General features: G+C 59.5%; 111 protein-coding genes, 2 tRNA genes and 1 riboswitch (2 of these 114 only partly in view). Of the genes, 42 read left to right on the top strand and 71 right to left on the bottom strand.

Features of this window, described 5'->3' with window-relative positions; translation table 11 throughout:
* The 4 genes from ACQQZ8_RS09970 to ACQQZ8_RS09985 form a co-directional block, all read right to left on the bottom strand.
* A protein-coding gene (locus ACQQZ8_RS09970; protein ID WP_431709680.1) for an ABC transporter substrate-binding protein crosses the window boundary here: on the bottom strand, positions 1–1,637 show its 5' portion. The gene continues 1 nt to the left of window position 1, outside the view; 1,637 of the gene's 1,638 nt are visible here — the first part of the coding sequence; its start codon is at positions 1,635–1,637; only part of the stop codon is in view: it crosses the left edge, with 2 bases visible at positions 1–2.
* A gap of 372 nt (positions 1,638–2,009) precedes the next feature.
* The gene (mnmA, locus tag ACQQZ8_RS09975; protein WP_431709681.1) at positions 2,010–3,146 is read right to left on the bottom strand and encodes a tRNA 2-thiouridine(34) synthase MnmA; all 1,137 of its coding nucleotides are present in this window, start codon (positions 3,144–3,146) and stop codon (positions 2,010–2,012) included.
* Positions 3,143–4,378 (bottom strand): cysteine desulfurase family protein, encoded by a 1,236-nt coding sequence (locus ACQQZ8_RS09980; RefSeq protein WP_431709682.1) that lies wholly within the window; start codon positions 4,376–4,378, stop codon positions 3,143–3,145. Before ACQQZ8_RS09980 ends, mnmA begins: the two co-directional genes overlap by 4 nt.
* A 27-nt stretch (positions 4,379–4,405) precedes the next feature.
* The gene (locus ACQQZ8_RS09985) at positions 4,406–5,212 is read right to left on the bottom strand and encodes a hypothetical protein (protein WP_431709683.1); all 807 of its coding nucleotides are present in this window, start codon (positions 5,210–5,212) and stop codon (positions 4,406–4,408) included.
* Between the two features lie 112 nt (positions 5,213–5,324).
* Between ACQQZ8_RS09985 and folP the strand changes: the two genes are divergently transcribed.
* Both folP and ACQQZ8_RS09995 read left to right on the top strand, forming a co-directional pair.
* Positions 5,325–6,233, top strand: coding sequence for a dihydropteroate synthase (folP, locus tag ACQQZ8_RS09990; protein ID WP_431709684.1), 909 nt, complete (start codon positions 5,325–5,327; stop codon positions 6,231–6,233).
* Between the two features lie 24 nt (positions 6,234–6,257).
* A complete protein-coding gene (locus tag ACQQZ8_RS09995) occupies positions 6,258–7,034 on the top strand; it encodes a dihydrofolate reductase family protein (protein ID WP_431709685.1) in 777 nt (258 codons plus the stop codon).
* Here the strand turns inward: ACQQZ8_RS09995 and ACQQZ8_RS10000 are convergent.
* On the bottom strand, positions 6,970–7,890 hold the full coding sequence (locus ACQQZ8_RS10000; protein WP_431709686.1) for a diacylglycerol/lipid kinase family protein: 921 nt from the start codon (positions 7,888–7,890) through the stop codon (positions 6,970–6,972). The two genes, ACQQZ8_RS09995 and ACQQZ8_RS10000, sit on opposite strands and share 65 nt — an antisense overlap.
* A 123-nt stretch (positions 7,891–8,013) precedes the next feature.
* Here ACQQZ8_RS10000 and ACQQZ8_RS10005 point away from each other — a divergent pair, with 123 nt between their 5' ends.
* From ACQQZ8_RS10005 to ACQQZ8_RS10015, 3 genes are all read left to right on the top strand, one after another.
* On the top strand, positions 8,014–8,931 hold the full coding sequence (locus ACQQZ8_RS10005) for a J domain-containing protein (protein ID WP_431709687.1): 918 nt from the start codon (positions 8,014–8,016) through the stop codon (positions 8,929–8,931).
* Positions 8,932–8,967: 36 nt separating this feature from the next.
* Positions 8,968–9,429, top strand: a complete 462-nt coding sequence (locus ACQQZ8_RS10010; RefSeq protein WP_431709688.1) for a tRNA (cytidine(34)-2'-O)-methyltransferase — start codon at positions 8,968–8,970, stop codon at positions 9,427–9,429.
* 65 nt (positions 9,430–9,494) lie between these two features.
* Positions 9,495–10,142 carry a hypothetical protein gene (locus ACQQZ8_RS10015; protein ID WP_431709689.1) on the top strand — a complete coding sequence of 216 codons (648 nt, stop codon included), beginning with the start codon at positions 9,495–9,497 and terminating at the stop codon, positions 10,140–10,142.
* An 87-nt stretch (positions 10,143–10,229) separates the two neighbouring features.
* On the opposite strand, the gene ACQQZ8_RS10020 is transcribed toward ACQQZ8_RS10015, so the two are convergent.
* The 4 genes from ACQQZ8_RS10020 to ACQQZ8_RS10035 all read right to left on the bottom strand — a co-directional run bounded on the left by ACQQZ8_RS10020 (position 10,230) and on the right by ACQQZ8_RS10035 (position 14,414).
* Entirely contained in the window at positions 10,230–10,991 is a 762-nt protein-coding gene (locus ACQQZ8_RS10020; RefSeq protein WP_431709690.1) for a PIG-L deacetylase family protein, read from the bottom strand.
* Complete coding sequence (locus ACQQZ8_RS10025) at positions 10,988–11,926, bottom strand: electron transfer flavoprotein subunit alpha/FixB family protein (RefSeq protein ID WP_431709691.1); 939 nt, start codon at positions 11,924–11,926, stop codon at positions 10,988–10,990. Before ACQQZ8_RS10025 ends, ACQQZ8_RS10020 begins: the two co-directional genes overlap by 4 nt.
* Positions 11,927–11,936: 10 nt before the next feature.
* The gene (locus tag ACQQZ8_RS10030) at positions 11,937–12,758 is read right to left on the bottom strand and encodes an electron transfer flavoprotein subunit beta/FixA family protein (RefSeq protein WP_431709692.1); all 822 of its coding nucleotides are present in this window, start codon (positions 12,756–12,758) and stop codon (positions 11,937–11,939) included.
* Between the two features lie 165 nt (positions 12,759–12,923).
* Positions 12,924–14,414: a trypsin-like peptidase domain-containing protein gene (locus tag ACQQZ8_RS10035; protein ID WP_431709693.1), complete on the bottom strand. Its 1,491-nt coding sequence runs from the start codon at positions 14,412–14,414 to the stop codon at positions 12,924–12,926.
* Between the two features lie 236 nt (positions 14,415–14,650).
* Here ACQQZ8_RS10035 and ACQQZ8_RS10040 point away from each other — a divergent pair, with 236 nt between their 5' ends.
* Together ACQQZ8_RS10040 and ACQQZ8_RS10045 are read left to right on the top strand one after the other, a co-directional pair.
* Positions 14,651–16,669, top strand: coding sequence for a TPM domain-containing protein (locus ACQQZ8_RS10040; protein WP_431709694.1), 2,019 nt, complete (start codon positions 14,651–14,653; stop codon positions 16,667–16,669).
* A gap of 55 nt (positions 16,670–16,724) precedes the next feature.
* Positions 16,725–17,456: a PspA/IM30 family protein gene (locus tag ACQQZ8_RS10045; RefSeq protein WP_431709695.1), complete on the top strand. Its 732-nt coding sequence runs from the start codon at positions 16,725–16,727 to the stop codon at positions 17,454–17,456.
* A gap of 115 nt (positions 17,457–17,571) precedes the next feature.
* Here the strand turns inward: ACQQZ8_RS10045 and ACQQZ8_RS10050 are convergent.
* The 4 genes from ACQQZ8_RS10050 to ACQQZ8_RS10065 form a co-directional block, all read right to left on the bottom strand.
* Positions 17,572–17,648, bottom strand: a tRNA-Met gene (locus tag ACQQZ8_RS10050).
* 573 nt (positions 17,649–18,221) lie between these two features.
* Positions 18,222–18,295 (bottom strand) — tRNA-Met (locus tag ACQQZ8_RS10055).
* A gap of 66 nt (positions 18,296–18,361) precedes the next feature.
* On the bottom strand, positions 18,362–21,370 hold the full coding sequence (locus ACQQZ8_RS10060) for a UPF0182 family membrane protein (protein ID WP_431709696.1): 3,009 nt from the start codon (positions 21,368–21,370) through the stop codon (positions 18,362–18,364).
* A 120-nt stretch (positions 21,371–21,490) separates the two neighbouring features.
* The gene (locus tag ACQQZ8_RS10065) at positions 21,491–22,579 is read right to left on the bottom strand and encodes a YlbL family protein (RefSeq protein WP_431712175.1); all 1,089 of its coding nucleotides are present in this window, start codon (positions 22,577–22,579) and stop codon (positions 21,491–21,493) included.
* Between the two features lie 192 nt (positions 22,580–22,771).
* Here ACQQZ8_RS10065 and ACQQZ8_RS10070 point away from each other — a divergent pair, with 192 nt between their 5' ends.
* Positions 22,772–24,184 (top strand): zinc-dependent metalloprotease, encoded by a 1,413-nt coding sequence (locus tag ACQQZ8_RS10070; protein WP_431709697.1) that lies wholly within the window; start codon positions 22,772–22,774, stop codon positions 24,182–24,184.
* A 190-nt stretch (positions 24,185–24,374) separates the two neighbouring features.
* Here ACQQZ8_RS10070 and ACQQZ8_RS10075 read toward each other — a convergent pair whose 3' ends face one another.
* From ACQQZ8_RS10075 to nudC, 3 genes are all read right to left on the bottom strand, one after another.
* On the bottom strand, positions 24,375–24,983 hold the full coding sequence (locus tag ACQQZ8_RS10075; protein WP_431709698.1) for a M48 metallopeptidase family protein: 609 nt from the start codon (positions 24,981–24,983) through the stop codon (positions 24,375–24,377).
* A 119-nt stretch (positions 24,984–25,102) separates the two neighbouring features.
* On the bottom strand, positions 25,103–27,211 hold the full coding sequence (locus tag ACQQZ8_RS10080) for an ATP-dependent DNA helicase UvrD2 (RefSeq protein ID WP_431709699.1): 2,109 nt from the start codon (positions 27,209–27,211) through the stop codon (positions 25,103–25,105).
* Positions 27,211–28,137: an NAD(+) diphosphatase gene (gene nudC, locus ACQQZ8_RS10085; protein WP_431709700.1), complete on the bottom strand. Its 927-nt coding sequence runs from the start codon at positions 28,135–28,137 to the stop codon at positions 27,211–27,213. Before nudC ends, ACQQZ8_RS10080 begins: the two co-directional genes overlap by 1 nt.
* A gap of 167 nt (positions 28,138–28,304) precedes the next feature.
* Here nudC and ACQQZ8_RS10090 point away from each other — a divergent pair, with 167 nt between their 5' ends.
* Complete coding sequence (locus tag ACQQZ8_RS10090) at positions 28,305–29,462, top strand: macrolide 2'-phosphotransferase (RefSeq protein ID WP_431709701.1); 1,158 nt, start codon at positions 28,305–28,307, stop codon at positions 29,460–29,462.
* Between the two features lie 49 nt (positions 29,463–29,511).
* Here the strand turns inward: ACQQZ8_RS10090 and ACQQZ8_RS10095 are convergent, their stop codons facing one another.
* From ACQQZ8_RS10095 to ACQQZ8_RS10105, 3 genes are read right to left on the bottom strand one after another with little or no spacing between them, the layout of a single operon-like run.
* Positions 29,512–32,865 (bottom strand): ATP-dependent helicase, encoded by a 3,354-nt coding sequence (locus tag ACQQZ8_RS10095; protein WP_431709702.1) that lies wholly within the window; start codon positions 32,863–32,865, stop codon positions 29,512–29,514.
* Positions 32,862–36,065 carry an ATP-dependent helicase gene (locus tag ACQQZ8_RS10100; RefSeq protein WP_431709703.1) on the bottom strand — a complete coding sequence of 1,068 codons (3,204 nt, stop codon included), beginning with the start codon at positions 36,063–36,065 and terminating at the stop codon, positions 32,862–32,864. The genes ACQQZ8_RS10095 and ACQQZ8_RS10100 overlap by 4 nt, the downstream gene beginning before the upstream one ends.
* Positions 36,062–36,463, bottom strand: a complete 402-nt coding sequence (locus tag ACQQZ8_RS10105) for an MGMT family protein (RefSeq protein ID WP_431709704.1) — start codon at positions 36,461–36,463, stop codon at positions 36,062–36,064. Before ACQQZ8_RS10105 ends, ACQQZ8_RS10100 begins: the two co-directional genes overlap by 4 nt.
* A gap of 87 nt (positions 36,464–36,550) precedes the next feature.
* Here ACQQZ8_RS10105 and ACQQZ8_RS10110 point away from each other — a divergent pair, with 87 nt between their 5' ends.
* The 4 genes from ACQQZ8_RS10110 to ACQQZ8_RS10125 all read left to right on the top strand — a co-directional run bounded on the left by ACQQZ8_RS10110 (position 36,551) and on the right by ACQQZ8_RS10125 (position 40,092).
* Positions 36,551–37,237, top strand: coding sequence for a 3'-5' exonuclease (locus tag ACQQZ8_RS10110; RefSeq protein WP_431709705.1), 687 nt, complete (start codon positions 36,551–36,553; stop codon positions 37,235–37,237).
* Between the two features lie 241 nt (positions 37,238–37,478).
* A complete protein-coding gene (locus ACQQZ8_RS10115) occupies positions 37,479–38,471 on the top strand; it encodes a methionine ABC transporter ATP-binding protein (RefSeq protein ID WP_431709706.1) in 993 nt (330 codons plus the stop codon).
* Between the two features lie 2 nt (positions 38,472–38,473).
* Positions 38,474–39,154, top strand: coding sequence for a methionine ABC transporter permease (locus ACQQZ8_RS10120; RefSeq protein ID WP_431709707.1), 681 nt, complete (start codon positions 38,474–38,476; stop codon positions 39,152–39,154).
* A gap of 83 nt (positions 39,155–39,237) precedes the next feature.
* Positions 39,238–40,092 carry a MetQ/NlpA family ABC transporter substrate-binding protein gene (locus ACQQZ8_RS10125; RefSeq protein WP_431709708.1) on the top strand — a complete coding sequence of 285 codons (855 nt, stop codon included), beginning with the start codon at positions 39,238–39,240 and terminating at the stop codon, positions 40,090–40,092.
* Between the two features lie 98 nt (positions 40,093–40,190).
* On the opposite strand, the gene hemL is transcribed toward ACQQZ8_RS10125, so the two are convergent.
* The 8 genes from hemL to hemE all read right to left on the bottom strand — a co-directional run bounded on the left by hemL (position 40,191) and on the right by hemE (position 48,974).
* A complete protein-coding gene (gene hemL / locus ACQQZ8_RS10130) occupies positions 40,191–41,498 on the bottom strand; it encodes a glutamate-1-semialdehyde 2,1-aminomutase (protein WP_431709709.1) in 1,308 nt (435 codons plus the stop codon).
* On the bottom strand, positions 41,499–42,485 hold the full coding sequence (gene hemB / locus ACQQZ8_RS10135) for a porphobilinogen synthase (RefSeq protein WP_431709710.1): 987 nt from the start codon (positions 42,483–42,485) through the stop codon (positions 41,499–41,501).
* A gap of 12 nt (positions 42,486–42,497) precedes the next feature.
* On the bottom strand, positions 42,498–43,298 hold the full coding sequence (locus tag ACQQZ8_RS10140; protein ID WP_431709711.1) for a uroporphyrinogen-III synthase: 801 nt from the start codon (positions 43,296–43,298) through the stop codon (positions 42,498–42,500).
* A 12-nt stretch (positions 43,299–43,310) separates the two neighbouring features.
* On the bottom strand, positions 43,311–44,285 hold the full coding sequence (gene hemC, locus ACQQZ8_RS10145) for a hydroxymethylbilane synthase (RefSeq protein ID WP_431709712.1): 975 nt from the start codon (positions 44,283–44,285) through the stop codon (positions 43,311–43,313).
* A complete protein-coding gene (locus tag ACQQZ8_RS10150) occupies positions 44,282–45,487 on the bottom strand; it encodes a ferrochelatase (protein ID WP_431709713.1) in 1,206 nt (401 codons plus the stop codon). Before ACQQZ8_RS10150 ends, hemC begins: the two co-directional genes overlap by 4 nt.
* Positions 45,484–46,197, bottom strand: a complete 714-nt coding sequence (hemQ, locus tag ACQQZ8_RS10155; RefSeq protein ID WP_431709714.1) for a hydrogen peroxide-dependent heme synthase — start codon at positions 46,195–46,197, stop codon at positions 45,484–45,486. Before hemQ ends, ACQQZ8_RS10150 begins: the two co-directional genes overlap by 4 nt.
* A 49-nt stretch (positions 46,198–46,246) precedes the next feature.
* Positions 46,247–47,803, bottom strand: a complete 1,557-nt coding sequence (hemG, locus tag ACQQZ8_RS10160; protein ID WP_431709715.1) for a protoporphyrinogen oxidase — start codon at positions 47,801–47,803, stop codon at positions 46,247–46,249.
* A 115-nt stretch (positions 47,804–47,918) separates the two neighbouring features.
* Complete coding sequence (hemE, locus tag ACQQZ8_RS10165; RefSeq protein ID WP_431709716.1) at positions 47,919–48,974, bottom strand: uroporphyrinogen decarboxylase; 1,056 nt, start codon at positions 48,972–48,974, stop codon at positions 47,919–47,921.
* Positions 48,975–49,166: 192 nt separating this feature from the next.
* Between hemE and ACQQZ8_RS10170 the strand changes: the two genes are divergently transcribed.
* From ACQQZ8_RS10170 to ACQQZ8_RS10195, 6 genes are all read left to right on the top strand, one after another.
* The gene (locus ACQQZ8_RS10170; protein WP_431712176.1) at positions 49,167–50,510 is read left to right on the top strand and encodes a glutamyl-tRNA reductase; all 1,344 of its coding nucleotides are present in this window, start codon (positions 49,167–49,169) and stop codon (positions 50,508–50,510) included.
* Between the two features lie 165 nt (positions 50,511–50,675).
* Positions 50,676–51,299, top strand: coding sequence for a TetR/AcrR family transcriptional regulator (locus tag ACQQZ8_RS10175; RefSeq protein ID WP_431709717.1), 624 nt, complete (start codon positions 50,676–50,678; stop codon positions 51,297–51,299).
* 86 nt (positions 51,300–51,385) lie between these two features.
* Positions 51,386–51,607 carry a DUF3107 domain-containing protein gene (locus ACQQZ8_RS10180; protein WP_431709718.1) on the top strand — a complete coding sequence of 74 codons (222 nt, stop codon included), beginning with the start codon at positions 51,386–51,388 and terminating at the stop codon, positions 51,605–51,607.
* Between the two features lie 119 nt (positions 51,608–51,726).
* The gene (locus tag ACQQZ8_RS10185) at positions 51,727–53,223 is read left to right on the top strand and encodes an RNB domain-containing ribonuclease (protein ID WP_431709719.1); all 1,497 of its coding nucleotides are present in this window, start codon (positions 51,727–51,729) and stop codon (positions 53,221–53,223) included.
* Between the two features lie 237 nt (positions 53,224–53,460).
* Positions 53,461–55,020 (top strand): DEAD/DEAH box helicase, encoded by a 1,560-nt coding sequence (locus ACQQZ8_RS10190; RefSeq protein WP_431709720.1) that lies wholly within the window; start codon positions 53,461–53,463, stop codon positions 55,018–55,020.
* Positions 55,021–55,070: 50 nt separating this feature from the next.
* The gene (locus ACQQZ8_RS10195) at positions 55,071–55,985 is read left to right on the top strand and encodes a DNA-methyltransferase (RefSeq protein ID WP_431709721.1); all 915 of its coding nucleotides are present in this window, start codon (positions 55,071–55,073) and stop codon (positions 55,983–55,985) included.
* Here the strand turns inward: ACQQZ8_RS10195 and ACQQZ8_RS10200 are convergent.
* Positions 55,940–56,785, bottom strand: coding sequence for a PHP domain-containing protein (locus ACQQZ8_RS10200; protein WP_431709722.1), 846 nt, complete (start codon positions 56,783–56,785; stop codon positions 55,940–55,942). The genes ACQQZ8_RS10195 and ACQQZ8_RS10200 overlap by 46 nt on opposite strands.
* A gap of 65 nt (positions 56,786–56,850) precedes the next feature.
* On the opposite strand from ACQQZ8_RS10200, the gene ACQQZ8_RS10205 reads away from it, so the two are divergent.
* Complete coding sequence (locus ACQQZ8_RS10205) at positions 56,851–58,398, top strand: aminopeptidase P family protein (protein WP_431709723.1); 1,548 nt, start codon at positions 56,851–56,853, stop codon at positions 58,396–58,398.
* An 81-nt stretch (positions 58,399–58,479) separates the two neighbouring features.
* Here the strand turns inward: ACQQZ8_RS10205 and ACQQZ8_RS10210 are convergent, their stop codons facing one another.
* The gene (locus ACQQZ8_RS10210; protein ID WP_431709724.1) at positions 58,480–59,346 is read right to left on the bottom strand and encodes a general stress protein; all 867 of its coding nucleotides are present in this window, start codon (positions 59,344–59,346) and stop codon (positions 58,480–58,482) included.
* Between the two features lie 134 nt (positions 59,347–59,480).
* Between ACQQZ8_RS10210 and ACQQZ8_RS10215 the strand changes: the two genes are divergently transcribed.
* From ACQQZ8_RS10215 to ACQQZ8_RS10225, 3 genes are read left to right on the top strand one after another with little or no spacing between them, the layout of a single operon-like run.
* Complete coding sequence (locus ACQQZ8_RS10215; RefSeq protein ID WP_431709725.1) at positions 59,481–60,731, top strand: magnesium transporter MgtE N-terminal domain-containing protein; 1,251 nt, start codon at positions 59,481–59,483, stop codon at positions 60,729–60,731.
* Positions 60,732–60,767: 36 nt separating this feature from the next.
* Positions 60,768–61,379, top strand: a complete 612-nt coding sequence (locus ACQQZ8_RS10220) for a DUF1003 domain-containing protein (RefSeq protein ID WP_431709726.1) — start codon at positions 60,768–60,770, stop codon at positions 61,377–61,379.
* Entirely contained in the window at positions 61,376–62,479 is a 1,104-nt protein-coding gene (locus ACQQZ8_RS10225) for an Mrp/NBP35 family ATP-binding protein (RefSeq protein WP_431709727.1), read from the top strand. Before ACQQZ8_RS10220 ends, ACQQZ8_RS10225 begins: the two co-directional genes overlap by 4 nt.
* 71 nt (positions 62,480–62,550) lie before the next feature.
* On the opposite strand, the gene ACQQZ8_RS10230 is transcribed toward ACQQZ8_RS10225, so the two are convergent.
* Complete coding sequence (locus tag ACQQZ8_RS10230; RefSeq protein WP_431709728.1) at positions 62,551–62,940, bottom strand: sec-independent translocase; 390 nt, start codon at positions 62,938–62,940, stop codon at positions 62,551–62,553.
* 73 nt (positions 62,941–63,013) lie between these two features.
* Positions 63,014–63,619, bottom strand: a complete 606-nt coding sequence (gene sigE, locus ACQQZ8_RS10235) for an RNA polymerase sigma factor SigE (RefSeq protein WP_431712177.1) — start codon at positions 63,617–63,619, stop codon at positions 63,014–63,016.
* A 147-nt stretch (positions 63,620–63,766) separates the two neighbouring features.
* Here sigE and ACQQZ8_RS10240 point away from each other — a divergent pair, with 147 nt between their 5' ends.
* Positions 63,767–64,414 carry an O-methyltransferase gene (locus tag ACQQZ8_RS10240; RefSeq protein ID WP_431709729.1) on the top strand — a complete coding sequence of 216 codons (648 nt, stop codon included), beginning with the start codon at positions 63,767–63,769 and terminating at the stop codon, positions 64,412–64,414.
* 119 nt (positions 64,415–64,533) lie between these two features.
* On the opposite strand, the gene ACQQZ8_RS10245 is transcribed toward ACQQZ8_RS10240, so the two are convergent.
* From ACQQZ8_RS10245 to ACQQZ8_RS10255, 3 genes are all read right to left on the bottom strand, one after another.
* The gene (locus tag ACQQZ8_RS10245) at positions 64,534–64,701 is read right to left on the bottom strand and encodes a DUF3117 domain-containing protein (protein WP_431709730.1); all 168 of its coding nucleotides are present in this window, start codon (positions 64,699–64,701) and stop codon (positions 64,534–64,536) included.
* Positions 64,702–64,830: 129 nt separating this feature from the next.
* Entirely contained in the window at positions 64,831–65,178 is a 348-nt protein-coding gene (locus ACQQZ8_RS10250) for a DivIVA domain-containing protein (protein WP_431709731.1), read from the bottom strand.
* Positions 65,178–65,912 (bottom strand): TIGR00730 family Rossman fold protein, encoded by a 735-nt coding sequence (locus ACQQZ8_RS10255; RefSeq protein WP_431712178.1) that lies wholly within the window; start codon positions 65,910–65,912, stop codon positions 65,178–65,180. Before ACQQZ8_RS10255 ends, ACQQZ8_RS10250 begins: the two co-directional genes overlap by 1 nt.
* 440 nt (positions 65,913–66,352) lie before the next feature.
* Here ACQQZ8_RS10255 and ACQQZ8_RS10260 point away from each other — a divergent pair, with 440 nt between their 5' ends.
* The 4 genes from ACQQZ8_RS10260 (at position 66,353) to ACQQZ8_RS10275 (ending at position 69,715) form a co-directional block, all read left to right on the top strand.
* Complete coding sequence (locus tag ACQQZ8_RS10260; protein ID WP_431709732.1) at positions 66,353–67,126, top strand: amino acid ABC transporter ATP-binding protein; 774 nt, start codon at positions 66,353–66,355, stop codon at positions 67,124–67,126.
* Between the two features lie 29 nt (positions 67,127–67,155).
* On the top strand, positions 67,156–67,986 hold the full coding sequence (locus ACQQZ8_RS10265; protein WP_431709733.1) for a glutamate ABC transporter substrate-binding protein: 831 nt from the start codon (positions 67,156–67,158) through the stop codon (positions 67,984–67,986).
* Between the two features lie 143 nt (positions 67,987–68,129).
* Positions 68,130–68,807 carry an amino acid ABC transporter permease gene (locus tag ACQQZ8_RS10270; protein WP_431709734.1) on the top strand — a complete coding sequence of 226 codons (678 nt, stop codon included), beginning with the start codon at positions 68,130–68,132 and terminating at the stop codon, positions 68,805–68,807.
* Positions 68,804–69,715, top strand: coding sequence for an amino acid ABC transporter permease (locus ACQQZ8_RS10275; protein WP_431709735.1), 912 nt, complete (start codon positions 68,804–68,806; stop codon positions 69,713–69,715). Before ACQQZ8_RS10270 ends, ACQQZ8_RS10275 begins: the two co-directional genes overlap by 4 nt.
* An 88-nt stretch (positions 69,716–69,803) precedes the next feature.
* Here ACQQZ8_RS10275 and dapE read toward each other — a convergent pair whose 3' ends face one another.
* Positions 69,804–70,880 carry a succinyl-diaminopimelate desuccinylase gene (dapE, locus tag ACQQZ8_RS10280; protein ID WP_431712179.1) on the bottom strand — a complete coding sequence of 359 codons (1,077 nt, stop codon included), beginning with the start codon at positions 70,878–70,880 and terminating at the stop codon, positions 69,804–69,806.
* An 87-nt stretch (positions 70,881–70,967) separates the two neighbouring features.
* On the opposite strand from dapE, the gene dapD reads away from it, so the two are divergent.
* Complete coding sequence (gene dapD / locus ACQQZ8_RS10285; RefSeq protein ID WP_431709736.1) at positions 70,968–71,921, top strand: 2,3,4,5-tetrahydropyridine-2,6-dicarboxylate N-succinyltransferase; 954 nt, start codon at positions 70,968–70,970, stop codon at positions 71,919–71,921.
* Positions 71,922–72,011: 90 nt separating this feature from the next.
* Here dapD and ACQQZ8_RS10290 read toward each other — a convergent pair whose 3' ends face one another.
* The 5 genes from ACQQZ8_RS10290 to fdxA form a co-directional block, all read right to left on the bottom strand.
* Positions 72,012–72,269, bottom strand: a complete 258-nt coding sequence (locus tag ACQQZ8_RS10290; RefSeq protein WP_431709737.1) for a hypothetical protein — start codon at positions 72,267–72,269, stop codon at positions 72,012–72,014.
* A gap of 219 nt (positions 72,270–72,488) precedes the next feature.
* A complete protein-coding gene (locus ACQQZ8_RS10295) occupies positions 72,489–73,103 on the bottom strand; it encodes a hypothetical protein (protein ID WP_431709738.1) in 615 nt (204 codons plus the stop codon).
* A 145-nt stretch (positions 73,104–73,248) separates the two neighbouring features.
* On the bottom strand, positions 73,249–74,529 hold the full coding sequence (locus ACQQZ8_RS10300) for a citrate synthase (RefSeq protein WP_431709739.1): 1,281 nt from the start codon (positions 74,527–74,529) through the stop codon (positions 73,249–73,251).
* 104 nt (positions 74,530–74,633) lie between these two features.
* Complete coding sequence (gene dapC / locus ACQQZ8_RS10305; RefSeq protein WP_431709740.1) at positions 74,634–75,743, bottom strand: succinyldiaminopimelate transaminase; 1,110 nt, start codon at positions 75,741–75,743, stop codon at positions 74,634–74,636.
* Between the two features lie 13 nt (positions 75,744–75,756).
* On the bottom strand, positions 75,757–76,080 hold the full coding sequence (gene fdxA, locus ACQQZ8_RS10310; RefSeq protein WP_431709741.1) for a ferredoxin: 324 nt from the start codon (positions 76,078–76,080) through the stop codon (positions 75,757–75,759).
* Between the two features lie 220 nt (positions 76,081–76,300).
* On the opposite strand from fdxA, the gene ACQQZ8_RS10315 reads away from it, so the two are divergent.
* Both ACQQZ8_RS10315 and ACQQZ8_RS10320 read left to right on the top strand, forming a co-directional pair.
* Positions 76,301–76,537 carry a hypothetical protein gene (locus ACQQZ8_RS10315; protein WP_431709742.1) on the top strand — a complete coding sequence of 79 codons (237 nt, stop codon included), beginning with the start codon at positions 76,301–76,303 and terminating at the stop codon, positions 76,535–76,537.
* Positions 76,538–76,613: 76 nt separating this feature from the next.
* A complete protein-coding gene (locus ACQQZ8_RS10320) occupies positions 76,614–77,108 on the top strand; it encodes a helix-turn-helix domain-containing protein (RefSeq protein WP_431709743.1) in 495 nt (164 codons plus the stop codon).
* 72 nt (positions 77,109–77,180) lie between these two features.
* Here the strand turns inward: ACQQZ8_RS10320 and ACQQZ8_RS10325 are convergent, their stop codons facing one another.
* The 6 genes from ACQQZ8_RS10325 to thiO all read right to left on the bottom strand — a co-directional run bounded on the left by ACQQZ8_RS10325 (position 77,181) and on the right by thiO (position 83,149).
* Positions 77,181–77,627 (bottom strand): hypothetical protein, encoded by a 447-nt coding sequence (locus ACQQZ8_RS10325; RefSeq protein WP_431709744.1) that lies wholly within the window; start codon positions 77,625–77,627, stop codon positions 77,181–77,183.
* Positions 77,608–79,515 (bottom strand): translational GTPase TypA, encoded by a 1,908-nt coding sequence (typA, locus tag ACQQZ8_RS10330; RefSeq protein WP_431709745.1) that lies wholly within the window; start codon positions 79,513–79,515, stop codon positions 77,608–77,610. The genes ACQQZ8_RS10325 and typA overlap by 20 nt, the downstream gene beginning before the upstream one ends.
* A gap of 331 nt (positions 79,516–79,846) precedes the next feature.
* Positions 79,847–80,980 (bottom strand): ThiF family adenylyltransferase, encoded by a 1,134-nt coding sequence (locus ACQQZ8_RS10335; RefSeq protein ID WP_431709746.1) that lies wholly within the window; start codon positions 80,978–80,980, stop codon positions 79,847–79,849.
* A complete protein-coding gene (locus ACQQZ8_RS10340) occupies positions 80,980–81,714 on the bottom strand; it encodes a thiazole synthase (protein ID WP_431712180.1) in 735 nt (244 codons plus the stop codon). Before ACQQZ8_RS10340 ends, ACQQZ8_RS10335 begins: the two co-directional genes overlap by 1 nt.
* Before the next feature lie 71 nt (positions 81,715–81,785).
* Positions 81,786–82,031, bottom strand: coding sequence for a sulfur carrier protein ThiS (gene thiS, locus ACQQZ8_RS10345; RefSeq protein WP_431709747.1), 246 nt, complete (start codon positions 82,029–82,031; stop codon positions 81,786–81,788).
* Complete coding sequence (thiO, locus tag ACQQZ8_RS10350) at positions 82,031–83,149, bottom strand: glycine oxidase ThiO (protein ID WP_431709748.1); 1,119 nt, start codon at positions 83,147–83,149, stop codon at positions 82,031–82,033. The genes thiS and thiO overlap by 1 nt, the downstream gene beginning before the upstream one ends.
* Positions 83,147–83,261: riboswitch (TPP riboswitch) on the bottom strand. Its footprint overlaps the gene before it by 3 nt.
* Before the next feature lie 70 nt (positions 83,262–83,331).
* Here thiO and ACQQZ8_RS10355 point away from each other — a divergent pair.
* A complete protein-coding gene (locus tag ACQQZ8_RS10355; RefSeq protein ID WP_431709749.1) occupies positions 83,332–83,877 on the top strand; it encodes a GNAT family N-acetyltransferase in 546 nt (181 codons plus the stop codon).
* Positions 83,878–84,503: 626 nt separating this feature from the next.
* Here ACQQZ8_RS10355 and ACQQZ8_RS10360 read toward each other — a convergent pair.
* From ACQQZ8_RS10360 to ACQQZ8_RS10375, 4 genes are read right to left on the bottom strand one after another with little or no spacing between them, the layout of a single operon-like run.
* Positions 84,504–84,938, bottom strand: a complete 435-nt coding sequence (locus ACQQZ8_RS10360) for an OsmC family protein (RefSeq protein ID WP_431709750.1) — start codon at positions 84,936–84,938, stop codon at positions 84,504–84,506.
* A gap of 2 nt (positions 84,939–84,940) precedes the next feature.
* Positions 84,941–85,396 (bottom strand): GNAT family N-acetyltransferase, encoded by a 456-nt coding sequence (locus ACQQZ8_RS10365; RefSeq protein WP_431709751.1) that lies wholly within the window; start codon positions 85,394–85,396, stop codon positions 84,941–84,943.
* A gap of 21 nt (positions 85,397–85,417) precedes the next feature.
* Entirely contained in the window at positions 85,418–86,242 is an 825-nt protein-coding gene (locus ACQQZ8_RS10370; RefSeq protein ID WP_431709752.1) for an alpha/beta fold hydrolase, read from the bottom strand.
* Positions 86,235–86,951 carry a lysoplasmalogenase gene (locus ACQQZ8_RS10375; RefSeq protein ID WP_431709753.1) on the bottom strand — a complete coding sequence of 239 codons (717 nt, stop codon included), beginning with the start codon at positions 86,949–86,951 and terminating at the stop codon, positions 86,235–86,237. Before ACQQZ8_RS10375 ends, ACQQZ8_RS10370 begins: the two co-directional genes overlap by 8 nt.
* A 272-nt stretch (positions 86,952–87,223) precedes the next feature.
* Between ACQQZ8_RS10375 and ACQQZ8_RS10380 the strand changes: the two genes are divergently transcribed.
* Positions 87,224–87,847 carry an NAD(P)-dependent oxidoreductase gene (locus ACQQZ8_RS10380; RefSeq protein WP_431709754.1) on the top strand — a complete coding sequence of 208 codons (624 nt, stop codon included), beginning with the start codon at positions 87,224–87,226 and terminating at the stop codon, positions 87,845–87,847.
* A 144-nt stretch (positions 87,848–87,991) separates the two neighbouring features.
* Here the strand turns inward: ACQQZ8_RS10380 and phnE are convergent, their stop codons facing one another.
* The 7 genes from phnE to ACQQZ8_RS10415 form a co-directional block, all read right to left on the bottom strand.
* A complete protein-coding gene (gene phnE / locus ACQQZ8_RS10385; protein ID WP_431709755.1) occupies positions 87,992–88,852 on the bottom strand; it encodes a phosphonate ABC transporter, permease protein PhnE in 861 nt (286 codons plus the stop codon).
* Positions 88,849–89,664, bottom strand: coding sequence for a phosphonate ABC transporter ATP-binding protein (phnC, locus tag ACQQZ8_RS10390; RefSeq protein ID WP_431709756.1), 816 nt, complete (start codon positions 89,662–89,664; stop codon positions 88,849–88,851). Before phnC ends, phnE begins: the two co-directional genes overlap by 4 nt.
* On the bottom strand, positions 89,664–90,611 hold the full coding sequence (locus ACQQZ8_RS10395) for a PhnD/SsuA/transferrin family substrate-binding protein (protein WP_431709757.1): 948 nt from the start codon (positions 90,609–90,611) through the stop codon (positions 89,664–89,666). The genes phnC and ACQQZ8_RS10395 overlap by 1 nt, the downstream gene beginning before the upstream one ends.
* A gap of 279 nt (positions 90,612–90,890) precedes the next feature.
* Entirely contained in the window at positions 90,891–91,403 is a 513-nt protein-coding gene (locus ACQQZ8_RS10400; protein WP_431709758.1) for a 2'-5' RNA ligase, read from the bottom strand.
* A gap of 568 nt (positions 91,404–91,971) precedes the next feature.
* Entirely contained in the window at positions 91,972–92,334 is a 363-nt protein-coding gene (locus ACQQZ8_RS10405; protein ID WP_431709759.1) for a hypothetical protein, read from the bottom strand.
* Positions 92,335–92,602: 268 nt separating this feature from the next.
* A complete protein-coding gene (locus ACQQZ8_RS10410; protein WP_431709760.1) occupies positions 92,603–92,728 on the bottom strand; it encodes a hypothetical protein in 126 nt (41 codons plus the stop codon).
* 426 nt (positions 92,729–93,154) lie between these two features.
* Positions 93,155–93,922, bottom strand: coding sequence for an isocitrate lyase/PEP mutase family protein (locus ACQQZ8_RS10415; protein ID WP_431709762.1), 768 nt, complete (start codon positions 93,920–93,922; stop codon positions 93,155–93,157).
* Between the two features lie 225 nt (positions 93,923–94,147).
* On the opposite strand from ACQQZ8_RS10415, the gene ACQQZ8_RS10420 reads away from it, so the two are divergent.
* The 5 genes from ACQQZ8_RS10420 to ACQQZ8_RS10440 all read left to right on the top strand — a co-directional run bounded on the left by ACQQZ8_RS10420 (position 94,148) and on the right by ACQQZ8_RS10440 (position 97,281).
* Positions 94,148–94,657 carry a DinB family protein gene (locus ACQQZ8_RS10420; RefSeq protein ID WP_431709763.1) on the top strand — a complete coding sequence of 170 codons (510 nt, stop codon included), beginning with the start codon at positions 94,148–94,150 and terminating at the stop codon, positions 94,655–94,657.
* 95 nt (positions 94,658–94,752) lie between these two features.
* Positions 94,753–95,445 carry an MSMEG_4193 family putative phosphomutase gene (locus ACQQZ8_RS10425; RefSeq protein ID WP_431709764.1) on the top strand — a complete coding sequence of 231 codons (693 nt, stop codon included), beginning with the start codon at positions 94,753–94,755 and terminating at the stop codon, positions 95,443–95,445.
* A gap of 24 nt (positions 95,446–95,469) precedes the next feature.
* Positions 95,470–96,006 (top strand): DUF3090 domain-containing protein, encoded by a 537-nt coding sequence (locus ACQQZ8_RS10430; protein WP_431709765.1) that lies wholly within the window; start codon positions 95,470–95,472, stop codon positions 96,004–96,006.
* Entirely contained in the window at positions 96,006–96,773 is a 768-nt protein-coding gene (locus ACQQZ8_RS10435) for an SCO1664 family protein (RefSeq protein WP_431709766.1), read from the top strand. The genes ACQQZ8_RS10430 and ACQQZ8_RS10435 overlap by 1 nt, the downstream gene beginning before the upstream one ends.
* A gap of 91 nt (positions 96,774–96,864) precedes the next feature.
* Positions 96,865–97,281, top strand: a complete 417-nt coding sequence (locus tag ACQQZ8_RS10440; RefSeq protein WP_431709767.1) for a GNAT family N-acetyltransferase — start codon at positions 96,865–96,867, stop codon at positions 97,279–97,281.
* 10 nt (positions 97,282–97,291) lie between these two features.
* On the opposite strand, the gene ACQQZ8_RS10445 is transcribed toward ACQQZ8_RS10440, so the two are convergent.
* The 5 genes from ACQQZ8_RS10445 to ACQQZ8_RS10465 all read right to left on the bottom strand — a co-directional run bounded on the left by ACQQZ8_RS10445 (position 97,292) and on the right by ACQQZ8_RS10465 (position 101,306).
* Positions 97,292–97,894 (bottom strand): GNAT family N-acetyltransferase, encoded by a 603-nt coding sequence (locus ACQQZ8_RS10445; protein ID WP_431709768.1) that lies wholly within the window; start codon positions 97,892–97,894, stop codon positions 97,292–97,294.
* A 265-nt stretch (positions 97,895–98,159) separates the two neighbouring features.
* Entirely contained in the window at positions 98,160–98,513 is a 354-nt protein-coding gene (locus ACQQZ8_RS10450) for a DUF1801 domain-containing protein (RefSeq protein ID WP_431709769.1), read from the bottom strand.
* A 240-nt stretch (positions 98,514–98,753) separates the two neighbouring features.
* Positions 98,754–99,194 carry a YtoQ family protein gene (locus tag ACQQZ8_RS10455; RefSeq protein ID WP_431709770.1) on the bottom strand — a complete coding sequence of 147 codons (441 nt, stop codon included), beginning with the start codon at positions 99,192–99,194 and terminating at the stop codon, positions 98,754–98,756.
* A gap of 392 nt (positions 99,195–99,586) precedes the next feature.
* Positions 99,587–100,081, bottom strand: a complete 495-nt coding sequence (locus ACQQZ8_RS10460) for a GNAT family N-acetyltransferase (protein ID WP_431709771.1) — start codon at positions 100,079–100,081, stop codon at positions 99,587–99,589.
* Positions 100,082–100,484: 403 nt separating this feature from the next.
* Entirely contained in the window at positions 100,485–101,306 is an 822-nt protein-coding gene (locus ACQQZ8_RS10465) for a siderophore-interacting protein (RefSeq protein WP_431709772.1), read from the bottom strand.
* A 345-nt stretch (positions 101,307–101,651) separates the two neighbouring features.
* On the opposite strand from ACQQZ8_RS10465, the gene ACQQZ8_RS10470 reads away from it, so the two are divergent.
* The gene (locus ACQQZ8_RS10470; protein ID WP_431709773.1) at positions 101,652–101,993 is read left to right on the top strand and encodes a YciI family protein; all 342 of its coding nucleotides are present in this window, start codon (positions 101,652–101,654) and stop codon (positions 101,991–101,993) included.
* A 357-nt stretch (positions 101,994–102,350) separates the two neighbouring features.
* Here the strand turns inward: ACQQZ8_RS10470 and ACQQZ8_RS10475 are convergent, their stop codons facing one another.
* The 3 genes from ACQQZ8_RS10475 to ACQQZ8_RS10485 all read right to left on the bottom strand — a co-directional run bounded on the left by ACQQZ8_RS10475 (position 102,351) and on the right by ACQQZ8_RS10485 (position 105,066).
* Entirely contained in the window at positions 102,351–103,037 is a 687-nt protein-coding gene (locus ACQQZ8_RS10475) for a hypothetical protein (RefSeq protein ID WP_431709774.1), read from the bottom strand.
* A gap of 1,232 nt (positions 103,038–104,269) precedes the next feature.
* On the bottom strand, positions 104,270–104,818 hold the full coding sequence (locus ACQQZ8_RS10480) for a hypothetical protein (protein ID WP_217497266.1): 549 nt from the start codon (positions 104,816–104,818) through the stop codon (positions 104,270–104,272).
* On the bottom strand, positions 104,815–105,066 hold the full coding sequence (locus ACQQZ8_RS10485) for a hypothetical protein (protein WP_175294436.1): 252 nt from the start codon (positions 105,064–105,066) through the stop codon (positions 104,815–104,817). Before ACQQZ8_RS10485 ends, ACQQZ8_RS10480 begins: the two co-directional genes overlap by 4 nt.
* Positions 105,067–105,471: 405 nt before the next feature.
* Here ACQQZ8_RS10485 and ACQQZ8_RS10490 point away from each other — a divergent pair, with 405 nt between their 5' ends.
* On the top strand, positions 105,472–105,684 hold the full coding sequence (locus ACQQZ8_RS10490; protein ID WP_431709775.1) for a VOC family protein: 213 nt from the start codon (positions 105,472–105,474) through the stop codon (positions 105,682–105,684).
* 36 nt (positions 105,685–105,720) lie between these two features.
* On the opposite strand, the gene ychF is transcribed toward ACQQZ8_RS10490, so the two are convergent.
* Both ychF and ACQQZ8_RS10500 read right to left on the bottom strand, forming a co-directional pair.
* Positions 105,721–106,806, bottom strand: a complete 1,086-nt coding sequence (gene ychF, locus ACQQZ8_RS10495; RefSeq protein ID WP_431709777.1) for a redox-regulated ATPase YchF — start codon at positions 106,804–106,806, stop codon at positions 105,721–105,723.
* Positions 106,807–106,847: 41 nt separating this feature from the next.
* On the bottom strand, positions 106,848–107,945 hold the full coding sequence (locus tag ACQQZ8_RS10500) for a 4-hydroxy-3-methylbut-2-enyl diphosphate reductase (protein WP_431709779.1): 1,098 nt from the start codon (positions 107,943–107,945) through the stop codon (positions 106,848–106,850).
* Positions 107,946–108,140: 195 nt separating this feature from the next.
* Between ACQQZ8_RS10500 and xseA the strand changes: the two genes are divergently transcribed.
* Both xseA and ACQQZ8_RS10510 read left to right on the top strand, forming a co-directional pair.
* Complete coding sequence (gene xseA / locus ACQQZ8_RS10505) at positions 108,141–109,394, top strand: exodeoxyribonuclease VII large subunit (RefSeq protein WP_431709780.1); 1,254 nt, start codon at positions 108,141–108,143, stop codon at positions 109,392–109,394.
* 83 nt (positions 109,395–109,477) lie between these two features.
* Complete coding sequence (locus ACQQZ8_RS10510; RefSeq protein WP_431709781.1) at positions 109,478–109,705, top strand: exodeoxyribonuclease VII small subunit; 228 nt, start codon at positions 109,478–109,480, stop codon at positions 109,703–109,705.
* A gap of 9 nt (positions 109,706–109,714) precedes the next feature.
* Here ACQQZ8_RS10510 and ACQQZ8_RS10515 read toward each other — a convergent pair whose 3' ends face one another.
* The 4 genes from ACQQZ8_RS10515 to ACQQZ8_RS10530 form a co-directional block, all read right to left on the bottom strand.
* Entirely contained in the window at positions 109,715–110,578 is an 864-nt protein-coding gene (locus ACQQZ8_RS10515) for a PPK2 family polyphosphate kinase (protein WP_431709782.1), read from the bottom strand.
* 46 nt (positions 110,579–110,624) lie between these two features.
* On the bottom strand, positions 110,625–111,845 hold the full coding sequence (locus ACQQZ8_RS10520) for a pyridoxal phosphate-dependent aminotransferase (protein WP_431709783.1): 1,221 nt from the start codon (positions 111,843–111,845) through the stop codon (positions 110,625–110,627).
* Between the two features lie 96 nt (positions 111,846–111,941).
* Complete coding sequence (locus tag ACQQZ8_RS10525; RefSeq protein WP_431709784.1) at positions 111,942–112,829, bottom strand: glycine betaine ABC transporter substrate-binding protein; 888 nt, start codon at positions 112,827–112,829, stop codon at positions 111,942–111,944.
* A 50-nt stretch (positions 112,830–112,879) separates the two neighbouring features.
* Positions 112,880–113,253: the 3' portion of an NUDIX hydrolase gene (locus ACQQZ8_RS10530; RefSeq protein WP_431709785.1), read on the bottom strand. The gene runs 85 nt beyond the window's last position; only the last 374 of its 459 coding nucleotides appear in the window; its start codon lies off the right edge, out of view; it ends in the stop codon at positions 112,880–112,882.

A 113,253-nucleotide genomic window follows, 5' to 3' on the forward strand; every position in this document is an offset into this window, starting at 1 on the left:
TACTTGCTCAAGACGCCAAGGCGGAACTTGAAGGAAGCATCCAAGGTGGAATCCACGCCCTGAACATCCTTCCCGGCAACCGCCACCTGTGCACCCTGCAGCAGTGGCAGGGTGGAGAGATCCTCAGCCACCATGTCCTGCAGCTGGCCAATCATCTCAGCTCGCTTGGCTTCGTCGGCTTCACCGCGCTGTTCGGAAATCAACGCATCAACTTCTGCGTTCTCGTAACCGTTGGAAAGGAAGTTGTCGGTGGCGAAGAATGGTGCCAAGAAGTTATCCGCGTCGGAGTAGTCCGGGAACCAACCCAGCTGGTAAGCAGGATAATCGGTGACTCGTTGCTGCTGGTAGGTGACCCATTCGGTGGATTTCAGATCAACCTCAAATAGGCCATCGGCCTCCAGCTGAGCCTTCACCATGGCGTATTCGTCACCCGAGTTCGGACCGTAGTGGTCCGGGTTGTACTGCAGTGCCAACTTGACCGGTGTTTCGACTCCGGCAGCTTCCAGCAGCTCCTTGGCTGCATCGATGTCCGGGCCCCCATTGTCACCGTACTTTTCCTTCAGCGGCTCGGTGGCTCCGGTGAAGCCCTGCGGAACGAAGGAATACACCGGGGTGTAGGTGTCCTTGTAGACATCGGAAGCGATCGCTTCGCGGTCAACCAGGTTTGCCGCGGCCTGACGGACGGCAAGAGCCTTGGCCGCATCAGCCTCGGCGGTGTCCGCCCCGAATGGCATGGAGTTGAAGTTGAATACGATGTAACGCAACTCGCCACCCGGACCCTTATGGACGGTGAGCTCGTCTTGGGCTTCAAGATCTTCGATATCCGTAGGGGTCAACGAACGCCACGCCACATCAATCATGCCCTGCTGCACTTCCAACTTCATGTTGTTCGCATCGGCGTAGTACTTGATGGCAGCTTGCTCATTAGCTGGTGTGCCCAAGACTCCGTCGTACGCGTCATTGGCGGCGAAGGACACCAGGTTGTTCTTGTTGTACGAATCGATCACGTACTGCCCGCCGAAGGCGTTGGCTGAAACAATTTCCTGATCATCAAGTAGCGCGTCGGCTGGGAAAACTTCGTCATCGACGATGGGGCCGACAGGTGAAGAAAGCACCTGCGGGAAAGTCTGGTCGTTGGCGACCTTCAGGGTAAAGACCACGGTGGTGGCATCCGGGGCCTCGACCGATTCTAGGTTGCCCAGCAGGGTACTTGGACCGTTCGGATCGGCGATGGCCAGCTGGCGATCAAAGCTGTGCTTGACGTCTTTGGAGTCTAGGTCGCTGCCGTTGGCCCACTTCAGGCCTGGCTTGAGCTTGACGGTGAACTCGGTTGGGGAGGTGAACTCCGCGCTTTCGGCCATGTCCGGGAGCGGTTCCGGACTTCCTGGCTCGTTGTTCATGAGGAATGGATAGATCTGGTTCATCACCATAAAGGAACCGTTGTCGTAGGATCCTGCTGGGTCCAGCGAGGTCACCTTGTCGGTGGTACCTAGGGTAATTGCGGTCGTGGCGCTACCGCTCTCGGTGCCGCCTTCAGCATCGTTATTACCCGACGGGCCGGTGCAGGCCGCCAGAGCCAACGTGCTGGCAGCCAAGACAACGGCTGCGCGCGAAAGTCGAGTGAATCTCGGGGTCATTGTTCTTCCTTCTCATTGTGAGCAGCACGATACCACTTGGTGATGGGTATCACGCCCAGTCCACTATACGACAGATCTTTCACATCTCAATATGCGAAACGCTGCCCTCGATCACCGGCTTGTCGGCGCTGGATGAGCAGCAAGCTATTGCAGAACTCACTAGTGGGATGATGCTTTCTGGAAAGAACACAGAACTGGGCGGCAGCGCAACCACCGTGGGCAGAGTCAGGCAATCTCAGCCTCAGCTGCGCTGGTGGTGAGCTCGACGACGTGTTGCCCGGCTATTGGACTGTGGGTGGCTCCCGGGAGGTTAACGCAGTCTGCGCATGAACCCCTGAAAGGTTCATGCGCAGACTGCGTATTTTTATAAAGCTAGCTGACCTTCGCCGGGTCCCACGCGGAGGAACGCGCCGAGTCAATGGTCGCCTGCCCGAGCACCCGACTTCCTTGATACACCACCATGGTCTGCCCCGGAGCAACCCCCCGCATCGGTTCCACCAATTCGGTGACCAACACCGGCACACCGTTCTGGTTTTGTTCAAGATGCGCGATGGCGGCCACGGGATCCCCGTGAGCACGCACCTGCACCATGCAGTCGAACTTCGCTCCGGTATTGGCCTCGGCAATTGGCAGCCCTGCCCAGGACACCCGGATGCCGCGCAGCTCATCCACGGCCAACAGCGCCTCGGGACCAACGATCACTTTGTTGTCCTTGGGCCGAATTTCTAGGACGAAGCGTGGCTTGCCGTCTGCCGCCGGACGTCCCAGCCGCAGTCCTTTTCGTTGGCCTACCGTGAAGGCCTGAGCGCCGGTATGTTCACCCAATTCAAGACCGTCTTGGTCAACGATCACTCCGGGTTTCATTTCGATGCGTTCGGCCAACCAACCGCGAGTATCCCCATCGGGGATGAAGCAAATATCGTGACTGTCGGGCTTATTAGCCACGGTCAAGCCGCGTTCGGCCGCTTCGGCACGCACTTGGGCCTTCGACGGAGTTTCGGCCAGAGGGAACATGCAGTGTTCCAGTTGCTGATGGGTTAGCACGCCCAACACATAGGACTGGTCCTTGGCCCAGTCTGCCGCACGGTGCAGTTCTGGGTTGCCCTCTTCATCGCGGATCACCTTGGCGTAGTGGCCGGTGCAGACGGCATCAAAACCTAAAGCGAGGGCCTTTTCTAACAGTGCAGCAAATTTGATCTTCTCGTTGCAGCGCATGCACGGGTTCGGGGTGCGCCCAGCCTCATACTCACTAATGAAATCATCCACTACGTCCTCGGCGAACCGGTCGGAGAAATCCCACACATAGAAGGGAATGCCGAGTTTATCGCAGGCACGCCAAGCGTCGGAGGAATCCTCAATGGTGCAGCACCCGCGCGATCCGGTGCGCAAAGTGCCGGGCATTCGCGACAGCGCCAGATGCACGCCCACCACTTCGTGGCCGGCCTCCACAGCGCGGGCGGCGGCCACCGCCGAGTCAACCCCGCCGGACATTGCTGCTAATACCTTCATCGTGTAAATCCTGTTCCCGCAGTGTGAATACTGCTTTCATCGGCCGCCATGCCGGCCTTTTTGGCCCGACCGTAGGCTTCGGGCAAAGCTTCTAATAATTTCTCAACGTCACGCTCATCGCTGGTATGCCCTAAAGTGAAGCGTTGCACACTGCGTGCGGTCCGCGCATCACGGCCCATGGCCACTAGCACGTGCGATGGCTGCGGAACTCCGGCGGTGCAAGCTGAACCAGTGGAGGAGCAAATGCCCAACATATCCAGCACGAAAAGCAGCGAGTCACCTTCGCATTCGGGGAAGGTATAGTGCAGGTTCCCCGGTAACCGCTGCCCGGTGTGTTCCCTATCTGCCGGACCGTTGAGTACCGCCTCGGGGATCAGCTCGGCCACGGCGTCGATCACCCTGTCGCGCAGCGCGCACAATCGCTCGTATTCGTTTTGGCGTACCGCTGCGGCCGCTTCAGCGGCCACCCCGAATCCGGCGGCAAGTGCCGCATTCAGGGTTCCAGAACGCAATTTCCGTTCGTGTCCGCCACCATGCTGGGTCGGGGTGAGCACCACGTCGCGGCGTACCAAAAGCGCACCAATACCTACCGGACCGCCGATCTTATGCGCGCTGATCGCCATCGTGGCGGCCTTGCTCGCCGCAAAGTCAGTGGGCACCGAGGTAAAGGCTTGTACTGCGTCGGTGTGCAGCGGAATCCCGTAACCGGCAGCGTACTCGGCGAGCGCAGCGACCGGTTGCACGCTCCCCACCTCGTTATTCGCCCACATCAAGGTGACCAGAGCGATACGTTCGTGGTGATCATCGATCAGCGCCGTGGCCGCGGCCAAGTCCAGAACCCCATCGGCATCCACCGGCATCCACAGCAGTTCAGCGCCCTCTTGAGCTTGCAACCATTCGGCCGTATCCAGCACCGCGTGGTGTTCGATGCCGGCAAGCAGGATCAGGCGGGCGTCAGGGTTAGCGGCCCGTCGGGACCAGAACAACCCCTTGATCGCCAAATTATCGGACTCAGTGCCGCCGGAGGTGAAAATTACTTCGCTGGGATGGGCTCCCGCTGCTCGGGCAATCTGACCGCGGGCCTCATCGACCACGCGGTTCGCGCGACGCCCCGCCCCATGCAAGGAGGAAGGGTTTCCGGTGCGGGTCATTTGTTCGGTCAGCGCAGCCAGTGCCGCACGGTTGATATCCGTGGTGGCAGCGTGATCGAGGTATACGGGCGAAGTGTTCATCCCTTCCATGGTACGAGCATCACGCACTTACATTAAATGGCCGATCCGTGTGAGTTCGCTGACCTCTAAAGATTCCAGCTCTGTGGCAGCCAAGATCGCCTCGATCAGCTCCCGGCTTCCGGCCACGATGGTCGAGTCATCGTAGGGTTCGGTAGAAAGCACCCATGCCCGGTCTTCGGGAAAGACCAGCCCCGGGCGTTGTCGCTGCTCACCGGCGGCGGTCACCGCCCACAATGGATTACTTAGCTGAGTACTGTTCAAGGCAAAGAGGTGGTAGTTGCGGTATCCCCCGCCACGATCAAAGGTGGGACTATTGCGCACTTGTGCGGGTAGCCCAGGTTCTTGGGCGTGGGCCAACGCTGCGGCATGGGCTTCGGCGTTAGCTTCGGGACTGGCACTGGTATCGGGTTCGAAATCGATTTGGATGCGTTCCCCACCGGCAATAAAGGCATAACCGGACCACAGGGCCGCCACATAGGTGTCACTCCCACTGTGCGCGCTGAGGATCCCGGCCAGCAGCTGCCATTGGTCGATGGGCAGCTCATAGGCTGGCACATCACCATCCACCCAGGCTTCATCGTTCAACGGATCCCCATGTTGGTCCAGCCCCGAGACATCCTCAAAGAGATCAGCGCCGCGCAACTGGTGACCGCGTTGCCGGGCGATCTCTGCCCAGCGCACCGGTGCCCCGTCCTCGTCCATCGCCGGATGGAAGATTCGCACATAGCTGGGGTAACCAGCCGGAACCTGCGCCGCAATGGTTCCCGGGGTCGACAAGTCACAGACTTGACTGATCCACTGGGCGGTTGCGGCGGGAAGGTGAGTGTTCTGCATAGCTCCAGCGTACTGAGTTTATGGTTAGAATCCCCGATCAGCACCGGTTTCAGTGATAGGTATTAAAGAGCACATTCTGTTTGTGACCAATGACTGTAAGGATCACCGCCCCATGTTCCTGCCCCAACTGAAGTATCCGCTGCACACCTTTTCGGGCCGCAGCATCGACTTTTCCCGTCGGGTCGCAGTGATGGCGGTGGTGAACCGCACTCCGGACTCTTTTTACGATGCCGGGTCCACCTTCGGGCTGGATCAGGCGGTGAACGCTAGCCTGCACGCGGTCGATGCCGGTGCGGACTGGGTAGATATCGGTGGGGTACCGTTTTCCCCCGGACCTGCCCTGTCTTGGCGGGAGGAAGCCGAGCGGGTGGTACCGGTGATCGCTAAACTGCGCGCGCAGAGCGACGTGGTAATCTCGGTGGATACCTTCCTGCCCGAGGTTGCTCGGGCCGCCATCGATGCAGGTGCCGATGTCATCAATGACACCACTGGTTTCTCCCATCCACAGATGGCCCAGGTAGTCGCCGAGACCGGGGTGCACGTGGTGATCACCCATTCCTTAGCCGAACCGCGCACGATCTACCCGCGGCCGCAGTATCAGGATGTGATCGGTGAAGTCCGCGAGTATCTGCAGCGCAAGCTCACCCATGCCCGGGAAACCGGGATTAGCGGTGAGAAGATCATTATCGATCCGGGGCATGATCTGAATAAGAACACCCGCCACACACTGGATCTCACCGCCGGGTTCAGCGCCATCGCGGAGTTGGGCTATCCGGCCCTCGCTGCGGTATCCAACAAGGATTTCATCGGTGAAACTCTGGATCTTCCCAAACAGGAGCGGATGCTCGGTTCCATGGTGGCGGCCACAATGTGCATCATGGGTGGGGCGCGGGTCATTCGGATGCACAATATTCCCGAGTCGGTGCAAACCGTGCGCCTGATCGAAGCGGCCGCCGGATGGCGCGAGCCGGCCTATCAAATCCACAATATGTCCGAAGTGAACCCACCAGCCCACCGCTAGGGTGAGCTAGCGAGGAGTGAATTCATGCAGGTACTTTTTCCGCAACAGCACGGCCCGGTGAGCGATGAGCAGCTGCTGGAACGCTATGCCAGCGATACTCGCCCATTCATTCGTTTCAATTTTATTTCCAGTCTGGATGGTAGTGCCCAACTTGCGGGACTCTCCGGCGAGTTGGGCACCCCGGCCGATGCCCGAGTCTTTGCCCTGCTGCGGCGGCTGGCCTCCGTAGTGTTGGTCGGCTCCGGAACCGTGCGGGCCGAAGGGTACGACGGTGAGCTGGTTGATCAGCAGGCCGCGAACTGGCGTGAAGCGCACGGCTTGAGTCGGCACCCGGTCTTGGCAGTGATCAGCTTCGGACTGAATATCGACCCGCAAGCCACGGTACTGACCAATAGTCCGGCACCGGTGTTGTTGTTTACCTGTGCGGAGTTCAGCGCACAGACCGCGGCCAGCTATCCGCAACATGTCCAGCTGATCCGAGTTCCGCAGTATCAGGGTGGCTGTGATGCCCGGGCCATTGTTGCCCAGCTGCTCCAGCGCGGACTGGACTTCATTCATGCCGAAGGCGGTCCACACATTTTTGGGCAGTTCATCGCCCAAGACCTCGTGGATTCGCTATGTGTAAGTTTCAGCCCGCGGCTGGTTGCCGGTTCGGGGATCCGTATCGCTCAGGCCACGAGCGAAACGGAGTTGAGCTTGCCGCTGTATTCGGTGTTAGAGGAAGCCGGGATGCTGCTCAATGAGTATCGCCGAACGACAAATCCATCAGCGTCAACGAGCCAGGACGAACCGTCACGCTAAAGTCGCCCTCCCCCAACGGTTCGCCATCCCCGAAACTTGTTCCGGCAAACTTCACCTGGACCACCGGTGTTCGTGCGGTCCGTTGGTACCGGTGTGCGGTCCCACGCAGGATCTTGCCCACAGCGGGCAAGATCCGCAGCAGCGGTGTTTCGGGGATCAACAGCACATCGGCCAGCCCGTCATCGTCTGCGGCCTGCGGGAACAGTTCGATTCCACCACCCAGCGAACGAATGTTTGAGATGCTGGCGACGAATACTTTGCCGTGGAACTGGATTTCGGGTGAGTCCAACGCAATAGCCCGCCCGCCCAGTGCGGGGAGCGAAATGAGCAGCGCGATCACGTAGCGGGTGGCCGAAAGCCAGCGCGGCAACAGATTGGCTTTCTCATTCACCAGTGCCTCGAATCCGCAAGAGACCGCACCTAGCACATACTTGGTTTCCTCGGGATTACGCGCATAAATGACTTGGAGTAGATCGGCTAAGCGGATGCGGCCATACCCGGAAATAAAATCCACCACCCGCTCGATGCTCTGCTCGACACTGCGTGCCCCACTCATCCGCCAGGCATCGTTGCCGCTCCCGGCAGGAATAATGCCTAACGGGATCCCGACATCCACGAGGAACGGCAACACCGTATGGATCAGCCCGTCCCCACCGACCACCACTACCGCGTCACTGCTACGCAGCGTAGCGTGCAGGTTCTGTGGTGAGCTCTGGGTGATGTCCAGTAGCGTGATGTGATGTGCCTCCGGGTCTAAGCGGCTACGCAGCGCGCTAGCCCGCGACAGGCCCTTGCCACGCCCGGATCCTTGATGAAAAACCACCGTAATTCGGTGGAAACCAGCCTGTTCACGCATGCTTATCAGCATTACCCAGCACGTTGCGCCAGCAAAGAATGTGTCGCTGGCGTTTATGCTTGAGACCTAGCCACTGCTTTCATCGACCAGACATGGTTTTGTCGAGAGGACATCTGCCGAGCAATGAGTTCGCCAAGCCCCTACGCAATCCTTGGCATTGCACGCACCGCCACGTTGGCCGAGATTAAGGTCGCTTACCGTAAGGCTGCCCGCGAATCCCACCCGGATCTGGGTGGTTCGGCCGAAAAGTTCAAGCAGGTGCAACAGGCCTACCAACTGCTATCCAGTGAGCAATCGCGGGCCAACTACGATCGCTCCTTCCAAAGCCCCGACGCCGCGAGCAGTGCGTCGCGTACCGCCGGTCCGACACGCCCGGAGCGTTCCTACGACCAGCGGGTCCGGAGCAATACCGCCCAACCCAAGTCACAGTTGCCGGTGCAATTCGTGCCACCACTGGAAGATGCGCTGTTCACCGAGCTCAGCGCCAAGCAGTCCAAGCTGCAGGTGCACGGCCAACCCCGGAAGCGTGGCCTGTTTACCTCGCGCTCCCGCTTAGCCCGCGAGGAAGCCACGATCTCGCTGCTCCAACGCAACGTCCTGCCGGTGCTCCCGGCAGCGCGTCTGGTCAACGGGTTACATGCTCCCGGCGGCGGACATTTTGATCACGTCCTGATTGCTGGGTACCGGATGGCGGTCATCGGAACGATGACCTTGCCCGAGGGCTACTACATGTTTGACGGTCAGGTGTTGCGCCATGGCAACAAAATGACGCAGCCTCCGGCTTTGCAAATCGCCGGAATGCAACGGGCGTTCATGCAGATGAACGTGGTGCCCTACACGCTGGTGCTCACCGGACGTGACAATCCCCACGAACCGGTGATCGAGTATGGGCGCAAGGGTGCCCCTGCCCTGGCTGGCTCGCCGAATGTGCTCAATGCCGCCGGACTGGTGCGGGAATTGAAGTTGTTCTTGGGTTCGGGTCCACAACCCAATTTAGTTGATCGCGAAGTGTTAGCTCGATTGCTGGCGGGCATGTACTGACCGGTGCAACGTCCACCGGGCACTACACTGGATTGAGTGTTCCGCATTCTTTTTAACGCCCCCGAAATTCCGGGCAATACCGGAAACGCCATCCGCCTTGCCGCGGTCACCGGCGCCGAACTGCACTTGGTCAAACCCCTAGGCTTCGATTTCGAAGACTCAAAGTTGCGCCGTGCTGGTTTGGATTACCACGATTTGGCCGTGGTGACCGTTCACGAGAACCTGGATGCTGCCTTTGCGGCATTGGGTGAGGGCAGGGTCTTTGCCTACACCAGCGAAGGATCGCGGATTTATACCGATATCGCTTATGAACCCAGTGATATTTTGATGTTCGGCAAGGAATCGGTGGGACTGTCCCCGGCAGATAAGGTGCATTCTCGCGTCACCGATTTGGTGCGCCTACCGATGTTATCGGGGCGCCGTTCGATGAACTTGGCCAATTGTGCCTCCATCGTCGTCTTCGAAGCATGGCGTCAGCACGACTTCGCTCAACCCTAAGACACTCAGCATCGACACCCCTAAGTCACAGCTTTATAACATTCTTGTGCAGTAGGCTCTTTAAGGTGCACGCGCAACTGTGCGACACCAGTCCCAACCGACAACCCTCGGGAGATTTCAAGACCATGAACGGTAGCTACGATCAGCGCCGCAATGATTCACACGATGATGACCTCGGTCTGGGAATCGTCGATGAGGTTGCCAGTACCGCGCGCTCGGCCCGCCCTGCCAAAGCACGCGGCTGGATTTTCGCGGTGCTCGGCGTGGTCATCATTTTGGTTCTTGCGCTAGTAATTTTCTTCCTTCGCTCAGCTAGTTCCACCAATGACACCTCCGCGCTCGATGCCCCGGACGCGATCTCTAACACGCTCGAACTACGTAGCGGCGGGCTCGCCACGGTCACCACTTCGCAGTCCGCCGATGCCCTAGCCGTTGCGGTCAGTGAGATTCCAATGCTGGAGGAAAGCGAACAGTTGATCGTGTGGGCGGTGGATGTTGATGGCAATCTCACCGTGCTGCTCAAGAGCAGCGGCGGTGAACAGTCCGGTGGTATCAGCCCCGCAGCGGAGATTTCCTCGGTTCACATCAGCATCGAACCGGCACAAACCCCAGATTCTCCGCAGGGACAGACCGAAGCATCGGTCGATCTTCCGTTGCAGCCCGAAGAAGCGGCCGAGGAAGAAGCAGAATCGGTCGACACTGACAATAGCTAATATCCCCATCAAGAAGAGTCCAGCTCAATGAGCTGGACTCTTCTTGATGTTAATGACCCGTAGGCCGCCAAACCGTTTCGAAACGGTCTAGAAACCCGCGATGGTGTCGTCCGCGTTTACCGCTACGGCGTGGAAGGACTCGGCATAGGAGTTCTCACCCAGCCCACCACGTTGCGCGTTCTCTTGACACTGCGCTGTCACGAACTTCTCCATGGCAGCCACATCCGGGTGCTGGGTGAAGTGTGCACGTAGCGCCTGCATTTTCTGCGGCAAAAAAGAGCTGATGTCCACAAACGCGTTTTCGCGTTCCTTCGGTGCCCCATAGAGCCACAGCCACGGCACCTTGTAGGCTTCCAACCCTTCCTCGCTGATCAGTTCCGGGTAGCTGAAAGGGTTTTCCACCGCCGGGTAGATCGCACGGGTGACTGCCTCACCGCAGGCCAGATGATCGGGGTGAGAGCGTTGTAAGCGATCCCAAGCCCGTTCGGGATGCATGGCCATAACGATGCTGGGGCGCACCTGACGAATCAGCCGAACCACCTGTTTCATCACATGATGACTGGGCTCTAAGAAACCGTCACGCTCTCCCAAGAAATGCACCGTATTCACTCCAACTTGGGCCGCAGCTTCGCGCTGCTCCAAGTGACGAAGACGTGCGGTTTCGGCAGGGTCCCGGTCATCAAACCCACCGGCATCCCCATCGGTCATGATGCAATACTGGACTTCCACTCCAGCTTTGGTCAGCGCGGCAACGGTACCAGCGGCACCGAAATCCAAGTCATCCGGGTGGGCGGCAAATGCCAACACCCGACCGGTTGCTGCGCTAAGAAATGGTTGCGTATTGATCATGACTGCCGACGACGAAGTTCCTCGGCAGCCTGTGGCAGCACCTTCTTCAGGTCCCCAATGATTCCGAAATCTGCGATCTCGAAAATTGGAGCATCCTCGTCCTTGTTCACCGCCACAATGAACTTGCTGGTCTGCATCCCAGCCTTCTGCTGGATCGCTCCTGAGATTCCGACAGAAATGTACAGCTGTGGGGACACCGTGGTCCCCGTCTGTCCAACCTGGTAGTCGTGATCGATCCACCCGGCATCGGTGGCCGCACGCGAGGCACCCACTGCGGCGCCCAGCGCGTCAGCGAGGTCTTCTACAGGCCCGAAATCCCCGTCTACGCCGCGACCGCCAGAAACCACGATCCGTGCTTCACCCAACGCAGGACGGCCGGTAGCGACCTTCGCTTCACGGCCCACAATGCTGGTAGGTGAAGCGGAGGCGGAAACTTCTAGGGTTTCTACAGCTACCGCCGTGGCCTCCCCGGTTGGGGCGTCTTCAACGCTGTTAGGCTTCATCGTTACCAGCAGCAATCCACCGGTGGAATTTGCCTTGGCGGTGTACGCGCCAGCCAGTTCATCTTTGACCACGGTGCCCTCGGCAGTCACCTCGGTGGCATCGGTGATAATGCCCGCCTCGTGACGTACCGCCACCCGGGCGGCCACTTCACGGTGGTAGCTATCGTTGCCCACCAAGACCAGCTGAGGGTTACTACGCTGCACTGCAGCATCCAGTACGGCCACATCGTAGTCTTGGAAGCCTTCGCCGGCAGCGGCCTGAAGCACCCGGCTAATGCCGTAGCTGCCCAGCGCTTGGCTGAACTCTTCGGATAACGAACCGGATACCGCCACGGTGGCCGAACTAAAACGTGCGGCGAGGCTCAGAAGTTCACGTTGAGCCTTGGTTGGGGTGGCACCCAACTCTGTGAAAAAAACTAATGCGGAAGTCATCGTCAGGTCCTTAGATCAACTTTTGTTCGGCCAAGTAATCCACCAGGGCGATACCAGCCTGGCCATTATCGGTGATCACCGTACCGGCACTACGGGCCGGTCGTTGTTCGGCGGAGATCAGTCGTGTTGCTGAGCCGGCCACCCCGACGGTGCCGGAGTCTAAGCCCAGATCGGCCGCGCTGACTTCTTCAGTTTTCTTCTTCTTGGCGGCCATGATGCCACGGAAGTTTGGATAACGTGGCTCATTGGCTTGGTCAGTCACTGAGAGCACAGCCGGGAAGCCGGCGCTGAGCTTCAGCGACTCGGAACCGTGATCGCGCGAAATGATCAGCTGGGCACCGGAGGAATCGAATTCCACTTTGTGGGCGTTGGTCAGTGCCGCAAAGCCCAAGCGTTCGGCCAATTGGGCGGGAACGACGGCGGTTTCCGCATCGGTGGAAGCCATACCGGTCACCACCAGATCGATGTTTCCGGCATACTTCACCAATGCGGCTAAGGCGCGGGAGGTGGCGGTGACATCGGAGCCCGCCAAGGATTCGTCGTTGAGATGCAACCCACTCGTTGCACCCATCTGCAAAGCCTTCTTGACCGAAGCTAGCGCCTTGGGACCGCCCATGGTGGCTGCAATCACTTGGTTGCCTGCCTTTGGTCCACCGCGTTCCTCGGCAATCGCCAATGCCGCTTCGACCGCGTACTCGTCTAATTCCGACAGGATCGATTCGCTGCGGTCGATGCGCAACGTGTCCGGATCAATGTGACGGTCGAACTGGGCGTCGGGTACGTGCTTGACCAGTACCAAGATATTTAGTGGTGTACTACTCGCGTCGCTCATTCTCGCCTTTCATACAACGTGTCTTCAGTATCAGTGAAGACCGTAGAAGGATCTCTTCATCCCTAATGTTATCGGTGAGGCATCGATAGCTAGGGCTCATACACGATAATACGCAAACGGCACGTGCTGGAATTCGCCGCACATGCCGTTTGCCGGGGTTGACCACTACTCCAATGCGCCCACGGTCACATTCACAGTGTCGGATGCCGAACCACGCATGTAGTCAATCTGCGCTTCGGCTCCGGCAGCAACTTCACGAATCGCGGCGGTCAGAGTTTGTGAGTCCTGGATCGGACGTCCGTTAACCCCAGTGATCACATCCCCGGAAACCAGACCTGCGGCTTCCGCCGCGGAATCCGGGACGACCTCCACTATTCGTGCCCCGGTGCTAAAAGCCGTTGAACGGTTCGCACCGCTGGAGGGCGCATAGGGTTCAACGGTGGCACCGAGCAGACCATGAGTGGCCCGACCATTAGCTATCAACTCACTGGAAATCCGTTTGGCGTAATCGATCGGAATCGCGAATCCCACACCGATCGAGCCGGAGTCCTCATCCCCCGATGAGGCGATCGCCACGTTGACGCCAATGATCTCACCAGCCGCGTTCACTAACGCGCCACCGGAGTTTCCGTGGTTGATGGCCGCATCGGTTTGAATCACGTTGATGTAAATGGATTCACTGCTGGACTGTCCCCGGGGCATTCCCGGGAACTCAAATTCAAACTCGCTTCCCCCGCCCTCACCTTCGCTTGGCTGCTCGGGAACGGCAGCCGAAGCTACCGAGATGGTGCGGTTCAAAGTGGAGATAATTCCGTCGGTGACAGTGCCGCTAAGTCCCAATGGGGCGCCGATAGCTACCGCGGTGTCCCCCACGTTCAGGATCCCTGATTCACCCAAGGTGGCCGGAAGCAGGTTTTCTGCTTCCACCTTAATCACGGCGAGGTCGGAGAGCGGGTCGGTTCCCACCAAGGTGGCCGCGTAGACCTTACCGTCGCTCAATCGCACGTTGAGTAACGGATCACCCGTAGCCCCACCAAGGGTGACCACGTGGGTATTGGTCAAAATGTGGCCTTCGTGATCCAAAATAATTCCAGAGCCTGAACCGGCTGAACCGTTACCCGATGCTTCAATGGTCACAACGCTCGGCGCGGCTTTCGCTGCTGCCGCCGTGGCGGTCGTTGCTTGTTCCGGGTTATTGATAACCACACCTTGGTTGGTAGCTTGCACCCCAGCGCTACCACCGGTGTTCGGGCCGATCAGATAAGTGGTGCCGGCAGCGGTGACCCCGCCGATGAGGGCAGCGGCAACCATCCCAGCAATCAGGGTGGAACCTGTATAGCGTTTCTTCGGCGCTGGAGGCGGCACCGGAGGCGCATGTTGTTCCCCATATGGGTTCGCACCATAGGGGTTGTTAGCGTAGGAATCATTCGAGGTGTACGGCGAACCGTAAGGCTCGGACACCCTCGGATACTGTGTGGTTGGCTCCGCACCGCTATCGTAATGCGGGTTTGCTGAGCCTCCCGGCGGCCGTTGATCCTGGGGATTGTGAGCCGGTCGAGCGGAAGGATCATCATTAGATACCTGAGGCGAGTGATCCGGCCAATGGGAACTGTTGCCCTGTGGCTGGTCGTTGGGGTCAATCGGTGGCTGACTCATCGTGGTTTCCTTCATCCTCTATATGTCTCTGAAGTCTATTATTCCGTTCACAACTGTGGCGTTAAGCGGGATGAACTGAGTGCGCCCTGTGAGTCTGGGCTGGTCAACCGGCAACCACAAAGAAATTCGCCACGTTACCTATGCAATCACGAAATTTCACCCAGCGTCGTGAATACATCTATCTCCTGTGGGTATTGTGTAGCTAACAACTATGCACGTAAAAGCTAAGGACTAACATGCCCATCACCGCACGGAGAGTTTTGGCTGCAATGCTCGCCTCCGCGATGTTGCTACTTTCTGTAGCGCTACCGAGCCGGGCAGAGCCTCCTGTCCAGATTCCCCCCGGCACCTTTGTTGTGGACAATTCGGGTGTTCTCGATGGCGAGGCCGCTGATCTTGAGGAACAAATCTCCGAGTTACGTCAGGACACCGGGACAAGTCTTTTCGTGGTGTACGTCGAGAATTTTGAGCAGCCCGAAAACCCTTCGGCTTGGGCTGCGGCGGTAGCCAAGCAGAAGAACATGAGTAGCAGTGACGCGATTTTGGCGATTGCTACCACGCAGCGTCAAGCGATTTTCATGGCTTCCGAACGAAGTGAACTCGAAGGCTACCAGCAGGATATTTATAGTCAGTTCATCGCCCCGGCGCTGGGCGAATTAGACTGGGTTGCCGCCGCCGAAGGTGCCATTGAAGGTATTGATGAAGCTTTGAGTGGCTCAGCTGGCGCCGGGATTTCCTCCGGCGGAGGCGGCGGGATTTCGATCTTCCCGGTCTTATTGCTCTTGGGCGCCGGAGCAGTGTTGCTCTACGTCGTACTTTCCAACCGTAGTAAGAAAAAAATGCGCCCCGGGTTGCCTTTCGGCGGCCGCACCGAAGAGTTGGTGCCGTTGGATCAATTGCGCAAGCAGGCCGATCATCTGTTGGTTGCCGCAGACGATTCGATTCGCTCCTCGGAACAAGAATTGGGTTTTGCCGAAGCTCAGTACGGCAAGGATCGAATTCAGACTTTTACCGAAGATTTAGCGACGGCCAAGACCCACTTGAGCGAATCCTTCCGGCTCCAGCAGCAACTGGATGACCACATCCCTGATACTGAAGAAGATCAGCGTTCCTGGTTGAACGAAATCATTAGCCGGTGTGGTGAGGTCAATAAGACCTTGCAGTCACATGCCGAGGAGTTCCGTGAGCTGCGCAAGCTTGAGGCTAATGCCGAAACCCGCATCCAGGACTTGAGTGGCTCGATCGAACCGCTCAATGAGCAGCTCTCGCAAAGTGTGTCGCTGATCGAGGATCTTTCCACCCGTTACGACTCCTCGGCCACCTCACAGGTGCTCGATAACGTCTCACAGGCCTCTGAGCGCATCAGCTTCGCTCGTTCGGCACTGAATGAAGCGTCAACCGCTGTCAGCTCCGGAGATCGCGCACAAGCCGCCGTGCTGGTGCAAAGCGCTGAGGATGCCCAAGATCAGGCCGAGGTTCTGCTGGCCGCGATTAGCCGACAAGCGCAAGCACTTTCTCAAGCCGAACGTGATTTGAAACTGGCCACGCAGGATGCCACTCAGGAGTTGGCTCAGGCAAAGGCGATGATGACCAGCGGAAACCATCGTCAGCTCGCCGGTCCGATTGCCGGGCTGGAAACCGCACTGGAACAAGTACAAAGTGCGATGAAGCAGGCTAAACCCAATCCGTTGGCTCTGGTTTCCACGCTCAACGACGCCGTCCAGCCGTTGTCGACCGAGCTTGATCGCCTGCGTGATCAAGCCGAGCAGGATCAGCACGCACGGGCTCAACTCCAGACGGTTCTGCGCACCGCCCAATCGCGGATCAGCGGAACGGAAGATTACATCCGGGCTCGCCGTGGTGGCGTGCGTTCCTCGGCTCGAACTCGTTTGGCAGAAGCTCAGCGCTGCTATGAAGACGCATTAGCACAGTCCCAGAACCAACCGGCAGCTGCTTTGGCCACCGCTCAACGGGCGATCCGCTTGGCGGAGGAAGCCGCCCGGATTGCAGAGAGCGATGTCGACCACTTCGGAGGCGGCGGCTTCGGCGGCGGCCAACAACGTGGCCCCTTCGATGGAGTGGGTGGCGCCGTGCTCGGCGGTATCCTCATCGACTCGATTCTGCGCGGCGGCCGATCTGGCGGCTCCGGCGGCTTTGGCGGCGGAAGCGGCGGCGGATTCGGGGGCTTCGGTGGAGGCTTCGGTGGAGGCGGCGGAGGCTTCAGTGGCGGCCGAGGCGCCGGCGGAAGCTTCTAACATCCCAAATTTGTACCCAATAGTTTGACCAATAATCGATAGGAAGGTTCTCAGTATGACCAAGCAGTCCATTTTCGGTCGTATCGCACAGCTGACGAAGGCCAATATCAATGCCCTAATTGATTCGGCCGAAGATCCGCAGAAGATGATGGATCAGATGATCCGCGACTACACCAACAACATTTCCGAGGCCGAGCAGGCCGTGGCTCAGACCATCGGCAACCTGCGGATGCTGGAAGATGACTACCGCGAGGATGAGCAAGCCTCCTCCGAGTGGGGCACCAAGGCGTTGGCTGCCTCGAATAAGGCCGAAGAGTTCCGTGCCAGCGGTGACGCCACCAACGCTGCCAAGTTCGACAATCTGGCTAAGGTCGCGATCCAACGTCAGATGCAGGCCGAAAGCGAAATGAAGGGCGCTGAACCAACGATCAGCTCGCAGCGTGAAATCGTTGAGAAGTTGAAGACCGGTCTGGAGCAGATGAAGCTCAAGCGCACCGAGCTGGTCTCTAAGCGCGATGAGCTGACCGCTCGCTCCAAGGCTGCTGCCGCCCAGAACCAGATGCACGAAGCCATCAAGGCCGTGAACATCATGGATGCTACCAGCGAGATCAGCCGTTTCGAAGAGAAGATTCGTCGCGAAGAAGCCAAGGTTCGCGGTGCAGCGGAGCTGGCAGCTTCCAGCCTGGATTCGCAGTTCGAGCAGCTGGAAGATCTGGGTGAAAAGACCGAGATCGAGGCCCGTCTGGCGGCTCTGAAGGCTAAGCAGACCGGGGCGTTGGAGTCCTAGTCGATAGCTTTGCGATGAGTTGAGGGCCGCCTTCCGAAATTGGAAGGTGGCCCTCAACTCTTGAACCTGAGCTTGGGCAAGAAAAAAGAGGCCCTTTCGGACCTCTTCTTTGCCTTGGTGGCGGGGAGAGGATTTGAACCTCTGACCTCCGGGTTATGAGCCCGGCGAGCTACCGAACTGCTCCACCCCGCGTCGGTAAATACAACATTACCAACCGGTGAACTCAATGGCTAATCAGGCGCCGGTGAGCTTTATCACCACAGGTTTGCGGCGCCGTTCGGTGCGAGGGCCGCCCTTCCCCTACCGACATTGATCACGTCGGAGAATATTTTCAAAGTGAGTAAAGCCGCTCGGCGCTTGGGCTGTCTTTCAGCGAAGGTTTGAGACAGCGACTGCCTCTGTTCGCTGACAGGCCGCGCTTGTGGGGCATCCACAGCCCTTCGGAATCCCGGAACCGATTCCTCTGCTGCTAGCTCTCTCGCGTGACCTGCCGGAGGTCCAGTCCAGTTTTGCCGGCCACTGTAACGGCAAGTCGACCCCGGGTCCCCGCGGTTTTGCAGGCGTGCAAGTGCCCGCACCGGAGCTCTGTTGTTCTGCGGAACCCGTGCCAACGCCTTCAAAGACTCCGGGTGGAATACACCCGCATTGTCGGCAAAGTGAGAAATTTGGCGAAGAATTCCCCGCCGCAAAACAGAAACCCCCAGCCGCTAGGCCGGGGGTTTTCTGATCAAACTTCGTAAAGAGTCTTACTTTTCTTTACCTTCGTGGCGGGGAGAGGATTTGAACCTCTGACCTCCGGGTTATGAGCCCGGCGAGCTACCGAACTGCTCCACCCCGCGATGACTAGACTAGTCTTCATCATCGCGGAGTAGAAAGCAAATCGAGCCGCTCAGCCAGTCAGCGAACTACTCTCCTTCCGGAAGCGGTTCGCCCTCCAGCTGTACTTCCTCGTCACTACCTTCTGGCACGGTACCGTCCGCTTCCAGCGCACGGTTCAGAGCATCCTGCAGTTTCTGCTGGGCTGCACCGTAGGCAGCGAAGTCACCGTTGGACAGTGCTTCCTGGCCCTCACGGATAGCTGCGTTGGCATCAGCTAGCGCTTGAGACAGCCGCTCCTCATTGGTCTGGGTTTCGGGGGTCTCGCCCTCGGCACCCTCTGGGATGTCTCCACCCTCCGAGCCGTCACCTTCCTGGGTTACTGCACCGGAGTCACCCTGGAATACCTCATCGAGGGCTTCACCGAGGGTGTCTGCGAATCCAACGGACTCACCGAAGGCGACCAGCACCTTACGCAAGGTCGGGTAACTGGTTTGTCCCGAGGACTGGACGTAGACCGGCTGCACGTACAACACACCGCCACCAACCGGCAGCGAGAGCAGGTTACCGCCACGCACCTCGGATGCACCTTGACGCAGCAGGTTCAGCGTCGTGGTGACCCGCGAGGTGGTATCGAAGTTCTGCTGCGCCTGACCCGGACCTGGGACCGCGGTGTCACGCGGCAGCTCTAGCAGTCGGAGCTTGCCGTAGTCGTCGTGGCGCGCACCATCTTCGCTACCCGCATCGGCGTTCGCCGAGAGGAAGCCGAACAACACGTTTCGCTGCTGCCCGTTACGTGAGGCGGCAGGGATAAAGGTGGAGGTCAGCGAGAAGGTCGCGTCATCCTGAGTCGGCATCTTCAGAGACAGGTAGTACGGAGGCTGCTTGATGTCACCGGTAGCGGTTGGATCGTTTGGTACGGCCCACGCGTCGTTGGCTTCGTAGAAATCATCCGGGTTCTCAACGTGGTAGGTGGTTAGCACCTCACGCTGCACCTTGAACATGTCCTCCGGGTAGCGCACATGAGACATCAGTTCGCCGGACATTTCCGACATTGGCTTCACGCTGGTTGGGAAGACCTTCTGCCAAGCCTTCAGCATTGGCTCTTGGTCGTCCCAAGCGTATAGGTCCACCTTGCCGTCATAGGCGTCAACGGTGGCCTTGACCGAGTTCCGAATGTAGTTGATGCGACCGGAGAGGCGATCAAATTCCGAGGCGTTGGTCAACGAGTCGGTCACTGCCGATTCCAGCTGCTGCTGCTGCGAATATGGGAACGCGTTGGAGGTGGTGTACCCGTCAAGGATCCACTTCACCCGTCCGTCCACGATCGCCGGGTAAGCATTCGAGTCCAAGGTCAGGTATGGCGCAACCTTGCTGACACGCTCGCGTGGGGTGCGATCGTAAAGAATCTGCGATTCGGAGTTGACTGCGTCCGAGAGCAACAGGTCGGTGGAGGCGAACTTCAGCGAGTACACCAGACGGTTGAAGAAGTTACCCACGTTCGGGCCGCCTTCACCGGTGAAGGTGTAACGCACGTCTTCGCTTTCCGAGCCGCCACTTGGACGGTCAACTTCACGCGGGGTCCAGCCTTCGGGGCCACCAACAACCGAGTACTCCGGGGAACGCTCACCGAAGTAAATACGCGGTTCATAGGTTTCATCATTGGCGAGGGCACCGGAGCTTGGGATACCACCGAGCATGAAATCTGGTCGACCGCTGGAGTCTACGCGGTTACCGTAGGCGGCAACTAAGCCGTAGCCGTGGGTGTAGGTCACGTGCTGGTTAACCCAGGACCCGTTCGGATCGATGGTGACTTCACGGGCCGCGATCACGGTATCTTCCACGTTGCCGTCGATCTCATAACGGTCCACGTTCAGGTTCTGCGGGAAAGCGTAGTAGCTACGGAACTGCTGCAGCTGGGCGAACGCGGCTGACACTAGGTTCGGATCCAACAAACGAATGTTGTTGGTGGTCGCAGCTTCAGCGGCTAGCGCACCGGATTCGGCGGTGACCTTGGCATCGTACGGGGTGACTTCCACGTCATCTAGTCCGTAAGCCAGGCGGGTCATCTCCATATTGCGCTCCAGATAAGGACGCTCCAACGAGATTTCCGAGGGCTTGACCTGGTATTCCTGGACCAAGAACGGGTATACGCCACCAGCGACGATCATGGTAACCACTAGCATTGCGGTACCGATCATCGGCAGTCGCCAGCGCCCGGTGAAGGCCGCGATGACGAAGGTGATGGCGATCAGAATCGCCACGATGGCAAGGATCATCTGCGCCGGAATCACCGCATGAACATCCTTGTACAGCGCACCCGCGGCACGCCCGCCCTGATCGTTCAGCGTCTCGTACTGGCCGATCCAGTAATTCACGCCCTGCAACAGCAGGAAGATCGCGACCATAATCGCTGCGTGTACACGTGCGGCCTTACCGATAGTAATTCCCCCGCGCTCCTCGATACGGATTCCACCGTAGAGGTAGTGGGTGAGCAGACCGGCCACCCCGCCCAGCAGCACCACGGAGATCAAGAAACCGTTGATCAACGAGATGAACGGCAGGGAGAACATGAAGAACGAGATATCCATGTTGAACTGTGGATCGGCTGCCCCGAAAGGTTCCTGATTAATGAACAGCAACACAGTCTGCCACTGTCCAGCCACGGCTACACCGGAGAAGACACCGATGACTGCCGGGATACCGATCATCAAGAAACGCCGAATCGGTTCCAGCTGCGCCTGATACCGGCTCATCATATCCGGGCGGTTCGACGTCGGCGCATAGACCGGACGGTGTTTGTAGGCGCTGCGCATGGACAACCACATAGGCACGGCCATGAGCACCGCGGCGATCACGAAGATGACCGCTTTGGCGACCTTCTCGGTCCAGTACACCTCGGAGTATCCCAGCTGGTTGAACCAGAGGATGTCAGCGTAGAAGTTGGAGAAGAAGACGAAGATCGCAACAAGGATACCGACCGCGAAGATCGTCAATGTCAGCGGGGAGGTCTTCTTATTAGGGGGGTTCGAGGGTCGTTGGGGTTCGTCGGATCCCCGCGGGGGTCCTCCGAATGGACTATCCGGTCCGATTGACACTATTTATTCCTCACACTCAAGGTCTCGGTGAGTCAAATCGTGCCGAGACGCGTGTCTTTTTCTATTTGGCTGCGGGTGCGGGCCGTAAAGACGCCGAGCCCGCACGGTAGTTTTAGTGGGTTAGCACGTTGGTAGCTCCCCCGGATCGGTTCCCTGCGCGATACGCTCCAACGCTTCACGGGCCTCGCTCAGCGTGGAAACCTTCACCACATCCAAGCCTCGCGGAACCCGGCCCTGCACATCCGGACAATTGTCCTCCGGTGCCAAGAAAACCTCGGCACCGGCACGTTGCGAGGCCACCAGCTTCTGGGCGATCCCACCAATGGGTTCAACTTCGCCCTCATCGGTAATTGCTCCGGTTCCGGCGACATGGGTGTCCCCGGCCAAGGACCCTTCGGTCATCTTGTCGATGATGGCCAAGGCAAACATCATGCCTGCACTGGGTCCGCCAATATCCTGCACCCCGAAATTGATCTGTGGATCAAAAATATAACTAGATCGGAGGAACACGCCGATCTGTCGAGTGCCGTCCTCGCCCGGCTGGGTCGTGACAACTTCGTCGACGGTTTGTTCCCCACGGCGCACGGTCAGCGTGGAGGGTTCATCTCCGCGGTCGTTAAGCTCACCCTTGAGCTGGTTCAGGTTGGTAACCGGTGTCTGGTTAATGGCCAGCAGCTGGTCGTCTTCCTCCAACACTGCACTGTTGGTGTCGTTCCCGAAACCAGCCACGTACAGCTCGGTGGTGAACGGAATGTCCAGCTCGTTGAATGCGGCTGCGACCGAGAGCTCTTGGGAGGAAACCATCATCGAATCGTTCTGTTCGCTCATCTGGTCACTGGTGACACCGCGCGGAATGACGGTCTCTTCGGCCACCACATCCTTGGAGGAATTCACCAAGGCTTCCAGGATCACCGGCACGGTGACCCGGTTCTGGCCGCCACCCTGAACAAAAACGGTGGTCATATCCAGTCGACTGTCACTCGGGTAGGTTTCGGCACCCAGTAAGGAAACCAGCTCGGTCCCTTCCAATTCGCCCATGGTGTCCAGAGTTGGTCCCGGGGATTCAACCACAAAGTTCGTGGGCATAAAGGAGATCACGGCAGCAAGCAGCAGCGCAGCGGTTCCGGCCACCGAGCCCAGCGGCTTTTTTCTCGCGTGTTTTGTGGATCCCTGCGTTGGGGCACGTTCGGCACCTGGCAGTGGTCCCATTTCTTGCACGTAGTCGCTCCCGCCACGAGTAAAGTCTGTGAGTCTTTGGGCACAGGATATGCCTGTCCCATTACTAGACTACTGAATAAGCCTGTGTAAGTTCATCCGCACAACGGCGTATCTCGCTGAGCCGAAAGCGAACTGAAGCGACTAAGCATGCTTTCTTTCAGCTAGAACGGGTATTTTTATTACATGGCACAGCTTCCCCCGAATAACCGACCGCATGGCTCTGACGACGAGAATGACCCGCAGGATCCTTTCGCTGCGATGTTTGGTCAGCTCTTTGGCGGAGGCTTCGACCCTAATAATTTGCCCCCGCAGCTGCGTGACGCGCTGGGAGATCAAATGAATAACCCGGCCGCAATGCAACAGATGATGCAGCAGGCACAGGCATTCATGTCGGCGATGATGCAGAGCAACCCATCGGCTGGCGCGGTGAATTGGAAGCTGGCCTCGGATACCGCTTTGCAGGCTTACGCAAGCGAGGACCCGAGCATCAGCGACTCGCGCACCACAGCGATCACCGATGCCTCCTACCTTGCGGGCATGTGGTTGGATAACGCCACCGTATTCGAAGGCACCGGGCTGCCCTTAGAAGCTTGGACGCGTCGCAAGTGGTTCGATCAGACCTTGGACACTTGGAAGCAGCTGACCGAGCCCATTGCTGAATCGGTGACTGCAGCGATTACCAGCGCCTTGCAAGAGCAACTGCCCGAACAGATGAAGGGCATGCTGGGCAACTCCGATGCGATCTTCCGCAATCTCGGTGGCAGCATGTTTGGCGCCCAATTGGGTACCGCGTTGGGCACTCTGGCCAAGGATGTACTCGGCGGCACCGATATTGGTCTGCCCCTGGCGGGCACCACCCCGGGCATCGTGTCCACCAATTTCGATGCGTTTGGTGAAGGCCTAGAAATTCCCGAGCAGGAGATCTTGCTCTATGTGGTGCTTCGCGAAGCCGCTCATATCCGCTTGTTCCAGCGTGTGCCGTGGCTTTCCACCAAGCTGATCGGTGCCGTGGAAAGCTATGCGCGGGGTATCCATATCGATATGTCACGTATCGAGGAAGCGGTGCGAGAAGTCGACCCGTCCAACCCCGAATCCTTGCAGCAGATGCTCGGTGATGGGCTATTTACCCCACAACGCACCGAGGCTCAAGAACGAGCCTTGAAGAATCTTGAACTTACCTTGGCATTGATCGAAGGCTGGGTGGATCACGTGGTGGCGCAGGCCGCAACGAATCTGCCATTCGCCTCGCATCTACGCGAAACCTTCCGCCGGCGGCGTGCCTCGGGCGGTCCGGCCGAGAACACGTTCGCATCGTTGGTCGGTCTGGAGTTGCGTCCACGCCGGCTACGCGAAGCCACCGCGCTGTGGGAGCACCTCTTCAACGAACGCGGTGTGGCCGGGCGTGACGCAGTGTGGGACCACCCGGATTTGATGCCAACAGACGAAGATCTCGATAATCCGACCAGCTTCACGAGCCGCCGCGAAACCGCGGCTTCGGAGTATGAGGATTTCGATGCGGCTTTGGGTAAGTTGCTCGATGGCGGTTTTGACACTCCAAAGGATCCCAACGATGAAGATCCCGAAGCCAAGAGTTAACCCATAAATCAACGCCGAATCGTCCTTCACCCTCGTAACCCACGGGTGAAGGACGATTTGGCGTTTAACCATCGGTTGCAGCTGGATCTTTTACGGTTATGCATGGACGGTGCGGTCCGCAATATCCATTAAACCCCCAGTGAGCGAAGATTTTCACAGGCCAGCTTCAAGCCTAAAGTCAGTGAGTTGCCTAGGATTCCAGATCGTCGAATCCGTCAATTCCTTCTTGTGGTTGACCGACCTCACGAGCGTGCGCGCGGTACCCGGTGCTGAAGGCTTTAAGATAAGCATCGGCTTCGGCCCGGCGCTCAAAACGGTTCAGTAAGCTTTGGAAGCGTTTGCCATGCCCGTCCGTGGGTTCGACGAGGTGACACAGCTCGTGCACCAGCACATAGTCCTGAACCCACTGTGGCATGTACTGCAGTCTGGATGATAAGCGGATGGTGCGCTGATACAGGGTGGCGGAACCCCATCGTTTATCCTGATTACTCACCCAACGCACTGACACCGGTTGCGCTAATCCCCCGGTGTATTGCAGGTCCAGTTCTTTGGCTCGTTGCGCCAATTGGTGGTCGCTGTTCGCCGAGACTTCGTTGGCCTTGCGTTGCCGATACTTTTTGAGCATCTCTTCAACAAAGGTTCGCTCTGCCGAAGCGGTAAGTGCCGCGGGCACCGAAACCACGAAACGCTCATTTTTCCATTGCGAGGAAATGGTCTTGGTGCGTCGCGTGGAGCGCACGATGCGCACAGGAATATTATCCTCGGCATAAAAGTCCACTGTGGTGGGGTGAGCCGGCATCGTCATCCTCCGATCCGATTAGTTCTCAGGCCCGAACAACTTCTGTTCTCCGGTGTGTCTCTAGGCTAGATCCAGCTGCGTGGCCGCGCGCCACAGCCAGTACCCGTTGGGGATAGCGTTTAGCCCTGATCCACGAGTTCAATGACCGCCTGACCGTAGCGTTCAAGCTTTGACTTACCGACACCTGAGATCTTGCTCAGTTCTTGTAAGCTTCCGGGCTTGTCCTCGGCGATGGCCATCAGCGTGGTGTCGGTAAAAACCACGAAGGCTGGCACCGAATTAGCTTGGGCGATCTCTTGTCGCCATGCACGCAGAGTTTCGAACAGTGACTCATCATAGGCGGCAGGACACTGCGAGCAACGGCGCAGCTTCCGTTCTCGGGCACTGGTAAGGAAGGTTCCGCATTCACGGCAGACCGCCGGAGTCAATTTCTGTTCCTTCCGGCGCTTAACCGGTTGGCTGCGGTTGCTGGTTTCGCGCACCGAACGGATACCGTCTAGGAAGCGTGAGGGATACCGATGGGCTCGCCCGCCGGGGGTACGTGCCAAGGACCAGGAAAGTACCAACCGTAAACGGGCACGAGTAATCCCCACATAAAGCAACCGGCGTTCCTCGTCGTAGCCGGCTTGGTCCTTCGCGTACATAATCGGAACCAGTCCGTCACTCAAACCGGCAAGGAACACCACATCCCATTCCAGGCCCTTCGCCGCATGGAAGGAGGCCAAAGTGACACCATTGAGGGTTGGGGCGTGCTGGGTGCTGGCGCGCTCTTCCAATTCACTGATAATTTCACGCAGGGTTATTTCTTCCCCGATCGCTTCCTTCGCCGCAGCCATATCGTCGGCCAGCCTCACCAAGGCCGAGAGAGATTCCCAGCGTTGGCGTTGCGCACCGGTGGCGGCCGGTGCAGCCGCCGCATACCCGTGCGAGGACAAGACATCGCGCACTAGCTGGGTGGCCGGCTGATCGGCGGAAACTTGCAACGCCGCACGCAGAGCCAACATGCCTTCTTTAACTTCACGCCGCGAGAAGAAACGCTCGGCACCGCGCATCACATAAGGGATAAGGTTCGCGGTCAGAGCCTGTTCAAAGGCTTCGGATTGTCCGTTGGTGCGGTATAGGATGGCGATCTCGCTGATGTCCTGCCCGGTGGCGACCAGCGCCTTGATCCGTTGCGCGATCTCTTCGGCCTCATGGGCGTCATCGGGGGCTTCAAAAAATTCTGGCTCCGGGCCAGATTCCCGCTGAGCGATCAGCTCTAATGGTTCGGGCCAGGTCACCGTGCGGTCCGGGACCTGACTTTCGATCCGGCGGGTGGCTAGGATGCGGTTGGCCAACGCCACGATTTGTGGGGTCGAGCGGTAGTCCCGGACCAGTTTGGCGACCTTGGCTTCCGGAAAGCGTTGCCGGAAATTCAGCAAATAGTCCGGGGTCGCCCCGGTGAAGGAGTAGATGGTCTGTGACGCGTCGCCGACCACGCACAAATCTTTGCGCTCCCCCAACCACAGGTCAAGGAGCCGTTGTTGGAGGGGCGAAACGTCCTGGTATTCATCCACCACGAAATGTCGGTACTGTTGGCGGACGCTGGCGGCAACTTTTTCGTTATCTTCCAAGACAGCGGCCGTAAGTAGCAGAACATCTTCAAAGTCGATGACTTGGCGGTCGTCCTTCAGTTCCTCATAGGTTTGGAAGATCCGGGTCATGGTCACCGGTTCAATCCCATTGGGCAACTCTCGAGAGTCGACAACCTTCGAATAGGTTTCCACCGAATGCATTGAAACCTTCGCCCATTCAATTTCCGAAGCAACATCGCGCACCATGGCACGGTCACTGGAAAGTCTTAGCCGACGCACGCTTTCGGCCACCAACGGTGCTTTGTGTTCGATCAAGTTCGGCAATGATCCGCCGATGGCTTGCGGCCAAAAATATTGCAGTTGGCGCAAGGCGGCGGCATGGAAGGTTCGAGTCTGCACCCCGGTAGCCCCCAAATGACGCAGCCGAGTGCGCATCTCGGCTGCAGCCCGGGTGGTGAAGGTCAACGCCAGCACACTGGTGGGGTTATACACTCCGGAATACACGCCATGAGCGATTCGGTGCGTGATCGCGCGAGTCTTACCGGTTCCAGCTCCGGCGAGGATGCATAGGGGTCCGGTCAGGGTTTCCGCGGCGCTGCGTTGTTCGGCGTCCAGCCCCGCTAGCAGGTCTGGGATTTGCGGCAGTTCACTCATTAATTGGCGGCCTCCGGAAGGTCCTGCCCAAACCAGTCACGGATCAAGGCGTACGAGATCGAAACTCCGCGGGGAATCTGCAGGGTTCCGGCCCGCAGCTCGCTGGCCAGCTCCTCGCGAGTGAACCAGCGCAAGTCCAGAATTTCAAGCCCGTCGGGAACCAGCTCGGTACTCAGCGCTCGGGCCGTGTATCCGAGCATCAACGAGCGCGGAAGCGGCCAAGGCTGCGAGCCCCGGTAGACGCATTCGCCGATGCGCACTCCGGACTCTTCGAAAACCTCGCGCCGCACCGCTGACTCTAGCGACTCACCGGCTTCGACGAAACCTGCCAGCACCGAGTACACCCGATTGGTCCACCGCGAATTGGCACCCAAGAGGATCCGGTCCTGCTCATCGAGAATCGCCACAATCACCGCCGGATCCGTCCGCGGGAACAGCTCATGCTCATGGGCGACACACTTGAGTACCCAGCCCCCGGTGGTGGGCCGCACTGCCGAACCACACTGTGGGCAGAAGCGGTAATGCTGACGCCAGTTAATGATGGCTTGAGCAATCAGCAGCAGGTGTTGTTGTTCGTCGTTTAGAACGGTAAAGGCGGAACGTAAATCCAGCCACTGGGTCTGCGTAGCTGACCCGTCCGGGGTCTCTGGCAGCATCGCCACCACATAGTCATGCCCCTCGCGTTGACCCAGGTAGATCAGTTCCCCACCGTCTGGCAACACGTAGTCTGGTCCAGCCTCCAGTTGCAGGCCTGAGCCGTGATATGCGGCGCGACCATGGGCGAAGCGAAGCACCAAGGTTGTGGAGCGTTCCATAACCCGTTGCAGCTGCGTAGGGTCGTCCTGTTCGATAAGTTGTCGCGTGAATCGGGCTTGCGCGAAGTTCAACTCGGTGAGGGGTAGGTGGTATTTTTCTGCCAGCTCCATACCTCTAACTTTAGGGGTGATGTCAAAACGTTGCCGTGTCCTAGCGTTAGGTTGTGGGCGAACGCACGTGCCGGTGCCCGGAGAGGAGCCGATATTCAGCGGATTCGCAGTAACATACCGTGAGTCTATGGCCGCACAGACTACGCCGGTAGATTACGGTTGAACATGTGAAACGCTCAGCCATGGAACTCGCCGCAATAGCCACCGCCGCAGTGCCCGGACTATGCCCCATTGGCTATGCTGCGTTGTCCGATGATCCTGAGGATTTCGACTCGGCACTGATTGTCGATGACAAGAAGAATCGGTGGCGAGTACGCTCACCTCGTCATGACGAGGCCAGCATGCGCTTGGAATCTGAGCTCTCGGCACTACGAGCTTTCTCCGCCAAGGTTCGCGCCTCGCTACCATTTGCATTGCCTGCGGTGGCTGGCACCGTGCGCCAAGGACCGCTGCGAACTTTCGTGTATAAGGATCTGCCAGGTCACCGGGCCAGCTTAGAAGAGCTCAGTGCTTTAGGCGAACAACTAGCCAACGAGCTTGGCGGAGCGATGGCTGCCATCCACCAGATTCCCGATGATTCCATCGAGATCGCCGGGTTACCTATCTATACGGCCGACGAAATCCGTCAGCGCAAGCTCAACGAATTAGACACCGCGGCGGCCACCGGGAAAGTCCCCTCACGGCTATTGCGCCGTTGGGAACATGCCATGGAGGATGTGTCGCTCTGGCGGTTTAATGCCGCTGTGGTGCATGGTTCCTTCGATGAAGAACAAGTTCAGGTCTTGGGCAGCAAAATCACCGCCGTGTCGGGGTGGACCGATTTGCATGTGGGCGATCCTGCCGATGATTTCGCTTGGCTATCGGCCATTGAAGACCATGACTTCGGTGAGAAGGTGTTCGCCGCATATATCGGTTCTCGTGGTGAAAAGGCTGACCCGCATATTATGCGACGCGCGGCTTTGAGCGCCGAATTCGCGTTGGCACAGTGGCTGGTGAAGAGCTTGGATTCCAAGGATGCCCACCGGATCGCCGAGGCCGAGCAGATGCTTCAGGAACTTGATGAGAATATCGCCGAATACGGTGGTCAGCCGCTGTCCGTTGTGGAAGAGCCGCGCCCGGTCAGTCAGGTCTTTGCGGATGCTTCCAAGAGCCCGGCCCCGGCCAATAGTACAGAGAAGCCGGCAACTTCCCCGGCCGCTGCCTCACCTGTTGCCGCAGCACAACCCGAGGATAATGTGGTGAGCGAGAAAGAACCCAAAACCAAGAAGCCCGAGCAGGGAACGAATGATTCAACGGATTCATCCGCACCGAAGTCCACGGACTAACACCGCGTCGTAGGGGGTGGAACGGACAGGTTCCACCCCCTACAGTGTTTTAACCGGACTGTTTCGCGGGCTGCTCAAACTTTTCGAATGCTTGGGTGATCATCGCTTCAAGTTCTGCTTCGCCTTGCAGGTATTCAGCGTAGATCGTCACGCCTGCGCCAACATAGTAGAAGGCTGCCTTGATCTGCTCCAAGGGAATATTGTGCAGGCGCGACCAGCCCAACCGATACACGGCCAGCTGCACCAATTTGTCTTTCAAGGACTGGCCGCGTGGCACATGGCCGGTCTTCCAGTCCACCAATAACCAGTCACCACTGTCCTCTTGGAACACGGCATCCACCCGACCACGCACCGCCACCGCACCAATGCGTGTTTCCAATGGAACCTCCACAAAGCGCGGTTGACGCTCGGCCCATTCGCTGGCTAAGAACGCGTCCTTCATACCGGTAAGGTCTAGGGTCTCATCGAGGTAGCTGTCACTTGGCTCGAGGATCTCCCCCAAATCCAACATTTGTGTTTGCTCGTAATACTCTTCAAGCCAAGTGTGGAAGGCGGTGCCACGGCGGGCCGCAAGCCCCGGCCGGCGAGGCACGGGACGCCGCAGATTTTCCAGAACCGCTTCGGGATTCTCAGCCAATTCAACGAACATTGAAGCCCTGACGTGTTCAGGTTTTTCCACCCTGTGTTCCAGCTGCGTCTGGAACTGGCGTTGCGCGATCAGCTTTTGAGCTTCCTGCTGCCACAACTTGCCTTGCTCAGTGACTGGCTCCGTAGAAGTTTCGGGGTCTTTTACTTGCTCGGCGATAGTCTCAAGCACAGCCCGCCGGGAGTAAGGGTAGGGGGTGCTTGGCTGCGTCCCGGTCACCTCTGGTCCTTGCAGTGGGTCATAAGGCCAGCGTGCTTCGACAGGTTGTGAGCGTGCCGGGTTAGTATCGCTGGTTTCCTCATTCTCAATCCAAATCCCACGCTCAGCACGCGGCTGTTCACCTTCGGTTAATGGCAGCAAGGATTCCAAGAATACCGAGACTTCCGAGGGTTTGGTGCGGGTTCCATACCAAACACTGCAGCTGCAGATCAGCAATGATTTGGCGCGGGTCAGCGCCACGTACGCCAGACGGCGCTCCTCCGACTCGTTGTGGTCGGCGACCTCGGCGATGAAATCCTTCTCAGCGTCCAACAAATCCTTGAAACTTGGCTGATCAGTGTCCCATGTGGGCAAATCGTGCCGGTCACCGCGTAAGGGCCAGGGCAGAGCCGCGTCCCCACTGGTCCAACGGTCACTAGTTCGATCCGGGAAGACTCCTTCGTTCATGGACATCACCGCAACGATGTCCCATTCCAAGCCTTTGGACGCATGAATTGTCAGCAGTTGGACGCTGAGCGGGTCGGCGTCTTCGGCTGGCATCGGCAGACCCTTTTCCTTCTCCGCAGCCTGCTCTAGCCACATCAGGAAGCCAGCAAGATCCACCCTTTGGGCGTGGCGAGTGTAATCGCGGATTACGTCGGCAAAGGCATCGAGGTTGGCACGGCGCCGCGCCGGAGCTAGCCACGGGCGCACTGCGACCTCAATATCCAGATTCATTGCCCGTTCCACTTCACGCACGAGCGCTTCCAAGTCATCATTGGCCAGCAACCGTAAACGCCGAAGCTCGTCGCGGAATCGGCACAACCGCTCATAACCCCGGTTGCTGATCGTTCGCCCATCAGCGCTTGTCCAGCCCGCTGCTGGCAAAAAATCCAAGGCCTCAATGAGGCTGGCCGCGTCGTTGAGTTCGGCACGAGCCAGCGTTTCGGTGTCTTCGGTGGCCTCGGTTGCTTCGCTCTCGGAAGCGGCCGGTTGCTGTAGCGCATATTCGCGACGCCGAGCTAAGAACCGTGACCAATCGGCGAAGGCCATCAAATCTGCGGTTCCCAGACGCCAGCGCGCTCCAGCGAGTAGACGCATCAATTTGTCGCTCCGTAGCGGATCAACCAAGACGTGCAGGTATGAGACCAGATCGGTGACTTCCGGGGTGCTAAGTAGCCCGGAGATTCCCACCAACTGGTACGGAATGTCCTTCTCCGTCAACACTTGGGCCATCAACGACAGCTGCGAGCGGTTGCGGCTGAGCACCGCCGCAGTCACAGTCTGCCCCGCGGTCTGGGCCCGTTGCCGTTCGGCATCGATCAGCTGGGCAATTTCCTCTGCTTCATCCCGGTCCGTGGCGCAGCGGTTGAGCACCACACGCCCAGGTTGTGCATAATTCGAGGGTTCCAAAGGTTTAACCGCCACCGGTGAGGCGGAGTCCGCCGCCTGAGCACTGCCGGAGACCACATTTGCGGCCTGCAGCACGTTCACCGTATTTCGCCAGGCGATAGTCAGGTGTTTGACGTGAGCGTTACTCCGTTCTCCGGAAGAGTGAAAGATGGGGAACTGATTGGGGAAATGAAAGAGCTGCCCGGCACTGGCACCACGGAACCCGTAGATTGACTGGTTGGGGTCACCCACCGCGGTGACCGGATGGCCTTCGCCAAAAAGTTCAGAGAATAACACCATCTGTGCATGCGAGGTATCTTGGAATTCATCGAGCAAGACCACCCGATACTTAGCACGTTCGGCAGCGGCCGCGGCGGGGATCTTTTGCGCAACAGTGGCCGCATGCGCCACTAGGTCACCGTAATCCATCACCCCGCGGGCGGCTTTCTCTGCGGCGTAGCGCTGACATAATTCGGCGATGGTTCGGCGTGAGGCGATCTTATCGATCAGCTTACGGGCTCCGACCGTCAAAGGTTTATCCTTGCCCGGTTGCATCGGCAACCCGCGTAAGGACTGTTCGAGATTCGCAATCCATTGCTCGGCTGCTGCCGGACTCACCAAATGTTCGGAGGCTTCGGAAGAAAAACTGACGATCGCATTGATCAGCGTGCTGGTCGCGCTACCCAAATGTTCGTAGTCCCCGGTGTAACTTTCCAGTACCTCGCTGGCCAATTCCCAGGATTGAGCCGCACCGAGCAGCGTGGTGTCTTCTTCGAGACCCAGACGCAACCCGTAGTCTTGCACCAGCGCGTTCGCGTAGGAATGATAGGTAGACACCGCTGGGTCGAGGTAGTCGCGGGTGGTTTCTTCGTCCAATAAACCGGCTTCGATCAGCGTCGCGATTTTTGCGCGGATGCGCATCGAGAGCTCTCCGGCGGCTTTCCGGGTGAAGGTCACCCCCAGCACCTGTTCCGGCCGGACCAGCCCATTAGCCACCAACCAAACCACCTTGTCGGCCATGGTTTTGGTCTTTCCTGACCCGGCGCCAGCAATAACTAACATCGGTTCCAGCGGCGCGGCGATAATTTGGGCCTGCTGTTCGGTGGGCGGAAACTGCTCGCCGAGGGCTTCGGAGAGTTGGTGCGGAGTAAAACGAATTTGACTCATGGTTCGGTCACCTGTCGGCCTTCGGAGCACAATGGACATATTTCTGGCAGGCTGCAGCCACTGGAGAAGCCACCGCCGCGTGAGGCATCATGACGGGTGAGAAATTCGTTCTGACCCATCAGGCGGGCGGCTTCGACTATCAGTTCAACGGCCCAGTCATCTTCTAAGGCTGGCTGCTCGCGGCGGCTCGGCTTTTGGGTGGAGGACCCCACAAAGACTAGGGCGGCCCCACCGGGTGTGCTGCTCAGCTGGCTGGTGTCCTCACGAGCCTGAAGAGCGCCAAGTTTCACGGCCGCCTGATACACGCCCAGCTGCGGATGGGTAAGCGCATCCTTGGCCGAGGGAACCCGAGCACCGGTCTTCAGATCCACCACGTAGGGCTTGCCAGTGGCGTCCACCTCGATCCGGTCAATCACCCCGCGCAATTCAATCTCGCGCTCCGAGCTGGGCACCTTGACGTTGAACGGAAGTTCGCGGGCAACGAGGCTTCGGCCTTCCGAACGCATCTCGAGGGCATACAAGGCCAGCTTCTTGAGCATCTGTTGGGCCCGATCAAAGTCCCGCTGCCCCTCCCAGTTCTGCGGCATTTCCATTTCAGGCCAGCGTTCCTCTAAGACCTTGCTGTATTCGCTACTTGCCGCATCCGGGTGTTCCTCGGCGATCGAGTGGATCAAGGTGCCCAACGAGGCGGCAAAGTCCACCGCGGTGAGCCCACCGGCAGCCTGCACAAACCAGTTCAACGGGGACTTATGGATGGCCTCAACTTTTGAAGGGGAAACCCGGATGGGCTGGTTTTCCGGGGTGGCGGCACCGGTGCTGCTCAACGGCAGGAGCCCCCACCAAGAATCGGGGTGAGCACCACGCACCGTCGGTTCGGTCTGTGCCAATTGACTAAGCACTGCTATTGCGTCGTGGCGTAGACCCTCGGCTTCTGCCGCTGGCATGGTGTGAGCTTCCCTCGTTTGAGCGCTCAACCGTTCGGCTTCGCTGCGTAGCTCGCTGACCAGTGTGGCCAGGTTACGCATACGTGGCACCTCGGTTAGCTGGTTTTGCCCGGTGTCCTGCGAGGTGACGAGGTTGATGAACGAGGAAGCTTGTTGATCGTCATTGTCCACCGCCGTGCAGATCAGCAGATGTTCGGCGCGGGCGACCGCATTGGAGAAGGAGCGCAACTCATCGGTGCGGATATCGCGCACCAGTCGGCTCGGGGTGCGTGTATTGAGGAAACTTACCCCGTGTTCGGCCGCTTCGGCGAGCGCCTGCGAACCGAGCAGCTCACCGCGCAGCCGCAGATTCGGCCACGAGCCTTCCTGCAAGCCCGGGATGAACACCACCGGCCATTGCCGACCGGCCGCGGCAGCGGTGGTGAGCACGGTGACGCTTTGGCTACTGACCGAACGGCTGGCTAGGGAGTCCATCGGCAATTCTTGATCCAGCACATGCTCAACGAACTGTTCCACGCTAGCCCCGGGCAACTGGTCCACGAAGCGTTCAGCGGCTTGGAAGAGTGAAAGTACCGCGTCCAGGTCGTGATCGGCACGCCGTGCTGCAGGCCCAACCCCGAGGGCTTCACCGCGCCATACCGAGGCACGACCGGAAGCTTCCCACAATGCCCACAAAGCGGTTTCCGGGGTCGCGGTTCCTGCGACGAGCTCCTTTCGCACCGCATCGAACATCCCTAGGATGCGTTCCAGCCCGCGACCTACCGGGCCTAAATCCGCAGCCAGTTCCGGCTCCTGCAAGGTTGCTTCAAGTAGCTCCTGACTCGACCGGTTCCCACCCGCGGCACTTTCCCGTTGCCGGAGCAGTTGACGCAATCGGCGGATTTCTAGAGCAGTGCTCATTCCATAACGCGAAAGTAACAAGGATTGCATGCGTAGTGGGTCTGGGTGTTCTTCGTTTTCCACTGCCAAGACCAGCAAGTCAAGCAGCGGACGCACTGCTTTTTCTTCCTTCAGGGGGATTTCTGCTGGCGGGGTTGTCACCGCGATACCTTGGCCTTCAAGGAACCTACTCAGTGAGCGTACTTGGGATCCATTGCGGACAATGATCGCGATATCTGCTAACGCTCGCTGATCATAAAGATGCATCTCAATGATCTGTTGTGCCAGGTAGCGTTCTTCTTGGGTGGAGTTTTCGAACAGGTGAGCGCGCACCTGTCCCGGTTCGGCTCCGTCCGTGTGACGCAGTTGTCGGCCACGGGTACCGCTAGCCACTGGGACCCGGCGCACCACTTTGCGCCAGGCTTCGGCGATCCGCGGAGCCATTCGGTGGCTGTGCACCAGTTCCAGCTGCTGCGCGTGGCCGGTGGGGCTAGAGTAGCGTTGCGTAAAGTTGGCCAATTCGTCGGCGCGGGCGCCGCGGAAGCCTTGGACGACGTTATCGGGTGCGGCGAAGGCGATCAGGGGCCGGCCACGGCCGAGCAGGGTTAGTAGCCGGTGTTGGGAGAGCGTAGCTTCCTGGAGGTCATCCACCAGCACCAGCTGTAGGCGTGCTTGTTCTTCGACTAAGAATTCGGGATGTGCCTGCAGGATCTGTACGGCTTGGGTAATCAGCCCCGCCGGGTCAAAAGCTTCAGCGCTGCCCAAGTCCAAAAGGTCACGATATTCTTGGTAGAACTCCGCGGCAGCGAGCCATTCCTTGCGCCCGGCCTGCTCGCCCAGCTGTTGCACATCGGCTGGTTCCAGCCCGAGTTCGGAGACCCGATCAAAAAATTCGCGGACCTCCTTGCGGAAACCGCGGGTGGTGATGGCCAGTTCCAGCTCTTCGGGCCAAGCGGGAGCGGGCGTCAACCCCTGTTGGTGTCCCTCCAGCAGCTGCGCCAGCAGAGTGTCTTGCTCGGGTCCGGAGAGCAGCCGAGGTGGCCGCTCGAGGTAGGGTAACAACCCTGCGGAGCGGGCACGCCGGATGAGGTCGAAGGCGTAAGCGGACCAAGACCGCACTACTGGTTCGGTGAAGGTACGTTCAGCCCGGGAACTGAGCTCATTACGTAACTGGGCGGCAGCTTGGCGGGTGGGCGCCAGGATCAACAGGGCTAAGGGATCTAGCCCTGCCGCGAGTCGTTGGACCGCCACTTCGATGAGCAGCGTCGATTTCCCGGTGCCCGGGGCCCCGGTCACCAGAATCGGCGTCTGGCTACTGAGCAATTCGTCCCTCACAGCGTCCGGGGTGGCGGTCGCGGAATCAGCTGGCAAGTTCATGCTTCTATCCCATCATTCTCAGCCGACAGTTTCCTTCGGCGCAGGTCTGCTGCCAATGCATCGATGCCTTGCCACTGTGTATCGCTGGGCTTCCATCTGGCCTGAGACATTTGCACGGTGGAACCCCGCATCGCGGTGCGTTCCTGGCGCCAGTGGTTTGCCGCTTGTTCGGCCAGTGACTCGGTGATGCTGCCATTGCTGCGAATCACCCGCCACCATGGGATGGTGTCATCAGTATGTTGCATGGCCTTTCCGACTTGGCGAGGCCCTCCGGACCCGAGCAGTTCGGCGATGTCACCATAGCTGAGCACCCGACCGGGCGGGATCATCCGAGCCAGCTGGTGCACCGCGTCGGTAAAGTCGACCGGGTGTTGCTCGGGGGTGCTACGCGCGTCCATAACACCATTGTGCCAAGCCGCGTGGATCTACCCACAACCGGTGGGTCAGCATCCACTCTGTAGTAGGCACACTGTAGCGTTGAGGGCATGAACGAATGGCATGAAGGCCCCTGTATAGGTTTTGACTTGGAAACCACCGGCATCGATACGGCTACCGCACGAATCGTGACCGCCTCAGCGGTGCTCCTCGCCGCCGACGGTAGCATCCTGAATCAGCGCGAATGGTTGATTGATCCAGGGATCGAGATACCCGAAGCGGCTACCGCGGTTCATGGGGTCACCACCGAACAAGCCCGTGCCGAAGGCGTTCCGGCCGCGCAGGGCGTGGCCGAGATTCTCAATCTTCTGCAGTTCGCCTCCCAGCAAGCCCCCGTGGTGGCATTCAATGCCGCCTACGATTTTTCGGTACTGCACACCGAGGCGCTGCGCTATGACCTTGTCCCGTTCATTCCCGGGAATGTGATCGACCCATTCATCCTTGACAAACAGATGGACCGATTCCGCAAGGGCAAACGCACCCTGGAGGCAGCCTGCGAGCACTATGGGGTGCGCCTAGAGAACGCACATACCTCCTTCGCCGATGCCGTAGCCTGTGTTGGGGTGGCTCGGGCGGTTGTGAACAAGTACCCACAACTACAGACTGATCCAAGTGAGCTGCACGGTCAACAGATTCGGTGGGCCCGCGAGCAGGCGCAAAGTTTCCAGGACTATCTCCGCAAAAGTAATCCACAGGCCGTGGTCGATGGCGCGTGGCCGATCAAGGACACCGACTAACACCCAAAGAGACTCATCTCACAGGGTTTTTTGGCACACGCGACGTCACGGATTTCAGCGATTCGCAGGTTGATCATTCTCAAAATTTCGGCGATCGTCAAATCTTCTTCGAAGCAGCTCGCCGAATACGGGAGATTTCGGTTTGGTGACCCAATGTTTAGGCTGATTCGGGCGATAATGTTCGATGGTGGTTCAATTGGGGGTACTCTCTTTACCCTGAGAACTGAAGGACCCCCTTTTAGTGATAACCATCAAAGACCTGCGCAAGGTCTACCGGCAAGGTAGCGATACCGTCGTTGCCCTTGACGGTGTGAGCCTCGAAGTCCCTACCGGGAAAATCCATGGCATCGTCGGCCACTCTGGTGCTGGCAAGTCCACGCTGGTTCGGTGCTTGACCCTGCTTGACCGCCCCACCTCGGGTAGCGTGAACGTCAACGGCCAAGACCTCACCAATGTCAGTGACAGCAAACTGCGTGATGCGCGCCGTCGCATCGGGATGGTGTTCCAGCACGCCAATCTCTTCGATTCACGCACCACAGCCCAGAATGTGGCTTACCCGTTGGAACTGACCGGGGTGTCCAAGTCAGAGATAAGCCGCAAGGTGAGCGAGCTGCTCGAACTGGTGGGTTTGGCCAAGTTCGCCAACGCTTACCCGTCCCAGCTTTCTGGTGGACAGCGCCAACGCGTGGGTATCGCCCGGGCTTTAGCCACCGATCCAGATGTGTTGCTCTGCGATGAGCCCACCAGCGCGTTGGATCCGCAGACCACTGACGAAATCCTCGAACTGGTTAAGAAATTGCGTGACCGGTTGAATATCACGGTGCTGATCATCACCCATGAAATGCACGTAGTGAAGCAGGCCTGCGATTCGGTATCGCTCTTGGAAGCCGGACGGATCGTGGAGCACGGCGAACTGGCCGAAGTCATCAACACCCCCGGCAGCCGGCTGGCCGCCACCTTGCTACCGCTACCCGGTGACACCCCAACCGGTGAAACCCAGGGTCCGATCCTTGACTTGCTCTATTCCGGTGAGCAGGCTTCCGAACCGGTCATCTCGATGATCACCCGAACCTTCGATATCGATGTCAATGTTCTGGCCGGATCGGTGGAACAACTCGGAGAACACCAGTTCGCCCACCTGCGCATCCAGCTTCCCTTAGGCACCGATGTGGCCCGCGTGCGCGAGCATTTACTCGCCAACGGTGTCGCGGTCACTGAGAAGGGCGGGAACTAATCATGGAATTCTTCACTGATCTACTGAACAACCCAGGCATCAGCAAAGCCATGTGGCCGGCCACGGTCGAAACCTTGCAAATGACCGGCATCTCCACCCTGTTCACCGTGCTTGTCGGGCTGCCCTTGGGGATCTTGTTGCATACCTCAGACAAGAACGGGCTGGCCCCGGTGCGCTGGTTGAACGTAGTCCTTTCGGGCATCATCGTGAACATCACCCGCTCGATCCCCTTCGCGATCCTGATGATCTCGCTGATCCCCTTCGCCTCCCTGGTGGTGGGGACCGCGCTGGGACCGATCGCGGCAACCGTGTCATTGACCATCGGCACCATCCCTTTCTTTGCCCGGTTGGTAGAGACTGCACTGCGCGATGTGTCTTCCGGCAAGGTTGATGCCGCGCTGGTGATGGGCTCTACCCGGATGCAAGTCATCCGCAAGGTGATGGTTCCCGAAGCTATGCCCGGACTGATTGCTGCGACCACCACGACCGTGGTCACCCTCATTGGTTACTCGGCGATGGCCGGTCTGATCGGTGGCGGCGGTTTGGGCCGACTGGCCTATAACTACGGATTTGTCCGTTTCGAAACCGAGATCATGATCGTCACCATCATCATCATCGTCATCATGGTGCAGCTGGTGCAGATCATCGGTGACTGGCTAGCCAAGAAGGTCGACCACCGCTAAGAACTTGATGCTGCGCATCGCCCCTCCTCATCCTCATGTTCTGAAGAGCCCTTAGGGTTCGCCAAAAAATAGAAGGAAGATACATGTTACGCAAGAAGCTCGCACTGGCCGCTACCTCCGTTGCCGCACTGGTCGCCCTGACCGCTTGCGGCGGTTCGGCCGAAAACACCGACACTGAAGCAAGCTTGGATCCGGCAAACCCAGTGGTCGTTTCCGTGGGTGCCAGCCCGGTCCCGCACGCCCAGATCCTGGAATTCATCGATGAGAATTTGGCTCAGGATGCCGGCATCGATCTGGAAATCACCGAGATCGAAGATTACCAGACCCCGAACATTGCGCTGGCCGATGGCACCTTGGATGCTAACTACTTCCAGACCGCCGCGTACCTAGCCGATCAGGTCGCTCAGAAGGGTTACGAGTTCGAGCACGGCGCCGGGGTTCACATTGAGCCACTGACCGCGTTCTCCAAGAAGTTTGCGAATCCGGAGGAGGTCACCGAAGGTGCATCCGTGGTGCTCAATAACGACCCGGTTAACCAGCTGCGCGGGTTGCGGGTGCTGGAAAACGGTGGCTTGTTGAAGAACCTGACCGATGAGGACACCGTGCTGTCCATCGAATCGGACGCTGAGAAGAACCCTTTGGGTCTGAAGTTCTCGGAAGTGAATTCGGAGCAGGTTCCACAGTACTACACCGGGGATGACTCGGTAGATATCGCTGTGATCAACGGTAACTACATTGTTCAGGCAGGCCTGGACCCGGAAGAAATTTTGGTTCAGGAATCGGCCGAGAACAACCCGAACGCTAACTTCCTGACCTGGCGTGCCGGGGAGAAGACCGCCGCCATTGAGGCGTTGGAAGAGCTGTTGCACTCTGAAGAGGTGCACCAGTTCATCACCGACACTTGGAGCGACGGCAGCGTACTGCCAGCCACCAACTAAGCTTACGGCCCCACCTGTAGGGCCATAGCAACAGGGCCTGTGCCCGGCTCCCCTTGCGGGAAGACCGGGCACAGGCCCTGTAACTGTTTAGAGCTGCTTTACGCGGTTGCGCTGGCTGCCGCGCGTGCGGCAGCTGGCAGCGCCGCAAAGATCTTCTCCATGGCTGCGTCGTCATGAGCCGCGGAAACAAACCAGGCTTCGAACACGCTCGGTGGCAGATATACGCCCGAGTCCAGCATCGAGTGGAAGAACGGTGCGTAACGGTAGGCTTCCTGCGCCTGTGCCTGCGCATAGTTGGACACACCATGTTCTGCGGTGCCGAAAGCCACCGAGAACAAGGTCCCCACACGTTGGATAGAGTGGTTCACTCCGGCCTCGGTCAGTGACTGCACGAGGGCGTCTTCCAAGGCCAAGGACTGCTTGGAAATGTGTGCGTAGACATCTTCGGTGGCATGGGTCAGCTGGGCGATACCGGCGGCCATCGCCACCGGGTTACCGGAGAGGGTTCCGGCTTGGTAGACCGGGCCGAGTGGAGCCAGATAATCCATGACGTCGGCGCGGCCACCTAAGGCTGCGGTTGGCAGTCCGCCACCGATGACCTTACCGAAGGTGTACAGATCCGGGGTCCAGCCCTCGCTGCGACCGCTCAAGCCCCAATAGCCGGCATCGGAGGCACGGAAACCGGTGAGTACCTCATCCAAAATCAGCAGTGCGCCGTGCTTGGCGGTGGTGTCCTTCAGGAACTGGTTAAAGCCTGGCGCGGGCGCGACCACGCCCATATTGCAAGGCGCCGACTCAGTGATGATCGCGGCAATATTCGCCCCGTGCTCGGCGAATGCTGCGCTCACCGCTTCGCGGTCGTTGTAGGGCAGCACCAGGGTTTCGGCCGCGGTGGCCGCAGTGACTCCAGCCGAGCCGGGCAGCGCCAAGGTTGCGACTCCGGAACCGGCCGAAGCCAGCAATCCGTCCAAGTGACCGTGATAGCAACCAGCGAACTTAATGATCAGTTCACGTCCGGTAAAACCGCGGGCTAAACGCACCGCAGTCATCGTCGCCTCGGTACCGGTGGAAACCATCCGTACGCGGTCCACCCCACCCATGCGGTCCTTGATCAACTCACCGAGCTGCACCTCATCCGGGGTGGAGGCGCCGAAGGAAAGGCCCTGATCCACCGCACGGTGTACGGCGTCCTGAATTTCTGGGTGTTGGTGACCTAGTAGTGCCGGGCCCCAGGAGCAAACCAGATCCACGTACTCATTACCATCAACGTCAGTGAGGTAGGCGCCCTTGGCGTTGGCCATGAAGGGCGGCACCCCGCCAACCGAACCAAAGGCACGCACCGGGGAATTCACTCCCCCGGGCATCACCTGTTGGGCGCGGGCAAAAAGTTCTTCCGATTTCGACATTTACTTCTTTCCTTCGTTCAGCCAGCCAGCGACTTCACTGGCCCAATAGGTCAGGATCTGCTCGGCACCCGCACGGCGGATGGAAAGCAAGGATTCAAGGATGGAGGCCTTACGGTCGATCCAACCGTTCGCGGCGGCGGCCTCGATCATCGAGTATTCCCCGGAGATCTGGTACGCGGAGACCGGGACGCTAGAGACTGCGGCGATATCGGCGACGATATCTAAGTAGCTCATGGCAGGCTTGACCATGACCATATCGGCGCCCTCAGCCAGATCCAGCTCCACCTCAATCAGCGCCTCGCGGCGGTTGGCGGCATCCATCTGGTAGGTGCGGCGGTCGCCCACGAGCTGCGAATCCACCGCTTCGCGGAAGGGACCGTAGAAAGCCGAGGCGTACTTCGCGGCATAGGCGAGGATCGCGGTGTTCTGGTGCCCGGCCTCATCCAGCGCTGCCCGGATCGCGGCGATCTGCCCATCCATCATGCCCGATGGGCCCAGCACGTGGGCACCGGCCGCGGCGTGCATCACACCCATTTGGGCATAAATTTCCTTGGTGGCGTCATTGTCTACGTAACCGTCAGCGTCCAACACCCCGCAGTGGCCGTGCGAGGTGAACTCGTCCAAACACACATCGGACATGATCACCAGCTCGTCGCCCACCTCGGCGTGCACCGCGGCAATCGCGCGGTTCAGGATGCCGTCCTCTGCCAGGGCCCCGGAACCTTGCGCATCACGCACCGCCGGGACGCCGAAGAGCATGATGCCGCCCACGCCCAGTTCCACCGCTTCGCTGGCCGCGGCCTTGAGCGTGTCCATGGTGTGCTGCATAACCCCGGGCATCGAGACGATCGGGTTGGGCTCGCTGATCCCCTCGCGGACGAAGGCCGGCAGGATCAGCTGTCGGGGGCTCAATTCATGTTCGGCGACCAGTCGGCGCAGGGCCGGGTTCTGCCGGAGTCGGCGCGGACGATGCTGGGGAAAAGCCATGGGACTTCCTTCTCACTTCTTGGGGTGGGACTGAAATAGTTCTGCGGCACGAGCGGCCAGCCCGGCGGGGGTCGGATCGCTCGCGGTGGCGTGTACCGGCAACCCTGCGGCTTCCAACGCCCTAGCGGTGGGTTCTCCAATGGCCAGAGTGCGCACCCGGGCCGGGAGCGTGCTACCGGTGAGCGCCTTAAATTCACGCACGATGCTGGGCGCCGCAAAGATCACCAGGTCGGTTTCCGCTAGCGCCGCAACTAAGTGCTGCGGGCTGAGCACGGTGAGCCCGGCGGGGACCGGTTCGCTGCTGAGCGGTTCTCCAGCGGTTCCGGCCGGCACCGTAGAATAGGCGATCGCCTCATCGAGCTCTACGCCCCAGGCGGTGAGCCCCGCCGCGAGGGTTGGGGAGGCCAGATCTCCGTGCGGGTAGGCTACGGCTGTGCCGGGGACTAGCTGCCACTGGGCTAACATTCCGGCCGCGGACTGCACTTCGGGAACGAAATCTGCTTCCCGGTGTAAGAGTTCGCGCAGCACCTGCGCCGTTTTGGTCCCCACCGCGGCGATCCGAGTGGTTGCCGGTAGCTGCGCTCCGTCCAGTAGGCTGGCCAGCGCCTGAACGGTATTCACCGAGGTGAGCACCAGCCACTGGTACTGCCCGGCCTGCAACCGGCGCACCAGTTGCTCCAGCGGGGCCAGATCCTGTGGCCACACGGTGTGGATCAATTGCACGCAAGTGCTGGTAAAGCCCAGCGGGCGCAGCGCGGCCACGGTGGCCGTGGCGCGCTGCGGGGCGCGTAAGATCATCGCGTGCAATGCCATGGGCGGGGTTACCTAAACCAATCCCGCCACGGCGGCGGCACCGTTATCCAGCATGGTACGCGCCAAACTGCGGCCCAGTTCGATAGCGTCAGCCTCGGCGGTCACCAGTAGACGCGCACTTTGCCGCATCACCTGGGTGCCATCGGGTTTGCAGGCCACCGCATCTAACACCAGTTCCTCACCCACAAAGTGGGCCAGCGCACCGATCGGGGCGGCGCAACCGGCTTCTAAGGCGTTGAGCAACGCGCGTTCGGCGCTGACCTGCAACCGGGTAGGGGCATCATCAAAGCTGACCAGGGCCGCATCCAAGGCCGGGTGTCCGCTGCCGATGCTGCGCACTTCCACGGCTAAGGCGCCTTGCCCGGGGGCCGGCAGCATCACTGCCGGGTCAAGATATTCGGTGATGTGCTTTTCCATCCCCAACCGGTGTAACCCGGCGGCGGCCAGGATCACCGCGTCCAGATCCCCCTGCACGCTGCGTCCCACACTGCCATCGTCCAAGGTGGCGCCCATCCCCTTCACGCGTCCCAAACGGGTGGGCACGTTACCGCGGATATCGACAATCTCCAGATCCGGGCGATGGTTCAGGAGCTGGGCGGCACGCCGCGGCGAACCGGTACCGATCTTCGCCCCCTGCGGCAGCTGGTCCAGGGTTAGACCGTCGCGGGCGCAAAGCGCGTCTCGCACATCCTCGCGGGCCGGGATCGCGGCAAGCCGCAAACCTTCGGGCTGCACGGTGGGCAGATCCTTGAGCGAGTGCACCGCCAGATCGCAGCCGGCGGCCAGCAGGTGCTGGCGCAGTGCCGCGGCAAACACCCCGGTACCACCCAAGGTGGCCAGCGACCCGGTGATCACATCTCCCTCGGTGCGCACCAGCACGGTGTTGGCTTCCAAACCGCTAAGCGCGGCCAGCTTCTGCGCCGCCCACCCGGTTTGGGTGGTGGCTAACGCGCTGCCACGGGTCCCTACGGTAAAGCTTTCACTCATTTGTTCGGCACCCCAACTTCCGAGTCGACCCCGGCAATGGTGGGACGCAAGGTGCCATCCAGTGCGGGCTTAATACAGCAGGCTGCCGGGCAGACGTCATACCAGGGTCCGCCCGGTACTTTGCTGATCCGACCTTGACGGCGCGGCTGCCCCTGCGCGTCGAGCAGACGCTCCTCAATAATGTCGATCAGCCCGCCAACGAACTCGGTGTGCGTTCCCGGGGTGGGGACCCGGCTGAAAGCCAGCCCCAGTTCGGCGCAGCTATCCTTTGCCTCGGTGTCCAGGTCCCACAGCACCTCCATATGATCGGAGATGAACCCAATGGGTACCACCACAACTCCGGCCACCCCGTCGGCCGCGTCGGCTTCCAGCGCGTCGTTAATATCCGGTTCTAGCCACGGAACATGTGGTGCCCCGGAGCGTGACTGGTAGACCAGCGAATGCTCTAGGCCAGCGGCTTCCGGCACGCCAGCTAAGATCTGCGTGGCCACCGCCCGGTGTTGTGCGGTATACAGGTTTTCACTGTAGCTTTCGTGCTGCGCCTGGGGGCCAGCAGCATTGGCATCGCTCATCGGGATGGAGTGGGTGACAAACACAATCTTGATCCGACCTTGCGGATTACCGCGCTCGGTCAGCTGTTCGCGCACCTGCACCAAGGACTGTTTCAGGCCGTCGATGAAGGGGTTCACGAAGCCCGGGGTGTCGAAGAACTGGCGGACTTTGTCCACCTCCACCACGCCTTCTAACCCGGTTTCGCGCAGCGCCATCCCCAAATCCTCGCGGTACTGGCGGCAGGCCGAGTATCCGGAGTAGGCGCCGGTACCGAGCAACAGGATCTGACGGTGTCCATCCTGGGCCATCTGACTCAGGGTCTCATTCACGAACGGGTACCAGTTCCGGTTGCCCCAGTACACCGGTAACTCAATGCTGCGGGCGGCCAGTTCGGCTTCCAGCGCAGCCTTCAACGCCCGGTTCTGGGCGTTGATCGGCGAGATACCACCGTTAGTTCGGTAATGGACCGCGACCTCTTCGAGCCGTTCATCGGGGATCCCGCGTCCCGCGGTGACATTCCGCAGGAACGGGATCACATCTTCTTGACCTTCTGGTCCCCCGAAGCTGGCCAGCAAGATCGCGTCATAGGCCTTGGCTTGCATTCGACCGTCCTGATCATAGCCGGAGCGTGGATCGAAATCCTGGGTCACTGCAGTACCTCAAGAGCCGCTTCGGCAGAAATCCTACGTCCGGTGTAGAACGGGGTTTCCTCCCGCACATGGTGACGTGCTTCGGTGTAACGCAGGTGACGCATCATATCGACCAGATCGATCATGTCATCGGCTTCCAAGCACACCTGCCACTCGAAGTCGCTGAAGGAGAAGGCGGCGACGGTATTGGCCAGTACGTTCGGGAAATCACGGCCTAAGATGCCGTGATCACGCAGCATCTTGCCGCGTTCGGCTGGATCCATGGTGTACCAGTCATGCGAACGCACGAACGGGTAGACGGTCATCCAGTCCTTGGCGTCAATGCCGCGGGCGTAGGCTGGGGAGTGATCCTTGGCGAACTCTGCCTCGCGGTGCACACCCATGGTGGAGTACACGATCTCGGTGCCGGCCAGTAGGGCGCTGCGGCGCACCTTGCGCATTGCGGCCTGCAGCAGTTCGGCGGCCGGGCCGTGGATCCACACCATAATGTCGGCGTCTTCGCGCATCCCGGAGACATCGTAAATGCCACGCAGGCTCACGCCCTCGGCTGCCAGCTCGGCAATCAGCGCGTCAAACTCGGTGGCTGCCCCGGTGCGATCCACCGCTTCGGAACGCTTGAAGATGGTCCACAGGGTGTAGTACATGGTGGCGTTGCCAGCCGCTTCACGGTCGCGTAGTACCGGTGAATTATGATCGGGACGTTGACTCATGGTTCTCTCCTCGTGTTGACGTTGTGGTCTGAAAAAATGGTGGCGTGGTTCAGCTGGCGCTGACCGAGAGCTGGGCTCGGGTGTGGGCGATGACCCGGGCCAATCCGGTGCCCGAACGCCAAGCTCCCACGGCGTAGAGCCCCGGGATGGTGGCAAGTTGTGCCTCTAAGCTGGCGTTGCGTTCACGCTGCGCGGTGCCGATGAGTGGAACCATGTCGCTAAAGCGCGAGATCGCACTGCCTAAAACGTCTTCTTCATGCAGTGCCACGCCCAGGATGTTGCTGGCATCGGCGATGGCTTGGCTCAGCAGTGCAGCATCGTTCCCGGACTCCACGAGGGTTTCGTGCTGTCCGATGCGCCCATAGGAGAGTCTTAAGACATGGGTACCCGGCCCGGTTTCTTCGGCGAGCCACGGCCATTTCGCGGTGGAGTGCGTCATCGCCTTAGCCTTGATCGGCCCCCCGGCGGTCACCAGCACCCCACTACCGCGTGGTGCCTCGTCCAGTTCGGGCTTATCCACCACCAGAATGACCAGTGCGATGGAATTGGCCGGGCGCGAATCTTTCGCGGTCTGCCAGTCCGGCAGTACTCCGTGCAGCAACGACAACGCGGCATCGGCTTCGGTGGCCACCACGAGTTTGTCGGCCTGCAAGAGTTCTTGGTGACTGTGTACCGTAAAAGGCTGCTGAACGTACTGGTTGTACTCGACGCTGCTCACCGGAGCGTTGCGCACCAAGTTCACCCCGGCGGCCTGTAATTCGGCTACTAGCGTGGTGATCAGCGTGTACATTCCACCATTGAGCCCAGCCACCCGTGAGCCGGCCGGCGCGTCCTGTTGGAGTTTGGCTACCGCCCGGGCCAGCGACCCGGTATCTTGCATGGCTTGGCGCAGTCCCGGGGCGGCGCCATCAATGTCTACTTGGTTCGGGTCAGTGGAATATACTCCGGCGACCACCGGGGACACGAGTTGTTCCAGCACCGCCGAACCCATGCGTTGGCGGACCACTTCCCCAATACTCAGCTTCTCACTGGCCCATTTCTTGGGCATCGGGGCCACGAGGTCCGCGGCAGCGCGCACCGCGGCGGCCCGGCCGATCAAGTTCCGCAGCGAATCCGCGCCCAGCTGGGAGGGGATTCCAAGCATCGCGCTACTTGGCAGCGGATGGGAGCGCACCTGCTCATCCTGTTGTTGGGTGAGCCAGGCACTGACCCCGCTGGTGGGCACGATCTGTTCGGTCAGATCTAGTTCGGCCAAGTAGTCGGCGACGATGTTCGAACGAACCGCGAAGGATTCGGCGCCCGCGTCGATCTCCAGTCCGGCCACCTGCATCCGGCGCAGGCACCCACCGAAGTTCTGCGCAGCTTCCAACACGGTGACGCGATGCCCGGTTTGCACCAGTTCATGTGCGGCCACCAACCCGGCCACCCCGCCACCGATCACAATGGCGTGCGGTTTAGGCACGGCATCGGTGAGCTCGCCGGTGGTATTGGCGCGAACCTTATGAAGTAACCGCAGGGCATGAGCGGCGGCATCCGCCGCAATCTCACGGCGCCCCCGGGCACCGGGTTCACGCTGCGTTTGGGACCCGCGGCTCTCATCGGTCATCGTTGTTCGTTAACCCCTTGGATTGATGTGGTTAGTGCGTACCTGGCCGGACAACTCACCGAGCTACCCGGCCCATTAAGCTAGCTGGGCTTACTACCAGCTTAGCCCCCGCGAGCTAGAGGGAATGGATCAATTCCACGACGCGGGTCAGCACGGTCGGGTCGGTGTGCGGTGGCACGCCGTGACCCAGATTGAATACATGTGAGCGGGCCTTCTTGCCACGCTGAGCAATGTCGCGGATATGCGCTTCCAGCACCTCCCACGGTGCTTCCAGCAGTGCCGGGTCAATATTGCCCTGCAGGGTCAAATCATCACCGAGGCGCTCGACGGCCACATCCAGTGGGATGCGGTAGTCGATGCCCATCGCATCCACCCCCACATCGCGCATCGCGGTGAGCAGTTCACCGGTGCCGGTGCCAAAGTGAATCAGCGGCACACCCAGATCACGCACGTGATCCAAGGTGCGCACCGAGGCCGGGGCGACGAACTTCTGGTAGTCGGCCAGCGGCAGCGAGCCGGCCCAGGAGTCAAAGAGCTGCGCGGCCGAGGCGCCGGCTTCCACCTGGGCACGCAGGAAGCGTCCTGAGGCATCCGCGGCCCAATCCATCAGCATCTTCCAGGTCTGCGGATCCGAGTGCATCATGGTGCGCGGACCTAAGTGGTCACGGCTTGGCTTACCTTCCACCATGTAGGCGGCCACGGTGTACGGGGCGCCGGCAAATCCAATCAGCGGAGTGGAACCCAGCTCCGCCACGGTCAGCGCCACCGCCTCACGGATCGGTTCCAAGGACTCATCGGTCATTTCCGGGAGCGCTGCCACCTGTTCGGGGGTGCGGATCGGTTCGCTGAGTACCGGGCCCACACCGGGGACGATGTCCACACCGATCCCGGCCAGACGCAGCGGGATCACAATGTCGGAGAAGAAGATTCCGGCATCTACCTTGTGGCGGCGCACCGGCTGCAGGGTGATTTCGCTGGCCATCTTCGGGTCCAGGCAGGAATCGAGCATGGTGGTGCCCTCGCGCAACTGGCGGTACTCGGGCAGCGAACGGCCCGCTTGACGCATAAACCACACCGGGGTGTGGCTTGGGGTGCGACCGGTCAGTGCGCTAATTAGGGCGGAATTACTCGTACGTCCATCAACCAGAGGATGGTCAGCAGGCAGTGTCATGATCCCAATTCTGCCAAGTCTTGGAGCTAAATGCCTACCCGAGCCAGTGAGCACCCTCACTTGGTGAGCAACATTACTTCTACGCTTCGTCGAAAAAGCCCTACTTTTCAGTGAATTCCGCGCTAAGTTCGGGTTTAGGAAGGTAGGCCTACATTGTCCATCCCCACTCATCAGGCCTATTCTGGAAACACTGTGGTTTACATATCTCTTGTTGCTTCGCATTCGCAGCTCGACCTGGAGACCGTGGCTCAACTCAGTGCCTCGGCCGGCGAGCTGGCGCCAGCGTCCTTAAAATCGGGTTCTCAGAACATCAACGGCACCGTCGTCTTAGCGACCTGCAACCGGTTCGAAGTTTACGCTGACGCCGCTTCCCCTCTGGCCGCGGCCAATGAACTGGTTGAGCATCTAGCAACCAGCACCGGCATCCCGGCCCATCATCTGGACAGCAAACTGCTGCGCTTCGAGGGTCGTGCGGTCATCGACCACCTTTTCTCCGTGGGCGCGGGTCTGGACAGCGCAGTGGTCGGCGAACGCGAAATCGCCGGACAGGTGCGCCGCGCCTTGACCGAAGCGCAAGCACAGAAATCCACCACCGGTAACCTCACCCGACTTTTTGAGGCCGCCACCCGCACCGCTAAAGACGTGGGTTCGCAAACCGAACTCGGTTCACAAGGCAAGTCCGTGGTCTCGGTGGCCCTCGATCTGGCCGATGATTTGATGAGCGCGGCCAGCAGCTGGGCGGATCAAGACGTCGTACTTTTCGGAACCGGCGCCTACGCCGGAGCCACCCTGGCCTTATTACGCGAACGTGGGGTGCAGCGCATCAAGGTGTACTCCACTTCGGGCCGTGCCAGCGATTTCGCTTCGAAGCGCGATGTCATCGCCATCGAGCACGATGAACTGGACCAGGCTTTGCGTGAAGCCGACATCATCATCGGATGTAGCGGCAACGGTACCGCACTGACCCGCGAACGCCTCACCGCCCTGCGCGTGAAGAACCACCCGCTGATCGCCATCGACATGGCGTTGACTCATGACTTTGATCCGGCCCTGGCCGAGGTCGCTGAGGTGGACCTGATCACCTTGGAATCGGTGCGCATGGCCGCCCCGGATGAACAGTCTCTGGCCATCTACGAGGCGAAGAAGATCGTGGCCCGTTCGGCCGAGGAATTCGACACTCTGCAACGCGAGCGCGAAGCCGATCACGCGATTGTTGCGCTACGCAAGCACACCCAGCAGGTGTTGGAGACCGAGGTCGCCAAGGTGCGTGCCCAGCACGGCTGCACCGCCGCAGCCGAAGAAGTCGAATTAGCGATGCGTCGGATGATGCGACAGCTATTGCACGTGCCCACCATGCGCGGCCGTGAGCTGGCCGCCGAAGGCCGTGCCGAAGATTATGTGCAGGCCTTGCAGACCGTGTTCGGTCTTGAGGTTCCTGCCATCCCGGTGCGCACCCCGGCACGCCCCACGATCCCGGCCGTTACCCCCGTCACGGCGCCTAGTTGCCCCGCAAATCAGCAATCACGTACCGCCTAAACCCGGCACGCTGCACCAAACCCCGGCTTAATCCAGCTGATCACAGCGGAAATAGCCACTTTTGCGTCGCAACGTGGAATACTACACAGAATGAGGACGACCCGAGAGAGCTCCCACCGAGCGGAGTTGCGGTCCTCGTCGGGTCACCAGGGTGAAAGGCACACCATGTCGGGAATCGAAGAACGCAAGGGCACACGCACCCAACGACTACCGCGCGAAGCCCGACGACGCCAGCTACTCTCCGCCGCGCATCAGGTTTTTGTGGCTCACGGCTACCACGGGGCCTCCATGGATGAGATCGCGGAGGTTGCCGAGGTATCTAAGCCCGTGCTCTACCAGCACTTCCCCGGAAAGCGCGAACTCTATTTGGCACTGCTGGACTCGCATTTAGCCGAATTCTCCGAACTGTTGACTCAGGCCATCGCCTCCACCAGCGATAACCGCGAACGGGTTTACAAAACCATCGAAACCTATTACAGCTACATCCGCCGCGAATCGCAGGCCTACCGGCTGATTTTTGAGTCCGATGTACTCTCCGACCCGCTCATCGCCCAACGCATCGAAGAGTTCAACGCGCAGCTGGCCGAAGCAATCGCCGAAGTGGTGGTGGCCGACACGCAACTGAGCCAAGCCGAGGGAATGTTGCTGGGCCGCGCACTGGCCGGTTTGTCTCAGGTCTCGGCCCGCTATTGGGCTACCAGCGATGAGGATGTGGACCAGCAGCGTGCCGTGGAGCTCATTTCGCTTTTAGCTTGGCGCGGAATTGCCCGGTTCCCCAAGGAAAACTAGCTAGATTTGTTTTCAGGTCCAACATTCACCGGCAACCGGTGAATGTACCGGGCAGTTAACGTATCTTCGAGAGGATCATCAGCTTTATGGAAATCCGTATTGGCATCCAGAACGTCGCCCGCGAAGTAGTCCTAGAGTCCGAGCAGGACAATGCGGCCATCACCGACGTGGTCACCACTGCCCTGAACGAGGGCGGCCAGCTGCGCCTGACCGACTCCAAGGGCCGCGAAGTCATCGTTCCGGTGGCTGGGATCGCCTATGTTGAGGTCGGCCCGGATCAGGTTCGCCGCGTAGGTTTCGCCCAGTAGTATTTTTTCAGTCTTCGACCCCGCACCCACCGGTGCGGGGTCGAACGCGTTTAACCCCGGTTCCACGCCCCGGCGCCGCATGGTGGGCCACCGCACAGCCTTCGGGTTATGCTTTTGCCGTGGTGGATCGACGAATTAAATTCCAGCGTCCGCAAACTGTGGGCAGCTTGGAGAAGATGCTGCATGAGCTCGAAAACGACTTTGCGCTGCCCGAGGAATTTTCCGCACCCGTGTTGGCCGCCGCCGAAGAGAGTTTGGCCTGCTTAGCTGCTCCGCCGGCTGATCACACCCATTTGCCCTTCTTCACCTTGGATCCGGCCAGCTCCACCGACCTGGATCAGGCCATGTACCTCGAAAAATTGTCCGATGGTTTCCTGGTGCATTATGCGATCGCCGATGTCCCGGCCTTGGTTCCCTTAGGCTCGCTGCTAGATGAGGTCACCCGGCAGCGGGGACAAACCATTTATCTGCCGCACCGGCGGATCTCGCTACACCCGCCGAGTATCAGTGAATACGGCGGTTCACTGCTCCCGGATGCCACCCGCCGCGCCTTCATTTGGCAGCTGGAATTGCGCGCGGACGGGGAACTGCGTTCGGTGCGTTTAGAACGCTCCCTGATCCGTTCTCGAGCCAAACTCAACTATCCGCAGGCGCAGCAAGAACTGGATGCCGGGACGGCGTCCGAGCAACTACAGCTGCTGCGGCAGATCGGTCTGCTGCGGATCGCGGCCGAACAGCGTCGGCAAGGAGCCTCACTGAACCTGCCGGATCAGGAAGTGGTACAAGATTCGCACGGAAACTATCAGCTGGTTTCCCGCATGCCCTTACCTATCGAGGACTACAACGCCCAGATTTCCTTACTGACCGGGATGGCGGCCGCGCAGCTGATGCTTGAGGCCGGGGTGGGGATCCTACGCACCATGCCGCAGCCCGGCCCCAAAGAGCTGGCCGAATTCCGCGCCCAAGCCCAAACCCTGGGACACCAGTGGGATGAGCGGCTGAGCTACGGCGAATTCTTACGCACTTTGGACATCAGTAAGCCCGCCGAGCTGGTGCTGATGCACCGGGCCGCTGCGCTGTTTCGCGGCGCGGACTACCAAGTGATTAACGGTCAAGCCCCCCAGGAGCTCACTCAGGCGGCGTTGGCCACACACTACACCCACGCCACCGCTCCACTGCGCCGGCTGGTGGATCGTTTTGTTTTGTTGACCTGCCAGTTGATCGTCACCGCTCAACCTATTCCACAGCTGCTCCATGAGGCACTGCAGCTCCTGCCGCAGCTGATGCGCAGCTCCTCGACGGAAGCCGCACAGGCCGGAAAGGCCAGCTTGGACTTGATTGAGGCCTGGGTGCTGCAACACCGGGTGGGTGAGGAATTTCAGGCGGTGGTACTCCGTGCCGCCAGTGCGGCTGACGGTGATACCGCCGGGCGTCCGGGCAGCGTGCAATTACTCGATGAGGCGGTCACCGGGACCTTCCACGGTAGTGCCCAACCGGCCTGTTTAGTCCGGGTAAAATTAGTTCGGGCCGACCCGGTCAGCCGTAGTTGCCACTTCGAGCAACTAGCAGTGGAGGTCACATCACCAGCCAGTGACGAGAAAAACCAGTTATGCTAGGCATACGTAAGATTATTAGGATGCCCGGTCGCACCGCGCTAAACGACAATAAACAGTTTTCGTGGTGACTTCCCAGCGGTCACCATCCCCCACACCATGAACAGGTGTTGGTGTATGACGCGATCGGCTCCGCTGGACCGCGTATCGCCCGCGCCGTGCCCACTATCAGCTTCCCGTTTCGGAAGCCCGTGGCTCAGCGCACAGCGATCGCTAACGTGAAACGAGAATACAGCCATCGTGACTGACACGAATATCCAGGACGCCACTGCGGTTCCTGAAGAAGAAACCAAGACTTTTGCCGACTATCAGGTGCGTGCGGACATCGTAGCTTCGCTCTCCGAAGCCGGTATCATCACCCCCTTCCCGATTCAGGCGCTCACCTTGCCGGTGGCTCTGGCCGGAAACGACATTATCGGTCAAGCCAAGACCGGTACCGGTAAGACTCTGGGCTTTGGTATCCCCGCCTTGCAACGCGTAATTCGCGCAGAAGATGCCGGCTATGACCGCCTAGAATTCCCTGGTGCCCCGCAGGCGCTGATCGTAGCCCCCACCCGCGAACTGGCTCTGCAGGTTTCCGCGGATCTGGCCCAGGCCTCCCGCCACGCAAATATTCGGGTCACCACCATCTACGGTGGGCGCCCCTATGAGGAGCAAGTTGCTGCCCTGAAGGCTGGCACGGACGTAGTAGTGGGCACCCCGGGACGCCTGATCGACTTGAACCGGCAGCGCATGTTGAACCTGAAGCAGATCAAAACCGTGGTGCTGGATGAGGCCGACGAGATGCTGGATCTGGGCTTCCTGCCGGATGTAGAACGCATTCTCGCCGCCCTGCCACCGGTCCGGCAAGCGATGCTGTTCTCCGCCACCATGCCCGGGCCGGTCATTACTCTGGCCCGCCGTTACATGTCCCGTCCGATGCACATCCGGGCTAACGATCCGGGCGATGATTCGATCACCAAACGCAACATCCACCAGCTGGTCTACCGGGCACACAGCCTGGATAAGGATGAGATGATCGCGCGTATGCTGCAAGCCGAAGGCCGCGGCAAAACCATCATCTTCACGCAGACCAAGCGTTCGGCCGCGAAACTGGCCGATGAGCTGGTGGACCGGGGTTTCAATGCCGGCTCACTGCACGGTGATTTGGGTCAGGGCGCACGCGAGCAGGCACTGAAGGCCTTCCGCTCCGGTAAGGTCGACATCTTGGTCGCCACCGATGTCGCCGCCCGCGGCATCGACGTGGACGATGTCACCCACGTGGTGAACCTACAGTGCCCGGACGATGAGAACACCTACCTGCACCGGGTGGGACGTACCGGACGTGCCGGCAACACCGGTATCGCGGTCACTTTCGTGGATTGGGATTCGGTGCCGCGCTGGTCGCTGATCAACAAGGCGCTCGGTCTGAACGTGCCCGAGCCGGTAGAAACCTACTCCTCTTCCCCACATTTCTTCGCAGATTTGAACATCCCTGCAGGAACTAAGGGACGCTTGCCACGGGCCAAGCGCACCAGCGGACCCACTGAGCAGCAGGAACGCCCAGCCCGCGAACGGCGCAGCTCTTCCACCCGCAACCGTCGCCGCACCCGCAACGGCGAAACACAGGAACATAGCAGCGAGGGTGCGGACCGGCACGGGCATTCCAAGGGCAAGCATGACCGCCCGGCCCGCGAAAATGAGCGTCACCGCGAAACCCACGCCGCAGGCGAGGAGAAGACCGCAGCGCGGCGCCGGCGGACCCGCCGCCGCACCCGCAGTCAGGAAACCGGTCAGGATACCGCCGGTTCGCAGGACTGAGTAGTTCCCGCGGCGCACACTACCGATCGATGAAAGGAAAAGAACAGCTCGTGTCATTATCATCCGCCACGGCGGGCTCCGAAGCTTTTGATCCGCAGGGGCCAAACACCGTGATTCATGGTGATAACTTAGGCGTGCTTTCCCAGCTGCCCGATGCCAGTTTTTCTCTGATTTACGTCGATCCTCCGTTTAATACCGGTCGCCGACAGACTCGTGCGGCGCGCACCATGGCGCGTGCCGCAGAGGGTGAAGGCGACCGGGTCGGTTTCAAGGGCTTGAGCTATGTCACCGAACTGGGGCAGGCTCGCTCCTACACGGACACCTTTGAGAACTATTTGGAGTTCATCGCTCCACGACTCATCGAAGCGCACCGGCTGCTCGCCGAGGACGGAACCTTGTACGTCCACCTGGATTACCGAGAAGTGCACTATGTGAAGGTGCTACTCGATGAGATTTTTGGGCGCGAAAACTTCTTGAACGAATTGATCTGGGCTTATGACTACGGAGCCCGGGCCACCCGTCGTTGGCCAGCCAAACACGACACCATTTTGGTGTACGTCAAGGACGCCAAGAAATACCATTTCGATTCGGCCGAAGTGGACCGCGAACCCTATATGGCCCCCGGCCTAGTCACCCCCGAAAAACGAGAACGCGGCAAGCTGCCCACCGACGTGTGGTGGCACACCATCGTCTCTCCCACCGGGAAAGAAAAGACCGGTTACCCCACGCAAAAACCCGAAGGGATCTTGCGTCGAATTATCACCGCGTCCTCGCGTCCGGGAGATTGGGTGTTAGATTTCTTTGCCGGCTCCGGCACCACCGGAGCCGTGGCGGCCAAGCTGAACCGAAAGTTTCTGCTAATTGATCAGAACCCGCAGGCCATCGAGGTGATGCGTTCACGGCTGGGCGAACAGACCGCCTATATCGATGCCATGGATCCGGTGCCAGCGGACAATATCCGCTGAAGCATCGCCGGGTCGGTGGAGTTCTCCCCCAAACGGTTAGGTTTACCGGCCCCGTGATAATCCGAGGACCCGGTCACGATCAGATCATGTTTGCGGGCCAGGTCGGTCAGGAACTTTTTGCCGGTCACCGAATTATCCCGGTGATGGATCTCCAGCCCGGCCAATCCAGCCTCGATCAACTCTTCAAAATACTCCGCTGGCACCACCCGGCCGCGCACCGAGGCCATGGGGTGAGCAAACACCGGCACCCCACCGGCTTCCAACACCAACCGCACCGCGTCTACCGCGTCAACTGCCGGGTGCGAAACATAGTAGCGGGAACGTGAAGATAGCATGCTGGAGAACGCTTCATCCCGGTTGATCACCACCCCAACACTAACTAGCGCATCGGCGATGTGGGGGCGCCCAACGGTGCTGCCTGGCTGAGTGTGTTCTTGCACCAGCTCCCAGCTAATCGGATAGTCTTCGGCCAGTAGTCCCACAATTCGTTGCGCCCGGGATTCTCGGGACGTGCGGGTCACATCCAGCACGTCCAGCAGCGGCTGGTAGTGCGGGTCGTGTAGATAACTGAGCATATGAACGGACCCGCCCACCGAAGCATGGCAAGTGATTTCCATCCCTGGAACGAACCCGACTCCCAGATCAGCGGCGGCGTTGCGGGCTTCCTCCCAGCCGGTGGTTTGATCGTGGTCGGTCAGCGCCAGCACATCTACTCCGGCCGCGGCGGCGGCACGTATTAACTCGCGTGGCCGTTGTGTGCCGTCGGAGATATTCGAGTGGGTGTGCAGGTCGATCAACATGGCACTAGACTATCGCCTCACCCGCGGCTTTGTGTGTAGCCGGGGGCAGGTGACAAGATTGAACTATGACCAGTGAAGCATCAAATACCCCGGGTAACGATCAACCCATCGAAGATCGAGTCAATAACCGCTCGCAGCGACCCACTTCGCGAGCATTCCAAGAATTTATGGCCTCAAGCTGGGCCCCGGACACCTCCGACTTGCCTGAGGCGGACGCAGCAGCCAGCTACGCGGCAACCCGCCGCGCCGCCCTGTCTGCCCGCTTCCCTGGTGAACGTCTGGTCATCCCGGCCGGCCCGTTGAAGGTGCGCAGCAACGACACCGACTACCGTTTCCGTCCGCATTCTGCCTTCGCGCACCTGACCGGGCTCGGGGTGGATCATGAACCGGATGCTGTCCTGATCCTGGAGCCCACCGATGAGGGTGCCGGAGACCAAGGTGGCAATCACGCCGCCACCTTGTACTTCGCCCCGATGGCCGGACGCGACTCCACCGAGTTCTATTTGAACTCCCGTTCCGGAGAGTTCTGGATCGGCCCACGCCCCACCCTGTCCACCATGTCCGCACGCACCGGGATGCCCACCGAGGGCTTGGAGCAGCTGGAAGTTGCCATCACCAAGAATTCCGGTCCGCAAGCTCTCGGCGGGATCCGGATCCGGCTGGTACGCGAGGTGGACCTGAATGTCGAGGCACTAGTAGACACCTCCCGCATCAACACCGGACAGGATCTGGAAGCTTCCGACGCGCTGGACAATGAGCTGGCCGAATTCGTATCCGAACTGCGGCTAATCAAGGACGAGTACGAAATCGCCGAGCTGCAGGGCTCGGTGGACGCCACCATCGCCGGATTCGAAGATGTGGTCCGGCAGCTGGACAAGGCCGTCGCCCACGAGCGGGGCGAACGCATTGTGGAGGGGGCTTTCTTTGCTCGGGCCCGCGCCGAAGGCAACGAACTGGGCTATGACACCATTGCTGCCAGTGGTAATAACGCCACCATCTTGCACTGGATCCGCAACAACGGCACCGTGCGCGAGGGTGATGTGCTGCTCTTGGACGCCGGAGTGGAAGCTGAATCGCTGTACACTGCGGATTTGACCCGGTCTCTGCCGGTCTCCGGAACCTACACCCCGATCCAACGCAAGATTTACCAAGCGGTTTTGGATGCCGCCGATGCCGCGTTCGCCGCGGTGAAGCCGGGTCTGAAGTTCCGCGACCTGCATCAGATCGCCACCCGGGTGCTCGCCGAGAACCTTGATGCGTGGGGTCTGCTGCCGGTGTCCTTGGAGGAGGCGCTCTCCCCCGAGGGGCAGCATCACCGCCGCTGGATGCCGCACGGCACCAGCCACCACTTGGGTCTGGACGTCCACGACTGCGCGCAAGCTCGCGCCGAGCTCTACCTGGATGCCGAACTGCAAGAAGGCATGGTCTTCACCATCGAGCCTGGCCTCTACTTCAAGCAGGAAGATCTGGCCATTCCCGAAGAGTACCGCGGTATCGGGGTGCGGATTGAAGATGACATTCTGGTAACTGCTGAGGGCGGGGTGAACCTCTCCGCCGCGCTGCCACGTGAGCCGGACGCGGTCGAGGCGTGGATGGCGAAGTTGCGCGGCTAAGCGCCGGCAGCTACCTCCCAGATATAAGTCAGGGCCCGCGGAAAATTTCCGCGGGCCCTGACTTATTGTGCGCTAAAAGTTTTATCGGGAGGTATTTTCCTCGCTCGGTTCCTGCTCTTCGGGCTTCTCAACCGAGGCCTCCGAAGCCGCCGAGGGGTGCTGGCCAGTAGCGGTGTTCACCCGCGGTTCGGTATCGGCCGGGTTCGCTCCGGAGTTGGCAGGCTGGTCCTGCTGTGGCTCTGTCGTGGGAGTCTGCGGCTGCGCTGGCGGAGTGACACGCACTCCATAACGCGGACGCCCATCGGGCAGATCCGGGAAGGTGCCGCTGGGACCGGAACTTGCCGGTTGCTCGGCAGCTGGCTGTTGCGCGGTATCGCCGCTCGGGGCCGCAGCTGGCGGGGCTTGGACCGGTGGCTGCGGGGCTACTGGGGTTTGGCGTGGTGGCTGAGCTACCGGCTGTCCGGGATGCATCGGCAACTTGGCGGCCAAGGAACGGGCGGCCTGCGCGTTGGCAAAATCCACCACCACGTCATAGCTGGTGGCCACGAACTGGCTAGAGGAGGCAAAGTCACGCTTCCCGCGGCGCAGCGAGTAGCTGATCACCCCGGAAATCATCCAGATCGCCATGCCCAATCCAATGGCTGAAAGGATCTGGTACAGACCGCTGCCCGGGCTGAAAAGCGAAAGCAGTAGGCCGACAAAGAAGCCCATCATCGCGCCCTGCGCGGCACCGGCCAGCGCCACCTTCGGGTAGGAAAGCTTCGCTGTCACTCGCTCCACGGTGCGCAGATCATTGCCCACGATGGTCACCGAGGCGACCGGGAAATCATTGTCGGCCAGATAGTCGACGAGTTTCTGGGCATCGAGGTATGAGGTGTAGCGTCCGAGCAGTTCACCGCGAGGCAAACCGCCGGTGCTCATTGATTTGGCTCCAAGCGGCGAGGTCATACTTACATTGTGCACGTATTTGCTGTGTGCCGCCCATTATCGGCCCGGACTATCGCTGAGGGTGAAAGGCCCGGCCGGTCACACACCCAGTAACTGCGGGGATTTGGGCTAGTTCTCACGATACGCTTAGGTACGTGAGCACTACACCATCGCAGATCTTTGTGGCCCGACTGCTCGGGCTGGACGTCTTCGACCCGTTAGGTGACCGGTTGGGTCGTTTGCGTGATGTGGTGGTGCTCTCCCGCGGGCCAAATAAGCCCGCCGCCTGTGTGGGTGTAGTGGTCGAAGTTCCCGGCAAACGCCGGGTGTTCGTGCCAATGACTCGCATTCAGGCCATGGAATCCAGTCAGGTGATCTGTTCTGGGTTGGTCAACATGCGCCGTTTCCGGCAACGTGGCGCCGAAACTCTGGTAGCCGCGGAAATTTTCGACCGCAAAATCACCTTCCGTGACGGCTCCGGTAGCGGGGTGGTCGAAGATGTGGGACTCATCCAAACCCGGATGGGCGACTGGGAAGTGAACGAATACTTCGTGCAGCGTGGGGAACCCGGTTCCAGTCTCCTGGGGTTGCGCCGCACCAAACGCCACCGGGTGCTGGTGTCTTGGGAACAAATCAACCAAGCTGGACAGCACGAGCCCCAGTCCGCGGACACGTTCGTGGCGGCCCACGATGAAATGAAGGCCGCGGACTTCGCCGACGCACTGCATGAGATGAACGAGAAACGCCGGCTAGAAATCGCCGCGCACCTGCAAGATGACCGGCTCGCTGACGTGCTGCAGGAACTGCCGGACCGTGAACAGGTTCAAATCCTCTCCGCGTTGGGGCTGGAACGCGCCGCGGACGTGCTGGAAGAAATGGACCCGGATGACGCCGCGGACCTTTTGGCCGAGCTGAACGATGACACCAAAACCCAGCTGCTGGACCTGATGAACGAAGATGAGGCCGAGGACGTGCGTCGCCTGTTGGCCTATCCCGAAGGTACCGCAGGCTCGGTGATGACCCCGGTCCCGGTGATCCTCACCCCCGAATCCACGGTGGCTGAGGCCCTAGCCTATGTGCGCCGTGAGGAACTCTCCCCCGCGCTGGCATCGGCCGTGTACGTGGTTCGGCCGCCCTTGGAAACCCCCACCGGAAAGTACTTAGGCGCGGTTCATATTCAGGCGCTCTTGCGCGCCGCGCCCCCTGAACCCTTGGGTGACATTCTGGATAGAGAGTTGGAGCCGATCTCCGATGTTGCCCCGATCAGCGAGGTGGTGCGCCATTTGGCGACCTACAACCTCACCTCGCTGGGAGTCGTCAATTCGGAAGGCCGACTGGTTGGGGCGATCACCGTCGATGACGTCCTGGATCACCTGCTACCCGAAGATTGGCGCAGCGAAGACTAAGTCCGATATACCCGCACCACCCAAGGAGCAGCACGAATGCCCGAGCAGCGTAAAACCGGCGGTCTAGACACCCCGTTGTCGGCCCGCGCCCGGCTCTTGCCCCGCTTCAACCCGAACCCCGATGCCTTCGGATCCACCACCGAGAAGTTCGCCCGTTTTATGGGCACTCCGCAGTTCCTGGTCTACATGACGATTTTCTGTCTGTTCTGGCTGGCGTGGAACACCTGGGGCCCTGAGCAGTGGCGTTTTGACTCGGCCACGCTGGGTTTCACCGCGTTGACGCTGATGCTGTCCCTGCAGGCCTCCTATGCGGCCCCGTTGCTGTTGCTGGCGCAGAACCGGCAGGATGACCGCGACCGGGTCTCGCTCACCGAAGACCGTGCCCGGGCCGAACGCAACCTTTATGACACCGAATACCTCACCCGAGAGTTGGCCAGCTTGCGCTTGGCCATGCAGGATGTGGCCACCCGCGATTACGTCCGCTCGGAGCTGCGCAACGTGTTGGAGGAACTACTAGAAACCGGCGACGGGGAAGAGTTGCATCTGCGGGCCAAGAATCCACGACGTAAATCCTCCGCGCCGGCCACCGGGCTCATTCCCCAGGTGGACCCACCATCAACCAAACAGACGAAACAAGGCGGCAAGTGAGCACAACCGAGGAACTCTTTCAGGCGCTAACTACGGTCAATGACCCGGAGCTTCGCCGTCCGATCACCGAACTGAACATGGTGGCTTCAGCCGAAATGGACGGGGACACCGCGGTGATCAAAGTGTTGCTGACCATTGCCGGATGCCCGATGCGTTCAACCATCGAAGATGAGGTGCGGGCCGCGGTCGCCCCCCTCCCCGGGGTCAACCAGGTCCGCGTCGAATTGGGGGTGATGAGCCCCGAACAGCGGCAACAACTGCGTGATTCGCTAGCTTCCACCCGCACCCCATTCTCCGATCCGTCCTCGCTGACCCGCCTCATCGCTGTCGCCAGCGGCAAGGGCGGTGTGGGTAAGAGTTCGATCACCGTCAATCTGGCCGCGGCGCTGGCCGCCGATGGTCTCAAGGTCGGGCTAATCGATGCCGACGTGCACGGCTTCTCGATCCCGGCGTTGATGGGCACCAGCCAGAATCCCACCCGTGTCGATGAGATGATCCTGCCCCCGGTGGCGCACGGGGTGAAGCTGATTTCCATCGGCATGTTCTTGGATAGCAACCAGCCAGTGATCTGGCGCGGACCGATGTTACATCGCGCCTTGGAACAGTTCCTTTCCGACGTGTATTTCGGAGATCTGGATGTGCTACTGCTGGATTTGCCCCCAGGTACCGGGGACATCGCCATCTCGGTGGCCCAATTGCTACCCAACTCCGAACTGTTGGTCATCACCACCCCACAGTCCACTGCGACCCAGGTAGCCGAACGAGCCGGAACCATTGCACTGCAGACCAAGCAGAAGGTCATTGGTGTCGTGGAAAATATGAGCTACCTGCAGCTGCCGGATGGCTCACAAATGGAGATCTTCGGCTCCGGCGGCGGTGACGCGCTCAGCAGCACGCTGAGCGAACAGCTCGGATATTCGGTGCCGCTCTTAGGACAGCTTCCCTTGGAGGAGGCGTTACGGCAGGGTTCTGATGTGGGCACCCCGGTGGTACTGGCCAACCCGCAGGCCGAAGTCTCGCAGCGGCTTCGACAGATCGCACGCACTTTAGTGCAGCGCCCCCGGGGGCTGGCCGGCCGGGCCCTACCGCTGAATTTCTAGCGTCCTGCCGGGTGCGGCAAATTTGGGTAAGAACACGCAAGCGGGCTGACCGTGGGGTGCACGGGCGGAGTTTAGGTGGCTTCGGTGTCGAAAGGCGCCGGTTCACTCGGCGCCAGACGTTCGTTGAGCACTGGGACAATGGATTTTCGGACCGGTGCCGGGGCCCCGGCCGGAGCCTTGGCTGCCTTGACCGCATCGTCGAACTCGTCGACTAAGGCTTCTTTGATAATCCGACGAGGGTCGTATTGGCGCGGATCCAGTTTGCTCCAGTCCATATCGGCGACCTCGTCGCCGACTTCTTCACGCAACTGTTCACGGGCGCCATTAGCCATGCGGCGCAGTTCCTTGACCAGATTTGCCAGCTTTTTGGCATACTCCGGCAGCTTCTCGGGGCCCAAAATGACCACCGCAAGAATAGCGAGAACGACAAACTCGCCACCGTTAATACCTATAAAGCCCACGCTAAAAGATTACCTTGTCTGCGCCTGTTCTTCGAAGCCGGCGACTTTCACCGCGCGCGCCCACCGCCGATACTTAGCCTGCTGAGGGCAGAATTTTGCTGGTAATGCGCGGCAGAGAGACGGTGCGTGGGGCCCGCATGCGAGCCGGGTCACGATGTGCCAGCGCGTCGCGTAGCATCGCCCGGCCGCGGTGGATGCGCGAGCGCACGGTACCGAGTTTAATCCCCAAAATCTGCGAGACTTCCTCATAGGAGTAGCCCTCCAAATCGCAGAGCACGATGGCCGCGCGGAAGTCCGGAGCCAGGGCTTTCAGCGCTTCTTGCACGTCGATGTCGAGATTATTGAATTCAAAGTTGCGTTCCGGGCCGGGCAGGGTGCCGGCAATCCGTGACTCGGCGTCCTCAGCGAAACGGTCAAACCGGATTTTGGAGCGACGCCGGGCCGAGTCCAAGAAGAGGTTAGTGGTGATGCGGTGCAGCCAGCCGCCCAAGGTGCCCGGGGTGTACTGTCCCAGCCCCTTGAAGGCGCGCACAAAGGCTTCTTGGGAGAGATCTTCGGCGTCCTGACGGTTACCGGTCAATCGGTAGGCCAGGCGAAAGATCTTCTCACCGTGTTCCGCGACCAACGCCTCCCATGTCGGGGCCGGCTCTTGGGGAACACCAACTACCTGATTCTGCATTTCGCTCACATCATAAGTCTGGCGGGTGCAGCTGAGCGCAAGCTAAGAATTCTCTGCACTACTACCCCCAGTTCGGCATCCCACGATTCGGTGACCAAGGGCGATAACATAGACCGTGCCGATACTAATGATTGAGGAACAACGCCGATGCCTTCGCTGAATACCGAATTGTTCGCCAGCTGGGCCCTTGCCCAAAATTCCGTGTCTGAGGACGAGGTACTGCAGCGCGCACGGCAACGCGGTCAGGAACTCGGAGCCAAGACCATCGACCCTGCCGGACGCGCGTTGTTGGAAGTGTTGTGCTCCTTGCATCGACCGCGCAGCGTGGTGCAGATCGGTTCCGGCGTCGGCGTGGCCTCGTTGGCGATCCTGCGCGGGATGGGTGACCGTGGCACACTGACCGTGATTGAAAGCGATCTGGAACATGTCGGCGCACTGCGCGAGGCTTTACGCGAGGACCGGATCCTGGGAGCCCGGGCACGAATCATCACCGAGCGTTCGGCCACCGTCCTGGGTCGACTCAACGACAGCTCCTACGACATGGTGCTGATCGATGCCGGGCATGCCAATCTGCTGGATTACGTCGCCGAGTCCAAACGGCTGATCGGTGCCCGCGGGGTAATTCTGATCAGTAACGCCTTCGACGAGCATCGTTTGGCCAAGCCCGCGGTACGCCAAGCATCCACGGTGGCGATGCGTGATGCGATGCGGATGCTGCGCGAAGACCCAACGATGCTATGCCACTTACTACCCACTGAGCAGGGCCTGTTCCTCGCCGTTGACCGTTCAGCGTAGCGATGCCGTGGCGGCACTGAGGCTGCGGTATCGCGCGGCGCGCACAGCTGCGCTCAGTCACCTTAAAGGTTTGAAGAAATGACAAAGGACCGGTTTGCACCGGTCCTTTATTCGTCGTTCTATTCGGTGACATCCACCAGACAATTACGCAACTCGGTGGCTTCGGTTGCATTCAACTCGACCACCAGACGACCGCCACCGTCAATTGGCAGGCGCAGGATCAAGCTTCGGCCTTCCTTGGTGACTTCCATTGGCCCATCACCGGTGCGTGGCTTCATCGCCGCCATGTAAGTTGTTCCCTTCGTCAGTAACCCGATGGGTCTTTCCCCGTGGGGCAAGATCACCCGGTCTTGGCTTGGCCCGAAGATCAACCGGGATTACCTAGTTGATCTGAAGACTCTTAGCTCCTATTATTGCTAATTTTGTCCCGTGTCGCTAATCACACGCCGAGATTCCATGTCATGAATCGTTTTTTCGAGCTCGTCAATCCGTGCTGCAAGTTGATCCAGAACGTCATCTACCTGGTCGCAACGATAGCCGCGCAGCCCGATGGAGAAACGTACCGCGTCCACGTCCGCCCGTGAGGGTTGCTTCGGCAGCAGTACCGGCGGAAGTGAGGCGTCCGGTTCTATCAGCCCCACGACCGGCTCGGTAGGAGCGCTGAAGTGTTGGCCCACCGGCCGGGCTGGTTTGCGCAGCATGGTGAGGAAAAAAGCGGCGGCACCACAGATCACGATGGCCAGGGTTATGAGTACAAATGGCATTACAGTCCCTTCGCTTGCCGTGCCGAATGAGCGTCCATCAGCGCACTGATCACCACATCGACCGCCTCGTCCGGATCGTCGGTGACGGTGAACAGGTTCAGGTCCTTGGGCGAAATGCAGCGTTCCTCGGCCACCACCTTGGTCAGCCAATCCACCAGCCCACCCCAATACTCGGAGCCAAACAGCACGATGGGGAACCCGGTGACTTTCTCGGTCTGGACGAGGGTCAGTGCTTCAAAGAGTTCATCAAGAGTTCCGAACCCGCCGGGCATCACGATGAAACCTTGGGAGTACTTGACGAAAATGGTTTTGCGCACGAAGAAGTATCGGAAGTTAATACCCTTATTGACCCACTTATTCAGGCCCGTCTCAAACGGCAGCTCGATGCCTAGACCCACCGACACTCCGTCGGCCTCATACGCGCCCTTATTGGCCGCCTCCATAATGCCCGGGCCACCACCGGTGATCGTGATCAGACCCGCTTCGGCCAGACGCGCCCCGATTCTTTCGGCCGCCTGATAGTAAGGGTTATCCTCGCTGGTCCGCGCGGAACCGAACACCGACACAGCGGGCCCAATTCCCGCCAAAGCGCCAAAGCCTGAAACGAATTCACTTTGGATGCGCAGCACCCGCCACACGTCATTGTGGGTGAAGTCTTCCTGCGAACTAGCCAGCAGATACCGGTCCAGCTGCATCCCCGGCGTCTTTCCAGGCCAGGATGCCTCCACGTGCATCTTCCGGCCCGCTCGGGCGTTCTCTTCACTCTTTCGTTTTGGAACCATGTATTTACTCTATCTGCTGTGCATGCCCTATCAGCCGAAGCTAACGCCGCACTAAGCAAACGATTTGACAACGTTCTCACCGCGACGCACCACCTGCCTACGACGGACCGTGAGAATTGTGGCACCGATTCGAGACATGAATCTAGGGTTCCTGGGCACTACACGGCGCTGCTGGCTCCCTTGCGATGGCACTTCGAATAGCCCGATTTCCGCCAAGTTCCGCAGATTCTGTGTTGACTGGCCCCCGCCGGCGACAAACCAACCGCTGAGCACTAAGCCCCGATCATTTTGGCCATGTCAGCGTCGATTCTTTGATTACCATTAGGTAACAACTTCGGCCTAGTTCCCAGATCTATCGCGTAATCGCCGTCACATCGGATAATGTCTACGGTATGAAAAGAGATCATGCCACTCAATCTTCATATGACGGCCCGATTGTCGAACTGACAAAGGTCAACAAGCATTACGGCGCCCTTCATGTTCTCAATGACATCAACTTGCAAGTCCCTAAGGGCGAAGTAGTCGTGATTCTCGGCCCCTCGGGCTCGGGCAAGTCCACCTTGTGCCGCGCGATCAATCGGCTGGAAACCATCGATGATGGAACCATCAAGATCGATGGCAAGACCCTTCCGGAAGAAGGCAAGGCGCTGGCCAACCTGCGCGCCGACGTTGGTATGGTGTTCCAGTCCTTCAACCTCTTCGCTCACAAGACCATCTTGGAGAATGTGACTCTTGGACCCATCAAGGTCAAGGGGATGAAGAAGGCCGAAGCTGAGGCCCTCGCCATGCAGTTACTCGAAAGGGTGGGTGTAGCCAACCAGGCGGGAAAGCTTCCGGCACAGCTTTCCGGCGGTCAGCAGCAGCGTGTGGCCATCGCTCGGGCGTTGGCGATGAAGCCGAAGGTGATGCTCTTTGATGAGCCAACCAGTGCGTTGGACCCGGAAATGATCAACGAGGTCTTGGACACGATGGTGGGTTTGGCCAAGGAAGGTATGACCATGTTGGTGGTCACCCACGAGATGGGCTTCGCTCGTAAAGCCGCCGATCGCGTCATTTTCATGGCCGATGGAAAGATTGTGGAACAAGCCCCACCAAATGAGTTCTTCACGAACCCACAAACCGATCGCGCCAAGGATTTCTTGGGCAAGCTGATCACCAATCACTAGCACTAACTCGCATCAAATCAGGAGGAAATATGCGTAAGACTCGTTTTGGAACCGTTGCAGCGATGGCAGCTGTTGCCGCATTGGCCATGACAGCCTGTGGTGGCTCCGGCGGTGGCGAAGGCGATGCCGACTCAATCCGCATCGGCATCAAGTTCGACCAGCCTGGTCTGGGCTTTAAGGATGGGGACAACTACACCGGTTTCGATGTTGACGTGGCCAAGTATGTGGCAACTGAACTGGGTTATACCGAGGACCAGATCGAATTCGTCTCCGCGCCATCGGCTAACCGCGAAACCATGCTGCAGAACAACCAGGTCGACATGATCTTCGCGACCTACTCGATTACCGAAGAACGCAACAAGGTTGTTGACTTCGCCGGACCATACTTCGTCGCCGGTCAGGACCTACTGGTGAGCACCGACTCGGATATTACCGGCCCAGAGGACCTGAACGGCAAGACCCTGTGCTCGGTCACCGGTTCCACCTCCGCCCAGAAGGTGAAGGACACCTACGCAGAAAACACCAACCTGCAGGAACTGCCGGGCTACGCGGAATGCGTAACCCAGATGAGCGGCGGCACTATCGACGCGGTGACCACCGATGACATCATCCTTGCCGGTCTGGCAGCTCAGCCTGCCTACCAGGGCAACTTCAAGGTTGTCGGCGCACCATTCACCGAGGAGAACTACGGTGTGGGTCTGCCCGAGGGTAGCGACAAGTGTGGCGACATCAACGCCGCGATCACCAAGATGATCGAATCCGGCGCCTGGGAAGAAGCCCTGAACGCCAACACCGAGGGCACCGGGTACACCCCGAACGCTGAGACCAACCCTCCAACCCTGGGTGATTCTTGCGCCTAAGGCCTACGGAGTGAAAAGGGGCCAAGGACCTAGCCCTTGGCCCCTTTTCGCACCCAGCGTTCCCTCCGGTGCCGTTGGCTCGGCACCGGCATCGACCCCTTAGCCACTTGGCCACACCATGGCCATCGAGATAGAGGCTTACAGTGGAGAACTATTTATCGATATTCACTGAGTACGACATTCCCGGAGCATTCTGGGTCAACATTCAACTGACTTTCTGGGCGGCGATCTTCGCCCTGATTCTGGGCACGATTTTGGCGATGCTGCGCATCTCGCCGGTGGCCAGCTTCCAAGCCATCGGCACCAGCTACGTAAACCTCATCCGTAACACCCCGCTGACCATTATTTTGCTCTTCGGTGTGCTGGCCCTCTACGGGCAACTGGGCTTCAACCTCGGCGGTGAGTTCCATGAGAACTTCTTCCGGCTGGCGGTCATGGGCCTAGCCATCTACCATGCGGCATTCGTCTGTGAGGCGATCCGTTCGGGTGTGAACACGGTTCCTTTGGGTCAGGCCGAAGCAGCACGCGCCATCGGGTTGAGCTTCATGCCCGCGGCTCGACTGATCATCCTGCCGCAGGCTTTCCGCGGGGCCATTGTTCCACTGGGTAACACCTTGATCGCACTGATCAAGAACTCCACGGTTGCCGCCGTTGGATCGGTGGCCACTGAAGCTTCCTCGGTCATGAAAACGATGATTGAGTTTCGGGCCGACATCGTGATCCCGATCTTCCTTACCTTCGCCATCGGCTTCGTAATTATTGTGATCCCGGTCGGATTGCTCACCACTTGGCTATCGAAGAAACTGGCGGTGGCACGATGAGCGCGTCCATTCTTTTCGACACCCCCGGCCCAAAGGCTCGCCGACGGATCCTGCTCATCAATGTGCTCGGCGCATTGGCTGGGTTGGCCATCTTGGCTTGGGTGGTCTTCGGGCTGGCTGCCAAGGGCCAAATGCAGGCCTCACAGTGGGATGACTTCCTTCAGGGCAGCACCTGGACCAACTACCTCTTACCGGGTCTGTATAACACGCTGACCGCAGCGGTGTTCGGTGTAGTCGGTTCGGTCATCTTCGGTCTGATCTTCGGTGTTGGTCGGCTTTCACAAAACAAGCTGATCAATGGCGTCAGTACCGTCATCGTAGAGTTCTTCCGCGCGGTGCCGGTGCTGCTGATGATCGTGTTCTTCAACGTGTTCTTCTCGCGTAGCTTGGCCCTCGGTGGAGACACCGCCATGTGGGCCGTGGTTGCCGCACTGGTTTTCTACAACGGTTCGGTGGTTGCCGAATTGGTCCGCTCCGGTGTGCATAACCTGCCCAAGGGGCAACGTGAGGCCGGTATTGCCATCGGCCTGACCCGTGCTCGTTCGCTACGGTACATCGAAATCCCGCAGGCATTGGTGGCCATGCTGCCCGCTCTGATCGGGCAGTTCATCGTGATCCTGAAGGACTCGGCACTGGGTTACATCATCAGCTTCAACGAGCTGTTGTTCTACGCCCGTACGTACACTTCCCCGAACGGGAACGTGTTGCAGGGTCTGATCGTGGCCGCCGCGATCTTTATTCTCATCAACTTCGCACTGGGTAAGGTTGCCGAGATTGTTTCGCGCCGACTCGGTAGCCGGGTGAAAAAGGATAAGAATGCGGCTGCCCCGGTAGCTGTCCCAGCCGATCAGGCCGTGACCGGTGCCACCGATCCGCAGCAGCCTACGGATCCCGACCCGAAGAAATAGTCCGCGTCACCGACGTTGACTAACCGCTCATCAACGCCTCGGCGGAGGACCAAGCCCAGAACGGGATTGGTCCTCCGCCGAGGCATTCTTAGTCTTGCAACCAGGTGCGCAAACTGCGCAGGCATTGGCGAATAGCTTCTTGGGCAACATGTTCATCGGCACTATGCGCTAATAATGCATCGCCCGGACCAAAGTTCACCGCCGGGATCCCCAGCGCAGCGAAGCGGGCCACGTCGGTCCACCCATATTTCGGCATCGGATCTTGGCCGACGGCCGCCACGAGCGAGGCGGCGATGGGCTGATCCAATCCCGGACGCGCCCCATTCGCGCCGTCGGTGCGCACCACCTCAAACCCGTCAAACAGCTCACGCACGACACGCTCGGATTCTTCCACGGTCTTACTCGGCGCGAAACGGTAATTAACCGATACCTCGCAATAATCCGGAATCACGTTGCCAGCGATCCCGCCACTAATCCGTACCGCGTTCAGCGATTCTCGGTAAGCCAGCCCGTCCACGGTCACAGTCTCGGGCTGGTACTCGCTCAACCGTTGCAAGATCGGCGCCGCGGCATGAATCGCGTTCTGCCCCATCCAGGCACGCGCCGAGTGGGCTGCCTGCCCATGGGTGCGCACTAAGAACCGGCTGGTGCCATTGCAACCACCCTCCACCGTCCCATTGGTGGGCTCCAAGAGGATCGCGAAATCCCCTTCTAAAAGATCTGGACGCGTACGTGAAAGCCGGCCCAGCCCAGATTTTGCCGCCTCAACTTCTTCGTGGTCATAAAAGATAAAGGTGATGTCATGGGCGGGGTCGGCCAGACTCGCGGCCAATGCCAACTGGACGGCCACGCCACCTTTCATGTCGGTAGCACCACGGCCATAGAGAATCCCATCGCGTACCATGCTGGGTACCGTTCCCAAGGCTTCGGGATGAACGGGCAAAGGGACTGTGTCTAAATGTCCGGCCAGAATCACCCGACGTTCGCGGCCTAACAAGGTGCGTGCCACAATCGCATCCCCATCGCGGTACAGCTCTAAATGCGTGTAATTTTGCAGAGCCGAGTAGATCAAATCGGCGAGCTGAGTCTCATTTCCGGACACCGAGTTAATGTTCAGTAGCTGCTCAGTCAGCAGCGCTACATCTGAAGTCAGATCCAGTGTCATCGCAAAATTACCCACTTTGTATTCATTTTTTACGGTCTTAACGTCATCACCCACGGTACCGCGAGCTACGGCCGGTACGATATTTTCATGACTTCAGTCGCGACAGAAACACAGGATGATCTCGTACGTCTGGCCTCCGCGCACGGTTTAGCCACCGTAGCCGAAGACGGTACCGTACTTGATGTTTGGTACCCTGCCCCGGTTCTTGGCGTCCTCGCCCAGGCACCACAAACTTCCGGGGAACTTGCTGTTTTGGCGGCCAAAGATCCCGACCGCAGGACCCGTCAAGAGGTTCTCTCACTGACCATTAACTTGGATGTGGCTCCGGCGGATACCGCCGATGTGTGGTTACGGTTGCATTTGCTCTCGCATCGGCTGGTGGAACCGAACTCCATTAACCTCGATGGGATTTTCGGGTTGCTCCCCAACATCGTATGGACCAACTTTGGCCCCTGCCAGGCCACAGACTTTGAGCTGACCCGCATGCGGCTGCGTTCGCGCGGCATCGTCAATGTCTACGGTGTGGACAAGTTCCCACGGATGCTGGACTACGTGATCCCTTCCGGAGTGCGGATCGCCGACGCCGACCGGGTCCGCCTCGGTGCCCATCTCGCCGAAGGAACCACCGTGATGCATGAAGGCTTCGTGAACTTCAATGCTGGCACGCTCGGCGCTTCCATGGTCGAGGGCCGCATCTCCGCCTCTGTGGTGGTTGGTAATGGTTCGGATGTGGGGGGCGGTGCCTCAATTATGGGAACTCTCTCCGGCGGCGGGAAGGAACGGATCACCATCGGCGAACGGGTCCTCTTAGGTGCCAACGCCGGTGTAGGGATCTCGGTGGGCGATGACTGCGTGGTGGAGGCCGGACTGTACGTCACCGCAGGCACCCGGGTGAGCTTAGCCGGGCGCACCGTGAAGGCGTTGGAACTCTCCGGAGTACCCGGGCTCCTCTTCCGCCGCAACTCACAGACCGGCGCCGTTGAAGCTCTGCCGCGTGCCGGACAACAGGTCACCCTCAACTCAGAGCTTCATTCCAACTGATCCTCACCGGATCACCAAGTGGGGGCCTCGTTCCTGAGTCAGGAACGAGGCCCCACTTTTCGCTGGCGCAAACCCGAACAACCCCGGTGACTATTGCGGTTCGCTATTGGTTCCACCATGCTCGTGGTCAAGTTTGCTGTCTCCACGGATCATCCGGTAAACCCCGTACCCCACCATGAGGGCACCCCAAATCACCGCAATCCACAGCGGACTACGAGTCACGGTATCGGCCTGTGGCACCAAGAAAATAAAAGATGCGAATCCCGCGGCGATTATCAACCCGCCTAAAGCCAAGGCTAATCCACGGTGATGAGCGGATCGGTGACCCGCTGTAGGGCTGGCACTCATGAGCTTCTCCCTTCGGCTCGTTGCCAAAGAACCGGCTTCGCGCACCGGCTCCCACGGTTAGCTGATTATTCTCATCCGTGCTGCCATAGGCCCTCCTACCCGGAACCCGAATTGCCCGTGAACCACGGGCAATTGCTCGAGCTTTTTCCGCTGTACCTTTTGATTATCCTCCCTTTGCCCGGCTCTGGAACATCCGGGGAGGAAAAGTTCATACCGATGCTACTGGGGGTCCGTTTGAAAAATCGCGCTAATGATCGGTTCCATATATCCGGCGAAGGCCTGGGCATCGTGCAGAAGCCGGCTGCTAGCTAGCACCGTGGTGCCACTCAGCCACGCCCGGGGTTCGTGCAGGGGTAGGTCCACCAATTGCACGTGGATTGCCGGGGCCCCAGGCAAGTGGTCAATGCCGCGTCGAGTCATCAGCTTCTCCACCTCGTCCAAGCGAGCGGGGATGAACTGTTTACTCCGTTGGGTGAAATCTTGCACATGGTTTTGTGCAAAGAGCGTTGCTTGGCCGTAATGGGCGTGGGCCAGCTTGCGCAATTCGGGATAACCTTGTGCGGCAAGTTCACCGAGCAAATCCGGTGCCCGCTGCTCGTTCAACGCCCGGCTGTCCTTCATCAACGAATCCCACCAGGAACACCATTCTTGGCGGATCTGACCCGGACAGTTGGAGGTTTGCCGAGCTCGTGGTTTACTCCGCTGCGCCAGTGCACTATTCGGCCCGGTATCCAGCGGATTGATCCCGCCCAGCTCCCGAAGATACAGGGCCATCAACAGTTGTGGGTTCGAGCTGACACCCAGTGACCAGTTATTACCTTGGCGGAAATACATGCGCACCCACCTTAACTAAACGATGTATGTCCCCCATAACTAACCAGAATACGCCGGAATGCTCGGTTAAAACAGAGAGCCGGCAAGGCAGCGCATCGGTCAATGCGGCGCCTTGCCGGCTCTTCAGGTCTGTGAAGAGTTGTTCTTACAGGCCTGGGTAGTTGCGTTCGGCCTGCCCGGTGTACAGCTGACGTGGGCGACCAATCTTGGTTTCGGGATCCTGCATCATTTCGCGCCACTGGGCAATCCAGCCTGGCAGACGACCGATAGCGAAGAGGACGGTAAACATCTTCTCGGGGAAACCCATAGCCTTGTAGATCAACCCGGTGTAGAAGTCCACGTTCGGGTAGAGCTTGCGGGAGATGAAGTAATCATCGTTCAGCGCCTTCTCTTCGAGGCTCATCGCGATGTCAAGCAGCTCGTTGGAGCCCTGCTTGGCCAGAATATCGTGTGCGGTCTGCTTGATGATCTTGGCGCGTGGGTCGTAGTTCTTGTACACGCGGTGGCCGAAGCCCATCAGACGTACGCCATCTTCCTTGTTCTTCACCTTCTCCATGAAGGTCTCCGGAGACACACCAGAGGACTGGATTTCGCGTAGCATCTTCAGCACTGCTTCGTTCGCGCCACCGTGGGCTGGGCCGAACAGCGCGTTAATGCCAGCGGAAACCGAGGCGAACAGGTTAGCGTCGGAGGAACCGACCAGTCGCACGGTGGAGGTAGAGCAGTTCTGCTCGTGGTCCGCGTGCAAGATCAACAGCAGATCAAGAGCCTTGACCATTTCTGGGTCCAGCTCATATGGTTCGGCGGCGGTACCGAAGCACAGGCGCAGGAAGTTCTCGACCATGTTCATCGAGTTATCCGGGTAGAGCAGTGCCTGACCGATGGACTTCTTGTGAGCGTAAGCGGCCAGCACCGGCATCTTAGCCAGCAGGCGCATGGTCGAACGCTCGACCTGCTCTTCGTTCTTCGGGTCCAGTGAATCCTGGTACCAGGTCGACAGTGCCGACACAGCCGAGGACAACACCGGCATTGGGTGCGCGTCGCGTGGGAAGCCACCGAAGAAGCCCTTGAGCTCTTCGTGCAGCAGGGTGTGGCGGCGCAGGCGATTGTCGAACTCATCAAGCTGAGTCGGGGTTGGCAGCTCACCGTAGATCAGCAAGTAGCTCACCTCGGTAAAGGAGGACTTCGCAGCCAACTGCTCGATGGGGTAACCACGGTAGCGCAAAATCCCAGCGTCACCGTCGATGTAGGTGATGGCAGACTTGGTTGCTGCGGTATTCATGAAACCCGGGTCATAGGTGACCGCACCAGTGGTCTTGAGTAACGGAGCTACATTGAGCCCTGCGTTGCCTTCTGCTGCGGGTACCACGGGAAGATCGAGGTTGATCTGCCCAAATTGCAGCTGTGCAGAATTGATTTCTGTCATTGCTTCTCCTAACCGGAAAGCGTGTAGTTCCGAAAGGTCAGTCGTCACCGTAGAACATACCGCTAATTAGTCTTTACCTGCTAATTGATGTTCCGTTACCGGGGTTAACCGGCCGTATTTAACCGTTGGACGGCTTGTGCGATGCGTTCGTCGGTTGCGGTCAACGCGATACGCACATGTTGCTCTCCGGCTTGCCCGTAAAAGGCTCCCGGTCCAGCAATAATTCCTTGTTCGGCCAGGCGCTGCATGGTCTCCCAGCTGCTGTACCCATCCGTGCACCAGAGGTAAAGTCCGGCTTCGGAGTCTTGAATCCGTAGCCCGAAATTCTCTAAGGCAGGACGTAACACTTCCCGGCGTGCCCGATATTTGTCCTTCTGAGCGGTCACATGCGCCGTGTCATCCAAGGCTACGACCATGGCGTGTTGCACCGGGGCCGGCACAATCATGCCCGCATGCTTCCGATTATTGATTAGCGAAGGCATCAGATTTGGTGCCCCCGCGATGAACGCGGCGCGATAGCCAGCGAGGTTGGATTGTTTTGAAAGTGAATATAGTGCCAGCAGGTTGTCCAGGTTTCCCTCGCACACTTGTGGATCCAGCACGCTGGGGACACCGGTTTCAAACTCGCCCCACCCAAGTTCGGCGTAACACTCATCGGAGGCCACCACTGCCCCCAGACCACGTGCCTGAGAGACCAGTGCACGTAACGACTCGATGCTGCGTACCTGACCGGTGGGGTTACCCGGGGAGTTGATCCACACCAGCTTCAGCGCGCTGCGCTCAGCTGCACTCAAGGTGTTCAGATCATCGGTGGCGATGCTGGTGGCTCCCACTAGGGTGGCACCAATGTCATAGGTTGGGTAGGCGATCCGTGGACGGACTACTACGTCCCCGGGACCCAGACCCAATAACAGCGGCAGCCAAGCTACCATTTCCTTGGATCCGACGGTCGGCATGACGTCCGCGGCATCTAAGGCGCTGACATTGCGCCGCCGTGCAAACCACCTGACGATCGCTTCCCGAACTTCGAGCGTGCCGTGGGTGGTGGGGTAACCGGGGGCGTCACTGGCCTCCCGCAGTGCTTCTTGGATCAGCGTTGGGGTGGGATCCACCGGGGTGCCAATGGACAGATCAACACTGCCCTGGGGATGCTGCGCCGCTAGGTCGCGGTATGGAGTCAGCTGGTTCCAGGGGTATTCGGGAAGCTTGAGCATAGGTGAGGGGACCTTAGTCTTGGTTCTGCGGTGGCAGCGCGGCGACCACTGGGTGGTCGGTGCCGGTGTTGCCAATTTTAGCCGCTCCGCCCGGTGAACCAATTTCGTCGAAGAAATCAACGTTCACGTTGTAATACTCGGCCCATTCCTCGGGCACGTCATCCTCGTAATAGATTGCTTCAACTGGGCAGACTGGTTCGCATGCGCCACAGTCTACGCACTCATCGGGGTGAATATAGAGCGAACGCTCACCCTCGTAGATACAGTCAACCGGGCACTCTTCGACACACGCTTTATCTTTCACGTCCACGCACGGCTGAGCGATGATGTAAGTCACGAACCCGAGACCTTTCCTTGCACTGTTACTTGTCGCGGCGCCGACATCTGACTTTGAAGCTATTACTTCTGCGGTCATGCAAGCGCTGGTTTTAGCTACCAGTCTAGTCCCGATATCCTGTGAATTGATGCCCCCTACGGATGCTGTGACATAGGGAACTAACAGTCAGCACCGTTCTGCGCGGTTGTGGCAAGAGAATTTACCACTTGGAGGTGGGTGGATGTTAGATCTGGATCAACTGCAGTCCGGCGATCGGATCGTCGTGCGCTATCGACTAGCGGCCGATCTGGACAGCTCTTCGCCCGAGCTCAGCGATGCGCTGGGTGAACTTCAGCAGGTCACCGCGCAGAGTGTGAGCATAGCAACCAGACGTGGCGTGATCGTCGTTCCGCGCAAGGACATCACCCACGCTAAACGGGTCCCTCCCCCGCCGGCCCGACGTCGGAGCACACGCTGAGGGCCGCAGATGCCCCACAACACGCATGTGATTTGAAGTAACCAATCACTAACCGAAAATCACGTATGCTTGCTATATGCCGACCGATGAGCAAGTTCAATCCCGCGCCCGAGCGCTTAGTTCGCCCCTGCGACTGCGGATTCTACGCTTATGTCTGCACGAGTCTCGCACTAATAAGGAAATCGCCGACATTTTGGATTTGAATCCGGCGACCTCATTGCATCATGTGCGCACCCTGGTTAGTAACGGGTTTTTGACCGCCGAAGATCCCCGACGGGGTAACCGTGGGGCGAAAGAAGTCCCCTACCGCAGCACCCGCCAGTCTTGGGGCACCCGGGTACCGGATGCCGCACCACTGCTAGTGGACACCTTTTTGCAGGAAATCAATGGCTTGGATCCGCAGGAGATTCAGGTGTTACGGGTGGGACTGAAACTTTCCGAGGCCACGCAAAAGGAAATGATGGGCCGGCTGCGGGAAGTCATTGAGGACTACGCATTACGTGAGCCCGAAGCCGACGGGGTCGCCACCTCGCTGTTCTTGGCCCACCATCTGGATATCACGGGGAACTAAACACCAGATACTAAACGCTAAAACGGAAGGGGAGCTCCGCAAGTGTGGGAGCTCCCCTTCCGTTTTAAGCCGTCAAGCAATACTTCGTCGGTTTCTGGCTTCACGGCGCAAGGCGCGTCGAGCCAGCAGCAGTCCGATCACCGCCGGAATAGCCATCCCATAGACCCACAGGGCGGAGGCCAGCGTCGGCCCGGGCAGGTACTCGGAGAAGGAGAGCGGGGTGATCAGCTGATCGTTGCCGTTGAACGCCAACAGCCCCACGACCACATAGCAGCCGATGAAACCCAGGGCACCGGACCAGATTTTCCGGCTAGCCGCGGCCGCCCAGTAAACCAGCAGCCCTAAGAACAACCACGCCAAGCCCACACCCCACACCACGGGGATATCCCCCCAGTAGAACAATGAGGCGTGAACGACGCTACCGAGAATTCCAGCCACGCCGGCGACAACCAGACCACGCAAGAGCGCCCCGAGGTTACCGCCAGCGTTCGACGACTGTTTAGCTCTTTGCTCGTGCACGGGCAGCCTTGGCACGGTCGTTGGCGTTCAGCAGAACCTTGCGGATACGGACGGCTTCCGGGGTGACCTCCACACATTCATCCTCACGGGCGAATTCCAAGGATTCTTCCAAGGTCAGGGTGCGTGGTGGGGTGAGGTTTTCGAAGCTATCGGAGGAAGCGGCACGCATATTGGTGAGCTTCTTTTCCTTCGTGATGTTCACATCCATGTCGTCAGCGCGTGAGTTCTCGCCCACGATCATGCCTTCATAAACTTCCTCGGTGGGCTTCACGAAGAAGCTCATCCGCTCCTGAAGGTTAATCATCGCGAACGGGGTCACCACACCGGAACGGTCGGCGACAATCGAACCGTTGACACGGTATTCGATTGGACCGGCCCATGGCTCGTAGCCCTCGGCCAGCGAGGAGGCGATGCCAGCGCCGCGGGTTTCGGTCATGAAGCGGGTGCGGAAACCGATGAGGCCGCGGGCGGGAACCATGAATTCCATGCGTACCCAGCCGGTGCCGTGGTTGGCCATATTGGTCATCCGGCCCTTACGGGCGGCCAGCAGCTGAGTGACGGCGCCCAAGTACTCTTCTGGCACGTCAATGGTCATGTGTTCCATTGGTTCGTGCACCTTGCCGTCAATCAGCTTGGTCACAACCTGTGGCTTGCCCACGGTCAGTTCGAAACCTTCGCGGCGCATCTGCTCCACCAAAATGGCCAGCGCCAATTCGCCACGACCCTGAACTTCCCAAGCATCTGGGCGCTCGGTGGGCAGCACGTTCAGCGACACGTTGCCGATCAGTTCGCGATCCAAACGGTCCTTGACCTGTCGGGCAGTGACCTTCGCGCCCTTGACCTTACCGGCCAGCGGGGAGGTGTTAATACCGATGGTCATCGAGATCGCTGGTGGGTCCACGGTGATCAATGGCAGCGGCTTAGGGTTTTCCAGATCGGTCAGGGTTTCACCGATCATAATGTCCTCGATACCGGCCACGGCGACAATTTCACCCGGACCGGCTTCCTCGGCGGGCACACGGTTCAGCCCCTGGGTGGCCAGCAGTTCGGTGATCTTCACAGTCTTCTGCTCGCCGTCCTGGCGGGCCCAGGTGACCTGCTGCCCCTTGCGCAGGGTGCCGTTGAAGATGCGCAGCAGTGCCAGACGACCCAAGAATGGGGAGGCGTCGAGGTTGGTCACGTGGGCCTGGAGTACTTCACCCGGGGTGTAGGACGGCGCAGGCACGTGGTCGATGATGGTCTTGAACAGTGGCTCAAGGTCCTCGTTATCCGGCAAGGTGCCGTCCGCTGGCTGGTTCATCGAAGCGAAACCGGCCTTGCCCGAAGCGAAGACGATCGGCACGTTGAGAATCTTGTCGATGTCCAAGTCCGGAGCCTCATCGGCCAAATCCGAGGCCAACCCCAGCAGCAGATCCATGGAGTCGGAAATGACCCCGTCAATGCGGGCGTCGGCGCGGTCGGTCTTGTTAACCACGATGATTACCGGCAGGTTAGCGACCAGAGCCTTACGCAGCACGAAGCGGGTCTGTGGCAGTGGACCTTCCGAGGCATCCACCAGTAGCACCACGCCGTCGACCATGGACAAACCACGCTCAACTTCGCCACCAAAGTCGGCGTGACCCGGGGTGTCGATGATGTTCATGGTCATCTTGCTGCCATTAGCCGCCGGACCGTCGTAGAACACGGTGGTGTTCTTGGCCAGAATGGTGATGCCCTTTTCGCGTTCCAACTCGCCGGAGTCCATCACGCGATCTTCGGTCTCGCCGTGGGAATCGAATGCGCCGGTGTGCTGCAGCATCGCGTTCACCATGGTGGTTTTACCGTGGTCAACGTGCGCAACGATGGCGACATTGCGAAGGTCTTCGCGAAGTGTGATGTTTTCTGACATGCGTGAAGGCTCACTTCCGTCCGAGGAATATCGGGTCATAGGGATCGGGGCCACTTTTGACCCAACTACTTATTTTACGCGCTTCTGGCAACTGCTCCGGTTTTCTGTGGTGCAACGAACAGAAAAAGTTCGGTAAACACGGAATTTAACCCACGAAATCCAGAACCTGCCGGCCCGGGTATTGCGCGACGAAACAACGACGGGCTTCCTCTGAGAGAGTCCGCCCCACAGTTCTCGATCGTAGCCCGGGATACGGTATTTGTCGCCTTCGCGCCACGCCCATCGCGATAGGTACGCCGCGACCGCGCTGCGGAAGTCGATGACCGGAAGGCTAATAAATCAGTTCACGTCCCGCACACTGGGTAAACCAGGCTTGGGTACCGCCACGCAGCGAACGTAGTGGCGCCTCGGGACGTTGCGCCAGCAAAGCCTGCACGGCGCGTGCGGAGCGTGCCCCGCTTTTGCAGGCCAGTACAAGGTCTCCGGTGAGACCCAGCTCAGTGAGCCCAGCCCAGCCACGTTCCAGCAGTTCGTCCATCGGGAGGTGAATGCTGAGCGCGATACTTCCCAGATCGCGCTCCCATGCTTCGCGGATGTCCAGTACCGTCATGCTCTCTTCCAGCTCATCCACGCTCAGTTCAGGTACCGGGGTGGACACGGTGCACTGCGCAGTTTCGCAATCCAGTGAACGCACCGGTTCCCGCTGCGGGTCAGCCTGAAAGGTCAGTACGTCGGTGGTGGTTTGAAGCGCATCGTAGCGCCAGAAGCGTCCGATCAACGGCTCACCGATTCCGCAGATCAGCTTCAACGCCTCACCGGCCATGGTGGCTCCCACCACGGCACACAAGGTACCGAAGACCCCACCCTCGGCGCAGCTGGGCACGGAGTCTGCTTCCGGGATCTCGGGAAAAAGATCGCGCAGCATCGGTCCACGCTGCGGTGCGAACACCGACACCTGACCGCTGAACTGGAAAATGGTGCCCCAGATCAGCGGGGTTCCGCTAAGCTCGGCGGCATCGTTGGACAGGTACCTCGTGGCGAAGTTATCGGTTCCGTCCAAAACCAAGTCATGCTCGGCAAAGAGCGACAAGGCATTGTCCACGGTGAGCTTGTGGGTCAACGCGGTGAATCGTGCGCTGGCATCTAGGCGCAGCGCCGCCGCTTTCGCGGATTCGGCTTTGAACTGGCCAATGTCTTGCTCCCGATGGATCACTTGGCGTTGTAAGTTCGAGGATTCCACCCGGTCATCGTCGATCACGGTTAAGCGCCCGACCCCGGCGGCCACCAGGTAGTTAATAATTGGTGAGCCCAATCCCCCAGCGCCGATCACCAGCACCTTAGCGTTGCGAATCCGGCGCTGTCCGAGCGGTCCCACCCCGGGCAGGGTGAGCTGTCGCGAATATCTGGCGAGCTCCGGTTCACTCAGGGCGGGTCCGGGCTGAACCAAGGGTTCAAACATGGGCATCAGAACTGCCCCACCAATCGCTGCATGGTGCCTTCCTGCGGGGAGGAAGCTAAGGCGAGATCTCGTTTAGGGATCCGGCCGGCCAAATGTGCCGCACGTCCTGCGGCTACGGCGTGGCGCATCGCCCGCGCCATTAAAGGGGCGTCATGGGCCCGGGTGACGGCGCTGGCCAGCAAAACTGCCGCGCAACCCAATTCCATGGCTAGTGTGGCATCTGAAGCGGTACCGATCCCGGCATCGAGGATCACCGGTACACTGGCGCGATTCACGATGGTGGAAATATTGTGCGGGTTCAAGATCCCCAGACCGGTACCGATCGGAGCCCCGGCTGGCATGATCGCAGCGACCCCCACATCATCCAACCGCTGAGCCAGAGCCGGGTCGTCGTTGGTGTAGGCGAAAACGTCAAACCCATCGGCGACCAATTGCTCGGCCGCACGAAATAGTTCGATGGGATCGGGCAGCAAGGTGTGTTCATCGGCAATCACTTCGAGTTTGATCCAGTTGGTTTCCAACGCTTCACGAGCCAGCTTCGCGGTGAGCACCGCATCGCGGGCCGTATAACAACCAGCCGTATTGGGCAGGGCCAACACCCCTAAGCGTTCAAGCATGGCAAAGACTGAGTCCCCACCAGCGGCCGCATAGTGGCGCATAGCCACGGTGGTCACCTCGGTTCCCGAGACCCGCAGGGCATCTTCCAAAGTGGCCAGCGAGGTGGCTCCCCCGGTGCCCATCACCAACCGCGAATTCAAGCTGACCCCGGCGATCTGTAGCGGATCAGAAGTGGATTGTTCACTCAATGTTTCTAGCCTCCTTGGGCCGCGGTAACTAGGTCAATACGGGCGTGGGCGGGCACGGTGGCGGTGGCCCACGAACTGCGCGGGACGATGTCTCCGTTGATCGCCACCGCTACTCCCAGACGGGTGCCATCCACGGCTTGACCTTGGTTGTTCAGTTCTTTGCCGGTGTGTTGGCTAACCAGCTCGCGCACCGTGGATCCGGACTCTAGCGTCGCAGGTTGACCGTTGAGTTCAACGTCGATCAGGCTCATCAGGACTCCTTGAAATTGGTGTTGGTCGAGGTGAATCGGTTCAGGCTCAAATCGGACAGTCGCGGATCCGGGGGCTGGCTCAGCACGAGCTGCGCCCCGAGCTTGGCACCGAGGGCCGCCAACAGAATTCCGTGTCGAAAATACCCGTTGGACACCACCAGTCTGGGATCCACCCGGTCGATGATCGGTGCGTCATCGGGCGTGGCGGGGCGGGCGCGGGCAATCACTTCGCGCAGCGAAGTCGCCATGATTCCGGGGACTAATCGTCGGGCATCGTCCAGTAGCGTATAGAGTGCTTCGATGCTGACTTGTTGATTTCCGTCCTCGCGGACACTGGCGCCCAGCACGATGCTGCCGTCGGCACGCGGCACCAGATACACTCCACGCCGGTGCACCACCCCGCGTACCGTGTGGGTCAGCAGGGGCTGCAGATGGGTGGGTACGTCCAGTCGCAAAATGTCGCCGTACACCGGTCGCAACGGTAAGCGCGGTGTGCCTTTGAGTTGCTCGACACCGGTACACAGCAGCACCTGATCGGCCCGAATCACTTGCCCGGACTCGGTTCGTACCGCCGCCGTGCCATCGTGCGTCGGCAGATATTCAACGACGCGTTCGCGCACCAACTGGTCGCGGAAGTATTGAATCAGGATGCTACACAACGATCTGGGGTCGACTTGATGGTCTTGTGGGAAGACCAGGGCGCCGGAAATGTTGCCGGCGAGCGCTGGTTCTCGATCTCGGGCTTGGGAGCCTAGGAGGCTTTCGGCCGGTAGCTTCAAGCGTTGGCGGATCTGCTGTAATTCTTCGAGCGCTTGGCGGTCAGAGTTTTCGGCAGCTACCACCATGGTGGGGTTTTCTCGGTACGCTGGCCGGTGGCCGGTGGCTCGTTCAATCCGGGCGATCAGATCGGGATAGCAGCGAGCCGATTCGGCCATCAGCTCATGTAAGCCGTCTTGGCCCCAGACAATTTCCGAGGCCGGTGCCAGCATGCCGGCAGCCGCGTGACTGGCTCCCTCGGCAGGGTTTGGGTCGCACAGGGTAATCTGGATTCCTTGGGCGTGCAGTTCAAAGGCAGTGACTAAACCAATGATCCCGGCGCCAACAATCACAATATGCATGGCAGCATATATCCTTCCTACGGCGGCATGACCCGCATCAGGTATGGCGGTCGGCGCTTAAGCCCTCTCAGCCCGCACCAGCTAACTGGCGTAGGCTCCCGCGGAGTTATTCAGATTATAACCATAACGTAGCTCACATTTACCATTTGCGTGCCATAGCCCGATGTGTTCGACTTGGGTTTATGACGTCGCCTGAAATTTATGCGTTACGTGAACTGCGGATGGAGGACGCCCCACAGGTATTCCGGGCGTTTGGCAGCGATCCGTTGATGCAACGACAAGGTTCGGTCAGCACCCTGACCGAGGCCCAGCAGTACACCGAGGACCTAGTGCAAAGTCCGCTCCAGGCAGCACACGCGATCACCGCCAACGATGAGTTGGTGGGGCTAGTCTGTGCCAGTATCGATACGGCTAATGCCAATGGCTGGTTCTGGTATTGGATGGATGCGTCCCAGCGCGGACACGGTGTGTGTAGCCGGGGCGCGGCCACGTTAGCTAATCATTTGCTCACCACCGGTGGTTTACACCGGCTGGAGTTAGGAGCTAGGGCAAATAACCCTGCCTCACTCAAGGTGGCTCGCGCAGCGGGTTTCATCCCCGAGGGCGTGGAACGCGATAAATTTCTGATGGATGGGGTTCGGGTGGACGTGATGACTTTCAGTCGACTCGTACATGATCCGATACCGCAGATTGATCCATTGCCTTTTGTCGCTACAGCGCGAACCTAGTCCGCCAGTTCTGAAAACGAGCCGGTGGCCGAGCAGCATAACGGCGGCGCAAGGGATCACGGGTCTAAAACCGGTCGGTTGTTCGGGTCGTGTCTTTATGATCATTCGGGATAAAGCCCAGCGTTTTATTGGTCGACTACTTTCAAACGTTGCGGGCATCGCAGCTGGTTCCAACGTTTCCGGCTGAGCCTAGATGCTGGGGCGCGGCTACGTTTGCAGCCTGCACCGCCATCCCGAGCCGGTTGCCGCGGCATCCACAAAGCACGAGTCTCACTCCGATCAAGGACGCGGTTAGCGAGTTCGAAGAAATCACGAAACGAATCCATACCGCTAAGCGGCAAGCGGCGTCTCACGCGATGGACTCATTGGCTATGGCCCGTTGAACTGTGGGACTTACTGTCGCGCAAGTTCGGGAGCACCATTAATGTGGGCGCGAATCTCGCTTCCCGTGACATCCTTCGTGGCCTTTCGAAGGTCAGCCTGAAGCTTTGGCTGCAGCACGGTTACACTTCAGGCCGCGCCGCAGCCCTGGGGTCCGCTGAACGTCTCCGCTGTGGCCATCGCCCGGGTAGCGACTATAGCGCCAAGGTCCGGGGGTGGATCGCCCCAACTGACCCTTGGGCGGTTCAGTCCTCGATGCGCTGGCTGGTGACCTTAGCGCCGAGCTCCACGGTGCGTGAGACCGTGCAGTACTTGTCATGGGACAGCTTAATGATTCGATCCACCATCCCAGCGGCCTTGCGTCCCTCGTCGGTATCCGGGAACTTCAAGTCGAAGGACATCGAGATGTCATCCATCCGACCGGCTCCTTCCTCCGTGAGCTTGTACCCCGAGGCTTGTACCTGGAACTTCTCCGGCTCGGTGCGTCGTGTGGTAGCCACATCCACATCGATCGAGGAACAGCCGGCGATGGCCGCCAATAACAACTCGACAGGAGTCAATAGTCCTTCACCCTGCCCAAACTCGAGGGTGGCACCGCTCTGCTCACTCGTTGCCAGGTAGTGCCCCGAGCTCAGTCGCTCGATGTTTACTTCGCGAAGTTCGCGCGAATTATCCGCCATGGTTAGATCTTGTCCTTTCGGTGGCTGAGCCACATGCGTTGCTGATCTGGCGAGTCTTCCTCGCTGGTAAGTTCGGCTGGCTCGAAACCCTGTTGCCGGTAAAACTCGATACCTCGGTGATTATGAATGTTGACATCCACCAGGAGGTTTGGATGACGGGCCAACGCCCACCGCAGCAGCTTCTGTCCCGCACCCCCGCCACGGGTGTCAGAGCTAAGCCACAGCAACGGCACCTTATGCCCGGTGAGCACCATGAATCCCACGGTGCTCTCTTCCTGCTGTGCGATGATCACCTCTGCGTCACCACGATAAATCGCTTCAAGGACGTGGGCCAGCCAGTCCACATCCGAGGCCGACATCAAATCACGAGACTTTTCCTTCGAACCTCGCCAGAGATCAAGCAATGCCGGAACATCGGCGATTCCGTTCGCAGGGTGAATCGAGATCTTGCCGTGCATTCCTCCCCTTTTTCTTCGGGTCTAAGCGGTAATCTGCTTAGCCCAACGCTCGATGAGATGACCGACCGGGACAGGCTGGTCGATATGCAGGTTGTGCCCCGCTTCGGTGATCACTTCCACCGTCAATCTACGATACCTTCGGTGCAGATCGAGCACATCCCGGTATCCCACTACATGATCCTGTTGACCGCTGATCGCTAGCACGGGGAAGTTCTGTTGGTGTTCACGTTGCACCGGCAACGGTCTGAGTTCGTAATTTTTGGTCAGCCTGGCCATCGCTCGCAGGTTTGCGGCTCTGAGGCCCGGCAACACAAAACATTTGAAACGTTCCCAGTTCTCTTCCGTGCGAATCACCGATTGTTTGGAGTAGGCAGCCCGGTCGGCCGATTCCAGTCCGTTCATCAGTTCCTCGTTCTCGACAATGATCCGATGTTCGGGCAGATTTCGCATCGAAATCTGTGGGTAAATCACCGGAGCCAATAACGCCAGACCCGCCACCTGTCCAGGAAGTCGATCAGCAATCTCTTGTGCCAAGAGGGCTCCCATCGAATGGGCCACCAAGGCGAAGCGTTGCGTCCCGAAAAGCTGCCGGAGCGCATTATCGAGCCAATTGGCGTAATGGGTGAGTTCACCGGCTCCCGGTAGCGTCGCGGTTCGCCCAAAGCCGGGCAGATCCAGGTACCACCGCTCGCATCCGCCCGCTCTTGCCACGGCAGCGTCCAGAGGTAAGAGACTGCGATGATCCACCCCGTTGCCGTGCACGAACAGCACGGGCAGGCCTGCACCGCGCCGTTCGCGCAGATAAGGTCCGTACAGTTCGGGTCGTGGCAGGTCTGGATCAGCCATTGTTTCCTCTGCCGGTCGACCCCAGAGCGTGGCTCGGTTGACGTTTAAGCACTGCTGCCACGATTAGCGATTGACCAAGCACGTAACTGAGCATGATCCAGAAGCCTAGGTCGGGAAAATCCACATCCGTAAAGGATCGGATCGCGATCATTGCGTCCGAGATGAAAAAGATCGCCCCACCGACTCCGGCCAGCGGACCTAGACCGGTGGCCAAGATAGCCATCAGGGTGAGTGCCACTCCGTAAACCAACACGGGAATCAGCAGGCTTCCGGCCCCCGGGGCGCACCACAGCACCAACCCTGCCAGCGCTAGAAGATAGGGAATCACAGCAAGCGGCTTAGCCAGCACGGAGCTGGCCCGGTAGGGCCAGAGCGCCAGAATGTAAAACAGTTGAGCGATCAGGAAACAACCGACCATTGTCAAAAATGCCGGATCCCCCGTCATGAAGCGGGGCAAACTATCGCCAAGCCAGGAGAAGAATAGGGCTGCGAGTACCAGCGAGGTCAGTCTGCCCAGCCCGATACCGGTGCGGCTGAGCAAAACCGCGGCAAGCAGTGGCATCAGCAGAATCTGCGTCACATCGGTAAGTAGACCCTCCGGGTCGCTAAATTGTAGCACCAGATGAACCGTAGTGATCAGCGTCAACAGGGTCAGGGCTAGGATTATTTTCCACCTGTGTGGCTTTCCCGTCCCCGTCGTTCGTCGCATCCGCTGCTCCCTCTGTATTTCTTGCTGACCTGCACCGACTCAGCGGTCATCGTCACATGTGACGCTAGTTGATGTGCTCTGCAACGGCAAGCAAGCCGATCAGCCTCATAGGCGGCGTAAAGCCACGCCAGGTAGCACTGGCCAAGCACTTTAGCGGAGCACCGCCAGAAGCAGCGCGCCCTGATAAGTTCGACACGAACACCTAACTGACTAGTCGGCCGGCAATAAGGGATAATCGTGGGGAATCACGCATCAGCTGAGGAGCAGGTCATATGAAAATTACCCTGATTGGTGGATCGCGGGGAACCGGAGCCAAAGTGGCTGAACTAGCCCAACGTTCCGGGCATGAGGTGACCATCCTTTCCCGATCGATCCCCCAGAGCCCCGACAAACCCCAACTGCGCACCATCGTGGGTGACGCACTGGATCCCGAGACCGCCACCCAAGCGGTAGCCGGGGCCGATGCAGTAGTGATCACCGTGGGTGGAGCCAAAGGGGCGGCCAAGCACCGTACCGCGGTGACTGAAAGCGTTATCGCAGCCATGCAGCAGACCGGAGCGAAAAGGCTGATCGTCCAGTCCTCGCTGGGTGCAGGAGGATCCGCCAGCCAACTGCCGGGTGTCATTGGATTCATCACCAAGCTTCTTTTGGCCAATCCTTTGGCGGATCATGAAACTCAAGAGCAGGCGGTAATTAGTTCGGGCTTGGAGTGGACCATTATGCGTCCCACCGGGTTGACCAACAAGGAGCCCTCCGGAGACTGGCAGCAATTGGAAATTGGTCAGCGTGGCAAGTTGAAAGGTTCGATCGCACGCGGCGATGTGGCTGGTTGCATTCTTGCGGCGTTGGGTGATGACTCATCCATCGGCAAGGCCTTCGGTATTAGTTCCCGCTAGGTCACCCACCGTGGCTGCGCTGCCACGCTCCGTGTTCAGTGGATGCTGTTTTTGGTGAACGATATGTTCGACGAACCGGCACACAGCGCCCGGCTTCTCACGCAATAGGTGATAGGCCGGGCGCCACGTTCAGCCGATCGGTAATTACACCGCGCGTTGCAGTTGACCGGCGCCGAGCATCTTGCGTCGCACCAGCGAGCTAAGTTGTTCAGCGAGGAAGACGACCAGCAGAATCATCAGGATGATCGTCAGCGCGGTATCGAATTGGCGAAGCGTGAAGGCGGGGGTCAGCTCCATGCCGATGCCGCCGGCTCCCACCATGCCTAGAATCGTGGCCCCGCGAATCGCCTTCTCTAAGGCGAACAGGCTGGTCCCGGTGAAGGAGGCGAACGCCGAAGGCAAAATCGCGCTGGCAACTACCGCCATTCCGCTAGCTCCGGTGGAGCGCAGGGCATCGATCGGCCCTCGTTCCACCTCCTCGATCCGTTCGGCGAAGAAGCGACCAGCGAAGCCGAGGACGTCGACGGTAATAGCTAAGATTCCGGCCAGCGGTCCCAACCCGACGGCCATCACGAAGATCAGCGCCCGCACCAGTTCCGGGATGGAACGCAACACTGACAGAACGAATCGCATCGCGACCCCTAAAGGAGCGAAAGGGGTGGTGTTCTGGGCGGCCAGTATCGCGGCTGAGATGCTGAGGATGACCCCGCAGATGGTGCCAAGGATGGCCATCTCCAAAGTTTCAAACATTGCCTCGGCTAGGTTTGGTGCGCGTTCCAGGTTGGGTGGGAACGCTCCGGTGAGAAAATCCCAGATATTCGAAGGTCCCTGCATCACGCGGGCCCACGAAAATTCCATCCGCACCAGACCACTAACGGCCAAACCCAATAGGATCAACCCAATGAGCATCGACCCCCAGCGCGGCATCCTGAATCGTGCCGGTGGCAGCGGATTTCTCCGCACTTGATCGGCTCGCGGGGATTCTCGGGTGCCAAGTTCTGTCATGGTCTTACTCCTTGGAACGCCGGCACCGGTTCTTCCTCGGTAGCTTCGTGGGTATAAAGCCCCGCCAGCTCCGAGTCTCGAACTTCAGCCATGTGTGTATCTAGGTCCAACCGTCCCTGACGCAAGGCGATGACCCGACTGCCGTAGGCGCGAGCCAATTCCAACTGGTGCAAGGTGCACACCAAAGTCAATGACTCTTCCTCGGCAATCTGCCAGAGCATATCCATCACCGCCCGGCCAGCCCGTGGATCGAGGGCGGCGACCGGCTCATCGGCCAAGACAATCTTCGGGCGCTGCAGCAACATCCGGGCAATCGCCACCCGCTGTTGCTGCCCGCCGGAGAGCTGTTCGGCCCGCCGGGCGGCGACGGAAGCTAAGCCGACCCGGTCCAACGCATCCATCGCCAGCTCCCGCTGCTCCTGTTTAGCGGTGGCGCCAAACCAGTTTCGCGCCGAGGTGGCCCAGCCCAAGGATCCATGGATCACGTTGCTCAGTACCGAAAGTTCACGCACCAAGTTGATCCGCTGGTGCACCATACCCACCTGACGACGCAGGGCACGAAGCTGCTTTTTGCCCGCGGAACTCACCTCGGTTCCCAGAACGTTCACCGAACCACTAGTAGGTTGCACCAGCCCGTTCAAACACTTTTGGAGCGTTGACTTCCCTGAGCCATTGGAGCCCAACAAAATCAACGTCTCCCCTGCATTAGCGGAGAATGAAACGTCCAGCAACGCCTGAGTCCCGGTGTCGTAGATCTTGCTCAGCCTCGAGACCCTGATGATTTCCGAGCCCAAGACCTCAGTGCCTGTCATTACTGCTCGTCCTCGTCAGGCAAGTCCGAGTACTGGGTGAAACCGGCTGCTTCAAAGGCGCGGCGGGTTGGATCATAATCGGCGTCGGTAGCTTCGATGAATTCCGAACCGATGTACTTATCATTCTCACCGGTCTGAGTGATCGCTTCCAGTAGCACGTCCTGATTCTCGGTCAGGCTCTGCTGTAGGTAATCTGCGCAGTCTTGACCCAGACCGGTGCGGGCGATGAACAAATCATTGGGCAGCGCTGGGCCAGTTTCAAGCAGCTGAACGGCGTCTTCACCCATCGCTTCTTGCACGGTTTCAAAATCGGAGATTCCGGTACCCAAAGCGTCACCGTCACCGGAGACGAAAGCTTCGATATGGGTGTTGGACAGTGGCATGACTTCCACGTCCCCTACATTTGGATCGAGGCCAGCAGAGACCAGCATCTCCAGCGGGCCAAGGTGCCCTGAGGTAGAACCGACCTCCTTGGTGATCATGGTCTTACCTTTCAGATCTGCCACGGAGTTCAGATCCGAATCGCTGCGCTTAATGATCGCCGCCTGGTAGTTTTCGCGGGTAACGCCCACCAGTGGAATGGCGTCGGCTTCCTGCTTCAGCACCACGTATTCTGCCGGGCCAGTCAGTAGTACGTCCAGGTCATCGTATTCCAGAGCAGTGGCTGCCGCGGTGCGTGAGGCCATGGGCTGGAATTCCACGGCCAGACCAGTAGCCTCCTCCAAAGCCACACGGAAATCCTCAAATTCCAGCACCAAGGTCTCCAGCCCCTCCACCCCGGTGTCCGAGAAGCGCAATGGCTCATGCTGTGCGCAGACGGCACCGGGACCAGTCGCCGCCGAAGCCTGTGCCCCGCTGTCTCCGCCATCCGCTTCGGCTCCACCGCCGCAGGCAGTCAGAGCCAACAGGGTTGCCGTCGCTGACAGGGCAAGAAATTTACGCTTCACGAGTATGTTCCTTCCAGAGCAAGTCGCCCTCCCCCATGGGATGGCCAACCTTCACCTTCCGAGGTGTAAGTGAACGGACGGTGACTTGCCGCCCAACTAATGAGTCCGTTGATCTGAACTGTCACTAACGTCAGGAATGATTGTGCTTGTGGTCGCGCTATAGATGCATCGTGGACGCGAATCTGTCGAACCGCTCAGCGCGGAAGATGCGTCCGTATAAGCAAGGCGAACCGCCCCGCGGAATCGGGCGCTTTACTGGGCCTTGGGCGACGGTTCGGGTTAAGTCTCCGAACCAGCAAGACTTAGATGTTCACCTGCCCTGGGCTGCCACCACATAGCTTGCTGAGCGGTGAGCTTTTTGAAGTGTGGCGAGGTGGCTTGGTCCAGCGCGTGAAGGTACGCGGGAACAATATCGCGTGGTAGACGTAGCCCCATGGTCAGATGCGGCACCCATTGCGCCCCACGTCCATCGGGATTGTGGGTACTGATTACTCGTGCCACTTCGTGTAGCGCATCGTTAGTTTCCAATAACCAAGCCACTGTTTGTTTGCTCTTCGTCCCGAAAATCACGGTTCCCACCCGCTGGAGTTTGGCCGGGATGACTGCTGGTAATAATCGTTGAGCGCATTGCACGACGGCCTCGGGCATCGCCGGGGACAGCGTGATGGTGATGTGCGGGGTTTGTTTTTGGCGTGGGAAGCCTGCAGCTTCGAGCTTGTCAAAAATTTCGTGGATCTGCTGTTCGTCCTTCGACGCCAAACGCAGCAGGATGTTATCTGGCGATCGCCTCACCAGCCACCCCCTTTCTTTCACAACACTTTATCTGTGCTCCTTTACCCACGGACCTATGAGCACGGATACGGGTCAGATTTACCGGCAGTTTAAACTCCGCGGCAAATTCGTGAAGTCACAGGGTGAGTAGCCACCCTCGGTGCTAGCTGGGCAAGTTTAGCCAAGCTATCGGATGAAAAATTTGGGCCGGGTCCGTGTAGGACGCCACGGCGCAGGAAATTTCCTGCCAGCGAAGCAGGCCTAAGCCTGAGAAGAGCGAATCCATCTGGCTATGAGTCGGAGAACTTTAGGTGGCTCAAAAAGAAGATCGACACCGCAGGAACGCGTTTCTGGCAAACCGCGTCGCTCCAGCTGGCCTCTGCGGCTTCCTGAAGATTGCTGGACCTCTAATTTTCCGATGCCTCGCATGACATGGCCGGGTGATACCTGCAAGATCCCGGCGGGGATGGCTCATTAAATTATTGGCACCTCGGATTTCACCGCTAACGATGTCGTGCCAAGGTCCTTCGCTGCTAAAGCCAAGATCTGCCCAGACAGGTGAAATTCTCGGAGAGCTCAGTAACCGTGGCTAGCGTGCGGGCTGGTCGGCTCGCCTGCGTCGGCACTCTTTGACGATCAGCGCAAGAGATCCCAATCCGAAAAATGCGACGCCGACAGCGCTGATGGCGATCCCAGCGATTCTGTGCTCAACTCCAACGAAACCGGGCACAAACATCGCGAGCAGCAAGTCAACACCAGAAGTAAGGCTGAAAATGATGCCGGTGAGAATCGCGGTCACCCGCGACGCGGGAGAACTTGGTCCAAAGCGGGTCCCGAGCCCATGGATAATGAAAGTCGTTCCCAGCAAGAAAGAGAGCACCCCAGTGGAGAAATCAGCGTTGACACAACGCAGCACCCCGACAGCGATAAAGGCGATACCGATAATTAGCACGAACACGTTCTAGCCCACTTTTCTCCGGCTCTGCAAAAACTTCTGGCAGATGTTTAGCCCGAGTCTAGTGTCCTCTCAGCAGATCCCGTCTATGACGGCACACGCAGCCAAGCCCGCTGAGTAGAAACGGCCTATCTCGGCTAAACAGTCTGCTAAGCCCAAGCCAGCCCCACTTCTGAACAGAACAAGTAACTTGGGCTATCGATTTTGACACCCGACCTGGGCCAGCACCAATCCACTCGTTCCGATGAGCTGGACTTAGAACCGCTCAACGCTGCAGACCGCAGGCGCGGAGCGCTTCATCCATCGATTCCTTAGACTCATCACCACACTGTCGGTCGGGAAGACTCGGGACAAGTACATCCTGTAAGGTCTTCGCCACTGCGGTCATCATCTTTTCAATCTACTTAGCTGTTCACCGGATCGTGACTCGGCTTGGGGAATGTTCTGCAGCTACCAGTCCTTCCATTCGCCTGCTTTGTTCTCTGTCAGCAACAACATCGCCGAACTTGCTGGGTCTCACACACATCACAGGCAACTTTGGCTGACCCATAGAACTAGGTCTTGAGCTCTTCCGTGTTCCTTTGCCGAAACCTGCATACGGTACCGACCGATAGCTGCCCGTGCTGCGGCTCTACTTCTACACAGAGCTCAACGGCCATAACCGGCTACTCGCAAACTCTGGTCGGGTGAAGACCTGCAATGCTCGAATGGGCCCAGCTCACCACTTCAGACGGCAGAGCGCTTGACCCCGCGCGGTCGATTTTAGGGTGAGTTCGACGCTTCAATCCAAGGTCTATGTCCGCATCCCCGCTGGCTTTTAGCCGAGCCAGCTTTTCAACTGTTCGGCAGACTGATCGGCCAACCATTTCTGCCATAGCGGTCCGAAAGTTACCCGGCGAACCCCCAGGGCGGTCAATTCACTCAAGCCACCGGCGCCGTGCCCGTGTACCGGATGCGCGGTGACATTCAACGGAACCGTGACGGACTCAACCAGCTGAGTAATTTGCGCCGCGGTAGTCAACCCGACCGGATAGACCAATCGTGCTCCAGCTTGTTCCATCAGCCTGATCCGCTCGGCGGCTTCGCCCAAGGGATCGGCGAAAACCTCGGTTCCAAGTTTCACCGCATCGGTCCGCCCGTTGATCACGAATTCTACTCCTGCGTGGTCGGCGGCATCCCGCGCTGCGGCAATGTAGTCAGCGTGTTCGTTGCGCTCACGGACGCGTTTGCCTTCGGAATGCACCACGTCTTCAATATTGGCGCCGACCGCCCCGATCTCCAGTAACTTCGACATCAATTCAGCTGCTGGTAACCCATAGCCGGATTCCACATCCACACTCACCGGAACGTGAACCGCGTCAATAATGCGCTTCGAGGTTTTCAGATACTCATCAAAGTCCATGCGTTCCCCGTCCGCACTACCGATAGCATCGGCTACCGGGTGACTGCCGATGGTGAGCCCGGAAAATCCGGCATCAACGGCGAGTTTAGCGCTCCAGGTATCCCACACGGTGGGGAGTACGAGGATATTTCCCGATTCATGGGCTTGGGCGAATTCGCGGGCTCGGCTGGTGATATCGGACATTGGATACTCCTCTGACGCGGGCACTTTCGCACATCCTAACAGCACAAACCGAACAGGATATGATCACCCCCACAGACACCCAGCGGCTTGTCAGCAGTTCCCGGGATGAAGACAATTGGCCTAGCCCGCAGCCCAATCACAATTACCACCGAGGTGCGCACCTCTCGGCTGGAAATTCATTGTTCCCTAGTGACGCGCTGAACGCACTACACGCACAATGGGGTGATGGACACTACCCAGATGTTAATCAGGCTCAGCCACTACCCCAGCGACGCGGCACAACAACTACCTTCGCTCGATGCCGGGCAATTGAACGCACACCCGGCGGGCCACCCGAACTCCATCGCTTGGTTGCTTTGGCATACTGGGCGACAAATCGATGTGCAGCTGGCAGCACTCCGTGGCCGGCCCGAACTTTGGGACGATTTTCGGGCAACCTTTGCGCTGGGTGAACTCGGTGACTCACTGGGCTATGGACATAGCCGAACCGAGGCAGCCGGTATCGTCGTCGATAATCAGCAGCTTCTGCTCGACTATCTGGAGGCGACGATGGAAGCCTATCGCCACTATGTCACCACCTTGAACCCTTCGGAAATGGACGAGGTGATCGATACACACTGGGATCCTCCAGTGACACGTGGAGTGCGTCTACTATCTATTCTCGATGACGCCATCACCCATATGGGGCAGGCGGCCTATGCTGCCGGAGCGCTCACGGCACCGGATTCAGAGTAAAAATGCTGGATTAGTGCTGCACCCTAAGTCGTTAGCGCGGACACACTTGCACGGATCTATCGCCAAGTGAACGCCGGGATGGTTAGGCTGGAAGCATGGCCACAGTAATTCTTGTGCGGCATGGTCGCACCACAGCGAACGCCTCCGGGGTGCTGGCGGGACGGGCAGCCGGCGTCGAACTTGATGACACCGGACGCGAGCAAGCCGCCGCTACCGCTGGGCGGTTGGCTGGCATTCCGCTAGCCGCTGTGGTCTCCAGCCCGCTAGAACGGTGTGTGCAAACCGCCGACTTTATCCGGCAACAGCAGCAGTCGACCCCGGAAAATGTGCTCGACGCGGATCTGATCGAATGTGACTACGGGCTCTGGCAGGGACGCACCCTATCCGAGCTGGCCGGCGAGAAACTTTGGTCCACGGTGCAGATTTACCCTTCGGCAGTCTCTTTTCCGGAAGGGGAATCGATGTTTGGGATGCAAACACGAGCGGTTGCCGCGATCAGGAGCCGGGACGCAGCGATCGAAGCCGAGCACGGCTCTTCGGCCGTATGGGTGGCGGTCAGCCACGGCGACGTTATCAAGTCCGTTCTGGCCGACGCTTTAGGTCTGCATTTGGATCTCTTCCAACGTCTGAGCGTGGGACCGGCTTCCGCGTCGATCGTGCACTATGGCGCGACCGGGGTGCGGGTCCTAGCGATCAACACCGAAGCAGGGGATCTATCTTGGCTCGCCCCGGGATTAGAATCTGCCCAAGCCCCAGTGGGCGGCGGGTCCGGACACCGCGCATCATGAACCACATCGGCCTAGGATATGAATATGCCAGCACAAATTCACGAGTTTAACTGGCCCGATCGTGTCATTATCGGCACCATCGGCAAACCCGGCGAGCGCACTTTCTATTTGCAGGCTCGTGCCGGTTCACAGCTCAGTAGCATCGCACTTGAAAAACAGCAGGCGGCCCTAGTGGCGGAGATGATCGATGAGATTCTGGATCAGCTCAGCACCGTTGATGGTAATCCCTTCAGCGTGCCGACACACACCCCGGTGGAACTGGTTGACAATGATCCGCTGGAAGAGGTTGAGGAACTCTTTCGGGTCGGTTCAATGAAGCTGGGCTGGGATCCAAGTGTCGCGCAACTGGTGCTCGAATCCTATGCGCTAGATGAGGAAGAATCCGAAGAAGACGTCGCTCCTGAAGATGCCGAGCTACTGCGAGTTCGCATGCCGGTGGGGACCGCCCGGGCTTTTGCAAAACGCACGCATGAGATCGTGGCCGCCGGGCGACCTATCTGCGCCAACTGTGGTCATCCCATTGACCCCGACGGGCATGAGTGCACCGGGCCCGATGCTTAATGCCAGCCCAGGAGCTACTCACCGGCGAACTGGAACTGACCGGCCGAATCACCACCGCGTCTAATGCGACCTTCCTAGGTGCCATCGGCAAAGTTCCGGTGGTCTATAAGCCCATCAAGGGTGAAAAGCCGCTGTGGGATTTTCCGCACGGGACGCTGGCACACCGCGAGGTGGCAGCCTATCGTGTCTCGGAGGTGTTGGGCTGGAATCTAGTCCCGACGAGCTGGTTGCGAGCGGGCCCCTTCGGTGAAGGGATGGTGCAGTTATGGCAGGAGCCGGATCCAGCGCAACGGCCGGTGGATCTACTACCCAGCGACCAGCTGCCGCAGACCGGATACAAAACCGTGCTGGACGGGGAAGATGGCAACGGCCAAGCAGTCAGCCTGATCCACGAAGACACCACACAACTGCGCAAAATGGCGGTATTCGATGTGCTGATCAATAACGCCGACCGCAAAGGCGATCACATTTTGGCGATGCCCGATGGCCACCGCTTTGGGGTGGATCACGGGATCAGTTTTCATCAGGAACACAAGCTACGCACGGTATTGTGGGGCTGGATCGGCCAGGCACTCAACGATGAGGAACGAGCCGGCATCGACCGCTTGCAGCAGGCGCTGGATACGGAACTGGGTCAGCAGTTAGCCGAGTTACTCACTACTGCAGAATGTGCCGCTTTCGTTCAGCGGTGTACCCGGTTGTCGCAAGAGCAGATCTTCCCCGCGCCGGCCGGCCTGACGCCTGCGGTGCCCTGGCCGTTGTTTTGAAAGCATCGCTCCGAGACTTTCACAGGTCCCACCAATGCTTCTGGCAGCTGCGCGCCAAGGTGTGGTTCACCCGGCGGCTTAGGATGAACTAATGAGCATTGACTACCGGCTGGATGCCAAGTTAGACCCCAGTGCACTCATCGATTTGTATGATTCGGTGCAGTGGACCGAGTACACCAAGGACCCACAACGACTCACCGCGGCAGTGGCCGCTTCCCTCGCGGTACTCACCGCATACGATGGGCAGAAGCTCGTGGGGTTGGCACGACTGGTTGGCGATGGGCTGACCATCATCTATCTGCAGGACATTCTGGTGGCCCCGAATTATCAGCGCCGCGGCATCGGCCGCCAGCTGATGCAACGGTTACTCGCACCCTTCGCCGATGTGCGGCAGCAGGTGTTAATGACTGACAATGAACCCGGGCAGATCGCGTTCTACGAATCTCTGGGGTTCACCGAGATCCGTGACCTGCCACATCCTACCCGGGTCTACACGAAATTCGCGTAGCAGTTCAGTACTAGGTTTCGCACAGCCCGGAAGCCCGCAGATCACGGCGCATCACCAGTCGCGGTAGCCTACTGGCCACCGCATCAGTCACCCCGACCTGAGTGAACCCGGCCCGTTCAAACATTGCTTTAGTCCCCACAAAAGCCATCGTCGTATCCATCCGACCCGGTGGATCCACGGGGTAGGCCTCAATGGCTGGAGCCGCCTGACTCACGGCGTATTGTACCGCCCCGTCCAGCAGATGTTGAGTCACGCCCTGCCTTCGAAAACCGCTACGCACCACGACACAAATAATGCTCCACACCGGCACCTCATCAATGGGATGGTACTTCTTGGAGGCCACCATAAGTGGGATGTCACTGCGTGGGCTGATGCTACACCAGCCCACAGGGACCCCGTCACGGTAGGCCAGCACCCCCGGAGCATGCTTTCGTTGAGTCAGGCAGCGCATCGCATCGGCGCGGGTGCCGCCACCGCTCAAGGCCCTGATTTCACCAGCGGGTAATCGGTGCGAAAGGCACCAACAGTGATTTTCGCGCCTGGTCGGGTTCAGGACGGAGACGAAATCGTCGAATCGGTCCTCGGTGACCGGATGGACTTCCCAGGTGCTCATGTCCTCAGTAAAACACCGCGTTGTGTGCCCCGTCGAGGGTATAGCTCGGATTCATCTAGGGCTCGTGGCCGGCCCTGACGGACCAGTACACCAAGGAAGTAACGTCCTTCGCATCGCCACTGATTGTCGCCACACGCGCTCCAGTACTACATGACGCCCTGATTTGACCCAAATACGCAACGGTGTCGAGCAAGTGCCCGTGGTTCCGTGCTGCGGAACCACGGGCACATGCTGTTGTTGCTAGTTCGCGAAACTGGCCTTAGCCTTAGTCGCTGACTGAACGGACGATGTCTGCGATGCGCTGCGCGGTCACCTCATCTACCTCTTCGAAGTACCAAGCGGCGGGCATCAGATTCCCGTCTGACCCACCTGCGGCATGGAACGCGGCTTTCTCCGTGATCGCAAGATTCAGCCGGTCATCGTTGCGCAAGGTGATCAGCGCCGGGGTGCTCGCCGACTTGGCGTAGGCAGGCATACCGTACCAAATCCGCGGTTTCAGGCTCGGGCCGGCATCGAGGATAATCTCGTGCACTCGATGCATCAGCGAACGACGCGGTTCCTCCATCCCGGAGATCTTTTGAAGTACCTGAGACAGATTTTTTTCATCTTTCGACGACATATAGTGTCCTTTCGCTACCGATACGCGGTACCGGGCTCATGAATCTGGCGCTCTCGCGCCGTACCCCATCTGGACATGTCCTGACAGCTTCAGTCCTCTCCAAGATGATTCACGTGATGAGCACGTGGAAGCACTATCTGTGGCACTGGCCACCATCCTAGGTTAGCCGATATCGAACCGATCCGCGCGACAACGGTTGAAGGCTTTCATGGGTTGGTGTGCCGCGCATTGGGCGGAGCTTCACTTTTTCAGCACATACTCCAGTGTCTGGACTACCTGCTCGGTCGTGGTGCACCAGCCTTGAGCCGCAGCATCGACCTCTTTCAGCGCATGGCTGGTGTCCTCAGCGTGCAGCGTGACATAGGGTTTGCCCAGCGCCGCACAATAGCCGGCATCAAAGGCAGCGTTCCATTGCTTGTACTTGTCTCCGAAACGCACCACCACGAAATCGCTTTGCTGGATCAGTGTGCGGGTGCGAATCGCGTTCACCTTGGCTGACTGATGATCACGCCAAAAATCGCTCCGGGTTTCCGCGAGATGGTCTCCGGCTGCATCACTAGCCGCGTGGTCGGTGACCGGTGCGGTGAATTCTACATCCAGTCCTGCCGCCTTCGCCCCACGTTGGATTTCCTCGCGCCAGTCACTGTGGATCTCGCCGGATAGATAAACGATAAAACTCATCTCTGGACACTCCTTACAGCTGTTTCTTGGGCCGTGTCGTAGGCCACCTTCCACTTGTACCTTCCCACAAGCCGTGGAGATCCGCTAACCTCGTATCCCCGAAGCCGAAGACAGTCAGCCGGTGAGTAGCTTTCGGCAAGTCGCGCGAGCTTAGCAAGATCAGCGGTTCACAAATCAACGGCCGAGCCGCTTTGGATGCGTGCACCTACACCATGACCAGCTGCTCGGGGAATCAGCCGAGCAACATATCGTCCTGCCTTTGGCCGGGGATGGCAGTACGTCTCAGTCGAGAAACAGAAGACATTCGCTCTCACTGCGAAGTTAGAAGCCAAGGATTTCAACACACCCACCGGTGAGCAAGTCACTGACAGACTTCGGCGCAGTGATCCGCACTAGCGCGTGCCGTTTTCCCGAATAGTAGCTAGCGGTTTGACCATGATGAGGCAGGGAGTGTCCACACCCCACAGTTCGGTCTCTTCTAGGGGCAGAAAACCCCACTTTTCGTAGAACTGACCGGTTCGTGCATAGCCGAGATCCGGATGAGAGGGTCCAAGAGTCTTGACCTGCAGCAGCCGCACCCCGCGGTGGATGGCATCGTCTTCGATGGCCTTCAGCATCGCCGTGCCGATGCCGGTTCCATGCGCAGACCGGTCAACAACCATCAGATGCAGCTCTGCCACAGGTGGAAAGTGTCGGTCAACTAGTGAGACACCGAGGACCTTTCCTTCATCGTTCCTCACCGTCCACGTCTCTTTAGAGCGAGCCGCCTCGATGTATTCCGCATTGGACTGCGGTTGTCCGAACCACTCAGGAACCGTACCCAGCAGCCGCGCCACATCCTCAGGCACCGGCTGGTCCAGCTCGGCCACCCATGCTGTTTTGCTCATGTTTCCCCTCTTGGCATGATCACCCAGAACTTTGCGGCTACATGCTCCCTAGCTTGCTCAAACTGGTGATGGCCCTGCCGCATCATCGGACGCTGAAGACCCAGATCAACCTCGCATCCAAGGTACAACGCCCTAGCCTTTGCTATCACCGGCTCGCCATAGCCGAGCCGGTCATGCTGCTCTTGTGCAGCAGCCTGTACAGCCGCGAAACTTGCTTCCGGTGAAATGCAGGCGCTCCAGTAGCTCTGATACTAATACCTCATCTGGGTGAATCGGCGGGACACGATCACCGCCTACCGTTACGGGGGCCAGCATTCTCCTACCTCAGGCATCTTCGTTATAGGGCCGAGGCCCGAGTCATTCCCGAAATTTGGGATGCATTCGGAGTTCGGAGGAACACTCGTTAACCCGTTGCGGCACGCCCATGACGCCAGTAGCCGACGAAGTCCACATGGCGCTTCGGCACGCCCCGCTCCTGAACAAGATAACGGCGGGCTCCGGTGGCAAGCCCGGATTCACCAATGGTATGGGCGTGCACGGCCCCCTCCGGCAGGCTTGCTGCAGTCAACGCGCTGAGAGCCAGTTCGCCCGGTTTAGTGTATGCCTGCGATGACTCATCTCGCGTGATCCAGGTAAGTTGAACCCCGGGTGGAGCCGAGATCTCCTGCCGGTCAGCGGAGGTGGGAATCTCGATCATCGCGATGCCTCGTGCGGACGGAGGCAACGACGCACAAATCCCCGCGATTGCCGGTAGCGCTGTTTCATCGCCGATGAGTAGTGTCCAGTCGTGGGGATGGTCCGGGGTGAATGCGATTCCCTGATCGAGGAACCCGACACAGTCCCCCGGCTGGGCGTTGAGCGCAAACTCTGCGGCAGGACCAGTAGCTCCGCGCTCATCATGGTGAATGACAAAATCGATGTCTACCTCGCCGACATCCGGCCGCGCGTTACGCACGGTGTAGGCACGCACCCACGGACGTCGCGTTTTAGGCGTCGCCAGATACTGTAAATACCACCCAATTTCGGTGGTGTTGGTTGGAAGTTCCAGGACATCCTGTCCCTGCCGGGTGAAGAACAGGCGGCACCAATGATCAGCGCCCCGAGCTTCCAGCCCATCAAGCCCCGCCAAAGTCAGCCGGATGAAATTCGGGCTCAGACGAGAGGTTCGAAGGACGTGGGCCATCATAAATTGACGGTCAGTTGGCGTGTTCTTTTTTCTGCTCACTTAGGTAGCCCTACCCTTAGTCGCATCAATCGTCGAGAGAATAGCTCCACGTTGCAGCGGACTCTACCCACGTCACCCCTCAGGCAAGGTCTAGGTGTCAAAAGTTCGGGAGGAACCGAGCACGCGGACCTTGGACGATACCCTGCACCATGAGCCGGTAGACCACAATCACTCCAGCCCGGCTCTAGCCCCCGAGGTGCCGACCGCTATGCCGCCAGGCTGCCAGGCTGCCGAAGAGAGGATCAAAAGTTTCGCGAGCCTGCGGCGAGAAACTCGCACCATTGGGGCGTAGTATCTACACCAACCACTCTTCGTGATGGCTCTGCTAGTTCACTAAGGAGCAATATGACGCAGTACATCATCTACTTCAACCAGACCTGGGTGGGCGAACACTCTCGAGAATGGTTTGCCTCGCGTGGTCCCCTGGCTAAAGCCGTCATAGAACAAATCAAAGCTGCTGGGACCTATGTTTTCGCCGCGGGAGTCGACGAAGACCTAGCTAGCGCGTTCAGCGCGGACGCGACCAGCGGAACCTTGGTCGTCGCCGATGCTCCGATGCCGGTGAACGAGGCACGCATCGGCGGACTAACGATCATCGATGTCCCCAACGAGCAGAGCGCCAAGATGTGGGGCGGAAAAATCGCCGAGGCTTGTGGCTGGCCGCAGGAAATTCGCCGGGTCTACTGATCGCGCAGGCAAGTCTACAGCTGAACTAAACCACGCACGATCGCCGCGCTCCGCCGCCACCAGCGAACCCCACGCGGACGCATTCGATGATCTGAAACCAGCAGGATCCACACGAGCCCATTCCTCCCGCAATAGACAGCAGACCACGAAAATTCGGGAAGCGATCCTTAGCGGGGGCTTACCGCGGCAGACGATAGTTGCGACGGGCACCACTGACTGACATTCGACGACCAAAACAAGATTTTTCGGCTGCAGGACCACCTGTCGTTAACAGCATGAACGTGCCCACCTATCTCGCAGCCGCCCAAAACTAATTATTCAGCGGCCGTTCGGTTCTCCCGACGATCCTCCGACAGATCACCGACGACCCGGCACGATGACACCGGGCAATTGCGCGGGATTATCCTCCGCATGTCCTGATAGCGCACGCGGTGGTGCCGCTACAGTCTGGCGAGCTAGTTCGGTGAAACCGGCCGCCTCAGCAGCGCGGGCGATGTCGGCGGTGGCCTGCTCTGCTGGCGCACGAGTTCCGATCAACCACGGAATACCCACTGCCTGTGCGCGTGGGGCGCTCGTGCCCAAGGACCCGCGAGCCTCAGCAGCAGACGGTCCGGCGAAGCATACCCCGCGTCTTGACCACCATGCGGTCCGCACCGTTGGCATCGCTGACAGGCCGGTCTGTTTGCTAAAGCGGGAGATCTTCGCACTAATGGGTACGACAGAGCCGACAACGATCTGGTCGTAACGGATCACATAGGGGCGCAGGAACGGAGCGACACTACCGACCAGCACACCACGTTCGCACACCACCAGCCGTTCGCCGGCGAGCATCACGTAGATGACCACCGCGATAATGAAGAGGCCGGCAGCAGGTGCGATCGACAGCATCAGCGTCTCGCCTGGATTAATCAACGTCAGTGCGCTCAGCGCCACCCAAACCGAGATGAATCCGAGCACCGTTCCCCGACCGGGACGATCGTGATGCACGGCCACCACATCTCCCAGCAGATCCTGATGCCGCCGAACCGCCGACCGTACCCCCATTAGAGTCCTCCAATCTGCCGCCAGCGGACCGCAGTGTCTACCCAGACTCGGTGATCAGATCGGAATTCAGCCATTGATTCAGTCTACCTGCCCCAATCTGCGGCCGGGAGACGGAGAGCTACCTAGCTGACGACGCTCCACGGAAAGGCAAGTTGGCAGTGCCACCTATACGTTAACGCGTAAGTGCGCCACGTCGCCGCAGATGGCAACCTCTGTGCCACGGAAGGTCCACGACCGCGTGGACTGACAAATCTCAACACCGCGGTCGTCATAAAGAGATCACGTCACTCAAAGATTGCGACGGAACCGCGCTGCACCAGAGTTCCCGACACGTCGTTCACGCCACCGGCAAAGGCGTGATCGCTGCCACCTGATCGGAGACTCGACCTTCGGCGACCTCCAAGTCTTAACGGGTCTGCAAGTTGAATCAGAATTGCGGCGAGTCCGAACAGATCGCCGCGATCTGCGCATCCATTGTCCCGATCACACGCCCTGCTCGTTCTCGTTCGGACGGGATCTGGGCATACGCCCGCGCGCACGAATCGCTCGAAGGGCAGAACCGCCTGAGTGCCGCGATAGGATTCGCCGCCGAGGCAACCGCTGCGCCCCGCTCAGTCCATCGTCCTTCTTCGAGCAGTCGGTGGACGTCGGCGAGAAGCCCCGCAAGTGTGATCGAGGTAAATGCGACGTCGCCGTCAAACGATTACAGCCAACGAGAGCACATCAGGGTCAGACTCGCGCCGAAACAGCTCGGAGACGAGGTTCGTATCCAGATACCATCACTCGAAGTCCACCGACCGGACGAGTTCACCTCGCTCGGGCATAGGCAGATCATCGATGCCCACGACCCTCTGCGCCGCGTGCATAAGCGCGAGACCGATGTGTAGCCTCTTCACGACTCTTGTGAGTATGTCACGAACCTAGGCCTCCAGCGACTGTCCGTTCACTCGCCGCGGCGCGGGGCCTGATAACGCCGCCTACTTGCGGCATTGTCCCTTTGAGGGAAAATAGCTGATGTACCTTGAACGGTGTGCCTATTTTGGAAAAGCTATCTTTTCCTTCCTACGCTATTTGGCGATGTATCAGGCTCAAGATGCAAAAACGCCCCCGACTTCAATAAGAAACCGGGGGCGCATGAGTTAAGAAGACTTAGACATTGAAGCGGAACTCCACCGCATTCCGTAGCTGAATATCGTCTGGCTTGATGTTCCGGGGCGGACAGATCGGCGCACTCAGCCGCTGTTCAGAGTCGGCTCCGTCACCGCCGACACACCGGTATCGCGCTTGAGGAGGACGTAGGGGAACGAGCGGCCCACTACCACCCATCCGTCATCCATCAGTGCCGAGGCCTTCCGTGTTCCGAGAACCAGACGATGCTCCCACTGCTTGTCCGAGTGCACGACATGGTGGTGCGCCACGCCGAATCCGACACTATGCCAGCCGTATCGCCCGGCGAGATTGAGCTCGTCAATCGCATCAAAGATGCCCACGGGCCCGATCAGGCGCTCACCCGGATCAAGGCTTCGCGCCGAAAGCTTCACTGGGGCGGCGAACCGCTTTTGCGCAGCCTGCTTGGAGATCCCCAGAGACTTGCCAATATCGACCCACGTCGCTCCCGACTCGCGTGCGGCGAGCACGCTCGACTGAAGGAGTTCGCGTGACTGCTCCTCGATCGCGTGAGCCACCGCAATCGCGGCGATGAAATCCTCCGGCTCCCGGGGCTCCGACACCGGAACAAGTGCCGCCATGACATCTTGCAGCCTCTCGGAGACGTTGTTCACCGTGGCTCGTCTTCCGGGAGGGTCTCCGAAGGTGTCCATTCGCCGCGGGCCACCCGGGGGCGCTTCCCCCACCATGCGAGGTACGAACCCACGCCGACACATCCGACGATGATGACGACCACCGCGACCTGCAGCCACCACACACCAGGAAGAAGATCGAACACCAGGAGGAGCCCGATGACGCTCGGGAGGAACAGGAGCGCGATGCCCCACGAGTAAGAGGGCGGATTTTTCTTGATCTCTGACATGTGTCAACCATAGGTTGACCCGCATAGATTGTCAACGACTAGTTGACGGCCTATTACGCCGAGAGTGTGGCCCTCAAGCCAGCTTCTACGTTGAAGTGGAACTCCACCGGCTTCTGAAACCGAATAGCCCTCGACTGCATAAGCACGCTCAGTCAGGTGTAAAAAGTAGGTCAGCAGAACAAGTCCAGGAGCCAACACAGCACCGCGTTGCTCGCTAAGGACCGGGGAGCAGTTTCACTCAAGTCTTCCGCGGATACGAGGCTCAGAATCTGGTCACGCGACCGGCGCGTCCCTGTCAGCAGCCCTATCCCGATATGTGGCCGTCGCGCGGCATTCGTGGGAATATCGCGGACCTCGGCTTCCATAGACCGACCGTGCTCCGGGCCCAACGTATCGCTCGACGTGATGCCGAGCGAGCGGATTCTCCCGCCGCGCATACATCTCGACCTCTATGCCGCGGATCAAACTGCGGAGATCTCACGTCTGTCCCGTCTCGGTGCATGTGAGGTGCCTTGGGATGGCAGGACCGCCGATGCAGGTTACGTGATCATGGAGGATACGGAGGGTAACCGCTTCTGCGTCATCGATGCCGCGGGGTGGAGCGGATTCATGCGCTGACGACGAAGCGACGACCCTGTTTGTAGGCTGCTCACCTCACACATTAAAGCGGAACTCGACCACATCGCCGTCGCGCATAATGTAGTCCTTGCCTTCGATGCGTGCTTTACCTGCAGCCTTGGCATTGGCGACGGAGCCGAGCTCCACCAGATCATCAAAGGCCACTACTTCGGCCTTGATGAAGCCGCGCTGGAAGTCGGTGTGGATCACCCCGGCGGCTTCCGGAGCGGTCGCACCACGGCGGATAGTCCAGGCCCGGGTCTCCTTCGGACCAGCGGTCAGGTAGGACTGCAGACCTAAGGTGTCGTAGCCGACGCGCGCCAGCTTATCCAGACCGGATTCCTCAATGCCGGCATCTTCCAGCATCTCCGCGGCTTCGTCTTCTTCCAGCTCGGCCAGCTCGGCTTCGAACTGGGCATCCAAGAAGATCGCCTCGGCCGGAGCCACCAGCTCGGAGAGCTTAGCCTGCATCTCCTTGTCGGCCAGGCCGGCTTCATCGGTGTTGAACACGTAGATGAATGGCTTGGTGGTCATCAGCTGCAGCGGTGCCAGCTCGTCCAGATCGATGCCCTGGTTCTTGGCTGCGGCAAAGAGGGTGATGCCTTCTTCGAGGATCTTCTGCGCGGCCAGAACCGCATCGAGGAAGGACTTCTCGATCTTCTTGCCGCGCAATTCCTTTTCCAGGCGGGGCAGCTGATTCTCGATGGTCTGTAGATCGGCCAACACCAGCTCGGTAGCAATGGTCTCGATGTCCGACTCCGGATCGACCTTGCCGTTCACGTGGATCACGTCGTCGTTCACAAAGGCACGAGTGACCTGGCAGATCGCATCGGCTTCGCGGATGTTGGCGAGGAACTTGTTACCCAGACCTTCACCTTCGGAGGCACCCTTCACGATGCCGGCGATGTCCACGAAGGACACGGTGGCCGGCAGGATCCGCTCGGAACCGAAAATTCCGGCGAGCACCTTCAGGCGCGCATCCGGTAACGGGACCACCCCGACATTGGGTTCGATGGTTGCGAACGGGTAGTTAGCTGCCAGCACCTGGGCACGGGTCAGCGCGTTGAACATGGTGGACTTGCCGACATTGGGCAGTCCGACGATTCCGATAGTAAGAGCCACGGGAGAAGAGTCTACCTTTTACTAGTGGTGAGCTGTGAATTCTAGTTAGAGCTGGTGGTGTTGCGTCGTCCGCCCAGGGCTCGGGAATCATCGCCGGATTCCTTGAGCTTGCCGCGGATTTCCTTGGGCAGCGAGAACACGATGTCTTCCTCGGCGAGGGTGATCTCCTCCACGTCACCGAAACCGTATTCGGCCAGCAGGGTCAGCACTTCTCGCACCAGTACCTCGGGCACCGACGCACCGGAGGTCACCCCCACCGTGGACACCCCTTCGAACCACGATTCATCGACTTCATGGGCGAAGTCCACGCGGTAGGCGGCCTTGGCACCGTAGTCCAGCGAGACCTCCACCAGACGCACCGAGTTGGAGGAGTTTGCCGAACCGACCACGATCACCAGATCGGATTTCGGGGCGATGGTCTTGATGGCCACCTGACGGTTGGTGGTGGCGTAGCAGATGTCATCGCTGGGCGGATCCTGCAGGTTTGGGAAACGATCGCGCAACCGGCGCACGGTTTCCATGGTCTCATCCACGCTCAGGGTGGTCTGCGAGAGCCAGATCAATTTATCCGGGTTCTTCACCTGGACGGTGTCGGCCTCTTCGGGATTGTTTACGATGGTGGTGGCCTGCGGCGCTTCACCGTAGGTGCCTTCTACTTCCTCATGACCTTCGTGACCGATCAGCAGGATTTCATAGTCGTTTTTGGCAAAGCGCACGGCCTCGCGGTGTACCTTGGTCACCAGCGGGCATGTGGCATCGATGGTCTGTAGGTTACGGTCCGCCGCGGACTGCACCACCGCCGGGGACACACCGTGGGCGGAGAACACCACCAGCGCGCCTTCGGGAACCTCGTCGGTCTCTTCCACGAAAATCGCTCCGCGGGCTTCCAACTCGGAGACCACGTGCAGGTTATGCACGATCTGCTTGCGCACATACACCGGTGGGCCGTAGTGCTCCAGCGCCTTCTCCACCGCCACCACGGCGCGATCCACACCGGCACAATATCCGCGTGGAGCCGCCAACAGAACCTTACGCTCGCTCACATTCGGCGAAGCGGCAGCAATCTCCTGTGGGGAGCGCCGAGTGCGCGGAATGCGGGGCATCGGCAAAGAAACCGGAATGGAAGTGGAAGTAGCCATATCTCTAGTCTACGAAGTGAGCGCAAGTAAGCCCATGCTCATATGAGCCGAACCACGCCCCGCGGCCTGTGAGTTTGGCCTCGGCCCGGCGCCCGCCCCGGCCAGTTGAGCTCCGAAAATGTCGCGGCTCTCGTGTAATCTCACAGGTGCGGGTCCCACCTCGACGGGCCCGTGCAGCGAAAAATGTCAGGAGAGATGCCCATGGAGTCCCGCAACCCGGACACCATGCCGTTAACCGCCGGTGAAACCAGCCCGGAGAATCCTTGGCCGCTGCGGATCCTATCCGAGAAGCTGAAACAGCACATCGAAAACTCCCCCTTTTCCTGGGTGGAAGGTCAGCTGTTGGAAGCCAATATCCGCAACGGGCACGCCTATCTGACTTTGCGCGATGTGGATGCGGACTATTCCTTCTCGGTCACGGTCTGGTCCTCGGTCATGCGCGGGCTGGAAACCAAGCCCGAGGTTGGAGCCCGCGTGGTGGCGCGGGTTAAGCCGAGTTTGTACACCAAAACCGGGCGGCTCTCACTCAATGCCACCGACCTGCGCCCAGTGGGTTTGGGTGAACTACTGGCCCGCCTGGAGCGGCTGCGTCAAGCCTTGGGTGCCGAGGGGCTCTTCTCCCCCGAGCATAAGAAAGCATTACCGGTCTTACCGCGCACCATCGGGCTGATCACCGGACGAGATTCCGATGCCCAGAAGGACGTGGTGCAAAACGCGACGCTGCGCTGGCCCGCGGTGCGCTTTCGGGTTATTAACACCGCGGTGCAGGGCCGCGATGCGGTCTCGCAGGTGATGGCCGCGCTGGATGAGCTGGATCGGGACCCGCAGGTCGATGTCATCGTCATCGCCCGGGGCGGGGGCGCGCTGGAAGATTTACTGCCCTTCTCCGCCGAGGAGCTGGTGCGTGCGGTGTTCGCCGCGCATACCCCGGTGGTCTCTGCCATCGGCCATGAGGCGGACCGCCCAATTCTCGATGATGTGGCGGACTTACGTGCCTCTACCCCCACCGATGCGGCTAAACGCATCGTGCCGGATTTGAACGAGGAATTTGCTGGGCTCGCCCAAGCGCGGCAGCGGCTGGACCGGGCAGTGAACCACCTGTTGGACCGGGAAGCGATGCTGATCTCCTCGCTGCGCGCCCGGCCAGTGCTAGCCACCCCGGAAACGATCATCACAACCCGCCGCGAAGAATTGATGCGCTGGAAGGAACGTTCCGGCCAGCTGCTGCGGCACCGGGTGGAACGCGCCCAGGACGAGATCCGGCACCTGGCCTTGCAGGTGCGCGCGCTGTCCCCACAGCAGACCCTGGACCGTGGTTATTCGGTGACGCAACGCGCCGATGGTTCGGTGGTTCGCGACGCAGCCGAACTGCACCTCGGGGAGGCGGTGCAGGTGCGTGTGGCCGCTGGTAAATTCGGTGCCGCGGTCAACCACATCGAGCCGCAGTAAACCTAGGCCCGCTACCGGCCGCGCCCCCGCAGCTTTGTTGGAAAAACCGAAAACTTATCCCGCCCCCAACCAAAGGACCAATTATGACCCAGCAACTCCCGGAAGACATTGCGAAGCTCAGTTATGAGCAGGCTCGCGAAGAACTGATCTCTGTGGTGTCCCAGCTAGAAACCGGCGGTGCCAGCTTAGAGCAATCCCTGCACCTCTGGGAACGAGGTGAAGCGCTGGCCACGCACTGTGAGAACTGGCTTAACGGCGTATCTCAGCGTCTGGAGCAAGCCCGGCAGCGGGTGGAAGAGCAGCAGGCCTAGGAGCCGGCGCTATTGGCTGGCTTCCAGCCGGGCGCGTTGCTCGGCCACATCGTAGCTGGCCGTGGGCCATTGCGGGTCGATACGCTGCAGTTCACGCAGCAGCAGTTGAGCCACCGTCCAGCGGGCCGCCCACTTCTGATCCGCCGGCACGATGAACCAAGGATTGAGCTGCGTGTGGGTGCGTTCGATCGCAATCTCATAAGCCTGCTGATAGTCATCCCATAAGAGCCGATCATCCACGTCGTCGGTGGTAAATTTCCAGTTTTTTTGTGGGTTCTCTAATCGTTCCAGGAGCCGCCGGTATTGCTCCTCGCGGCTAATGTGCAGCATCACCTTCAGCACCCGGATCCCCTGCTCCTGCAGCCGGGTTTCAAAGTCGTTGATCCGCTGGTACCGGGCTTCGATTCCCTGCCGCGAAGTCAGCCCTTTAACCCGGTGAATCAGCACGTCCTCATAATGTGAACGGTCAAAGACCCCGATCTTGCCACGGGCCGGTAATTCACGTTCGATGCGCCAGAGGAAGTGGTGGGCCTGTTCCTCCGGTGTGGGCGCTTTGAAGGAATGGTGTTCCACCCCTTGCGGGTCCATCAAGCCCATCACATGGCGCACGATCCCGCCTTTTCCGGCGGTGTCCATCCCCTGCAGCACCAGCAGTACCGAATCCTTCGCTCCTCCGACGGCGGCGGAGGCAAAGAGCCGTTCTTGGTAGGCGGAGAGCTGCTCGCCCAGCTCGGCAAGTGCCTTCTTGCCTTCGGCCTTGGACTGCGGAGCGTCCGAGGGCCACCATGTCGGATTGGCAGTGGCCCGATCACTCAGCGGCACGCCGGGTTGGGCGCCCAAGGCGTCTAACATCTCATCGCTCAATTGCGGCATGCTCTGTGCCTTTCACGAAGTTCCGGGGCGGTGAATGCTCTTGAGTCTAGGCGTGCGAGCGCCAGTCGGCGAGGAATTCGCCGATGCGACCCACCGCGTCTTCCAGTTCCCGCACTCCGGGCAGGGTCACTAAGCGGAAGTGATCCGGGCGGATCCAGTTGAAGGCGGTACCTTGGGTGATCAGGATTTTTTGGGCCTTGAGTAGTTCTAGGGCGAACTTCTCATCGTCGTGCATGGGATAGATTTCCGGATCCAGCTTCGGGAACATGTACAGCGCACCCTTAGCTTTCTGCACGCTGACGCCGGGGATTTGGGTCAGCAGGTTATAGGCGGTGTCGCGCTGTTCCAGCAGTCGTCCGCCGGGCAGGATCAGATCGTTGATCGACTGGTAGCCACCCAGCGCGGTCTGGATGGCATGCTGGGCCGGCACATTGGCGCACAAGCGCATATTGGTCAGCAGATTGATGCCTTCGATGTAATCCGCGGCCTGATGCCGCGGACCGGAAATCGCCATCCAGCCGGAGCGGAAACCGCACACCCGGTAAGCCTTGGACAGCCCCGAGAAGGTCAGCACCAGTACGTCATCGGCTAGTGCAGCGGTGTTGATGTGTACCGCGTCGTCGTAGAGAATCTTTTCGTAGATCTCATCGGAGAAGACCACCAGCGAATGCTTACGTGCTAGTTCCAGGATCGCTTCCAAGGTTTCCTTGGGGTAGACCGCGCCGGTGGGGTTATTCGGGTTGATGATCACGATGCCCCTGGTGCGCTCGGTGATCTTCGCTTCCATATCCTCTAGGTCTGGCAACCAGCCTTCGGATTCGTCGTTCAGGTAATGCACCGGGGTACCACCGGCCAGCGATACCGAGGCGGTCCACAGCGGATAGTCCGGGGCCGGGATGAGCACCTCATCGCCGTTATTCAGCAGTGCGTTCAGGCTCAGGGTGATCAGCTCCGACACACCATTACCCAGGTAGATATCATCCACGCCGATGGTTTGAATGCCGCGGGTCTGATAGTACTGGGAGACCGCGGTGCGGGCCGAGAGGATGCCGCGGGAGTCCGAATAGCCCTGCGCGGTGGGCAGGTTGCGGATCATATCCACCAAGATCGCATCCGGGGCCTCAAAACCGAAGGGCGCCGGGTTGCCAATGTTCAACTTCAGAATCCGGTGGCCTTCGGATTCCATGCGTTGGGCGTGTTCCAACAGTGGGCCGCGGATGTCGTAGAGGACGTTGTGGAGTTTGCTTGACTGCTTGAATTCCGGCATATTTCCTACTCTCTCACGACGCGGCACGGCTTGAGCCCCGTTGGCTGTTGTGTGTTCTAAATTCGCGGATGACTCGTTGGTCACCTTCGGGCACGGCTACTGACTGAGCCACTGCCAGTGGCGGGCCACGTCTTCGGGCGCTGCCGGATCTGGGTCCTCGACCAACCGGTTCACCGCCGTGAGGGTCTCATTGTTCAGCGCTGCGGTGACCTCCGCGACGGTGTTCATCACTTGCGGCTCGCTCTGTGCTGCGAGGAAACCGAGCACCGGTTCGCTGGGGAAGAGCGCGGCGCTATCCGGAACCGGAACGAAACCCTCATCATTGATTAGCGCCCGGGTCCCCGAGAGCACCGCGGCTTGCACCTCACCCCGCCGCAGTAGTTCGGCCGGGTCCGTCGCCTGATCCGTAAGCACCTGGGTGGGCTCGCATTGAGCCTGCTCCAGCGCATTCTTCAGCGCGCTCTGCGCTGCCGGCAAAGCCGCGAACTCTAGATCCGCACAGGCGTTGAGCAGCTCTTGAAGGTTAGATACCTCAGTCAGTGTCATCTGCGCCGCGCTCATCACCAGAAGCTGTCCCATATCCCCAGGGCTGATTTCCACGGCTGCGAACTCAGTTTCTTCGGATTCGGCCAGCAAACTGGCGATCTCCTCGCGGCTGAGCACCTCATCGGTGGTAGCCTCTGGGTCATCGCTGAGGGTTTGCAGGTACTCGGTGCCCGAACCGATGGCCAGATCGGCGTGGCCATCGAGCAGCTGGGCGACCGGATTGTTCACCGGCTCCAGCACGCTGACCCGGTAGCCCTGCTCTTCCAGTTCGGCGGCATAGACGGCGCCCAAGGCCCGGTACATTCCAGTATTCTCAGTGGCCAGCCGAAGCTCTTGCTCAGCCGTTGGCTGTGGCTCGGGTTCCGGATCGGCGGTACAACCGCTCACCGCCAACAGCAGGGTCAGCGGCAGTGCCGGGATCAATTTGCGAAGTTCCATACGACCTTTAGCTTAATCTACGATGCTTGCTCTGATGAGGTGGACGCGGCCTAGATCAGGCGTAACATCTTATCTACCCGCTCGATGCGTGGCAGTTTGGCGATCTCCGCCCGGCTAAACCAGGCAGCTTGGCTGGTACTGCCCCCAACTTCGGGGCGCAAGGACCCGGAGGCCACCCTGGCTTTGTAGACCACCGCGACAGTTTGCATGGCATGCGGCGTTTCGGCATAGCGTTTAGCGGCCGGGATGGTCCCGGTCGCCGCGTCTAAAAGGATCAGATCTTTGACGTGATATCCAGTTTCTTCAAAGACCTCACGGGCGGCCCCGGCTTCAAGTTCCTCGCCCAAGTCGATTCCCCCGCCAGGTAGACTCCAGCGAGGCAAGAAGTTGCTATCGCGATGGCGCATATCCCAGAGCGTCAACA

Origin of the sequence: Glutamicibacter uratoxydans (assembly GCF_050753455.1) — a bacterium.
GTDB classification, from domain to species: domain Bacteria; phylum Actinomycetota; class Actinomycetes; order Actinomycetales; family Micrococcaceae; genus Glutamicibacter; species Glutamicibacter uratoxydans_A.

Bases quoted from the DNA above. Each gene is read 5' to 3' on its own strand.
- mnmA (WP_431709681.1), bottom strand. From the start codon at position 3,146: ATGAAGGTATTAGCAGCAATGTCCGGCGGGGTTGACTCGGCGGTGGCC.
- ACQQZ8_RS09980 (WP_431709682.1), bottom strand. From the start codon at position 4,378: ATGAACACTTCGCCCGTATACCTCGATCACGCTGCCACCACGGATATC.
- ACQQZ8_RS09985 (WP_431709683.1), bottom strand. From the start codon at position 5,212: ATGCAGAACACTCACCTTCCCGCCGCAACCGCCCAGTGGATCAGTCAA.
- folP (WP_431709684.1), top strand. From the start codon at position 5,325: ATGTTCCTGCCCCAACTGAAGTATCCGCTGCACACCTTTTCGGGCCGC.
- ACQQZ8_RS09995 (WP_431709685.1), top strand. From the start codon at position 6,258: ATGCAGGTACTTTTTCCGCAACAGCACGGCCCGGTGAGCGATGAGCAG.
- ACQQZ8_RS10000 (WP_431709686.1), bottom strand. From the start codon at position 7,890: ATGCGTGAACAGGCTGGTTTCCACCGAATTACGGTGGTTTTTCATCAA.
- ACQQZ8_RS10005 (WP_431709687.1), top strand. From the start codon at position 8,014: ATGAGTTCGCCAAGCCCCTACGCAATCCTTGGCATTGCACGCACCGCC.
- ACQQZ8_RS10020 (WP_431709690.1), bottom strand. From the start codon at position 10,991: ATGATCAATACGCAACCATTTCTTAGCGCAGCAACCGGTCGGGTGTTG.
- ACQQZ8_RS10025 (WP_431709691.1), bottom strand. From the start codon at position 11,926: ATGACTTCCGCATTAGTTTTTTTCACAGAGTTGGGTGCCACCCCAACC.
- ACQQZ8_RS10030 (WP_431709692.1), bottom strand. From the start codon at position 12,758: ATGAGCGACGCGAGTAGTACACCACTAAATATCTTGGTACTGGTCAAG.
- ACQQZ8_RS10035 (WP_431709693.1), bottom strand. From the start codon at position 14,414: ATGAGTCAGCCACCGATTGACCCCAACGACCAGCCACAGGGCAACAGT.
- ACQQZ8_RS10040 (WP_431709694.1), top strand. From the start codon at position 14,651: ATGCCCATCACCGCACGGAGAGTTTTGGCTGCAATGCTCGCCTCCGCG.
- ACQQZ8_RS10045 (WP_431709695.1), top strand. From the start codon at position 16,725: ATGACCAAGCAGTCCATTTTCGGTCGTATCGCACAGCTGACGAAGGCC.
- ACQQZ8_RS10065 (WP_431712175.1), bottom strand. From the start codon at position 22,579: ATGGGACCACTGCCAGGTGCCGAACGTGCCCCAACGCAGGGATCCACA.
- ACQQZ8_RS10070 (WP_431709697.1), top strand. From the start codon at position 22,772: ATGGCACAGCTTCCCCCGAATAACCGACCGCATGGCTCTGACGACGAG.
- ACQQZ8_RS10075 (WP_431709698.1), bottom strand. From the start codon at position 24,983: ATGCCGGCTCACCCCACCACAGTGGACTTTTATGCCGAGGATAATATT.
- ACQQZ8_RS10080 (WP_431709699.1), bottom strand. From the start codon at position 27,211: ATGAGTGAACTGCCGCAAATCCCAGACCTGCTAGCGGGGCTGGACGCC.
- nudC (WP_431709700.1), bottom strand. From the start codon at position 28,137: ATGGAGCTGGCAGAAAAATACCACCTACCCCTCACCGAGTTGAACTTC.
- ACQQZ8_RS10095 (WP_431709702.1), bottom strand. From the start codon at position 32,865: ATGAGTCAAATTCGTTTTACTCCGCACCAACTCTCCGAAGCCCTCGGC.
- ACQQZ8_RS10100 (WP_431709703.1), bottom strand. From the start codon at position 36,065: ATGAACTTGCCAGCTGATTCCGCGACCGCCACCCCGGACGCTGTGAGG.
- ACQQZ8_RS10105 (WP_431709704.1), bottom strand. From the start codon at position 36,463: ATGGACGCGCGTAGCACCCCCGAGCAACACCCGGTCGACTTTACCGAC.
- ACQQZ8_RS10110 (WP_431709705.1), top strand. From the start codon at position 36,551: ATGAACGAATGGCATGAAGGCCCCTGTATAGGTTTTGACTTGGAAACC.
- ACQQZ8_RS10120 (WP_431709707.1), top strand. From the start codon at position 38,474: ATGGAATTCTTCACTGATCTACTGAACAACCCAGGCATCAGCAAAGCC.
- ACQQZ8_RS10125 (WP_431709708.1), top strand. From the start codon at position 39,238: ATGTTACGCAAGAAGCTCGCACTGGCCGCTACCTCCGTTGCCGCACTG.
- hemL (WP_431709709.1), bottom strand. From the start codon at position 41,498: ATGTCGAAATCGGAAGAACTTTTTGCCCGCGCCCAACAGGTGATGCCC.
- hemB (WP_431709710.1), bottom strand. From the start codon at position 42,485: ATGGCTTTTCCCCAGCATCGTCCGCGCCGACTCCGGCAGAACCCGGCC.
- ACQQZ8_RS10140 (WP_431709711.1), bottom strand. From the start codon at position 43,298: ATGGCATTGCACGCGATGATCTTACGCGCCCCGCAGCGCGCCACGGCC.
- hemC (WP_431709712.1), bottom strand. From the start codon at position 44,285: ATGAGTGAAAGCTTTACCGTAGGGACCCGTGGCAGCGCGTTAGCCACC.
- hemQ (WP_431709714.1), bottom strand. From the start codon at position 46,197: ATGAGTCAACGTCCCGATCATAATTCACCGGTACTACGCGACCGTGAA.
- hemG (WP_431709715.1), bottom strand. From the start codon at position 47,803: ATGACCGATGAGAGCCGCGGGTCCCAAACGCAGCGTGAACCCGGTGCC.
- hemE (WP_431709716.1), bottom strand. From the start codon at position 48,974: ATGACACTGCCTGCTGACCATCCTCTGGTTGATGGACGTACGAGTAAT.
- ACQQZ8_RS10175 (WP_431709717.1), top strand. From the start codon at position 50,676: ATGTCGGGAATCGAAGAACGCAAGGGCACACGCACCCAACGACTACCG.
- ACQQZ8_RS10180 (WP_431709718.1), top strand. From the start codon at position 51,386: ATGGAAATCCGTATTGGCATCCAGAACGTCGCCCGCGAAGTAGTCCTA.
- ACQQZ8_RS10200 (WP_431709722.1), bottom strand. From the start codon at position 56,785: ATGTTGATCGACCTGCACACCCACTCGAATATCTCCGACGGCACACAA.
- ACQQZ8_RS10205 (WP_431709723.1), top strand. From the start codon at position 56,851: ATGACCAGTGAAGCATCAAATACCCCGGGTAACGATCAACCCATCGAA.
- ACQQZ8_RS10210 (WP_431709724.1), bottom strand. From the start codon at position 59,346: ATGACCTCGCCGCTTGGAGCCAAATCAATGAGCACCGGCGGTTTGCCT.
- ACQQZ8_RS10220 (WP_431709726.1), top strand. From the start codon at position 60,768: ATGCCCGAGCAGCGTAAAACCGGCGGTCTAGACACCCCGTTGTCGGCC.
- sigE (WP_431712177.1), bottom strand. From the start codon at position 63,619: ATGCAGAATCAGGTAGTTGGTGTTCCCCAAGAGCCGGCCCCGACATGG.
- ACQQZ8_RS10240 (WP_431709729.1), top strand. From the start codon at position 63,767: ATGCCTTCGCTGAATACCGAATTGTTCGCCAGCTGGGCCCTTGCCCAA.
- ACQQZ8_RS10245 (WP_431709730.1), bottom strand. From the start codon at position 64,701: ATGGCGGCGATGAAGCCACGCACCGGTGATGGGCCAATGGAAGTCACC.
- ACQQZ8_RS10250 (WP_431709731.1), bottom strand. From the start codon at position 65,178: ATGCCATTTGTACTCATAACCCTGGCCATCGTGATCTGTGGTGCCGCC.
- ACQQZ8_RS10255 (WP_431712178.1), bottom strand. From the start codon at position 65,912: ATGCACGTGGAGGCATCCTGGCCTGGAAAGACGCCGGGGATGCAGCTG.
- ACQQZ8_RS10260 (WP_431709732.1), top strand. From the start codon at position 66,353: ATGAAAAGAGATCATGCCACTCAATCTTCATATGACGGCCCGATTGTC.
- ACQQZ8_RS10265 (WP_431709733.1), top strand. From the start codon at position 67,156: ATGCGTAAGACTCGTTTTGGAACCGTTGCAGCGATGGCAGCTGTTGCC.
- ACQQZ8_RS10275 (WP_431709735.1), top strand. From the start codon at position 68,804: ATGAGCGCGTCCATTCTTTTCGACACCCCCGGCCCAAAGGCTCGCCGA.
- dapE (WP_431712179.1), bottom strand. From the start codon at position 70,880: ATGACACTGGATCTGACTTCAGATGTAGCGCTGCTGACTGAGCAGCTA.
- dapD (WP_431709736.1), top strand. From the start codon at position 70,968: ATGACTTCAGTCGCGACAGAAACACAGGATGATCTCGTACGTCTGGCC.
- ACQQZ8_RS10290 (WP_431709737.1), bottom strand. From the start codon at position 72,269: ATGAGTGCCAGCCCTACAGCGGGTCACCGATCCGCTCATCACCGTGGA.
- ACQQZ8_RS10295 (WP_431709738.1), bottom strand. From the start codon at position 73,103: ATGTATTTCCGCCAAGGTAATAACTGGTCACTGGGTGTCAGCTCGAAC.
- ACQQZ8_RS10300 (WP_431709739.1), bottom strand. From the start codon at position 74,529: ATGACAGAAATCAATTCTGCACAGCTGCAATTTGGGCAGATCAACCTC.
- dapC (WP_431709740.1), bottom strand. From the start codon at position 75,743: ATGCTCAAGCTTCCCGAATACCCCTGGAACCAGCTGACTCCATACCGC.
- ACQQZ8_RS10315 (WP_431709742.1), top strand. From the start codon at position 76,301: ATGTTAGATCTGGATCAACTGCAGTCCGGCGATCGGATCGTCGTGCGC.
- ACQQZ8_RS10320 (WP_431709743.1), top strand. From the start codon at position 76,614: ATGCCGACCGATGAGCAAGTTCAATCCCGCGCCCGAGCGCTTAGTTCG.
- typA (WP_431709745.1), bottom strand. From the start codon at position 79,515: ATGTCAGAAAACATCACACTTCGCGAAGACCTTCGCAATGTCGCCATC.
- ACQQZ8_RS10335 (WP_431709746.1), bottom strand. From the start codon at position 80,980: ATGCCCATGTTTGAACCCTTGGTTCAGCCCGGACCCGCCCTGAGTGAA.
- ACQQZ8_RS10340 (WP_431712180.1), bottom strand. From the start codon at position 81,714: ATGGGCACCGGGGGAGCCACCTCGCTGGCCACTTTGGAAGATGCCCTG.
- thiS (WP_431709747.1), bottom strand. From the start codon at position 82,031: ATGAGCCTGATCGACGTTGAACTCAACGGTCAACCTGCGACGCTAGAG.
- thiO (WP_431709748.1), bottom strand. From the start codon at position 83,149: ATGCATATTGTGATTGTTGGCGCCGGGATCATTGGTTTAGTCACTGCC.
- ACQQZ8_RS10355 (WP_431709749.1), top strand. From the start codon at position 83,332: ATGACGTCGCCTGAAATTTATGCGTTACGTGAACTGCGGATGGAGGAC.
- ACQQZ8_RS10360 (WP_431709750.1), bottom strand. From the start codon at position 84,938: ATGGCGGATAATTCGCGCGAACTTCGCGAAGTAAACATCGAGCGACTG.
- ACQQZ8_RS10365 (WP_431709751.1), bottom strand. From the start codon at position 85,396: ATGCACGGCAAGATCTCGATTCACCCTGCGAACGGAATCGCCGATGTT.
- ACQQZ8_RS10370 (WP_431709752.1), bottom strand. From the start codon at position 86,242: ATGGCTGATCCAGACCTGCCACGACCCGAACTGTACGGACCTTATCTG.
- ACQQZ8_RS10375 (WP_431709753.1), bottom strand. From the start codon at position 86,951: ATGCGACGAACGACGGGGACGGGAAAGCCACACAGGTGGAAAATAATC.
- ACQQZ8_RS10380 (WP_431709754.1), top strand. From the start codon at position 87,224: ATGAAAATTACCCTGATTGGTGGATCGCGGGGAACCGGAGCCAAAGTG.
- phnE (WP_431709755.1), bottom strand. From the start codon at position 88,852: ATGACAGAACTTGGCACCCGAGAATCCCCGCGAGCCGATCAAGTGCGG.
- phnC (WP_431709756.1), bottom strand. From the start codon at position 89,664: ATGACAGGCACTGAGGTCTTGGGCTCGGAAATCATCAGGGTCTCGAGG.
- ACQQZ8_RS10410 (WP_431709760.1), bottom strand. From the start codon at position 92,728: ATGATGACCGCAGTGGCGAAGACCTTACAGGATGTACTTGTCCCGAGT.
- ACQQZ8_RS10415 (WP_431709762.1), bottom strand. From the start codon at position 93,922: ATGTCCGATATCACCAGCCGAGCCCGCGAATTCGCCCAAGCCCATGAA.
- ACQQZ8_RS10420 (WP_431709763.1), top strand. From the start codon at position 94,148: ATGGACACTACCCAGATGTTAATCAGGCTCAGCCACTACCCCAGCGAC.
- ACQQZ8_RS10425 (WP_431709764.1), top strand. From the start codon at position 94,753: ATGGCCACAGTAATTCTTGTGCGGCATGGTCGCACCACAGCGAACGCC.
- ACQQZ8_RS10430 (WP_431709765.1), top strand. From the start codon at position 95,470: ATGCCAGCACAAATTCACGAGTTTAACTGGCCCGATCGTGTCATTATC.
- ACQQZ8_RS10435 (WP_431709766.1), top strand. From the start codon at position 96,006: ATGCCAGCCCAGGAGCTACTCACCGGCGAACTGGAACTGACCGGCCGA.
- ACQQZ8_RS10440 (WP_431709767.1), top strand. From the start codon at position 96,865: ATGAGCATTGACTACCGGCTGGATGCCAAGTTAGACCCCAGTGCACTC.
- ACQQZ8_RS10445 (WP_431709768.1), bottom strand. From the start codon at position 97,894: ATGAGCACCTGGGAAGTCCATCCGGTCACCGAGGACCGATTCGACGAT.
- ACQQZ8_RS10450 (WP_431709769.1), bottom strand. From the start codon at position 98,513: ATGTCGTCGAAAGATGAAAAAAATCTGTCTCAGGTACTTCAAAAGATC.
- ACQQZ8_RS10455 (WP_431709770.1), bottom strand. From the start codon at position 99,194: ATGAGTTTTATCGTTTATCTATCCGGCGAGATCCACAGTGACTGGCGC.
- ACQQZ8_RS10460 (WP_431709771.1), bottom strand. From the start codon at position 100,081: ATGAGCAAAACAGCATGGGTGGCCGAGCTGGACCAGCCGGTGCCTGAG.
- ACQQZ8_RS10470 (WP_431709773.1), top strand. From the start codon at position 101,652: ATGACGCAGTACATCATCTACTTCAACCAGACCTGGGTGGGCGAACAC.
- ACQQZ8_RS10475 (WP_431709774.1), bottom strand. From the start codon at position 103,037: ATGGGGGTACGGTCGGCGGTTCGGCGGCATCAGGATCTGCTGGGAGAT.
- ACQQZ8_RS10485 (WP_175294436.1), bottom strand. From the start codon at position 105,066: ATGTCAGAGATCAAGAAAAATCCGCCCTCTTACTCGTGGGGCATCGCG.
- ACQQZ8_RS10490 (WP_431709775.1), top strand. From the start codon at position 105,472: ATGCCGAGCGAGCGGATTCTCCCGCCGCGCATACATCTCGACCTCTAT.
- ACQQZ8_RS10500 (WP_431709779.1), bottom strand. From the start codon at position 107,945: ATGGCTACTTCCACTTCCATTCCGGTTTCTTTGCCGATGCCCCGCATT.
- xseA (WP_431709780.1), top strand. From the start codon at position 108,141: ATGCCCATGGAGTCCCGCAACCCGGACACCATGCCGTTAACCGCCGGT.
- ACQQZ8_RS10510 (WP_431709781.1), top strand. From the start codon at position 109,478: ATGACCCAGCAACTCCCGGAAGACATTGCGAAGCTCAGTTATGAGCAG.
- ACQQZ8_RS10515 (WP_431709782.1), bottom strand. From the start codon at position 110,578: ATGCCGCAATTGAGCGATGAGATGTTAGACGCCTTGGGCGCCCAACCC.
- ACQQZ8_RS10520 (WP_431709783.1), bottom strand. From the start codon at position 111,845: ATGCCGGAATTCAAGCAGTCAAGCAAACTCCACAACGTCCTCTACGAC.
- ACQQZ8_RS10525 (WP_431709784.1), bottom strand. From the start codon at position 112,829: ATGGAACTTCGCAAATTGATCCCGGCACTGCCGCTGACCCTGCTGTTG.